A 111,493-nucleotide genomic window follows, 5' to 3' on the forward strand; every position below is an offset into this window, starting at 1 on the left:
CCGGCATCTGAAAAAAAGTGACTATAGCGGATGGCGGGGGTTTTCGCTTTTTTGCTGTACTTATTTGGCGATTTTTGCGGAAATGTGGTGTTTGTTGCACTTCATATTTTGGGTTTGGGTTTTCTTTTTTTTGGCTCCGCCGGGGTTGGTTTTTATTTTTTGTTTATGGTTTGGTTTGGGGTTTTTGTTGGTTTTATTATGGTGTTGGCCTTTCCTTGCTTTCTTATCGGTCTATTAGCTTCGCCCCTGTGCGGGGCGGCACTTACTTTCTTTGCCGCCGCAAAGAAAGTAAGCAAAGAAAGCGGGCTGAAAACCGCTAGCTTTTAGGTGTCCACCACTTGAATTAACCCGGAGTGGTCCGAAGACAAGATCCTCTCTCGCATTTTCCGCGTTAGTGACACAGCGCTCATTCATCCCGCCCGCACACTACGTGCGCGGCGGTTCGGTCACTCATGGGGATTGCCTGCCTCTCGTGAAAAATGGCCTCCGCAGTCCAAATGCGCCTATGCCAACGTAAACCTGAGAGCCCCTTTGAAACTAGAGAAAAGCATTCCGGAGAGGCTTGAATTGACGGGAAATTGGTGGTCCCCAAGCGCTTGAAGAAGGTGTTATGCCTATCGGCGGGGCGCGAAGCGCGACGCTGGAGCGGATGAATGCTTTGTCACTAACGCGGGAAATGCGAGAGACGGTCTTGTCTTCGGACCACTTCGATTTAATGTTAGTGGTGGACACCTAAAAGCTAGCGGTTTGAAGCCCGCTTTCTTTGCTTACTTTCTTTGCGGCGGCAAAGAAAGTAAGTGCCGCCCCGCACAGGGGCGAAGCTAATAGACCGATAAGAATGCAAGTAAAGGCCAACCCCATAAGAACACACCCAAAAATCGCCACAGGCAAACAAAAAACCCAACATTAATCAGACAAAAGAAAAAAGCAAAAACCTAGGGTTTCCCCGTGCTACGCAAAAAACCGCCGAAAGCCGTTAAACAGCATAGGCAAAGCATCCAGAGCCCGCCGCAGGCGAAAAAGCCCGTAAACCTTGACCGACCACCCCAACAGATGGAAACAGCACCATGCAAACCATGACCTTGAACAAAAAACTCGGGTCGATGATCGTCGTGTTATGGATCGGCATGATCCTGATCGGCGGCTTCGGTGCGTGGCAGAACCGCGCGACCATGATCGCTGAGCGCCGCGATCAGCTCACCGCCGTCGTCCAGCAGTCCATCAGTATCGTCAACCACTACTACACGCTGTCCCAGCAACACACCCTCACCGAACCCGACGCCCAGAAGCAGGCCCTCGCCGACCTCGCGTCCGTCCGCTACGGCACAGACGGCTACGTCTCGGTGAGCAATTCGCAGTCGATCATGCTGATGCACCCCATCAAGCCCGAACTCAACGGCAAGGACATGTCCGGGTTCACGGACCCCGCCGGCAATCATCTGTTCCTCGATCTCGTCAAGGCCGGCAACCAGGTCGGCGGCGGCTTCTACAACTACCTGTGGCCTAAACCCGGTCACGATCAGCCAGTCGCGAAAACCACCTACGCGCTGCGCTTCGCCCCCTGGGACTGGAACGTCACGAGCGGTATGTACATGGACGACGTCCAGCACGCCTTCTACGCCAATCTGCTGGTCTGGCTCGCCATCACCGTCGTGCTCGGCGGCATCGCCAGCATCGTCATGATGCTCGTGCTGCGCAGCGTGCGCCGTACTCTCGGCGGGGACCTCGAAGTCGCCGTCGTCGCTGCGCAACGTATGGCCGGCGGCAATCTCGCCGTCCGCGTGCCGGTCAACGATCGCGACGCCGGTAGCCTGCTGCATGCCCTGCATACGATGCAATCCGCTCTCGTCGAAACCGTGTCGCGCGTGCGCACCGGGACCGAGAACATCAACATCGGCGCTACCGAAATCGCCGCCGGCAACACCGATCTCTCACAACGCACCGAACAACAGGCCTCCGCCCTCGTCCAGACCGCGTCGAGCATGGATCAGATGACCGTCAACGTGAAGCAGAACGCCGACAGCGCCACCCAGGCCGCGCAACTCGCCGGCCAGGCCGCGGATGTCGCCACGCGCGGCAGCCGCGTCGTCGACGACGTGGTGCGCACCATGGGCGAAATCACCCATAGCTCGCGGCAGATCGGCGACATCATCGGCGTGATCGACGGCATCGCCTTCCAGACCAACATCCTCGCCCTCAACGCGGCCGTCGAAGCCGCCCGCGCCGGAGAACAGGGCCGCGGCTTCGCCGTCGTCGCCGCGGAAGTGCGCAGCCTCGCCCAACGTTCGGCCACCGCCGCCAAGGAAATCAAGGCACTGATCGAAACCTCGACGCATACCGTCGAGGCCGGCGCGTCGTTAGTCGCCAACGCCGGTTCGACCATGGGCGAGATCGTCCAATCGGTACGTCGCGTGAACGAAATTCTCGAGGAAATCAGCCACGCCTCGCGTGAGCAAAGCGCAGGCATCGAACAGGTCAATCGCGCCGTCGGGGAAATGGATCAAGTCACGCAGCAGAATGCGGCGCTTGTCGAAGAGGCCGCCGCTGCCGCTCATTCGCTGAAGGATCAGGTCAGCGTGCTGCGCGAGGCCATCTCCAGTTTCGCGCTGCCGGCCTGAGCAGCCGTATCGACGACACGTCTGAGCACGCGAGCCGATGCCCCGCGCACAACGCCGGCAGCGGCAAGCAACTTAAGCAGAATTTGGCATCCCCGAATTCTCCTTAACGAATTTTCATCCTGCCTCCGCGCTTCGCATAATGGCCCCTTTTCACGCGCCAGCCGCCGGCTCTACCCAAGAGCCTAAGCGGCCGGCGCGACGACGAAGGTTTTCGCCATGTTGCTCCACACCCTCTATCTGATCGCGATCGTCGCTGAAGCCATGTCCGGCGCACTGATGGGCATGCGCCGCGGCATGGACCGCTTCGGCCTGTGTCTCGTCGGCACCGTCACCGCACTGGGCGGCGGCACGGTGCGCGACGTCTTGCTCGGCCACTATCCGCTTGCGTGGATCTCGCATCCAGATTACGTTCTTATTACAATCACGGCTGCAGCCGCTGCCGCGGCCGGTGCGAAGTGGCTGCGCAACCTGCAAGGGCTGTTCGTGAGCGTCGATGCGATCGGCCTGATTGCGTTCACCATCATCGGCTGCGATATCGCCGCCACGGTAGGCGTGAGCCCCTTGATCGTCGCGCTGGCGGGCGCGATCACCGGTGTATGCGGCGGCATGTTGCGCGATCTGCTGTGCAACGAGATGCCCTTGGTGCTGCGCCAGGATCTCTACGCCAGCATCGCGTTAGCGGCCGCGGCGCTCTATCTGGGCCTGCAGTACCTCGGCGTTGCGCAGGGGCCGGCGTCGCTGGTGGTGCTGGTCAGCGGCTTCACCGTGCGCATGCTGGCCGTGCGTTTTCACTGGCAGCTCAAGGTCTTCACCGCCGCCGATACGGGCGGCGCACACTAACCCGGCGCGCGCCCAGCGCGTGCGCCGCAGCACAAGGAGCACGCTCGAGCAGCGCCGATCGAATGGCCAGCCCCGCCTCATCGCCGGTCGCCGCCGGTCATATCCGCTGCTCGTATCCGCATTCATGATCCAGAAGAAAAAATCGCAGCCGCACGACCCGTACGCGCCGGTCGCCAAAAATCCTGTGCTCGCATCGACTCTGCCGATGTGGCGCTCAAAATTCGTCATCCTGCTGGTGTTCGCGGCCTTCGCGTCGCTGGCAGCGCGCGCCTTCTGGATCCAGGTGGTCAATCAGGATTTTTATGTCGGGCAGGGACAGAAGCGCTATCAACGCACCATCGAACTCGACGCGACGCGCGGCCGGATTGTCGACCGCAACGGTTCGATGCTGGCGGTCAGCCTCGCGACGTATGAGATCTGGGCCACGCCCAAGCTGCTCGAGGAAGTGAGTGTCGCGCCGCTCGCCACCCTGCTCGAAGTGCCGCTCGCGGAGTTGCGGCGGCGTCTGGCCGGCGACAAGGCGTTCGTGCTGCTCAAACGCCAGGTGGACGCGGACACGGCGAGCCGGATCGACAAGCTGGGCCTCGCCGGTATCACGCAGATCGTCGATTCGAAGCGCTTCTATCCGGAAGGCGAATCGGCTGCGCACGTGGTCGGCTTCACGGATATCGAGGATCAAGGCCAGGAAGGCGTCGAACTCGCCGCCAACCAGCAGTTGAACGGCGAGGCCGGCCAGCGCGAGGTGATCCGCGACCGGCTCGGCCGGGCTGTGTCGGACACGCGTCCGCTCGTGCCGGCGCATAACGGCGCGACGATCCGCCTGACCATCGACCGGCGCATCCAGCAACTGGCCTACGCGCAACTGAAGGCAGCGATTGCGAAGCACAGCGCAGAGGCCGGCAGCGTAGTGGTGCTGGACGCGCGCAACGGCGAGATCCTCGCGCTGGCGAACTACCCGAGCTTCGATCCGAACGACCGCACCCGGCTGAGCGGCAAGCAACTGCGCAATCGCGCGGTGGTCGATACTTTCGAGCCTGGATCGACCATCAAACCGGTGGTGGTGGCGTTGTCGATCGACCAGGGCAAGGTCAGGCCGCAAACCCTGATCGATACCGCGCCCGGCTGGTACAAGATTGGACCGGCGGTGATTCACGACACCTCGAATCATGGCGTGATGACCGTCGCGGAAGCGCTGCAGAAGTCGAGCAATATCGCGCTGGCCAAGCTCGCGCTCAACCTCCCCGCCGAGACGATCTGGAACAAGTACCAGGAATACGGGTTGGGCCGCCGGCCCGAGCTGACCTTCCCCGGCGCCGCGGCAGGCAAGGTTCGGCCGTTCAAGCGCTGGCGACCCATCGAGCAGGCGACGATGGCTTACGGCTACGGCTTGTCGACTTCGCTGCTGCAGCTCGCGCAGGTGTACACCGCCTATGCCAACGACGGCACGCTGCATCCGGCGCGCTTGTTGCTGACGGACCCGCTCGATCGCGAGGCGGGTGGCGAGGCCGGTGAAGTCGACGGCATCACCGGCCCGCTGGCGGCCGGCGCTGAACACGCGGTGACGACGCCTGCCACCGCGCGGGCCATCCGCGAGATGCTCGAAATGGCGACTGGACCGGGCGGCACGGGACGCGCCGCTGCGGTTGAAGGCTACCGGGTAGGCGGCAAGACCGGGACCGCGCGCAAACAGATCGGCGCCACCTATGCGAAGAACCGCTACCGCGCGCTGTTCGTCGGCATGGCGCCGATGAGCAATCCGCGCCTGATCGTCGCCGTGATGATCGACGATCCGGTTGGGCGAGCGTTCTACGGCGGCCAGGTCGCCGGCCCGGTGTTCGGCGCGGTGACGGGTGGCGCGCTGCAGTTGCTGGGGGTTCCGCCGGACGCCTGACGCCTGACGCCGCGAGGAATTCCCCTTTCTCGCTGCTCAAAAAATAGGCTTGACATGGGAATGCGCACGACTGTATTGTGAATCGATACGCACGAGTGTATTTACCCATGAGCAAACCCTCCTTTCGCGAAGACATTCTTAATGCCGGCCTGGAGGTGATGCTTCGGGCGGGATACGAGGGTGCGAGTGTGCGGGACATCTGCGCAGCGGCAGGTGCTCCGCACGGTTCCTTCACCAATCACTTCCGTTCCAAGGAGGCGTTTGCGAACGAAGTGCTCGACCGCTACTTCGCTCATACCAAGGAACTGGTCAAAGAGGCCTTGGACGACAAGTCTCTTTCCCCTCGGCTGCGTCTCAAACGGTATCTGGACATCATCAGCGGCGTGCTGGCAGACGACCGGTGGAACCGCGGATGTTTGATCGGCGATTTCAGTCTAGAGACCGCCACTCAGAGCGAACTGCTGCGCGAAAGACTGGAGGCCATATTCCAGGAATGGCGCGATCCGTTTGCTTCGTGCATCGCCGAGGCTCAAACCGCAGGTGAAATCGATTCGGCATTCGATCCGCTCGATCTCGCCGAATTCCTCCTGTCTTCATGGGAAGGCGCCATTCTCCGGATGAAGGTCGAACGTGGGCCCGCCGCGCTCGACCGCTTCAAGAACATCGTTTTCCAAACAGTATTCAAGGAGCTGAGATGATCATGCTTTTTGATGTTGAATTGGCGAAGGTGAACGTTCTGGGTTCCACCATGGCCTATCGCGAAGCCGGAGATCCTGAAGCACCAGTCGCGCTCTTTCTGCACGGGAACCCAACCTCGTCCTACATATGGCGAAATATCATCCCGCTGGTTGCGCCCGTGGCGCATTGCATCGCGCCGGATCTGATTGGATTCGGGCAGTCGGGCAAGCCGGATATTGAGTATCGGTTTGCTGATCATGTCCGGTATCTGGACGAGTTTCTCGTCAATGCTGGAATCTCGTCAGCGTTCGTCATAGCGCAGGACTGGGGAACTGCTTTGGCATTTCACCTGGCAGCTCGCAGGCCAGAGTTTATGCGTGGGCTTGCTTTTATGGAGTTCATCCGGCCGATGTCTACGTGGGACGATTTTCACGCGGATGCGCGCGAGACTTTCCAGAAGTTCAGGACGCCTGGGGTGGGTGAAGAGATGATTCTGGAAGGCAATGCGTTCGTGGAGCGGGTTCTTCCTGGGGCAACGGTGCGCAAACTCACGGATGAGGAGATGGCTGTCTATAGAGCGCCGTTTCCTACTCCCGAATCGCGGCGGCCCACCTGGCGTTTTCCCAATGAACTGCCTATCGCGGGGGAGCCGGCTGATGTGTATTCAATGTTGGAGGAGGCGCACCGCGCCTTAGCGGAGTCGTCTTATCCGAAGCTGCTTTTTACGGCTAATCCGGGGGCTTTGGTGTCGCCCTCAGTTGCTAACAGTTTTGTGAATAAACTTAAGGAGTGCAGAGTTGTTGAACTTGGGGCTGGAATTCATTACTTGCAGGAGGATCATGCTGAGGTCATCGGCGCCACGGTTAATGAATGGCTAGCTGGACTGTGTGCTATCAGGGGTTCCCGGACGACATGACCGCAGCACCAGCGCCCCGCATAGTGCTATCATTGATATGATTATCATATTTAGCAAGCGTTGCGATTTCGCGGGAGGTTCGAATGGCTGTATTGCCTGAAGTGAGCGACACGCTGTGCCCGGTCGCACGGTCTCAGGCTGTCATCGGCGATCGCTGGGCTGTCCTGATCGTGCGAGAGCTGTTCATGGGCAATCGACGCTTTGACAGCCTGCTGGCGCAGTCGCAGGCAACCCCGCAGATGCTGTCCGCTCGCCTCAAAGGGCTCGAAGCGGACGGCATGATTCAGCGCAAGCGCTACATGGATAAGCCGCCCCGCTACGAATACGAGCTCACGGAGATGGGCCGGGCGTTCTACCCTGTCATCCTGGCGCTGCGCGAATGGGGCGAGACGTGGTGCAAGTCACCGGGCGAGGATATTGCGGTACGCTATACCCATCTCACCTGTGGCCACGATGCCGGCATCGGCACCGTCTGCCAGGCTTGTGGTGAAGCATTGAGACGCGAAGATCTGAAGGCCGAATTGAGCCCCTCGTACGCGCAGGAGCGCGCTGCACGACAGGATGCAACGTAAGCGCTGAAGTCTGCCTGACGCAGGTCTGACGCTTGCGCTCCACCAACCTTCGGCACGTGAGAGCTTCACCCCGGACCGGGGCGCACGACTGGTAGCCCCGTGTTCACTCGCCCGCACGATCGCGCTCCCCAGCTCCGTCTGCTCCGTCGTCCGATAAATGCGGAACACCGCCTTTAAGCGGGTGCTGCCGCCACTCGCCCGGCGTCATGCCCATCCGCTGAGCAAACACGCGCCGAAACGCCGACACCGACTGATACCCGACCAGATCGGCAACCGCCTCGGTGGACAAGGTGGATTTTCGCAGCGCGTTCGCTGCGGTGCTCATTCGGGTATCGGTCAGCAGATCCATCGCGGAGCAGCCGAGACTGGCCTGGAATTGCCGCATGAACGTGGCGCGCGACATGCTGCATAGTCCGGCCAGTTCCGGCAGCGTCCACGCTCGAGCTGGGTCGTTGAATATTGCAGCGGCCGCAGGCGCAAGCCGTGGGTGGGCGGCGAGCGCCAGCACCCCGGTACGCGCCTGACCGGCCTCACCGGCCGCCCGCAGCGTCAACGCAAACAGCGCAGACGAAAGCGCGTTCAGGACCGCGCCGCTGCCCACCTGGTTGTCCATCGTTTCGGCCCGCATCAGCCCGACGAGCCGGCTCAGGCGTTCGGCCTGCGGCAGGCTCTGTGCAGCGATGCCGATGTCTTCGGTGCGCACCACGAGTTCCGACGGCAGATAGCTGCGGACTAAACGATCATGAGGTGGCGCGACGACAAATCGCCCGCACAGCATATCCAGCGCCTCGCCAGCGGCGCCATTTTCGCTAACAAGGAGACTGCCCGAAGCGCGTTCCCTGGCCGGAACCGGTGTCGCGCGGCTGCCGTCGTGCAACACGTGCGCCGAACCGTGCGGCAGTAACGCGATGTCGCCCGCCCGTAATTCATAGGTTGCCCCATTGTCCGAATTCTCGAGTACGGCCCTGCCTGTCAATATGACGTGGTACGGGATTTCTTGAGCGCCCGCCTGGGTGTATTCCTTTAGCCACGGTGCCCCCAACGCGCACCGAGCTTCCACCTTCCCGGTGACGGTCACGAGTTCCATGAAACGGCTGAGCCAGTCGGTCTGGCATTGCATATCGGACACGCTCGTGGCTCAGGCAGGAAGTGCGGCAATCAATTCGACCGTCGTCAGGATTTCATGGGCGAAAGTCGGGCCGTTCAGATCGTGCGCCGCGCGCATCATTTCCCTGGTGAAAGCGGCCGTTGCGTCTCGCACGAGCGTGACGTGATAGCCCAGTTCCATGGCGAAGCGGCTCGTGGACTCAATACATGTATTCGCCAGCAGGCCGACGACGATCACGTGCGTGATGCCTTGCTGTTTAAGCTGAAAGTCGAGATCGGTGTTGGCAAACCCGCTTTGGCCCCAGTGCTCCTGAACGATGATGTCGCCTTCCTGCGGCACAAAGTCAGGATGCCATTCTCCGCCCCACGTACCCTTTGCGAAGGTGTGGCGTTGCTGCACAAGGCGTTGAGTCGGATTCGGATGATCCCAGTTGTCGTAATCGCCAGGTTGCCAGCGGCGATGCGGAACGTAGACCACCTGAATATCGGCTTTTCGCGCAGCATCAACCGCAGCGCGGAGGTTGTCGAGCAGACGGACATCCGCGGCGATGTCGCGAAGCATCGGAAACAGCTTGCCGCCATCCGAGAGAAAGTCGTTATACGGGTCGACCAGCAACAGTCCGGTGCGCTCCGCGTCATATACGGGGTTGGACATTTCAGCCATCCATTCAGAAAGTGGGTGCGAACAGGGTCGCGTTGCGCAGTCGGCGCCGGACTGCTTTTGTCGGACGATTCATGACGTCTCACGCATCGCATGCCGTGAGCAAAGAATATAACTATGATATTCATACCGTCAAGCGCGACGTGGCTTTATCGCCGATTTCTGGAAAGTTGACGGTTCACAGCACCGCCGATCACGGATTGATCCTTTCGAGCACACCTTTGACCCATTCGCGACTCGGCGAGCGTCACGCCTCAATTTAAAGTGGCGGCTCCTATCCACACATCGAAGGAGTCACAAATGAGCAAGATCGAACAAGTCCTCTTCTCAGGCAACAGCCACGGCACGATCAATCACGATCCCAATGTCCAGCGCGGTGAGTACGGCGTCCTCGACCTCCAGCTGTCAGCGCCCGGCGGTGACAGCCGCGAGTTCATCGCCACCGGGCTGCACCCGAGAGCCGAGCAGTTGTTTTCGGGCGCGTGGTCGGCCTGTTACATCAGCGCGTTCGAGATTGCGGCCTCGATGAAGAAGGTCACGCTGCCGTCCGACTATTCCGTCGATATCCAGGTAAGCATTGGCTCGACCGGCGCCGGACATTGCCTCGGCGCCCAGTTCACCATCCGCGCGCCGGGTCTGGCAACGGACGCCGTCGAAGCAATCGCGCACCTGGCCCATCAGATCTGCCCATACTCGAAGGCTGTGCACGGCAACATCGAGGTCGGCCTGAACGTCGTCACGGTGTGATCGGATAAGGCAAGGTCGTCATCCGCGCCCATTTAAAATCGCATGCGATTAAATCTTATCCGACATACAAAGCTCAACACCGCTTAACACTCTTGTTCACGAAGGAATGCATCATGGAAAAGATCGAAAAAGTCCTCGCCTCAGGCAACACCCACGCCACGGTCAATCGCGACCCCAAGGCCCAGCGCGGCGAGTTTGGCGTGTACGACCTCACGCTGTCAGCGCCCGGCGTTGAAAACCTGGAGTTCATCGCCACGGAGCCGCACCCGCGAGCCGAACAGTTGTTTGCGGGCGCGTGGTCAGCCTGTTACACCACCGTGTTCGGGATTGTGGCCTCGATGAAGAAGGTCACGCTGCCGCCGGACTATTCCGTGGACATTCAGGTCAACATTGGGCAGACCGGTACCGCGTGGTTCCTTGGCGCCGAGTTCACCGTTCGCGTGCCGGGTCTGGCTCAGGACGTCGTCGAGGAACTCGCGCATCTGACCCATCAGAGTTGCCCGTACTCGAAGTCTGTGCGAGGCAACATCGAGGTCAGCACGAACATCGTCACGGTGTGATCGGATAAAGCGTGCGCGTCTCACTGAACGTGACGCCGCGCGATAGCCTGTTCGCATGCCACTAGACCGTGAATCCCTCCCTGGCTGGGCCGTCGTGCATCGTCGCTCTTCATGCGCGACGGCCACAGCATCGGATGGTTCGTCGTTTATTTACTAAGGAAGATGGAAGCAATGTTCAGTCACGTAGTGGTCGGCACCAACGACCTGAAAAAAGCAAAGCGTTTTTACGATGCGTTGCTAGGCGCGCTCGGCTATGGTGAAGGTCTCAGCGATGACAACGATAAGCGCCGGCGCTATGTCTATCGCACCCCCACGTCGCTTTTCATCATCACCCAGCCGCTCAACGGTGAGCCGGCGACTCCCGCCAATGGCGGAACGATAGGCTTTACCTGCCAGTCGAGCGAGCAGGTCGATCGGTGGCATGCCGCCGGGGTCGCCAACGGTGGAACATCGGCTGAAGCGCCACCCGGTGTGCGTGAGGCTGCCTCTGGCAGCCTCTATCTCGCCTATCTGCGCGATCCGGACGGCAACAAGCTCGGCGCCCTGTATCCTGTGGGCTGAAGCGGGCGAAGGCGCCAAAGGTGCTCTCGGCGAGCGGCGGCGATAGCGGCAGTCAGGCGCCGCCGCAAGACCTCTACGAGGCGAAATAGCCGCTCAGCCTGCGCAGCGACAATGCCAAATCCTGAGATGCATGCAATACACTGAATAAGGAGTCTTGCCGTGTCGGGCTACGATTTTGACCTCTTTACCATCGGTGCCGGGTCTGGAGGGGTTCGCGCAAGTCGGCGAGCGGCTGGTTTTGGAGCGCGTGTCGCGATAGCGGAGCAACGTTTCCTGGGCGGCACGTGTGTAAATATTGGATGCATTCCGAAGAAACTGTTTTCTTATGCAGCGCATTTCAAAACAGATCTCAAAGACGCACGCGGCTATGGCTGGTCGTTTGAGCAGCCTACGTTCGACTGGCGCACGTTGCTGGAAGCAAAGAACCGCGAAGTTGAACGGCTGAACGGCGTCTACGGCGATCTGCTCAATCAGTCCGGCGTCGAGCTGATCAGGGGAAGGGCAAAAGTGACGGGCCCTCACACCGTTGAAGTTGACGGGCGCACGTTCACGTCCAGATATATTCTTGTCGCGACGGGAAGTAGCCCAACCGTACCGGAAATCGAAGGCGCCGAACATTGCATCACCTCTGACGACGCGTTCTTTCTGGACAGGCTTCCGGAGCGCGTCGTTGTGGTCGGGGGCGGTTACATTGCAGTTGAGTTTGCATCCATATTCAACGGCCTCGGTGTAGACACGACAGTGGTGTATCGCGGAGATCGCGTACTTAAGAGTTTCGACAAAGACCTCGGCCATTTCCTTGCGGAACAGATGACCAGGCGAGGCGTTCGCTTCCGCTTCAACACGGAAATACAAAAGATCGAGCGTGACGGTACGGCATGCAACTGCGTGACAAGCGGCAACGAGCGGCTGCCCTGTGACACGGTCCTGTACGCGACCGGGCGGCGACCGAACACCGCCGGGTTGGGTCTGGAGTCCGTTGGCGTAGCGCTTGCACCGAACGGGGCGGTCATGGTGGATAAGGCCTTCCGAACCGCTCAGGCATCCATATATGCGGTTGGAGACGTCATTCACCGAGTGCAGCTGACACCGGTTGCGTTGGCCGAAGGCATGCTCGTTGCGGATAGCCTTTTTAACCGCGGCGCCGAGCACATGGATTACAGTGGCATTCCAACCGCGATCTTTAGTCACCCGAATGTCGGTACGGTTGGGCTGAGTGAGGAACAAGCGATCGCATGTGGGTACCAGATCGACGTATACCGCAGCGTTTTCACACCGCTCAAGCATACCGTTTCGGCGTCCGGCGACAAGGTGTTGCTTAAGCTGATCGTCGACAGTAAAAGCGATCGTGTGCTCGGTGTTCACATGGTAGGTGACGACGCCGGTGAACTCCTCCAAGGTTTTGCCGTGGCGATCAAGTGCAAAGCGACGAAGGCGCAGTTCGATGCTACCGTGGGTATCCATCCCACGATCGCCGAAGAATTTGTCACGATGCGTACCAAGGTCGGCGCGTAAAACGCTCCGGGCCGCGGGCTCGGTTCGTCCGGACCCCGACCTTAGTTTCTTTGAGTAAGACAGTCATGAAGAGTAGTTCAAAAGGCGGCCTTGTTTATTCCACCGATGGTGGGCGAATGTGTCCCGAATGCCGGCAGCCGCTCGCGGAATGTGTCTGCAAAACGGTTGCCACGAAACTACCGGTAGGCGATGGCGTGGCGCGAGTCACTCGCGAGACTAAAGGCCGGGGCGGGAAGAGCGTGACGATCGTAAAAGGGCTAGCGCTCGATCCCCTCGCCTTGGCCTCGCTAGGCAAGCAATTGCGCACCGCCTGCGGTTCTGGTGGAACGGTTAAGGATGGCGTGATTGAAGTACAGGGTGACCACTGCGAGCGCGTCATCGAAGCGCTCCAAAAGTACGGCTACAAGGCGAAGCGAGCCGGGGGCTAATCGCCTCAGGAGGAACCCGCGCTGAGCTGCAGATCATCGAACCAGGCAACGGCCTGGAAGAATAAAAATGGCGCGTGAAGATGCAAGGTGCATAGCGCGCCAATTACTTTCTTTCAACCGTGCAATTGGCCGTACAATCTGGCGAAAATTTAATAGCTTCAGAGGAAGCAATGCTCGCCGCCGTATTCAAGCGCACCTTATCGTTGTTGATTCCCTCCGCATTGATCTTCTTCGTCATTCAGTACCATGAAACGGGCAGAGTGACTATCTTCGGAATAGCGGGGTACGTCTTTGCATTCCTGGTTACGGGCATGGCCCTCGATAGACTGAATGTGTGGTGGGGACAGCGCTTCGGGACACGCAAGGGCTCGAACATCGTGCAGGCTCTGTTCTGGCTCGCTGCGGCGGTCTGCATGTATTTATTTTTTCGCCACTTCGACCGCGCATGATTAAAGGCTACCGCATCCAAAGGTGAACGGCGCGCCAGCAAGACCACGGCATCTCCGCTGGGTCTAGAGCGCGGATTCAACCGCGCGATGCACCAGTTCTATTCGAATTTTTAGACGCCCGCTTGTCGCCATACGTCGTCAAGCCGCTTTCAGCCAGCACCGCGGTCAACGAACAACGCAGCAGTTCGACTGGCCGCATCAGCCGACCCGGCAGCGAGCCATGCACGAACCACACGTCGACACCCGTGCGGAAATCGACCGCATCGATCACCTGCAGCGCGTCGCGATATGCCGAACGCTCCACCACATCCGGCGTAGCGACGCCGATGCCTAGACCGCGCGCCACCAGCGATAGTTGGAGCTCCGAACCAAATGCTTCGACCGCGACGTTGAATGGCAAGCCAGCCGTTTCCAGCGCGCGACTCAACGCCGAGCGCATCCCGCATCCATTCTGGTTGAGCACCCACGCGTGTCTTGCCAGATCTGAAAGCCTCACTGGCGAATCGGGCAGGCCGAACGACCGCGGCGCGACGATCACAGTCGGCTGGAACGCGAGGGCGGTCGCGCGCATCGTGTCGGGTGGCATGAAATTCGAAGGCATCAGGACCACCGATGCATCCAGCGCCGCTCGTTCGACGCTTTGCAAGAGGCCCGGTGACCAGCCAGCTGTGATCCTCAGGGTGAGGCGCGGAAACGCGCTACGCAAATGGTCGACCGGTTTTTCCAGCGCGATATCGGCCAGAAACGGCGGCATGCCGATTCTCAGTTCGCCGGCTGGCTCGCTGTCGGCTGAGGCCACCGAGAGTAGATCGTCCACCGCGCCCAACACCGTGCGCGCGAGCGCATAGACCTCGTTGCCCGTGGCGGTAGGCTTGAGCGGCTTGCTCTGGCGATCGAGCAGCTCGGCACCGAGCGTGGTTTCGAGGCTCTGCACGCGCCGCGTCAGACCGGGCTGCGTCAGATGAAGACGCTCTGCGGCGCGCACCATCGAACCGCTCTCGACAACCGCAACGAACGCCTGCAGATCACGCGTGTTCAAAACAAACTCGCATACTTAATATGAACATATTTCAATAGTAGCATATATAGCAGGTGGCTAAGATGGGGCACGTCCAGTCCCCAGAGTTCCGCCTTGATGAAGCCCTTTGCTGAAACCCGCGCCGAAACACCCGCAACAATCGCCGCCGAAAGTCTCGCCGCCGAAAGTCCGCACGCGGATACGCTCACGCCGCTGCTCACCCTCTTCTTCGCGACGGCAGTCGGCGTGATCGTGATGAACCTGTTTGCTGCGCAACCGTTGACCGGAGCGATCAGCCGCAGTCTGCATCTTGCGCCGCAGTTCGCGGGATTAGCCGCGATGCTGCCGCAGCTCGGTTACGCGGTCGGTCTGGTGCTGCTAGTGCCGCTCTGCGATCTGCTGGAAAACCGCCGCCTGATCGTGCACACGCTGGTGTGCTGTGCCGTCTGCCTCGTAATCGCCATGTTCACCGATTCACGCCTGGTATTTCTGAGCGCGGTGTTCGCGGCCGGTGCGGCATCGAGCGTGATTCAGATGCTGGTGCCGATGGCCGCGTCCATGGCGCACGAAAGTCACCGCGGGCGCGCGGTCGGCAACGTGATGAGCGGTCTGATGCTCGGCATCCTGCTGTCGCGCCCCGCCGCCAGTCTGATCGCCGGAACGATCGGCTGGCGTGCGTTCTACAGCATTGCCGGGGCAATCGATGCACTGCTCGCCGCCGTGCTTTACACGCAGTTGCCGGTTCGCGTACCGTCAGTCTCGACGCGATATGGGACGTTACTGCGCTCGCTATGGACGCTGCTGCGCAACGAGCGCGTTCTGCAACGCAACGCCGTCTCAGCGGCTCTGGTGATGGGCGCATTCAGCGCGTTCTGGACCGCGATCGGCCTGCGGCTCGTGCAGCCGCCATTCAGCTTCGGGATGAAAGGGATTGCGCTCTTCGCGCTAGCTGGCGCGGCGGGCGCAATTGTCACGCCGCTCGCGGGACGCGCTGGCGATCGTGGCTTGGGCCGAAGGACATTGTTTGCCGGGCACGTGACGATGCTCGTTGCGCTCGTCGTCATCGGTGTCGCGGGCTCCGGGTGGGGAGGGTTTTCAGCGAGTGCGCATCCGCTGCTGGCGGTGCTTATGCTGGTGGCCGGCGCTGCCGCGCTGGACGCCGGCGTAGTCACGGATCAGACGCTGGGCCGCCGAGCGATCAACCTGATGAACCCGGCAGCGCGCGGCAGACTGAATGGGTTATTCGTCGGCGTGTTTTTTGTCGGCGGGGCCCTGGGTACGGTCTTATCGGGCGCGATGTGGGCGTGGGCCGAGTGGAACGGCGTGTGCGCGGTCGGCTTCGGTTTCACCGGCCTCGCGTTCGTACTCAGGTTAGCGGGCGCAGCCGGCAGTAGGGATGTTTGAAGACCTGGGAATCGGAATATCCCATTAGTCTTACTAACTTCTCGCCGCCGCCCTGCTGTATTCTGCACGGCGCTGCGTTACTCGAACTCAAAGCCTGCCGATGGCGAGTGAGACTCGTCCAGATAGCTCCCGCCGAAGTCGAGACCGGCCGTGTTGCCGAGCGACTCTGTTTGCAGCCATGCGTTGATCGCAAAGGTGGCGGAGGGATCGCCGCCGGACACGACGGGCAGCGTCAGGACGCCATGCTGCGCGTTTGCGGGGAGATGTGCGAGCCGAAGCATACAATGTCGCCCCATTCCGGAGCGTCACGCCTTCCGAAACCGGTCACTCACGAGGGCATTTCGACTATGAACATCCGCGCTTCCTGAGCTTCCTGACGTTCGGCCTTGATCGGCGCATATCTCTCGGAATGGTAGAAGGCTAGCGCCTGGGCGAGAGTCGGAAACTCAAATACGCCGGCCATCGGCAGCGGCGCCTCATCCCCCTCTAGCACCTGCGCAACAGGGCCGAAATGTAGAATCTGCCCGCCCGCCTCTTTTAGCGCCGCCTGAAAGCGTGGAGCGAGCGCGGCCTGCTTGACGGAGTCGATGACGCGCAGATTGACGTGTACGTATGCTGGCATTGGGCCCCCTTAATAATGCATATACATTATTATGTGAGGATGGGGCTGTCAAGGAGGTAGACGTGAACGGTTTTGATCCAGAATCATTGAAGGGCGTCGAAGCGGAGTGTCCGGGCTTCCAGGCTCGTGCAACGGCGCGTGCACTCACGCGATATTACAATGCCTGCTTCAAGCCGCTCGGGCTGACGGCCGAGCAATTCAGCCTCCTGGTCGGGATCGGTTCGGCCGAGGGAGCGACGCTCGTCGATCTTGCAGATAGGGCCGGGGTCGATCCGACCACCCTCAGCCGAAATGTTCAGAATCTGGAGAGCCGGGATTTGGTCCGCGCTGAAGGCGGACGTGGCCGCGCTGGAAAGCGGCTAGCTCTGACGACATCCGGGCGTCAACTCGTGGTCGATGCGTTCCCGGTGTGGAATTGGGCCAAGGCGGAACTCGCCCGTCACATGGGCGATGAAAAACTTCGTTCGGCAAGGCAGGCAATGGCGGAACTGGCCAAGGCCGCAGAATCCTCATGTACATGATATGACCATTGTGGAGCGAAGCTCGGGACAACATCAGAAAGGCTAGTCATCGAGCTTGACTTGTCGCAACCCGCAGCCGGACAATTACTGTTCCTTGCAGCCGCTCCCCGCGGCGACAAGTCGGTGTTCGCGTGCCTTCAATGGAGGTTCGTATGAGCTATCACCTGGAAGGTCGTCTGCTCGAAGTTTGCAACTGCAAGGTACTTTGCCCCTGCTGGATCGGCGAGGACCCTGACAACGGCACCTGCGACACGATTGTCGCGTGGCGCATAGACAAGGGAACGGTCGACGGCGTCGACGTGGGCGGCAATACCATCGCGGCCGTCGCCCATGTCCCTGGCAACATCCTGCTAGGTAACTGGACTGCCGCGATCTACGTCGACGACCAGGCTTCGAAGGCGCAGGAAGAGGCACTCCTAAAGGTCTACACCGGCCAGGCCGGCGGCCCGGTCGCCGATCTCGCCAAGCTCATCGGTCAGGTCGTATCCGTGGAGCGTGCGCCGATCCGCTTCACCGTGGTCGCAGGCAAAGGCGAACTCGAGATCGGCACGAACTACTACGCCGAACTTGAGCCCTATCTCGGCGCGACCGGCGGCCAGACCACCTTGTCCGACACCGTGTTCTCGACAGTGCCCGGCGCTCCGGTGTTTGTCGGCAAAGCCCCGACCTATCGATCGAAGAATCCCGCACTCGGCATCGACCTCGACATCAAAAACCACAACGCCCTGCAGAGCACGTTCGTCTTCGACGCATGAGCCCGACGGCAGGTCCACCGCCGTCCCGCGCCTCGCGCCATGTTCAGGTGTTCCTGCCGGTCCTGGCTGCGCTCATCACACTCGCGTGGGTAGTGTTATGGGCGTGGGCGCGCAGTCCATACGGACGCTATATCGAGCACGGTGACTGGACAGCGTCAGGACCGGCGGCATTTCTGTGCCGCGTGGTTCCCGCGGGCAACGTGGTCGTGCCCACGATGCTCTACGCTGTCGCATGGATCCTCATGACAGCGGCCATGATGCTGCCGACCACCTTGCCGTTGTTCAATGCCTTCGACCGGTTGACGGCCGGGCGCCCAGACCATGGGTGGCTTCTGATGCTGCTCGGCCTGGGCTACATGACTGTGTGGGGTGCCTTCGGGCTCCTGGCGCATGCACTTCACAGTGCAGTGCTGTCCCTGCTCGCCAGCGTACCCACGCTGGCCTGGCACGGATGGCTGATCGGGGTCGCAGTCATTGCGGTGGCTGGCGCGTTTCAGTTCAGCAAGCTCAAGTACCAGTGCCTTGAAAAGTGCCGCACACCCTTGAGCTTCGTCATCGAGCACTGGCGGGGGCACGCGCAAGCGCGGAACGCGTTCGTGCTTGGCGTGCAGCACGGCCTGTTCTGCGTCGGTTGCTGCTGGGCGTTGATGCTATTGATGTTCGCGCTCGGTACGGGCAGCCTCGGCTGGATGCTCCTGCTTGCCGCCGCGATGGCGATCGAAAAGAACGTTCGCTGGGGCAAGCGTCTCAGCACGCCCCTCGGCGTGGCGCTTTTGTCGTGGGCAGTCGTTCTGGTAGTGACCCATGCATGACGCACGCGGTGGCCTGCTCATTTTGCAGACGACCGTGCTCACTGCGGCGGCGATGCTAGCCTTCGCGGCTAATTCGCTGCTGTGCCGGCTCGCGCTGCAGCGGGGGGCAATCGATCCGGTCAGCTTCGCCGGCATCAGGCTGGTTTCGGGGGCGATCATGCTCGCCGTCATCGTGCGGCTCAGGTCAGCACGGCCCGCGGCCCGCCATGCCGACTGGCTCGCCGCTGCCACGCTGTTTGCTTACGTCGCCTTCTTCTCCTTCGCGTATCTCACCTTGTCCGCAGGCACAGGCGCATTGATTCTGTTCGGCGCAGTTCAATTGACGATGTTCAGCGTGGGTTTGCGCTCCGGCGAAAAGTTCGGCCCCCTCGCATGGCTCGGTCTCGCCCTGGCAGTCGCAGGGCTTGTCTACCTGGTGTCGCCGGGGATCGCCGCGCCGCCGCTCGTCGGCGCGGCGTTGATGGCGATAGCGGGCGTCGCATGGGGCGTGTATTCGTTGCGTGGCCGCGGAGTGGCCGACCCGCTCGCAGCAACGGCGGGAAACTTCGCGCGGGCAGCTCCGCTTGCCCTCTTGCTGAGCGTGCTTTTCATCACCAGCGCCCGCGCTTACGCGAACGAGGCCGGGGTCGCCCTGGCGATTGCCTCCGGCGCGCTCACGTCCGGCATCGGGTATGTCATCTGGTATGCGGCGCTGAGCAGGCTTACCGCCCTGCGAGCCGCCACAGTACAGTTGTCAGTACCGCTGATCGCTGCATTTGGCGGAGTGGCGTTCCTCTCGGAAGCGATCACGCCGCGCCTGGCTGCGGCTTCCGTTACGATTCTTGGCGGTATCGCGATGGTGCTGACCAGCAAGTCGCGCACCTAGCGTCCATCGTGCCGGCGAACGCTTGGGTTACGCAATCGCAATGCAGCAATAACGGTCTTCGGCTCGAGAAACGTCTCCAGCCCAAACGAGCCATGCTCGCGGCCGGTTCTAGGCGAGCAGCAGCAACGCATCCGCGAGCGACAGCACCGTGGTGCGCGAATCGAATGCGGTGGAGAACAGATGTTCATGGACCACCTGATCCGGGTCGTAACAGCAATCCTTGACCGTGTACAGGCGGAAGTCCGCATCGCTTGCATACGCGACCGACGACAGCACGACACCGGTCGACGCGATGCCGACCATAATCAGCGTATCGATACCTTGTGCGAAAAGTCGTGCCTGCAGATCCGTGCCGAAGAACACGCTGGCGCGATGCGCGATGATGAGCGGTTCGCTGGCCTGCTGGCCTAACTCCGGCGAGGTCCGGTCGTCGACGAACAGGCCAAGTTGCTTGATTCCCAGGCCGTTCTTGTTCAATGGACTGACTTCCGGATAGCCCGGACTGAACCGGAGATTGGCGAAATAAACACTGACGCCTTTAGCCCGCGCCGCGTCGCATAGCTTGCGCGTATTGGCGAGCAAGACCGGCGCGACCGATGGAAAGAGCCCAAGAATGTCGGTCTGATAATGCATGACGACAAGCGCAGTTTGCGCCGGCGAGATTGCTATTGCCTCCATTTACACTTCTCCTTGCCGTGGATGCGCGAGAAAGAATCGCACCATCTCGGCGCTGGAATCGGGGCCACCGGCATCTGTGTACGTTCCGCGGACACTGCCACTAGCCCATGCATGCGGTGCGCCATGAATGATCCAATACTCCGCATCAACGCCGTTGCTGGCCGTCAACCGCCGCCGGGTGTACGCGCGCCCGCCTGCGTGGCGTTCCACTGCCTCATCGACAGGTGACTTACCGGCGCTGAACTCCCTCACGAGCTCGCTGCCATTGGACGGATGAACCGTCGCGTCGGCGTCGCCATGAAAGACGATCAACGGCCGCTTCGGCACGGTCGGCCCATCGTTACCGTCGGCGAGCCGTCCACGTCGTGCTGGTTTGCCTCCCTTCATCGCGGCGAGTGCCGATGGCAAGTCCTGTGCGCAGCGATATGGCAGACCCGAGTGAATTCCCGCCGCGGCATACAGATCCGGATAGGTGTGAATCATCACCGCGGCCATCGCACCACCGGCCGACAGACCGGCGACGTATACGCGAGTAGGATCGACGCTATAGCTGGCCATCACGTCGCGGGTGATTCCCGCGATCAGCGAAGGCTCGCCTCGCTCCCGCTGCTGGTCGCCCGGCCTGAACCAGTTCCAGCATCCGGACGAATTCGCCCTCTTCGGCTGCACAGGGTATGCAACGAGGCAGTCGTGGCGCTCGGCGAACGCGTTCATCCGGGTGCCCGCCGCGAAATCATCCGCGTCCTGGGTGCAGCCGTGCAACATCACGATCAGCGGCAACGGTGCGTCCCGGTAGCCCGTGGGCACGTAGAGCTTATAGTTCCGCGTCCCCGCCTCGTTGACGTAGGTCCGCTCACTGAAATGTCCGCTGTCTTCGACGTCTGCCTCTTTGACAACATGCCGGTGCAGCGACGCGTCCGTTGCTCTCGCGCGGGCGGATCGATTCCCGTCGAACGTGCCGTTGCGAAAATGCGCAGCACCGCTTGCATCAGTAGGCGGCTGAGGCGCCGCGGGGCCTCGCCTTTCATCGGCGTCCCGCAGCGCTCGTTGAATCGCCGCGGTAGCTTCGAGCGGACCAGCCGTACGCAACAGATGCATCGCTTCCTGCATTGAGGACAGGAAATCTTCACTCATCTTCATCATCGTTGTCCGTATGTTGGATTGCGCCGTTGACCGGGCTAGCTGATTCTTCCGGCTAACGCTGCCTTGACCGCGGGTGAAGCGTGGAATGCGCCTAGCACCACGACCGAGGCGATCGTGGCAAGCGCGAGTTCAGGGGTAACGTCAGATGCAATGCTGGCGAGCCCCAGCACATGAATGTTGAGCCGCTGCCTGGCCGCTTGTGCCGACTCCAGATCCTGCTTTGAGAAGTGCTGCAGACCGAGCACCAAGGCCCGGCGCGTCACTGTTTCATTCACGGTCTGAGCATGAACCGCCAACTGGTTTCGGATCGCGGTGCGGATCAGGTCGGTACGATTTGAGTAAAAGCCCTCTTCGACCAGCAGATCGATCTGGCCAAGGTCGACCGGACCGAGATTGATGGTGATCTTCTCCGTTTCGCCTCCCTTCGGACGGGACGGTACGGGTAGTGCATGCTGGGGTTTTTGCGCTTCCATTTTCCATCCTATAACCATCTGGTGAGATGGTTATAGGATGGAGAACACGCTACGTCAATCCCGATAAATGGGGCCGCAGCTTTCAATGCGCCGATGATCTGTACCGCCGGCGTTTCTGGCCCGTTTCCCGCTGCCCATCAATTGCGCCACCAGCTTCCGCGCCAGCCTTCGCCTCGGGCGCGAAATCTGCTGCTCAACAAACCGGCTGGTAACTCGCGCCAGACCCATCACTCGACGGCCGCACCGGGATGAAGCGTGACATGGCAGGCAGCCCGTCGCATTCGTCGACCCCAAAGGAGAAAACGATGACTCTGGTGATTTATCTTGTCGGATGGCTCTTTCTGATCGGCGGCGTGTGCTGGGCGCTCGTCGCCATGCACGTCGCCCAGCACACGATCGAAATCGTCGCGGTCATCATGCTCGGTGTCGCGATCATCACGGGCGCCACACGGACACGCAACCGGGACCGCTCGTAGCGGTTGCCTATCCTCCTTTTGCGGTCACGCGTGCATTGGCTGGCGTTTCAGGTATGCGCCTTGCGCGAGTTCGGATGCACCATTTTCCAAGGAGGCAATAATGGGCTCAATCAATCCTCAAGGTGGCACCCGCGCCGGAGCGAACGTAATTGGCGGCGGTATCGGTGAAGGCCCGGGGCCGGAAGTCATGGCTGCTGCGACGCTCGACGGCAACAAGGTGATGTCCTCAGATGGCGAGCATGTAGGCAAGATCTCCGACATCATGCTGGACGTGCGCGGTGGACGGATCGCTTATGCGGTACTGGCCGAAGGTGGATTCCTGGGCATGGGCGCGAACCTGCACGCCATACCTTGGAACGCACTGACGCTCGACACGGACCAGAAGTGCTTCCACGTCGACATCACCGCGCAACGTCTGAAGGACGACCCGGGCTTCGACAAGGATCACTGGCCGACGATGGCGGACGCGAAGTGGGGCGCGACGACCCACAGCTATTACAACCGCCAACCCTATTGGCTCGCGACGCAGGAAGTGGTCGAAAGCGATCCAGACATACGCCCACCGCTCGAACACTGAGAGGCGCACCGGCTTAGCCGCGAAGCGCTATGCGCGAGCATCGGATGGGCGTAGTGCTTCGATTGGCTAAGCGACTGAGACCGCGGTCCGGCGCCCGCATGCCGGGCATTTATGTCGGCGCCGGCGAGAGACTGTCGGTTCTCAGTCGCACAACTTCGTTGAGCGGTTGCGTCCGAAAGGGGCAAGATGCTCGGCCCACTGTGGCACAGCGTTTCGTTTATTTCGAATATAATGGCCGTGTTGCTCACACCCCTGGATTCGGCCATGACGAACCGTACAAGCATGCCTGCCACAATGCTGCCCCTGGAACGGGAAGTCCAGGCGGCCGTGCACGGGCAACGCGCTCTCGCGGCCTACCTGGCCACCAAGGTCGAGACTCAGCGCATCCAGATTTTCGACGACGAGAACCAGGCTCATCAAGTGGAGTTACCGACGTCGGCGTTGCGCCTGCTCGTCGATATCCTCGCCGAACTCGCCGACGGAAACGCCGTCAAGGTAGTACCTATTCATGCTGAGTTGACCACGCAAGAAGCGGCCGACATGCTCAATGTATCGCGCCCACATCTGGTCAAACTGCTCGAATCCGATGCGCTGCCGTTCCATAAAACCGGCAAGCATCGCCGGGTGCGCTTTGCCGATCTGATGCGCTTCAAGGCCGAGCGCGATCAGGCGAGCGAAGAAGCAATGGAAGCCTTGGCTCGCCAGGCCCAAGACTTAGGCATGGGTTATGAATGAGGCACTCGCCTTTTACCGCGGTCTATGATGCGTGCGTGCTTTACCCTGCGCCGCTGCGAGACTTCCTGATGTGGCTGGGGCTGTCTGGGCGGTTCCGGGCGCGCTGGAGCGCCCAGATTCACTCCGAGTGGAAGCGCAATTTGCTGAAGAACCGTCCCGATCTGACTATCGAACAGGTCGAACGTACTTGCGCGTTGATGGATCAAGCGATTCCGGATGCGTTAGTGTCGGGTCATGAACCGCTCGTCGAGGGGCTCACGTTGCCCGACGCAGATGATCGTCATGTGCTGGCGTCGCCGATTCGCTGCAACGCCAGCGTAGTCGTGACGTTCAACGAGAAAGATTTCCCAGCTGAAACGCTCGCGGGTTTCGGCATCGAAGCCCAGCATCCAGACGTATTCGCAGACAACCTATTCGACCTCGACCAGGCTGCCGTCGTCGCAGCAGCGCAGCGTCAACGAAGGCAACTCAAGAACCCGCCCGTCGACACGGATCTGTACCTCGACATACTCATGCGTCAAGGACTGGTGCAAACGGCCAAATCACTATCGGCCTTTCGAGCCATCCTGTAGACGGGTCCAGTAACGCGGGCCCGCTACCCGCCCACCTAATCTCCCGCCACCTCCACCCGATTCCGCCCATTATTCTTCGCCAGATACATCGCGCGATCCGCCGCATCCATCAACGCCTGCCCCATTTCGGCCGCATCGAGCCCTCCGCCCACAATCGTGCGAGCGGCCACGCCAATCGAAACCGTCAACACAATCCGCTCGCCGTTGTCGTCCTGCAGATCAAGCAGTTCAACCGCGTGGCGCACCCGCTCCGCGGCAACCAGCGCATCTGAACGATCCCCCTGCAGCAACGCAGCGAACTCCTCGCCGCCATAGCGCGCCAGCGTGTCGCCGAGCCGCACCTGCTGCCGCACGCACGCGGCGACTGCGGCGAGCGCCCGGTCTCCGGTCAAATGGCCATACGTGTCGTTGATGCGCTTGAAACTATCGACGTCGATAAACAGGCACGCCACCGGCACCGAGTAACGCGCCGCGCGCTGGATTTCCTCGCGCATCCGCTCGTCGAAATAGCGGCGATTGGCGAGACCGGTCAGCGAATCGGTCATGCCGAGTTGCTTGAGCCGCTCGCGGTGCGCGACATTGTCGAGGCTCGCCGTCACGATACTGGCGAAGCGCTCGAGGATATCGGTCGCCATCCCCTCGCCGAAGCGCGCCGGATCCTGACTGCCAAGACACAGGTAGCCGGATGCCTTGTCGCCGGCTGCCAGCGGCAACACAATCGCGCTAGCAGGCACCGTCCCGGCGCCGAAGAACGTCACGCGCGCCACCTCATCCATCGCGCTCACCCGGCCAAGCCAGGGCCGTCCCGCCGGACATAGCCGCGAGGCTGCGAAGCCGCCTTCGCGGCTGGTTTTCAGGTTGTGCAGGTCGAGCGCACGCAGCGCGCCCGGGTCGAGCAGATCGCGCAGCATCGGCGTGCGGTCGTCGAGCCATACGCTCACGCTCGCCAGCGCGAACTCCTGCGGCAAGTGGGCAAACAGCGTATCGAGAAACGAAGCGAAATCCTGCGCACCGATCAGGCGCAACTCCACATCCTGGAAGCGGCGCAGCGTGCGCTCGTTGTGCTGCACGGTGTCGACAAGCGCGCGCAGGCGGTCGGAAAGTGGCGTTTGGGCGAGATTGGTCACGTTAGCAAGGAGACAGCCCTAGGGCAAGGCGGGGTCGGCGGCCCCAACCGCCTTAATAACGGCCATTTTTATGCGGTCTTGAGAGTCGCGTCGTGCCGGCACCTGCCCGGCCAGGCCTTGCCGCCGGCCCGAGCTGCCGCGGACGCAGCGGCTCAACCCGACGCTTTTACACATTCATTTAAAGCCGCTTTAAAACTATTCCGTTTCGGCACAGCACAGCGCCATTAACAGGACATCAAGAGAAATCATTTCAAGCAATTCGCATCGTTTTGAAACCGGATTGACTTGAGCGGCACCCTGCAATCGCGTGCGGCCACCCAGGAAAGCACGGCTGTTTTTTGTTGTGTAGACAACCAGATCGATCGGCGAGCGCCAATCCGCTTGACGCAATGCAATATGCATAAGTCGACAACAGCCCCCAGCAGCAGGTCTCACGCGTATTCTTTCATTTTTATTCTGTCAAATAATAAAAACGAAAGCTAAGCGCCTCCATACATTCATACCCAAATGGTTCAATGCGGACGCTTCACATCACGTCCCCTAAAGGTCTGCACCCTTTTCGCGCAGTGCGAGCGTCGCCACGTCAGCGCTTAACGCAAAGCCAGTGCCGAAAGACCTGAACAACGAAAAACCACCATCTTTGGGAGTCACGTTAAATGTTGCGTCGAGCCTTGATTGCAATACCCAGCGCCGGATTGGCGCTCGCCTTGTTTGCCTGCGGCGGCGGCAACAAAGTTTCGACTACGCCTCAGGACGCGCTGAACACCGCGACCCCGATCAAGCACCTGGTCGTGATCTACGGCGAAAACGTCTCGTTCGATCACTACTTCGGCACCTACCCGAACGCGACGAACCCGACTGGCGAACCGGCCTTCAAGGCAGCCTCGGGTACGCCGACGATCAACGGTCTCACCGGCTCGCTGCTGACGGCAAACCCGAACTCGACCAACACGCTGAACGGCACGGGCGCAGCTAACCCGTTCCGCCTCGACCGCACGCAAGCTGCAACGGCCGACCAGAACCACGCCTACACGGCTGAAGAGCAAGCCTACGACAACGGCCTCGCCGACCTGTTCCCGAAGTACACGGGTAACGGCACGAGCGGTGGCGCTGGCGCATTCGGCACGACTGGCCAGGTGATGGGTTACTTCGACGGCAACACCGTGACGGCGCTGTGGAACTACGCACAGTACTTCGCGATGAACGACAACGCCTACACGACGGACTACGGTCCTTCGACGCCGGGCGCACTGGGCGTAGTGTCGGGTGAAACCAACGGTTATCAGATCGTCAAGACGACCAAGAAGCCGTCGACGCTGGCTGCTACGTCGTACTACATCAACGACGGCCAAGGCGGCCTGACGCTGATCGGCGACGTGGACCCGGCCAACGACCTGTGCTCGAGCACGACCGACACGGGCATGCTGACGAGCAAGAACATTGGTGACCTGCTGAATGCGCAGAACATCACGTGGGGCGGCTTCATGGGCGGTTTCAACCTGACCGAAACCAACTCGAACGGCACCACCGGTTGCAAGCGCAGCACGATTGCCACGGCAGTCGGCGCAGCCACGGCTGACTACATTCCGCACCACAACTGGTTCCAGTACTACGCCTCGACGGCCAACCCGAACCACACGCGTCCGAGCTCGACGGCAGCCATCGGTTCGAGCGTGGAAGCGGACGGCAAGACGCCGGAGCCGGCTAACCACCAGTACGACACGGACGATTTCTTCGCTGCAGTCCAGGCCGGCAACTACCCGTCGGTGGCCTTCCTGAAGGCACCGGCAGCGCAAGACGGTCACGCAGGCTATTCGGACCCGCTCGACGAGCAGATGTTCGTGACGAAGGTCGTCAACTTCCTGCAGCAGCAGAAGGACTGGGCGAGCACCGCCGTGATCGTGACGTACGACGATTCGGACGGCTGGTACGACCATGCCTATGCAACGCCGACGCACGCATCGTTCGACAGCCAGGCTGACCAGTTGAACGGCTCTGGCGTCTGCGGCACGGGCACGGCACCGGCCGGCGTGAATGGCGCACCAGTCAACGGCCGTTGCGGTCCGGGTACGCGCATTCCGTTCGTCGTGATTTCGCCGTGGGCCAAGGTCAACTACGTCGATCACACGCAGGTTGACCAGACTTCGGTGGTTCGCTTCATCGAAGACAACTGGCTCGGCGGCACGCGCCTCGGCGGTGGTTCGTACGATTCCACCTCGGGCAGCATCATGAACATGTTCAACTTCAGCGGTAGCGGTTCGAATCCGGTGCTGTACCTGGATCAAAACCTGGGCACCCAGGTCGCGACTCCGCCGGCGCTGTAAGCAGGTTAAGCAGGCCCCGGTTGCGGCGAGTTTCTCGCCCGGACCGGTTGGTTGTGGTGCCGTGTTGCAGCCCTGGCGGGCAGCAACACGGTTTTCCTTTTTTTGGTCGCGTCAGCGTAGTGAATCGAAATATGACCGAGCTTTCCACCTCGCCTCTGAAGACCCCTCCCCTTAGCGAAAAACCGGCCCGTCGCGGCGCACGTCTGCTCGTGCGGGGGCTCATTGGCATCGTTGTTGCGGCGATCGGCTTGAGCGCATTCGCCTTCGCCTTTCCAGAAAAGACTCCCGATGCAGTGGGCGAGATCGTCGAGAACCTGACCGGTGCGAATCCGCATCCGATCGTCCTGCAGCGTGCGCCTGTGGCGCCGCTCAGCGCCGTAGCACTGCTTGGCAAACAGCTATTTTTCGATCCCTCGTTGTCCGCGTCCGGGCGCCAGTCGTGCGCCTCGTGCCATAGCCCTGACCATGCGTATGGACCGCCCAACGATCTCTCCGCGCAATTCGGCGGACCGAACCTGACGCTGCAGGGCTATCGCCCACCGCCGTCGCTGATGTACCTCAACCGTCAGCCGAACTTCAGCATTGGCCCCGACAGTGGAGAAAACGACGACCCCGTTAGCGTCGCGCAGCTCGCCACGCAAAACGCAGGCGTACAGAAAGCGCAAAAGACCGCAGGCGCCGCGCCCGCCGCTCCGCAAATGGTGCCGCAGGGCGGCTTCTTCTGGGACGGACGCGCCGACACGCTGCAGCAACAGGCCTCGGGCCCGATGATGAACCCCGTCGAAATGGCCAACACGAGCATCGACGAAGTGGCGCAAAAGCTGCAGAAGTCGTCTTACCGGAATACCTTTATCCAGTTGTTCGGACCGAACATCTTCAAGGACTCGCGCCTGGCGGTTTCGGAAGCGATGTTCGCGATCGGCCGCTACCAGTTCGAAGACAATTCGTTCCATCCTTACACCAGTAAGTACGACTACTGGCTGGAAGGCAAGGCTCGCCTCACGCAGACCGAGCTGCGCGGCCTGCGCCTGTTCAACGATCCGGACAAGGCCAATTGCGCCGGCTGCCACTTGTCGAAGCCGAGCCGCGACGGCTTTGCGCCGATTTTCACGGACTACCAGTACGAAGCGCTAGCGGTGCCGCGCAACCCGGCGCTGCAGGAGAACAAGGATCCGCATTTCTTCGACATCGGTATTTGCGGCCCCTTCCGTACGGACCTGACGGATCAGAAGCAATACTGCAGCATGTTCCTCACGCCGACGCTGCGCAATTCGGCCACCCGCAAGGTGTTCTTCCATAACGGCGTGTATCACACGCTCGATCAGGTCATGACGTTCTACAACGTCCGCAACACCGACCCGGCGAAGATCTATCCGCGCGGCCCCGACGGCAAGATCCAGATTTTCAACGACATTCCGCCGCAATATAAGGACAACGTCGATTTCACCGACGCCCCGTTCGATCGCAAGTTCGGCGACAAGCCGGCCATGACCGATCAGGAAATGCGCGACATCATCGCGTTTCTGCATACGCTTAACGACGGCTACGACGTCAATCGTTAAGTTCTGTACGGACCACGCCTTTCCGGCGTGGTCTTAAGTCTGGCTTAATTTTCCCCTGCAACTATGGCGCTCAACATCCCCTGTTGAGCCGCCTGAGTATCGGCGGCGTTTTTTTACCTGAGGGGTGCCGCCGGCGCATCGCACGATGCAGCGCATTCTTGCGAGGGAACCACACCATGGTTGAAGACACGGTATTCGAACATCTGCGGGCCATGCCCGATCACGATTGGGTGCGCCAGATTCAATCCTGCAAGGTCTCGGACCCGCTGCAGCCGCCGTGGGGACGCTCGTACCGGCTGGTCGAATGGACGCTGAAGCACGTACCCGATTCATGCCGCCGCGTCGTACCCGCCGAAAGCACACCGCTTGAAATCGCTCAGGCAGTCGTTTCGCATGTTCCGGGGCGGCGCTTCTGCCAGCACGGCGACAACTGACGGCACGCGGATTACCTCCTGGCGTGCCGTGCGACTTCCTCCCGGTAGAGCGCCAGTTCCTCCGCCAACGCTTCGGCGACGCTTGCACGTCCCCGTAACCGCTTCAGGTAAGCGCCAACAGCCGGCCATGGCGCCAGATCCACGCCGGTAGCGGGCGCCCAGTTGAGCACGACGGCCAGATAAGCATCCGCTACGCTGAAACGATCGAGCAGATAGTCATTGGCGGCGAGATGCTTCTGCAATATGCCGAGCCGCAACGCGGTCTTCGCGCGCGCATATTGCTTGACCTCCTCCGGCGCATGAGAATCGAGCAGCGGAACGAATACCGCCTTATGCAATTCCGTGCCGATAAAGCCCAGCCACTCCTGCAATCTGGCGCGCTGCAATGTGCCGGCGGGCGGAGCCAATTGCGCGGCAGGAAAGCGATCCGCCACGTACGGCAGAATCGCCGTATTCTCGGTCAGCAGCCAGCCCTCCTCCGTACGCAGCACCGGCACCTGCCCAAGCGGGTTGACCGGATAAAAATCGGAGCCGTCGCGCAACTGCTTCAACTTGGTGTCGACCTGGATATATTCGACGTGCGCGCCTGCCTCGTACAAGGCGATCCGGGTGGCGAGCGAACACGCCAGCGGGGCAAAGTAGAGACTCATCATCGTGCAGTCCCCAGCGGCGCGCTCGTGACAAGCCGCGGCATCAGGGCAAGATTGCTGTTGTCGAGGCAAGCGGCGGCAATCGATACATATTCGACGCCGGTTGCATCCACCACGCCGCGCCCGAAGGTGGCGGCCCCGCAGGTCCGGCAGAACAGATGATGTCCGCCGCCCGTGCCGAACTGATAATCACCGAGTTCCGTTTCGCCGGTCAGCAAGCGAAAATCCTCCGGCTTGACGAGCGTCTCCGAGACACGCTGCCTCGCGCAAATCCAGCAGTTGCAACGGCGGCGGCCGCTGTTCAAGTCGATGTCCGCCTCGAATCGTACGCTGCCGCAATGGCAACTGCCCTGGTAAGTCTTCTTCATGGCTCAATCTCCGCGACCGCTGATGGGAAAGACTTTTACGTATTGTTGGAGCTCATTCTAGGGAGGGGCTACTGCCAGCGTGCTGTCAGTAGGGAAGCGGGTCGCGCCTGTTTCATGTCTGCGCGCGACTCGGCTGTACGAGACTCCCAACCCGCTTGAGCTGATCGAGGCGCCGGACCCGTTGCGCCGCACCAGCGCGTATGCTCCAATCAGTCCACCTCGTGCTTCACATGCGCTCTGGGAATGTCAATTCCGCTCGTCCGCCTCCCCTCGCTGGACCTGATTCGCGGCTTTGTCGCGGTCGGCCGGCGCATGAGCATCACGCTCGCCGCGCAGGATCTGTGCGTCACCCAATCCGCCGTCAGCCGGCAGATCCATGCGCTCGAAGAGCAACTCGGCGTCAAGCTGCTGGTGCGCGGCCATCGCGCCATCGCCTTCACCGCCGAAGGTGAGCGGCTCTTTCGGAGCGCGGATGGCGCGGTACAACAGATGCAGGACGTGCTCGGCGAGATCAGCATGGCCGGCGTACCGCGCCCGGTGACCTTGAGCGCCAGCATCGGCTTTACCGGGCTATGGCTGCTGCCGCGGCTTAGCCGCTTTCAGCAGCGTCATCCCGGAGTGGATGTGCGGGTCAGCGCCAACAACGGTCTCGTCGACCTGCGCCGCGACGGCATCGATCTGGCGATTCGCTATACAGCGCCTTCGCTCGCGCCCGCCGGGGCAATCCGGCTGTTCGGGGAGTCGGTCGCGCCGGTAGCGCATCCGTCGCTTGGCATCAAGGCATTGCGCTCCGAGCGCACCATCGCACAACACGCCCTGCTGGAGTTCGACGATGCCCGCCATCAGTGGCTGCAGTGGCGCGATTGGCTGGCCGCCCACGGACTGCAGCAGGCCAAATCGCAAGGCGTCCTGCATTTCAACCAGTACGACCAGGTGATCCAGGCGGCGCTTGCGGGCCACGGCATTGCGCTCGGGCGGCTCGAACTGATTCAGCCGCTGCTCGAGACGCAACAGTTGATCCAGCTTGCGCCTGCGCTGCAATCGAGCGATACGACCTATGCCTACTGGCTGATTCATGCGGACGACGAAGCACGCGACGAGGTGCGTCAAGTCGCGGCATGGATCGAAGCCGAGGCGCGAGCGGCTGGCGCTTAACCCGTCTGGCTTGCGGCGAACGTCAGCGCATCGTCGAGCCGGTCGTTGCCCCAGAACATCTCCGCGCCGACGAAGAACGTCGGCGCGCCGAAGATGCCCTGCGCTTGCGCCTGCCCGGTCTGCTCGCGCAATTTCAGCTTGTTGTCGTCACGTAGCGCGTCCGCGATGATCTGTTGGGCGGGCAATCCAAGCTGCGTCAGCACGTCGCTCACGGCCTCGAATGAGTCGATATCGCGGTCCTGGGAGAAGTTCAGCAGCATCACTGCGCGGCAAAAGGCGCCGATCCAGGGTTCATCGGCTCCCAGCAGCGCTACGCGCAAAGGTAGTAAGGCGCGCCGTGGAAAGGCCGTCGGCTTGCGCCACGGCAGTGCATATTTTCTGCACTGCCGTTCCATGTCCTTCCAGACATACTCGCCCTTCTCTTTCTGCAGCACGAACGGCGACGTTTCATAGCCCAGCGCCTGGAACACTGGCGCGAGCAGAAAGGGCCGCCAGCGCACCGTCACACGATGCAGGGCCGCTTGCGCCTCGATGCGCATCACGCTCAGATAGCTATAGTTGCTGCCGAAGTCGAACCAGAAATCGATCGCCTGCGGGGTTTGGATGGGCACAGGTGTACTAATGGGGCACACTCCTTCACTCATAAACGACCAGACAGCGCAGTTCGATACTCTCGCGGCGCGGCGCATCCACGGGCCGCTGCGGATGATCGAAGGCCGCATGCAGCGTGAAGCGCGCCACGCCGCTTAGCTGCGCGTCGTATTGCTTGAACACCAGCGCCTCGTGCCGGTCCATCGCGGAGAAATACGCCCAGCGATGCAGCGGCGAATGATGTGCCACGTAGATTTCGCCAGTGCGGCGCGGGTAGAGGACGTCGCTGCTCACCAGATCGACCGCCAGCACACTGCGCGTGTCGCAAACGGCAAGCGGCGTGTCCAGCACCGGGGCTTTGATCGATCGCCATATGTTGACGATACTGTAGCGCCGCACCTTCGCGGCCAACGTTGGGTCGGTTAGGACGCGGCTCAGGCGGCTACGTCCGGAGGCTTCTGTGTAGTCGTTATGGATGCGTCCGTTGACGGCCGCGACGCCGTCCTCGCCGCGACGCCCAAAGGTCAGCGCCGCGTCTTGCGGTTCGCGCCGCCGCACCAGGTGGTCGAACACGTAGGCGTGCTGCGCGCCGGTCACGGCGAGGGCGAGTTCGGACGCTTCGGGGTAGTAGATCGTGCGGACCGCTTCTTCGTCGAAGAAGTCCTTTACGGTGCTCGGCGCGTCCCACAGTTCGAAGCCCTCGCGGTCGATAGAGGTGCCTTCGCGCAGGCCGCGTGCATCGGCAATCGGCATGTTGTGGGAGTCATAGGCGCAGTTTTCGCGCGGGACGCCCGGTGGTGGGTCGTAGGTGTAGCTGACCGGGCGTTTATGCGTGGGGGCGAGGTAGCTCAGGCTTGCGACGATCGTTGGGTGATCGTAAGAGCAAGACGGGGCGGACGAGTCAGCGGCGGCGCTCCGCGGGCGACAAGGCGATTCGACAAAGGCAGGCATGGACGCTCCAGATAGAGGGCCGTCCGCGCCGGCGCGAGCACGGCCGCTGCGCCTGTCGAACTGCCCGTCTCTCCATTGAAGCGAAATCGCTCGCATGTCTCAAACGACATTTCGGTGCGGTTCACATGAGCAAGAGGAATGTGAAGTCGAGCTTTCGAATGCCTATAAATGCCACACAACGCCTACAATTTGCAATAGTTGACAGTCGTCCCACGCGCTTCGGCCTATGATCGGATCATCACTTCATTACGTATATGGATACCGCCATGGCCTACCCATATGACCTTCTGACCGCCGCCTGCCTCTTCATCATCGTCGTGTCGTCGTCGATCCTGCTGGCACTGTGCTGACAGCCTAGCCGCTCCACACGCGGCTTTCCCTTCGCCGAGCCAATCCGTTCGCGCCAGCCCGTCGAGAACGATCACCGCCCCGCGCTAAAACCCAGCACCATGGCACCGCGTTCACGCGGAGTCTCCAGATCAGCGACAATTCATCGGTGACCTCACCGTCTCCCTCCTCGAGCCAGACACGTCCCCTTCTCGCACGTGCAGAGACTCGAGCGGCCTGCGTTGACGCGGGCTTCTGTTCCTCGCATCACGCGGCAGACTAGACCGTAGACCGGTCAGGCACGTTATTCGCAACCGTCACTCGTGTGCTCATCGCAGCGCGCAGTCCAGCGCTGTCCCGCGCACTGACTCCCTTTGCCTTTGCAAAACGAACCGGAGTTTCCCAAATGATGAATCGAGACAACCCCGTCTGGCTAATCACTGGCTGTTCCACAGGCTTCGGCCGCGAACTGGCGAAACTCGTGCTGGAACGCGGCTGGCGCGCGGTCGTCACCGCGCGCGACCCGTCGAAAGTGGCAGACATTGCCGAAGGCCATGCCGAGCGGGCGCTCGTGCTGCCGCTCGACGTCACGAAGCGCGCGCAGATCGACGCAGCAGTCGCGCAGGCCAAAGCGCATTTCGGCCGTATCGACGTGCTCGTCAATAACGCCGGCTATGGCTACCTGGCCGCCATCGAGGAAGGCGAAGACGCAGCCGTGCGGGAGATGTTCGAAGCCAACGTATTCGGCCTCGTCGACATGACCAAGGCGGTGCTGCCCGTCATGCGCAAGCAACGCAGCGGGCTGATCGTCAACGTATCGTCGATTGGCGGCCTCACCAGCTTCGCCGCGACCGGCTATTACCACGGCACCAAATACGCGGTGGAAGGCATTTCCGAGTCGCTGGCGGTCGAAGTCAAACCGCTCGGCATCGACGTGCTGATCGTCGAGCCCGGCCCGTTCCGCACCAACTGGGCGGGCCCGTCGATCAAGCAATCGGCGACGCAGATCGAGGACTACGCCTCCACCGCCGGCGAGCGCCGCAAGCAGACTGCCGCGCGCAGCGGCAATCAGGCGGGCGATCCAGTGCGAGCCGCGCGGGCGATCATCGATGCCGCGCTCTCCGACACACCGCCGCTGCGTCTGCTGCTCGGCAAGACCGCGCTCGAACTGGCGCGCAAGAAGCTCGACTTGTTGCGCAAGGACTTCGATTCGTGGGAAGCCATCACGTTAGGCGCGGACTTCCCGGAAGGCACGAAGTAACGGGGCGGCGCCGGTCAACTGCTCAGTGCGGCCTCGCATCGTGCGCCGCATCAGCTTGGCATCAGCGCGGTTCAAATCAACCCGAGCGTCGACGCTTTCAAGGTGGCGGCGGCCCGGGTTGAACATTCGAGCTTGCGAAACACGCTTTCGACGTGCGTGCGTACCGTGCTCGGACTCATCTGCAACGCGCGGGCGACTTCCTTGTTGCTCGCGCCGTGGCTGATATGCCGCAAGACTTCCGCTTCACGCGGCGACAGCAGCGACGCTCGCGCGGCGGGCCGAGCGCGCTCGGCGGCGCCCGCTTCGCGGCCGTCCAGCTCACCGGACAACACCGCGCGCACCGCTTCGGCATCGAAGCGCCCCGCATTCACCTCATCGCGTAACACGATGGCCGCTGCATCGGCGCACAGCGCCGCTCGCCACGGCCGCGGCGAACACAACGCCACCCAGCACGCCGCCGCAGCCAGCACGCGGGCCTCCGGCCCAAGCGCCGCACCTGTCGCGCCGCGGAAATAGCCGGTGCCGTCGAGCCGCTCGTAGGCCTGCGAGGCGAGCTCCGTCTCTCGGGCAAAGGCATCGATCTGCTTGCCGGCGCGCGCGGTCCAGTACGGCACGAGGCGCACTTTTTCCCATGCAGCGGGTGACAAGCGCCCAGGTGTATCCCAGATCGCATTCGACACCGCCATACGTCCCATGCCGTGCAGCAGGCCGGCCAGATAGGTCCGCTGCCGGGTCTCCTCATCGAAGCCGAGGCGCGCGCAGCCTCCCGCCGCCGCCTCGGCAACGCGCCGCGAGTAACCGGCCATCCAGGGGAGTTTCAGGTCGATCACATCCGCGACGATCTCAGGCGCCGTGCCCGGCTGCAGAAGCAGCGCGTCGAGCGGCTCGTCGCGACCCGCTGCGCTTTCCTGCTCCAACTCGCGCAGCCAGCCGCCGCCGCGCTTAAAGACGAGGCGCGCCAACGCTTCCGGATAGTGCCGCCCGGCCTTTTGCCCGATCAGTTTTTGCGCAGCGTCGAAGCCGTAGATGCGGCTGAGAATCTCCAGGTCACTCGCGAGCGCGACCAGGAACACCGCCTCCGGCACCTGCGCGCCATCGAGCCGCTCAGGCAGCCCGGCACCGTCCCAGGTTTCGAAAATGTGCCGCAGCGAGGCCTGAGTCACGTCGTCGAGACCAAGCATGTGGGCGATTTCCCCCGACACCTCACAGTGGATCTGCGCCAACGGCTGGATGGCCGCATCGAGGCGCCCCTGTGCTTCGGCTTCGCCGCCCCAGCCGGGACGCATGGCGAGCATCGCCGCGCGGCCGCCGATGTCGTCGCCAAGCCACTCCGAAAAACCCGCCGCGTTGGCCGTGCAACCCGACCAGCGCAGCAGCGACACTTCCTGCACCACCCTGCATTGCGCATCGTCGCGACCGGCTTCGGCAGCGAGCCGCGCCGCCAGCCAACTGGTGCGTAGCGAATGATCCGTCGGCTGGCCCATGCTGAGGTCGCCGATGAACGCCAACGCCTTCACAGCGTCGAGCACACGGATTGTTGAAACGTCTGCCATAGGTAGGTATCGACCTGTTTTCGTCATGCCCGAGAGCCGTCGAGTGTCGTGGGATTTCGCCAGCGCCTCGGTCATTCGACCGATACAGGCGCCCCTCGGATCGGCGCATCCTTCAGTCCGCAATCTGACTAACTTCTCAACGAGGACTGACAATTATGAATACCCTGCTCAAAAAGTGCCTGACCGCCGCGCTGATGTTCGGCAGTCTTCTGTCCATCAGTGCGCTGACGCCTGCCAGCGCCGCCGCACCCACCGACGATCTGCAGGGCAAGAATGTCGTGCTGGTGCATGGTGCGTTTGCCGACGGATCGAGCTGGGACAAGGTGATTCCGCTGCTGCAGGCGAAGGGTCTGCACGTCGTGGCGGTGCAAAACCCGCTCAATTCGCTCGACGGCGACGTGGCCGCCACGCGCCGCGTCATCGAACAGCAGAACGGCCCGGTGATTCTGGTCGGCCATTCTTGGGCCGGTGCAGTGATCACGCAAGCGGGCAATGACGACAAGGTCAAGGCGCTCGTCTATGTGGCGGCGTTCGCGCCACAGAAAGACCAGTCGATCAACGACATCCTGAAGGGTAAACCGGCGCCGGTGTGGGCGCCTGCGCTACAAAAGGATTCGGCGGGTTATCTGACGCTGTCGACCGATGCGATCATCCATGACTTCGCGCAGGATCTGCCGGTCGCACAAGCGCGTCTTGTCGCAGCAACGCAAGGCCCGTGGTTCGCCGGCTGCACCGACGACAAGGTGACGCAACCGGCCTGGCAAAGCAAGCCGTCGTGGTTCGTGGTGACGGAGAAGGACCGCATGATCCCGCCGGAACTGCAGGCTGCGATGGCCGCGCAAATTGGCGCGACGGTGGTCAAGGTGGATGCGAGCCACGTGGCGATGCTGTCGAAGCCGGCCGATGTAGCTGCGGCGATCGTCGACGCGGCGCGAGCGGTCAAGTAAGGGTCAAATAAGGGGCCCGGTGAACTGGCGAGCTATCCGCCCGCCAGCACCGCACGCCGCTCGGTCGAGCCGCGTATCACCAACTCGCCCGGCAACACCAGCGTGCGCGTTGACATGGACGGATCGGCGAGCCGTTGCGTCAGCAACTGCATCGCGTTCTTGCCGATCTCGTAGACAGGCTGCGCAATCACCGTGACGCCCGGCGACACGAGTTCGGTCCACGCATCGTTGTCGAAGCCCGCCAGCGCAACGTCAGCCAAAGGCGTGGTGCTGCGCGCCCGCATGGCCCGATAGGCGCCGAGCAGCAGCAGGCCATTGCTCGCCACGATCGCATCGGGCCGCGCTGCGGGCTCGCCTGCGAGCCAAGCGCCGACATGCAGCAACGCGCTTTCCGGATTCGGCTCGACGAACTCAGCCTGCGCCGGCAGATCATGCCGGCGCAGCGCATCCATGAAACCTTCGTGCCGCTCGCGCCCCGTGGTACTGGCATTGCCGAACAGGCCGGCAATGCGCCGGTAGCCACGCTCCACCAGATGCTCGACCAGACGCGCCGAGGCGTCGCGATTGTCGAGCACCACCGCATCCGCGCTCCCTGCCGGCGCGGCACGGTCGATCATCACCACCGGGAAGTCATAGGCCTGGGCCTTGAAACGCTGCGCCGCATCGTGCGTGGGCGAATAGATCACGCCGGTCACGCGCTCTTCCTCCATCAGCCGCAGATACATGGCCTCTTTCTCAGGGTTCTCGTCCGTGTTGCAGAGGATCACGCGCAAGCCTTGCTGATACGCGGCATCTTCCACCGCGCGGCTAACCTCGGTAAAGAAGGGGTTGCGCACGTCCGAGACGATCAGGCCGATGGTGGCCGTGTCCCCCGAACGCAGCCGACGCGCGGCCGCGTTGGGCCGGTAGCCCAACTGCTCGATAGCGCTCAGCACGCGCTGACGGACCGTGTCGCGCACCGGGCCGTTATTCGACAGCACGCGCGAGACCGTGGTGACCGACACCCCCGCCGCCTCCGCAACATCCTTGATTCGTAGATTCATGAAAGTGGAATCGATTCCTTAAACAGATCGGTATTTTCCCTGGATTCCGTTTCTAACCGCCCCACGGCCGTCCAGCGCCGAACACTTGAGGCAAGGCCTTCTCAGACCATTCTACCTGGCTTTGTACCGTTCTTAATGATTTTCGGCAGACCGGCGAAAGCTTGACTCCCAAAGTGGTATCGATTCCAATACGAACACTTTAACGATTCGATCCAGGAGACGCGATGCCGTCGCTGCTTACCGCAGAGTTGGTCCGACTCAACGCCCGCGCCAGCTCGAAACACGACGCGATCGAAGCGGCTGGCGAGTTGCTGGCCGCTGCGGGTTTTATCGAGCCCAGTTATCTCGAGAGCCTGCACGGCCGCGAGAAAGTCTCGAACACCTATCTCGGCAACGGCGTCGCGATTCCGCATGGCATGCAGGAAGACCGTCACCTGATCCGTCGCACGGGCGTGGCGGTGCTGCAATTGCCCGAGGGCGTCGAATGGCACGAGGGCGAGCGCGCCAACCTGGTGGTTGCGATTGCGGCGCAGTCCGATGAGCACATCGCGCTGCTGCAACGTCTGACGCGTCTGATCGGCGATCCGCAGCAACTGCGCACGCTGGTCGAAGCACGCGATCCGCAGATTCTGGTCAACGCATTGAATGGCGCGGCCGAGCCGCATATCAGCGTCGTCAACACCACGCCGGCCGACTTCGAACAGCGCGTCGAACTCGTGCTCGACTACCCGCATGGTTTGCACGCTCGCCCCGCGAGCGCCTGGGTCGCCACCTCGAAGCGCTATCAGGCTGCCTTGCGGGTGCGCAATGGCGATGTCGCCGCCGATCCGAAGAACCTCGTCAGCCTGCTGCAACTCGGCGCCACCGTGAATGCGAAGCTCGTGCTATCCGCGCAGGGCGTCGACGCAGCGGATGCGCTCGCGGCCCTGAAGCGGACCATCGAAGCGCTCTCGGCCGAGGAACACGAGCGTGCTGCGGCAGCCCGCGCCCGCCGCCAGAAGGCCCAGCCGGTGCTGTGGACGCCGCTGGACCCGGCCGATGTATTCGAAGGCGTCAGTGCAGGTCCCGGTTTCTCGATCGGCCCGGTGCGCGTGCTGCGGGCCACCCAACTGGAGATTCAGGACCGGCCCGGCAATACCGTCGAGGCCAGCCACCAGCTCGATGACGCGCTGCGCCAAACCGCGAGCGAACTCGACGCCCTCACCCGTGAGACCTCGGCACGCCTAGGCACCGCCGAGGGAGAAATCTTCGCCGCGCATCGTGAACTGCTGAACGACTCCGAGTTTCTGGGCCACGTGGCGCGCCTGCTGCTCGACGGCCACGGCGTGGCCTGGTCGTGGCATCAGGCGGCCGAACAGCAGGCCGCACGCCTTGCCGCCTTGCCCGATCCGCTGCTGGCCGCGCGCGCCACTGACCTGCGCGACGTCGCGCGGCGCGTCCTCAAACATCTCGGTGAAAACGTCGCCGCAGAAACGCGCCTCGACACGCCCGCCATCCTGATCGCAGAAGACCTCACGCCGTCCGACACCGCGATGCTCGACCCCGCCGTGACGCTCGGCTTTTGCACGGTGTCCGGCGGACCGACCTCGCATACCGCGATCCTCGCCCGCACGCTCGGCGTGCCCGCCGCCGTCGCCTGCGGCGCTGGGTTGATGCAGATTGTCGACGGCAGTGAAGCGGTGCTCGACGGCACGTCGGGGCGTCTGTATGTCGGCGTCTCGGCGCAGGATCGCGAGCGGGCCCGGCAAACGCAACTGCAACTCGCCGAACAGGCAGAGCGTGCCGCGGCCAATCGCGCGCTGCCCGCCGCGACGCTCGACGGCCACGTCCTTGAGATCGGCGCCAACATCACGCGTCCCGAGCAAGTGCGCGACGCGATTGCCAACGGCGCGGACGGCGTCGGCCTGATGCGCACCGAGTTCCTGTTCCTCGAACGCCACGACGCCCCGAGCGAAGACGAGCAATACGACACCTACCGCCGCATGGTTGAAGCGAGCGGTGGGCGCCAGTTGATCATCCGTACGCTCGATATCGGCGGCGACAAGCAGGTGCCTTATCTGAACCTGCCGCACGAATCGAATCCGTTTCTCGGCGTGCGCGGCGTACGTTTGTGCCTGCGCCGCCCCGACCTGTTCGTGCCGCAGTTGCGTGCGCTCTATCGCGCCGCAAAGGAAGGCCCGCTGTGGATCATGTTCCCGATGGTCTCGACGCTCGACGAAGCCCGCCAGGCAATCGCGCTCGCGGAAACCGTGCGCGCGGAACTCGATGCGCCCAAGGTGCCCCTCGGCATCATGGTCGAAACGCCGTCGGCCGCCGCGTTCGCGGATCACTTCGCGGCGCTGGTCGACTTCTTCTCGATAGGCACCAACGACCTGACGCAATACGTGCTCGCCGTGGACCGTGAGCATCCGGAACTCGCGCGCATGGCTGAAAGCCTGCACCCGGCCGTGCTGCGCATGATCAAGCAGACCGTCGACGGCGCGCGGCGTCATCGCAAGTGGGTTGGCGTGTGCGGGGGGCTCGCAGGAGATCCGCTCGGTGCGTCGATTCTCGCGGGTCTGGGCGTAGACGAACTGTCGATGAGCGCTCGCGACATCCCCGCCGTGAAAACGCGGCTGCGCGGCGCGCGTCTCGATGCGCTGCAGGCGCTGGCCCGGCGCGCGCTCGATTGCGAAGACGTCGAGGCCGTGCGTGCGCTCGACAACGCTGAGATCAAGGCTGCCGCATGAACACCGTTGTGACTGTCACGCCGAATCCGGCGCTCGATCAAACCGTGTGCGTCGAGAATCTCGCCCTCGGGGAAGTCAACCTCGCCGCCTCGCTCGAATTCAATGCCGGTGGCAAAGGCGTCAACGTAGCCGGGTGCCTGGCCGACTATGGCATCGAGACCATCGCCACGGGCCTGCTCGGCTCAGAGGATGCCTCTGCGTTCGACGCGATGTTTGCCGAGAAAAAGATCGTGGATCGCTTCGTGCGCATCGCCGGCCGTCCCCGCATCAATGTGAAGCTAGTGGATACCGCCCGCCACCAAACCACCGACCTCAATCTGGCCACCTCGCTGCCTGGCGCGGCCGATGTCGAAGCGCTGCAGGCACGGATTGTCGAGCTGGCCGCGCCGGGCCGCTGGTTTGTGCTAGCCGGCAGCCTGCCGCCGGGCGTCGAGGTTTCCTTTTACCGCCGCGTCACGCGGGCCTTGCATGCCGCCGGTGCGCGTGTTGCGCTCGATACGAGCGGCGCGCCGCTCGCCGATGCGCTCGCCGCCAGCGACGCCGACGATTTGCCGGACCTGATCAAACCGAACCGCGCTGAACTGGAAGCGGCACTCGGTCGTGCCTTCGTAGATGAAGACGCGCTGGTTCAGGCGGCCTGCGAGCTGGTGGAGCGCGGGATTGGATACGTTGTGGTGTCGCTGGGAGAACGCGGCGCACTGGGCATCACGCGCGCCTCAAATGCCTCGCATGCTTCAAACGCATCGCCCACCCCCAACACCGCCAAATACGCAGGCTGGCATGCCGCGCCGCTGCGCGTGCCAGTCGCGAGCACGGTCGGCGCGGGCGACGCGCTCGTCGCCGGACTGATCGCAAGCCTCGTCGAAGCGCGCCCATGGCAGGAACTCGGCCAGCGCGCGACCGCCTTTGCCGCCGGCAAGCTCGCGCGCGTCGGCCCGCATCTGCCGGATCGCCCGACTCTCGACGCGCTCGCCGCGCAGGTCCAGGTGGTCACCTTCAGCGTCGCCGCGGATGCGCGGCACGTCACTCCACATCAAGCCGTAGCAACCTGAGAGCGCCATGGACAAGCTGATTGGACTGGTATCGTCCCCACAACAAAGCGCAACGCCGGCCGTCGCGGCACAAGCGCTGAACCGCGCCGCGCAGAAACGCGGCACCACTCTCGCCGTCGAAACACGTAGCGCGCTCGGCGTGCAGGATCCGCTCAGCCTCGCGCAAATCTCCGCGGCGCACAGCGTGCTGATCGCCGCCGAAGTAGGTGCCGAGGTCGACGAAACACCCTTTGCGGGCAAGACGATTCATCGCGTGTCGCTCGACGATGCGATCCGCGAAGCCGATGCGGTGCTGGCACGTGTGGCAAGCAGCAGCACAGCCAACGCCAGCGCATCGACGCAAGCGGCATCGGCTGCAGCATCCTCCGCGGCAGGCGCCGCGCCGCGCACGCTGAAGATCGTGGCGATCACCTCGTGTCCGACCGGCATCGCTCACACCTTCATGGCCGCCGAAGGCCTCGCGCAAGGCGCAAAGTCGCTCGGCCATGAGATTCACGTGGAAACCCAAGGCTCGGTTGGCGCGCAAAACCGCTTGAGCGACGAACAGATCGCCGCCGCCGACCTCGTGGTGATCGCGGCCGATACCCAGGTCGACAAGAGCCGCTTTCGTGGCAAGCGTCTCTATGAAACCGGCACCAAGGGCGCGATCGGCAAAGGCGCAGCGCTGATCGAACGTGCCATCGCCGAAGCGCTAATCGAAGGAGGCGTCAGCAGCGGCACGCAGGCCGCCGCGCAGCAATCCGGCATGGCCGGCGCCGCGCTGGCCGACCAGGTCGCGGCGGCCAAGAAGCAGCGCTCCGCGAAGTCGTCCGGCCCGTACCGGCATCTGATGACGGGCGTATCTTTCATGCTGCCCTTCGTCGTGGCGGGCGGCCTGCTGATCGCCATTTCGTTTGCGCTTGGCGGCATCTATGCCTTCGATGACGCACACAAAGGCACGCTGGCATGGGCGCTGTTCCAGATCGGCGCGAAGTCGGCCTTTGCGCTGATGGTCCCGGTGCTGTCCGGCTATATCGCGTATTCGATCGCCGACCGGCCCGGCATCACGCCTGGCATGGTGGGCGGCATGCTCGCCGCGAGCCTCGGCGCCGGTTTTCTCGGCGGCATCATCTCCGGCTTTCTCGCCGGTTACACCGCACTCCTGATCAGCCGCAAGCTGAAGCTGCACCGCAATCTCGAAGGCCTCAAGCCAGTTCTGATCATTCCGCTGGTGTCGACCCTGGTAGTCGGCCTGTTGATGATCTATGTGGTCGGCACGCCGGTGGCCAGCGCACTGCATGGCCTGGAGAACTGGCTGCGTTCGATGCAGACCGGCAGCGCCGTGACGCTCGGCCTGCTGCTCGGCGCGATGATGGCCTTCGACATGGGCGGTCCGGTCAACAAGGCGGCGTATGCCTTCAGCACGGGATTGATCGCAAGCCAGGTGTACACGCCGATGGCTGCCGCGATGGCGGCGGGCATGACGCCGCCTCTCGGCATTGCGCTGGCCACGTGGATCTTCCGCAACCGCTTCGTGCTGGACGAACGCGAAGCCGGCAATGCGGCCGCGGTGCTCGGCATGGCGTTCATTACCGAAGGCGCGATTCCGTTTGCAGCCCGCGACCCGATGCGGATCATTCCGGCGTGCGTAGTGGGCTCTGCGATTACAGGGGCGATCTCGATGGCCGCAGGCGTCGAACTGAAGGTGCCTCACGGTGGCGTTTTCGTGCTGCCGATTCCGAATGCCGTCACGCATCTGGGCATGTACGTCGTGGCGATTGCGGCCGGCACGCTCGTCACCGCTGTGGCCGTCGGCTTACTGAAGCGCCCGCTCAGCGCGAGCGCCGCTGCAGCCTCGGCCTAAGCGTATGTTGGTCCTCGCCCCGGAACGTTCAACCCCGCGCAGCGAAAGGATCGTCATGGCGCACGAGCATAGCGAGACGTATAGAGGGTTTCGGATACGGGTGGAAGGCATCTCGGAAGATGACCACAGCGTGCAGATTCGCCGCACGCTCGCACGGCAATTGGGCGAGCGCTATGCCGCCCGTTATGAGCACGAAGCGCGAGGCGTCCACCCTGCGAATGCGGTCGAAAGCGCCTTCGCTGACGCGATCCGTGACGCTCGTGAAACGGTGGATCGCCTGCTCGGCGGCTGGCATCCCGCGTACGCTTAGGCACAGACGCACGCAAAACCCGAAAGCGGCGGGACGGTCATGCGTTGACCGTCCCGCCGCTTTTTCCTTTGCCGGCTTGCTGCTAACCGCGGTTAGTGTCCAGGCGGCGTCCAAGGTCCCGCTTAAATCACCAATCGCGAGATCTTCGAGCCTTCGAGCGAGACACCCGCCATCAGCCCCTCGTTTGTCAGCACAAAGGCCTGCACCGGGCTCGTCGCGGTCGAGGTATCGACATCGCCGTTCGCGCCCACCTTCAGGACCGCCACGGTCGCATCGGCACCCGCAGCCCAACCTTGGCTTTCGCGGAATTTATTGAGCGCATCCTGCGTCATGAAGAGGAACACAATCGCCTTGGATTGTGCGCCGATCTGCAGACCGAACGATCCCGCAGCAATGCTGTAATAGCCGGCGGTCCGCCCTGCCACACGCAGCGCGCCTTGTCCATACTGGCCGCCCACCCAGAAGCCGGCCGCGATGACCGAGGGGAACACCAGCACGCCCTGCGCCTTGGAGACGAGCTCGTGCGAGCCGTGCACGGTGTCATAGAGACGGGACAGCGTCGAGTCGACCCCGGCGTTAATGGTCTGACGCTTGCCCGCATCGGCAGACGACCCGGTGTCGGAGGACGGCGGGGTCGTCGTACAGCCAGCCAGCGCGAGACCTGTAGAGGCGAGCGCTGCGCTGGTCGATAGGATGAATTGTCGGCGACGCATGGTTGATTCCTTCTCTTAGGTGAATGGGATAGCTAAGGTACGGTGAGTCGGCTCGCGGTCGGCGTGGACCACGATTGCCGGCAGCGGCATCGAGCCTCGAACAGCGAATCGGTAGCCCGATCAGTAGCCCGACTTCCTGATCCGCGCCTTCGCGTTACCGAAGGTTTGACGGATCCCGCCTGCGACCTGCTGCAAATCGCCTTTGAGTTCCTGCGATTTATTGCCGGTCGCTTTTCCGACTGCTTCGTTCAGTTTGCCCTTGACCTGTTGGGCCACGCCTTTGACCTGGTCTTTGTTCATGCCCCCTCCTTGAATGATCAGCCAACCATTCGTGGCTACACCTACCCCGGTAGTCGCAAAATACGGGCCACGTCGCACGACCGGTATTGGCGCAGGCGCTGCAAAGCAATCAGCCCCGTCGAAGCAGGGCTGAAATCAAGGAGATGGACGAAGGGGAAAGGGGTGTAGCGAAGTGCCCGTCAGACACGCAGGCAGGAAAAAACGACATCCGCCCGGTACGGCTTACCCGTGTGCCTGCGGATGATAGCCATGAGGCGGACCGCGACCCGGCGCCGGGATACGCCTGGGCAAGGCCAAGAAGCTCGTAACGTGCGGCGGGCTACCCGGTCCCGCTCGCCACCTGTGATGACGTTAGCGCCGCGGCCGGCGGTTCTTCCAGCTTTGCACCAGTAACGCCGCCATCCCGCCCAGGGCCAGCGTCGCCACATAACCGGCCATACGCACCACCCCCTCGCCATACGGACCGGCGAACACCGCGGCGAGCATCGCCACGACAAAGACCGCGAGCAATCCGAGCAATGGTTTCATCTAAGAGCGCCTCCGCAGTTGGCTCAAGAACGGGCGTCACAACTAAATAAGAAACGCAATGGATAAAACACGCAAGTGCGGCAAACCCGAGACAATCCGGTCGCAGTCCCGCGGCAGTCTGGATCGACACCCACGGCATCCATCAAGCGTTTGAATTCGGTGCGTTGCAGAACAGTTCAGCTGTGGAAATTCAAGCAACCTGGCTGCGATGAAGCGATAACAAAGGGTTGGTTGCTAGCGAACGGTCGGCGATAGCTTAATCAATCATCGCGTGGTTCGCTGCAACCAACGTGAGCTTAGCTGCCAGCATACAGATTGCAAAAGCTGACCGGACCGACACACTCCGCGCCCTTGAGCGGCGTATGGATGCCGCTAGCGCTGGAACCCGACATGCGGCCGCCCACGCCTGTCGCTTCGACAGCCCCACTGTTCGCCGTACGCTCGCCATCCTGTGCGGAAATCTTCGCTTCGGCTGCCTGAATGTCGGCAGGATAGGTCGTATCGCTCGATACCGCTGGGTTGTAACCGGCTTGCTCGACACGCACGAGGTCTGCATAAACCTCGGCACGGGTCACTCCCTGTGCAAAGGCATTCGAGAACACGCTCGTCGAAGCAAGGACGACAGCCGAAATGGCAATCTTGGAAAATGTTTTCATTTCAAACTCCTAACTGATTGTGATTGGTTGACGCATTCATCAAGGTGAACATCAGGACTGCGCCAGGCATTCCAGACTTGCGAACAAAAAAGCTATCCAAACAGGTTATTCTATTTACTGATTCGCACTACTATTCGATGCAGATACGCCGACGGTCTGTCTGGTGTTTGCCGACGAAGCCAGCGCCTGTTGTTGCAGACGCGCCACCTGCTGCGCGAAGATCGGGTTGACGTCCGGGTACGAAGTGTCGGTCACATAGTCGAGACCGTGTTGTTGCGCTTCGATCAACTCCTGATACACCTGGGCCCGTGTTTTGCCTTCGGCGAAAGCGCTCGATGATGCCAGTACGGCAACAGACAACACAGCAAATGCGATCTTCTTCATGATGAACTCCAGTGAATTTGGGTTGGCCTACGTGATGGAGAACCCGACTTGCCCGAGGTTTATTCCCGGCAGGGCAGAAAAATCGTGTAACGGAGCGCCGCGATGCGGCTGGAGTACGCTTTAAGCGCGAATCGCAAGGACCAGGGGAATAAAGCCGTTCGCCACCGTGTTAGCCCGATCTGGACCGCATAGCTGCGGTCACACCCACGCGTGGAATCGGTATGGAAATCGCGGTGCAGATGATGACGCCGGGCAGCGCATCCAAGGGCTGCCTACCAGCGTAAATAACTTATCTCTGCATGCCACTTTCATCTGAGGAATACTGTCAAACCATCCGAGGCTGGGAATACCTGCCCGGATAAAAGCTTTTGTGCCGCCGTGCCTGGCGTCGCATACCATTCATCATGCGCCGCACGCACGGCCACTTCTGGCCGCCACCAGCGCTTAACCGTCCATCGAGCCCGCCATGACGCCCAGCATCGCTGCGCATGACCCCAGCCGGCAACTACTGCCGTTTCGCGAGTCGCTGCTGGCGATGGTCGGCGTCGCGTTCGTTGCGATGCTGGTCGCCCTCGACCAGACCATCGTCGGCACGGCCCTGCCGCGCATTGTCGCGGAGCTGAAAGGCTTCGATCTGTACGCGTGGGTCGCGACCTCATACATGCTGGCATCGGTCGTCACGATTCCGATTTTCGGCCGTCTGGGCGATCTGTTCGGCCGCAAGCCATTTCTGCTCGCCGCCATCATGGTGTTCACCGTCGCCTCCGTGTTGTGCGGCTTCGCCGCCAACATGTTGTTCCTCGTCATTGCGCGCGGTCTGCAAGGGATTGGCGGCGGCATCCTGATCGGCACAATGTTCGCGACGGTCGCCGATCTGTTCCCCGATCCCAAACTCCGTTTGCGCTGGCTGGTGTTCGTCACCTCAGCGTTCGGCCTGGCCAACATCGTGGGCCCGACCCTCGGCGGCGTGCTGACTCAATATGGCGGCTGGCGGCTGGTGTTCTTCGTCAACGTGCCGATCGGACTGATTTCGTTGCTGTTCGTGTACCGGTTCCTGCCCCATCTGCGGCACGCCCGGACCTCCGCACCGGTGCGTCTCGACTGGCTCGGCGCCTTGGTGCTCGCCGTGACATTCGGCGCACTGCAACTGCTGATCGAATTGCTACCCAAGGAAGGGCTGAGCACGGCGACCGTGGTGCTCGGTTCCGTCACGGCCCTGTGCGCAGCAACGCTGGCGTTCTGGGAAAAGCGCATGGACTATCCCATCGTGCCGGTGGACATGCTGCTCGATCGCAAACTGGCCGCGCTGTTTGCGATGTCGGTGCTTGGCGGCTTCGCGCTGTTTTCACTGGTGTTCTATGTGCCGCTGCTGTTCCAAGGCGGCTATGCGATGTCGCCGCACGACTCCGGCATGCTGATCACCCCGCTTCTGCTCGGCACCACAATTGGCAGCGTGGTGAACAACCGGATCGTCACGCGCATCCGCCGCGCCAACGGCATCATGTACATCGGCTTCGCGCTCTCCGCGCTAGCCTCGTTGAGCGTCGTCGCGCTCCGCGGCAACGAACCGCATCTCGTGTGGATGGCATGCATGGGGATCAGCGGGCTAGGGCTCGGGCTGGTGGGAACCAGCCTCACCATCTGTTCGCAGCAGATCGTCTCGCGCGATCACCTCGGCGCGGCGACTGCGTTACTGCAGTCGCTGCGCACCTTCGGCGGCATGCTCGGCACGGTAATGACCGGCGCCTTGCTCGGACACCTCTACACGCGCGGTGTGCATCGGTCACTGGACTCCTACCAGGCAACGCAATGGTTCAAGTCGTTTGCAAGTCCGGAATTGCTGGTTGACCGCCAGGAGCAGGCGGCATTGATCAACCGCCTCGTCAGCGCGGGGCATGCGGGCGATGCCATGATGAGTTCGGCGCGCGATGCGCTGGTGGTGTCGATTCACGTGGGTCTCGCGGTGGCGGCCACGGCTGCGCTGATCGGGCTCGGCCTCGCATGGTTTGTGCCGCCGGTGCGTGTGGGTTATGGCGAGGCCGAGACAATCCAGCCGTGATGACACGGTTAGCCGCTATGAACGGTCGCGCAGCCGAACGCCGAAACCCGACGCTCAGTTCAGCCGGGCGCTACCAGTCAAGCACCACGGGACGGGCCGTTCGGCTCGGTGCACCACCTGGTCCCGCAGGGTCGGGGTTGCCGAAACGCGGCAGGTCGCCATCTGCCCGTGCGCGTTCAACCTCCATGCGTACCTGTTCGCGGGTTTTCGGGGCTTGAGTCGACACCGTCGGTGCTGAGGTCCGCGCTGGATCGGATTGCGTCATCTGCAACGCGTGTATCACCGGCGGCGAGAGTGCAGCGGGTTGCGCGGGGGACGGCGCCTGGGCCACTGGCTCAGCCGGCACGGGAGAAGCAACGGCTAGCTCGGGATTTGCCTGAACAGGATTCGATCGTTCGGGTTTCACACTCGTCCTGGCAGCCATTTCGACTTCCGGAGCACGTCTCGTCTGTGCGGATTGCGAGGCACGGCCCACGCGCTCATGGATCGACGCCAAGGTGCTTCGCCCATGTTCGGTTCGCGACGAGGCTCGCCATGCAAACCGGCTCGAACGCGCGGTTGCCGACGGCTCGAGCGCATGCTCGACGGGCCGCGCACCGCTTACGGCCACTTCGCGCGCCTGCAATTCACTCTGCAGCTCGATGACCCGAGGATCGTCTCTATAAAGCGTCTGCTCTGCGCCCAGCAACACCTTTGCGGAAGCAAGATCGTTGCGTTGCAAGCTCGCGCGAACCGCATCGAGAACGGCCACATGACTGGCGTCCGAACGATTGCCGGCCGCGACCGAAACCTTGCCGGTTACCAGCGATGCAGCGCGAGGGCTGTCCGGGGCATCGGCAGACAACGCATCCCGGTGTTCAAGGCCGGTTGGATCCGCAGGCAACCCGACCTTGCCCGGACGCAGCATTAAAGCCGTTATCGCGAGCGCGCCCATCAGAAGGCTAGCCAGAATCGCTGCCTTTGGGTTGCCGATCGGGTTGGTGATCATGACGTCTTCCGTAAAGCCCTGGACAGGGCATGCGCACTGCCGCGTCGCGCTATGCCCACGGTATGCCTCTACGTAGGTCACGTACGGTTTCAGACATCGATCGGATGCGCCAAGCTTTAGTGGTTATCCGCCAAAATTAAGGTTGCGTGCACATCTGTTAGTTTTACGTTGGCGTTGCAGAAGCCGCCACCCGCTCAGGAGCGCACCTCGCCCGGCCGGGACACATGCGTCGCGCGATCAGCGGGTTCGGCCACCTCAGCGAGATCTCGCCCGCGCGTCTCCGGCAGCATCCATGCCGCTGCGACCACCAGGAAGTACGACAGTGCCGCACACAATCCCATCGCTGCCCCCAGCGGCATGGTTGCGCTCAGCACGCCGACCAGCGTCGGCATTACGGCACCCAGTGCGCGGCCCGCGTTGCCGCATAGGCCTTGTGCGGAACCACGAATGCTGGTTGGAAACAGCTCTGCGATATACGCGCCCGTTCCGGCCGCCGTCCCCGATTGCAAGGTGCCGAGTACGAAGCCGAACAACATCGTGACGGTCAGACTGATCGGCGCAAAGGTATAGATCGCCACGGCGACGGCCTGGCAGCAAGCGATGGTGATAAACGTCAGACGGCGTCCAAAGCGGTCGGCCATCCAGCCGTTCAGGAACGCACCCGCGAACGAACCGAGGATGTTCAAGGCAAGATAGCCGCCGACATTGTTGATCGACAGGTGCAAGCCGAGTTTCAGATAGGCCGGCAGCCACGTGATCATCACGTAGTTGCCGCCGTAAATGCCGAAGGTGAGCAGGATGGCTTTGAGGGTGGTCCCGCGCAGCGGCGCCGCAAACACGTCCCACATGCGCGCACCGCCGCCTTTCTGCTGCGCGCGCGTCCTGGCATAGACGGGGGCTTCCTGAATATTGCGCCGGATCCACAGCACCAGCACCGCGGGCAGGATCCCTAAACCAAACAGGACGCGCCATGCGATGGCCGCAGGCAAATAGTCGAACATTAGCGTAGACAGCAGCACAGCGATGCCGTAGCCAACCGCCCAGCCCGCCTGCAACGCCCCCACCACCCGCCCGCGCACTTCACGGTTGATGGTTTCGCTGATCAGGACCGCGCCCACTGCCCATTCGCCGCCAAAGCCGATACCTTGCAGACTGCGCGTCAGCATGAGCTGCCAGAACGAATCGGTGAAGGCCGACAGCAGCGTGAATGCGGAAAACCACATGATCGTCCACTGCAGGACACGCACGCGGCCAAAACGGTCGGCAAGCATACCCGCGCCCCAGCCGCCCAGCGCCGCCATGATCAGCACCGTCGTGCCCAGCAGTCCCGCCTGCCCGCGCGTCATGCCCCAGAGCGCAATCAAGGTCGGAATGGCCAGGGCATACATCTGGGTGTCCATGGCATCGAGCCCCCAGCCGCTGAAACAGGCCCAGAAGGTACGCTTCTCGGGCGCCGATAATTGTGTGAACCACTTCAGCATTTCGTGTCTCCTACGATGTCTGGAATAGTGGCACGTAGACAGCCATACGCGCTACCCAGCAAGCTTGCGATCTCTTTTGTTTGTCATCTGTTTTTCTTATCGCTCCCCTGCCATCCGTCGCCAGCATTCCTGTTCGACCGCGCTGTCCGGGATCACCGAGAACCCTTATTGAAGGGGCGCATCAGGGCGCTTCCGTCGTGCCCGCCCGTAGGGCGACGGTCAAATCGCGCCCGCTTTCGTATGTCGAATCTGGTTAACCCGCACTTTCGGCTCGTAGTGGGTTTTCTATATCTTCGCGTCTCAACGCACCGTGGTTTGTGTCTGGCCGAATCCGATCCGGAACGGGACCTCGCCAACCATCAAACTGATTCAGTCGATCTGCAGTACTAAAACAAGCAAGGAGATCTTTAAGCATGAACAATAAACAGCGTACGTTGGCAGTCCTCGTCGGCGCGTGCGTGACAACAGCGGCACACGCACAGAGCAGCGTCACCCTGTTCGGCATGGTGGATACTGGCATTACCTACGTCAGCAACCAGTCCGGCCAACATAACGTCAAGATGGACGATGGAGTCAACGGACCGAATCTTTGGGGGTTCCGCGGCGTTGAGGATCTCGGCGGCGGCACCAAGGCCATCTTCGAACTGGTCGACCAGTTCCAGGTCGACAACGGCGAGTTCATGCCGAATTCAAGCCTGTTTAGCCGGCTTTCGTTTGTCGGACTGACGAACGACAAGTTCGGCAAGGTCACCCTGGGTAACCAGTACGACTTCATGACCGACTCGCTCTACTTCGCCGGTGACGATCCGGCGGAACTCTCGGGGCACTTTTACGACTTCCGCGCCGGTCCGTTTACGAAGCTCGATCTGCCCAGCAATCCAACGGGGGCTTTCGACTGGGACCGCATGGCCGGCGAGCGCATAGCGAGTTCGCTCAAGTACGTCTCGCCGGTGTTCGCAGGTTTCAGTGGCGGAGCGATGTATGGCTTTGGCGGTGTGGCCGGATCGATTGGCGCGGGCAACTCCGCCAGCTTCGCGCTTAACTATGCCGCTGCGTCGTTCGGCGCCAACGCGGCCTATACCAACATCAAGTACTACACGGCCGGTTCGCCCCAGGTGAGCGTGCGTAACTGGGGGGTGGGCACCCACTACCACTTCGGAGGCTGGGTCGCGAACGCGCTATTCACCACGGTCCACAATTCTGCCAACGGTGCTTTGGTGTATGAAGGCTCGGTCGGCGCGCACTACAACTTCACGCCGGCTCTGAGCGCAGGCGCGTCGTATATGTACATGAAAGGCAACGACGCCGTGGACAATAACCACGCTCACCAGATCGCCGGCATCCTCGACTATGCGCTTTCCAAGCGCACCGACGTGTACCTGCTTGGCGTCTATCAACGGGCCAATTCCGGGGCGGACGCGCAGATCAACGGCATGAACGATTCGGGCGACGCATCCGACAGTCCGTCTCAAGCGGTTGTCCGGATCGGGTTGCATACGCGCTTCTAAGCGTATGGCGTCCCGGTGACTCGGGACCGACGGCCGCGATCACGCTTGTGCGATCGCGGCCGTTTTCATTGGAGCTTTTCTTGTTCTCGTGATGGGCGCCACGAGCATGCAAACGACCGGTTTGGGTGTAATGCCGTTACGCCAGCGCCATGCCATGACGAAGCTTGGCAGCGCCTGCCTCAGGTGAGGCCAGAAAAGAGAGCAGTGCCATCGCGGCTGCATGTTGCTTAGAGGCCGTGCAGATCGCCGCCGAAAAGACGGTAATAGCCTCGATCTCAGGCGGCAGAGAGCCGATGACATCGATGCCCGGCACGTGCATCAACTCGCTCAATTGCTGGAAACCCAGCTCGACATCCCCGCGCGCGATAAGCGCACCCACCGGCACACCGGGCTCTGCCTGCACGATGCGCGACGCGATCGTCTCAGCGATGCCCCACCGCTCGAACAGGCGGACCAGGTGCGAGCCGCTGGGACCCGTCGAATAGCCGATGCTGCGCGCGGCCAGAATGGCGTCGCGCAGCGCCGCTTCAGTGCGGATATCGGGGCGCGGCGCCCCGGCTGCCACCGCAATCGCCACACCCGAACGGGCGAGGTCGACCCGGCTGCCCGGATCGATCCGGCCGGCTTCGGCCAGCCGGTCGAGCGCATCGGCCGCCAGCACGATGAAGTCGAACGGTTCCCCGTCCTGAACGCGCCGGGCCGCCGCGACGCCTCCAACCGACTCGACGACGAGCCGCTGCCCGGACAGCCGCTCATATTCTTCAGCGAGTTCGGCCAGCAGGTTGCGCGTGGCCATCGAAGAGATGCCGGTGAGCGGCTGCGAGGTTTGGTCCATGACCGTGTTTGCCGCCATGTTCAGTCGATATAGCGCAACCCGGCTTGTCGCAACGGTTCGCGCATGTTGTACATATCCAGGCCGAGCACGCCACTGGCCAGCTTCGCGCGCTTCTCGATTTCGAGGGCTTCGCGCGCGGCCGCCTTCTCGAGCACCTTCTGTGCGGATGCCACAGGCACCACGGCCACCCCATCGTCGTCTGCGACCACCACATCGCCCGGATTTACCAGCGCCCCGGCGCAAACCACGGGTATGTTCACGGAACCGAGCGTCGCCTTGATCGTTCCCTTGGACGAGATTGCCTTGCTCCATACCGGGAAGCTCATCTCCTCAAGCACACGCACATCGCGCACACCGCCGTCGATAATAAGCCCTCGTGCGCCGCGCGCCTTGAAGCTCGTCGCCAGCAGATCGCCAAAAAAACCGTCGGTGGAATCGGCCGTGCACGCAGCTACAACGACGTCGCCCGGCTGGATCTGCTCCGCTGCGACGTGCAGCATCCAGTTGTCGCCCGGCTGGAGCAGGACCGTCACAACCGTGCCGCCCACCTGGGCGCCATGATAGATCGGACGCATATAGGGCTTCATCAGGCCCACGCGCCCCATCGCCTCGTGGACGGTGGCCGACCCGAGCACGCCGAGTTTAGCGGCCGTATCGCCGTCTGCGCGCTGAATGTTTCGATATACGACTCCCAGTTCATACATGATCATTTCCCTTTCGTTTTGAGCGCTGCATCGAGGCGCGGGTAGACACGTCGCGCGTTACCCTCGTAGATCTTGTAGCGCTCGTCGGCATCGATATGCGCGGCTTCGATGTAGCGCTTCGTGTCGTCGAAATAGTTGCCCGTCTCCGGATCGATTCCGCGCACGGCGCCGATCATCTCGCTCGCGAACAGGATGTTGTCCACTGGAATGACGCGCGTGAGCAGATCGATGCCTGGCTGGTGATAGACGCAGGTATCGAAGAAGACGTTGTTGAGCAGGTGATCCTTCAGCAACGGCTTTTTCAGCTCCTGCGCAAGCCCGCGAAAGCGCCCCCAGTGATACGGCACAGCGCCGCCGCCATGCGGGATCACGAAGCGCAGGGTCGGAAAATCGCGGAACAGGTCCGACGTGAGGCACTGCATGAAGGCGGTCGTGTCCGCATTCAGGTAGTGCGCGCCGGTGGTATGGAAGCACGCGTTGCAACTCGTACTCACGTGGATCATTGCGGGGATGTCGTACTCGACCATCTTCTCGTAGATCGGGTACCAGTAGCGGTCCGAGAGCGGCGGGCTGGTCCAGTGACCGCCCGACGGATCCGGGTTGAGGTTGATCGCGACGTTGCCGTACTGTTCCACGCACTTGACGAGTTCGGGGACGCAGGTGGCGGCATCCACGCCAGGGCTTTGCGGCAACATCGCGGCCGGAATGAAATGATCGGGAAAAAGCTCGCTCACGCGGTAGCACAGCTCGTTGCAGATCGCCGCCCAAGTGCTGGAAACTTCGAAGTCCCCAATGTGATGCGCCATGAAGCTCGCGCGCGGGCTGAAAATCGTCAGATCGAGACCGCGCTCGCGCATCAGCCGCAACTGGTTGCTCTCAATCGATTCTCGCAACTCATCGTCGCTGATGTGCAATTCGGACGCCAGCGGCATCGCGGACGGGTTGCCGATGGCCGCAATCTGGCGGTTGCGCCACGCTTCCAGCGCTTTCGGCGCGGTGGTGTAGTGGCCGTGGATGTCGATGATCATCGTCGCTCCCAAAAACTGATTTCATGGCCGGCGCGGTATTACGCGCGCCGGCTTCCTTAATGTGCCGCGTTGGCCTGCACAGTTGCCTCGCCGCTTTTCGTGCGTTGGGAGAGCAAGATGGCGATCGCAGCCAACGTAGCGGGGATTGCCAGCATCGCCAGAATGCCGCCGAACTGCCAGCCGAGCCCTAGCAGCGCGCCGCCGATGGCAGAGCCAAAGATACTGCCGAAGCGGCCCATGCCGAGCATCCAGCTCACTCCGGTTGCACGCGCCGCGGTCGGATACCGGCCCGGTGCGAAGGCATTCAATCCCGTCTGCGCGCCGCTCATGCAAAAGCCGGCGAGGAACACGAGCAAGGTAAGCGACGAGGACAAGGCGCCAATCCATCCCAAGCCGAGCACGCACAGCGCACCGCCGACATAGGCAGCACTGATCACGGGGGCCGGGCGGACCTTGTCCATCATCCAGCCCACGAGGATCGCTCCGATGGTTCCGCCGATCTGGAACATGGCCGTGGTGTTGGCGGCGGTGGTCACGCTCAGGCCGGCGTCCTTCATCAACGTGGGCAGCCACCCGGTCAGCAGATAGATCACGAGGAGGCCCATGAAATAGGTGGCCCAAAGCGCCGCCGTCATCAAGCCATAGCCATGCGAGAACAACACGCCGATCGGCTTGCGCGTAGGTAGCCGCGGTTCGCTGGAGACGAACACGTCGTCACCGGAAAACCGCACGCCGCAGACCCGGCCCAGCACGGCGCCGATATGTGCGGACGTTGCTCCGCGCACCGCCAGCAGACGGGCCGACTCGGGCAGCAGCCACAATTGCAGCGGGATCAACGCCAACGGCAGCGCACCGCCGAAAATCAACACCGAGCGCCAGCCATGTTCTGGAATCAGCCAGCCGGCCGCGAAACCGATGAGGGCCGAGCCCAGATTGAAGCCGGTGAACATGATCGTGATCAACAGCGAGCGCTTGCGCTGGGGTGCGTATTCCGACAGCAGCGTTGTGGTGTTGGGCATGGCGGCGCCCAGGCCAATGCCGGTCAGCAGTCGCAATGCGGCCATCGCCATCGGTGTCTGGGTAAATGCCGTCGCAATCGTAAATACGCCAAAGAGGAAAACCGAAGCGATCAATACGCCTTTGCGCCCGACGCGATCGGAAGCGGGTCCTGCGGCCAGGGCGCCAATCACCAGACCAATCGGCGCTGCGCTCATCACCAGACCGAACGCAGGGCGCGAGATCCCCCAGTCGTGGATGATCGATGGCGCCACAAAACCCATGATGGCCACGTCCATCCCATCGGCAATCACCACGAGAAAACACAGCGCCACCAGTAGCCACTGGTAAGGCGCGATGGGCCGCTCGTCAATAAAGGCCTTGATATCAATCGTTTTTCCATTTGCCATCAACTGTCTCCTGTGTCTCTATGTCTTTGTGTTGGTGCTTATCAACTCTTGTTTTTATCCGCACTGTCCCAATCAAGTTTCCCGCCCGTTTTGCCCGCCACCGAGTACAGTGCGCCAGGCGCGTTTCGTGTGCGCTGGAACGCCTCCAGCGTTTCCCCGCGCATGGCAGCGTAGATATGCAGATTCGACACGCCGGTCACCGCCCCAAGCTTTTCGAGCATGAAAAAGATCACGCCGTAGTGCAGCAAACCGCGCCAGTCGCGTCGCCGAATCAGGTCCCGCTCTTCGTCGCTCAAACCAGCCGACTCGAAGCTGGCTTCGGGGTCGCGCATAAAAGCCTCGCGATGAGCCGGCTCCACCATCCGATGCAGGTAGTCATTGATCCGGAATGCCTTCACTGCGATCTCGAGCGTGAAGGGATAGGTACCCTCGAGCTTCTCGACGCCGCTCAGTTGCAGCGCCATCTGCTGCCGGTGGCGTTCGACGATCGCCGGGTTCGTCTCGCCAACGGTGCTCTCGTAGATGGCGGTCGCGATACCTGCCATCGACGGCAGGTAGTAGCTGCGATGCTTGCACACGACGTTCGCCGACAACGCCCCACGCATGGTGAGCCACATGACGACCTCAGCGCCCTCGAAGCCGCCGAGTTCGGCGTATTCGGCGAGCGTCATCCCGGCCAGTTGTTCGGGGTCGCTTTCGAACAGATCGAGAAAGCGCTGGTCCCATTCCGTGTTGTTGAATCCGGCACGTTCCCCATGCACCTGGTGCGACAGGCCGCCTGTTGCGACGATCGCAACCTTGAGGTCCTCCGGATAGCTTTCGATTGCTCGTCTTAGCGCTTGGCCAAGTTTGTAGAAACGGCGCGCACTGGGGATCGGCAATTGCAGCACACCCATCTGCAGCGGCACGAGCTTGACCGGCCATTCGGGCTTGTGCGGGAACAGCATGGACAAGGGCGAAAAACAGCCGTGGTCGAGCGCCTTGTTCTGAAAGAAGGACATGTCGAACTCGTCGGTCATGAGCGAGTTGCCGATGTGCGCGGCCAAGCCTGGATGACCCTTGATGGCGGGCAGATCGCGCGCGCCGCCGCCCTCGTCGGCGACGGGCCACTCCGGCCCGACCCCTAGCGCAAACGCGGAATAGTGATCGAAGAAGAACGAGGTGACATGATCGTTGTAGATGGTCAGGATCACGTCGGGACGCTTGTCGGCAAGCCACTTGGCCAACGGGGCAAAATTCTCGAAGATCGGCGCCCAGACGGGATCGTCGCGCTTGTTCTTGTCGAAAGCAAAACCGATGGTGGGGGTGTGCGAGGCAGCGATGCCGCCGATAATCCGGGCCATACTTGTACTCCTTGAAAAGCTCGCTCAAACCGGCGCAAGAACCGCTAAGCGTTGGCGAGTCAAAGATAAACAAGTCGCATCGGGTCTCGAAAGTACGGGTTAACGCCAGGAAAGCACGAATATCCGGGATTTTCTCCGTAACCTGCACCGTCGCCGCACGCCTGGAAAGCCGCTGAAAACCACGCCCATCAGTGCAGAGGCCAAATCGACCCGGGTTTCCCGGAGAAACCGTCACGACACTCGGAATCGGGGCTGCCCATAAACAAATCAGATGGTGAAAGTACGAAGTCGCAAGACGTGAGGCGCGAGTGGTTGGGCGGTTTGCATCTCGCTATACTTGCGCCAAACGAAACCGGCAGATCTGATTGCCTGTGCGACATAGCGCCGACGTCGTCACCCTTGCCTGTCATCGAACTCCACGCACCGGCATCTCAACCGTGAGCAACAGCGAACTTCTCAATCTCGCCCATCTGCGTGCCTTCAAACTCGTTGCCGATACGGGCAGCGCGACGCGCGCAGCCTTGGCGCTATTTCGAGCTCAGTCCGCCGTCACGCGCTCGGTGCAGGAACTGGAGGCAGCGCTCGGCGAACCGCTTTTCGAGCGCAAACCGTCGGGAATGTTGCCGACCCCGGTGGGCCGGGCCGTGCTGGAGCGTTGCGAGCGGATCTTTGCCGAACTCGAGGAACTCGCACGCTGGTGCGCCATGCGGCAGGTGCGGCGCAGGGCCCCTGCGGAGGGCTCGCTGCCGGCCTATCTGCTGAATACGCGCCGGCTCCAGTTGTTCGTCGCGCTCGCCCGTCACCGGCACATGCCAACGGCCGCCAGCACGTTCGGCATCAGCCAGCCGGCTGTGAGCAGCGCAATCCGGGTGCTTGAAAGCGGGTCGGGGCTGCGCCTGTTCCATCGAAGCCCACGCGGCATTTTGCTGACCACCGAAGGCGAAACCTTCCTGCTGCACGTGCGTCGCGCATTGAACGAGTTGCGGCATGTGCCCGACGACATCGCCGCACTGCACGGGAACATTCAGGGTGCGGTAACGGTCGGCGCGCTTCCGCTTGGCCGGACCTTGATTCTTCCCAACGCGATTGCCCGGATGACTGCGCGGCATCCGGGCGTGCGTGTGGCGACCGATGAAAGTGCCTACGAAACGCTCGTCGCCGGGCTGCGTGCGGGCGACATCGACTTTATTCTGGGCGCGCTGCGTAGCAACGATGCGGCGAGCGGCCTGCAAAACGAGCGGCTGATGTCGGAAGAGATGGTGGTACTGTCGCGCCGCGATCACCCTCTGGCAAGCGCAGGTCGTCTCACCATCGCGGACCTGCGCGAGGCGCAGTGGATCGTGCCGCGTAGCCATGCACCCGCACGCGCGCTGTTCGAATCGCAGTTCCGTCGCATGAAGCTGAAGCCCCCCATGCCCACCGTCGAAACGGCGGATCTTGCGGTGATTCGCGGCCTGCTGCTCGGCACGGACATGGTAGCGGCGCTATCCGCGCAGCAGCTGTACCACGAGTGCGAGTCCGGCCAGCTTGCCGTGCTCGACATTGCGCTGCACAACACGCAACGCGACATCGGACTCACGGTCCGTGCGGAAGGGACACCCTCTCCCGCTGCGCGTGCGCTTATCGATGCGATCCGGCTGGCGGTCACAGATGTCGCAAGCGCGCTACGAAGCGGAGAACGCAAGCATAAAATTTCCACCTCCTTACCGTCAGCATCGAAGTGATTCGATGGAATCGGCAAAAGGGGCTCCGTAGAAAGGTAGCGCTCGCAATCATTCGTATTGCATGCGGTATCATGGCCAACGGCTTTGCCATTCAATGGGACGGCAACTCTACCGCTCCCTCCACCCGCATCACCAGGTTCCCCGACGCCGGACGCGCATGAAACGAGGCTTTTACACGATCATTGCCGCGCAATTCTTTTCATCGCTTGCCGATAACGCGTTATTGATCGCGGCCATCGCCCTGCTCGCCGAGCAGCATGCGCCGCCCTGGATGACACCCGTCCTCAAGCTGTTCTTTGTGCTGTCCTATGTCGTGCTGGCGGCGTTTGTGGGCGCGTTCGCCGACGCGTTCCCCAAAGGCCGCGTGATGTTCGGCACCAATCTCATCAAGGTAGTGGGTTGTCTCGCCATGCTGGCCGGCACGCCTCCGCTGATCTCATACGGCATCGTGGGCCTCGGCGCGGCGGCCTACTCGCCGGCCAAATATGGCATTCTTACCGAGCTGCTGCCGCCCGACCGGCTGGTTGCCGCCAACGGCTGGATGGAAGGCACCACCGTGCTGTCAATCGTGCTCGGCACCGTATGCGGCGGCATATTGATCAGCCCGCATATCATGCATCATCTGCTGCACAGGGCACTGCCGTTCGCGGACCATGCATCGAGACTGGCGATCCTGTTCATTACGGCAATCTACGCGATTGCTGCTCTCTTCAATCTGCGCATTCCGGATACCGGTGTCCGTTACCCTCCGCAGCAACACGGTCCCATCCGCCTTGTGCAGGATTTTGCCAACTGTTTTACGGTGCTATGGAAGGACCGGATTGGGCAGATATCCCTTGCGGTGACGACCTTGCTGTGGGGCGCGGCGCAGACCTTGCAGTTCATCGTCCTGCAGTGGGCGCAGCACTCCCTGGGGTTGTCGCTCTCGCAGGCGTCGGTATTGCAGGCGTTTGTCGCAATCGGCGTCGCCATTGGCGCAGTCGTTGCGGCAGCGAAGATCCCGCTACGCCGGGCGTTGAATACGTTGCCCGTGGGACTCGCAATCGGTGGGTCGATCCTGCTCATGGCATTCTTTTCCCGCGATCTGTTTCCCCTCGCATGGGTCTTGCGCATCGGTCATTTCAATGTACCGGCTTACATTGCCATAGCATGCGTGTTCCTTGCGTTCATCGGCGCGCTATCCGGGTTCTTTGTGGTGCCGATGAACGCCGTGCTTCAGCACCGCGGCCACGTCCTGCTTTCCGCCGGGCACTCGATCGCCGTGCAGAACTTCAACGAAAATCTGTCCATCCTTGTGACCTTGTGCCTGTATACGGTACTGGTGTGGTTTCACGTCTCCATTACGACGATCATTGTGATTTTCAGTTCGTTCGTGATCGGCGTGATGATGTTGATCATGCGGCAACATCGCGCGAATCGGTTGCACGATGAGGCGCTTTGATGATTCGCTTCGCCCCAGCATCATGATGGTGGCATCGGATTCCCGACGCTGATTGTATTCTGCGTGTCAACGGCAACGTCACGCAACGTCTGCTGCCTTAACACGGTAAGCTTGCGGGCATATAAGCGGACGAGCTGCTCAAGATCCCAAAGACGGAGAGTACGATGACGACCGAAATGTGGAACGCAGTAGACGACTACTTTTCTCGCGGACTGGTCAAGTCCGACCCGGCGCTCGACGCAGCGCTTGACGCCAGTTCGCAGGCCGGCTTGCGTGCGATCAACGTGGCGCCTAATCAAGGCAAGTTCCTGCACCTGCTGGCGAGAATCCACGGTGCACGCAGGATTCTGGAGCTCGGCACGCTCGGCGGATATAGCGCCATCTGGCTCGCTCGTGCGCTGCCCGAGGATGGCACGCTCGTTACGCTAGAGGCCGATCCGGACAATGCCGATATTGCACGAAAGAATATTGCTGTCGCGGGTCTCACGGATAAGGTTTCGGTGATCACCGGACTGGCAGCGGAGAGTCTCGAACAAATGATTGCCAGCAAGACGCCGCCGTTCGACTTCATCTTTCTCGATGCGGACAAGGTCAGTTACCCTGAATACCTCCGGCTCACGTTGCAGCTATCGCGGCCGGGAACGGTCATCGTCGCGGACAACGTCGTGCGGAATGGCAAGGTTGCAGACATGGACAACGACGAGCCGGATGTGATCGGCGTGCGCGAGTTTTTCGACATGCTCGCCGCTAACCCGGCCACGGATACTACGGCGGTGCAGACGGTGGGGGCGAAAGGTTGGGATGGCTTTTCGATTACGATCGTTTCGGCGCCGCCAGGCGGCGCCGGTGCCTAGCGTGCCAAGGCATTTTTTAATGCATCGACATCCGCTGCAATGCCATACTGATGTGATCAATCCAAAAAAATCCGGCACGCATCTAAACGCCCATGTCGCTCACCATTTTCGGCACTAGCCGTTCGCGCGCTGCACGTGCTCTCTGGATGGCAACCGAGCTTGGCCTCGCCTGGAATTAGACGCTGAGTGCAGGCACCTCAGCGTCCTCCGCGCACACGCCCTCCCCGCACAATCGTCCAAGACACCGTCCATCCCTTGGGACTACCATCCCGAGTTGATGCCCCATCGCAGGCAGTAACTTCAGCAAGGAATGGAGAGAAACATGAACATTGGCTTTATCGGCCTTGGCGTCATGGGACAGCCCATGGCACTCAATCTGGCCCGCGCAGGCACCAGCCTGATCGTATGGAACCGCTCCGGCGAGCGCAGCGAGCCCTTGCGCGCAGCAGGCGCCACGGTCGCAAGCAGCTCCGCCGAGGTCTTCCGGCTAGCCCCTGTGGTTATCCTGATGCTGGCCGACGGCGACGCAATCGACGCTGCACTCGGCCGTGGCACGCCGGCGTTCGCCGCCAACGTCGCGCAACACACCATCGTCCATATGGGAACAACTTCGCCCGAATACTCACGCGGACTCGATGCCGCGATTCGAGAGGCCGGCGGAAGTTATGTGGAAGCCCCTGTCTCCGGCTCGCGCAAGCCGGCGGAAGCCGGACAGCTTGTCGCAATGCTGGCGGGCGACCAAACCGCCGTCGAACGCGTGCGTCCCCTGCTTCAGCCCATGTGCCATCAGACCATTGTGTGTGGCCCTGTGCCGAGTGGCCTGCTAATGAAACTCGCAGTGAACCTGTTTCTGATCACCACGGTCACGGGCCTCGCGGAAGCAGCGCACTTCGCGCAGCAAAATGGGCTGGATATGGAGCAGTTTCGCGCGGTCGTCGATGCCGGCCAGATGGCAAGCAGCATCTCGCGCGTCAAAATCCTCAAGCTCGTGACACGCGACTTCGATGTGCAAGCCTCCATCACCGACGTGCTGAAGAACAATCGTCTGATCGCCGAAGCTGCGCGCGAGGCGAAGGTCGCGTCGCCGCTACTCGACGTCTGCTATGCGCTCTACGGTGAGACGCTAGCGCTCGGGCACGGCCGGGAGGATATGGCGGCTGTGGTCCACGCAATCGAGGCCAGAACCGATTCCGGCGCATGATCGCCTTCACGCTCCTGAGCCTGCCGCTATTCGGAGCGACCACGCCCGGCTAGGCGCTAGCCGAGCGCAGCCCATTTCGCCGGTGTGAGGCCATAGGCACGCTTGAATTGCCGCGACATGTGGCTTTGATCGGCGAAACCCGCCCACTGTTGCCCCCTGAAGTTGAAGGTCTGCCCCCGGAAACCGTCATACCGATCGCATACGTGTCGTGACGATGCGGGGAAAACGGCCGGTGTTTGAGCCGGCACTGGCCACTTCCTCAGCCCCAAAAAAGCGCAAAAGGATCATTTTCTTCAATACGCATCATGCTGCCGCCCGCTACCTTCGGACTTCGAGAATTCCCAAACGATCTACAGAAGGCAACGGATGAGCATCATTCTTTCCATGGCGGCGTTTTCGCTGGCTACGTCGATTTCTCCCGGACCGGTCAATGTCGTCGCGCTCAGCGCAGGCGCTCAATACGGGCTCGGCGCAAGCCTGCGGCACGTCACCGGCGCGACCATCGGCTTCACGTTGCTGCTCTTGCTGACAGGCTTCGGTCTGCATGAGCTGCTGAGTGACAAGCCGCATCTCACCCAGCTCATTCGATGGGCAGGCGTGGCGTTTCTATTCTTCATGGCCTATAAGCTGGCTACGGACGATGGAACGCTCGGAGACGCCTCTTCAATCGGCTGATGGCGCACCTGCTTGCCGGCAGCGCACTCTATCTGCTCAAAACCTGAACCACCCGGCGATACCCTGTATAGGCCTGGCGCTCACCCCCGGTATTGGCCGGGTGTCGCCGCGACGAATTTCCTGAAGGCTCGTTGCAAATGGGCCTGATCGGCAAAGCCGGCTTCGGCGGCCACCTCGGCAATAGCCCGTCCCCGTCTGAGCTGCGCACGGCTATATTCGATGCGGCTATTCATCAGATACGCATGAGGCGTCATGCCGTAGCGATGCTTGAATGCGCGGATCAGATAGGATGCGGAGAGACTGGCCGCGGTGCAGATCTCATCCAGCAGCAGAGAGCGCTGGCAATTGTCCTTGATGTACTCCGCGGCGCGCGCCAGCCTGCGGTTTTCGCCGGCCTTCAGCTCCGGTGCCGGGCTGAGCCTTCGCTGCACTTCCGAAAAGAAGTGGATGGCCGAGCTGTGCCTTTGCAGCGTGTCCGAGTGCGCGTCGCTGAGCACGGCATACAGATGGTTCAAGCCGTGATACAGATCGGGCAGTGTCGTCAGCGTGGTGGAAAACGCATGAAAATCGCCGCTTTGACGCATACCCAGATCCCGCTGAAGCTCGCTTAGCCAGGTGACATCCGCATAAATCATGCGGTATGCCCAGAGCCGATTGTCGAGCGGGTTGCAAGCGTGGACCTGTTCCGGGTTGATCACCACCACCGCGCCCCGGCCGATGCGCTCCACCGCCTTGCCGTTCAGATAGGTACTCTCGCCGCCGGTAACCGCGCCGATCGAGAAGGTAGAGTGCGCGTGTTTGCCATAGCAGACGCTGCGGCCGTCCTCGATCGAGCGCGCCTCGATAAACGGCAATGCCTCATCGCGCCAGAAGCTCGGCGCCGTCGGTTTGTTCTTCGCTACGCTCACGCCGTTTGCCATGATCAGCCGTCGTCCAACATCCAAGAATAGAGTGAGGATACGACGAAACGAATGCGCGCGGATGGAACCGAATAAGTTAACACCAATCCAAAGAAGTTAACAGTCCCGATGTGAAATTTCACAACATCCCCTGGCGCTCGGATACCGTTCCTGGCAAGCTATGGAAATCGGCCGCTGTTCTCAGGTTTTTCTCCTGGCGTATCGCCAATGAAAGTGGTGTAATCATCACAGTCTGCAGGTTGCCTGGGACTGCCACACTATCCATCTGGACTGGCAACTCCAGGCAGGCGCGCTACCCGCCGCGTCATCACACCATACCTGAGCTGAAACGCAGCAGCACATCGCGGTCATACAACGGCCCTGCCAACAACCATCTTGTTTGATTTAAAGAGTGGAGGTACCCCATGTCGACCCACGCACATTCACGCGAAGCAAGCGCTGCCGAACGGTTCGTTCGTGCAACCAGGCAAGTAGATATTGCGTTTCGCGTAGTGAGGGGAGAGGATGTGCCGCAGAGCCGGCAAATCGAGCATTCGCTCGCGTTGCGCCAGCTCGAGCAAGCACTGGACGAACTCGCAGAGGCTCAGGATTACTTCGACTCGACCGTCGGTAAGATCTCACCCAAGCCGAAGCGCACCAACTGATCCGAGCGTCCCGCTATTGTTTCCGGCTTATCAGGAACCATGTCTACCACGATTGAACGACTTGAAGGCGAAGCTCGCGAGCGTCTGATCCGTTGGATTCGCCATCGTATGGACGAGTTTGGCATTACGTTGCCCGCCCTCGCGCAGTCTCTCGAATCGGACCGTAAGGAAGAACAGGCGGTGGCTTACCGCGACGCGTGGGGCAACACCTGGAACGGCCGCGGCGAGCTGCCCGAGTGGTTGCAGCGAGCCGTCGCCGCAGGTCAAAGCATCGAGCATTTTCGCTGCGGCGAAAGCGCATAGGGCCGCCAGTCCCCTTAATCGGGCGTCTCCCACCCCAGGCCCAGACTCTTCTGCAGCGCGACGTAGTCCTTGATCAGCTGCGCCTCGCTCTGAATCCGGTTCTGTTCCGCTGAATAGCGGGTTCGCTCAGCATCGAGCCAGTCGAGCGCCGTCGTCGTACCCGCACGGTAACGCTGCTCGGTCAACACGGCCGCATGCGTCGCCGAGTCTTCCACCTCGCGCAGACTCAACGCATTCTCGCGTTCGTGCCCATAGCGCGACAACGCCACATCCGCATCCTTCAGGGCGCCCAGCACGGTGCTCTGATACTTCGCCTCGGCCTCGTCTCGACCGGCCATGGTCTGATCGACGCTCGCCTGGATGCGGCCGAAATCGAGCACATTCCATTGCAGGTATGGCACGCCGAGCCACGTATAGCTGCTCTTGCGCAGCAGATGCCCCGGATCGGACGCGCTAAAGCTCAGGTCACCAAACAGGGTGACCTTCGGAAACCAGTCCGCTTCATGCTCGCCGATCTGCGCGTTCTGCGAGGCAAGCCGCCGCTCGGCCGCGCGGATGTCGGGACGCTGGCGCAGCAAGCGCCCAGGGTCGCCCACCGCCACGGTCGCCGGCAAGCTGGGCAGCGGCTTCGACGCGGCCAGTTCGGCATCCAGCGCGCCGGGCTCGCGGCCTGTCAGCACGGCCAGCTCATCGAGCGATTCGTCCACCTGGGCATCGAGCGGAATGATGCTCGCGCGGGTGTTCTCGACCTGCGAACGGATCCGTTCGACGTCGAGATCCGAGGCAACGCCACGCGCGCGGCGCTGCTCGGTGAGCGTCAGGATGCGCGCTTCGAGATCCGCGGATTCATGCGCGATCGCCACGCGCTGCTGTTGGTCGCGCAAGCCGACATACGCTTGGGCGACCTCGGCGGCTAGCTGCACATGCGCATCCGCGAGATCCGCTTGCGACGCGTCCGCTTCGGCCGCGGCGGCTTCGATGGCCCGCCGCGTGCCGCCGAAAATATCGATCTCCCAGCTTGCATCGAAGCCCGCGAGATAGAAACCGATCGGCCCGCCGCCGCTCGACGAGCTGCCCTGCCCGCCGTCGAGTGACGACAGATCGGGGGAGCGCGTGCGCAGATACGCTGCGCTCGCCTGAGCCTTGGGCAGCTCATTGCGCTGCTGCGCCGTGAGTCCGGCGCGCGCTTGGCGCACGCGCGCCTCGGCGGCATGCAAGTCCGGGCTATTCTTGAGCGCGGTATCGATCAGCGCGTCGAGTTGCGGATCGTTTAACGCGCGCCACCAGGCAGCGGCAACCGGCGCCGTCGCAACGGTCCCTTGCGGTGCCCGGTTAAACGCACTGGCTTGAGCCGCCACCGGTGCGGCCTGCGGCGCGCCGTGGTAGTCCGGCCCCACCGTGCAGCCGGCCAGCAGCAGTGCGGCCGCCAGCGGCAGCAGGCCAAGACCCAGAGCAGTGTTGAATGACTTCATATTGTTTTTAATGTCCCGCCGACGGCGTACCGGCTGCCGGCTTCTTCAGAAAGAACGTGAGCGGAATGCAAAGCAGCAGCGCGACGCCGAGTACGTAGAAGGTTTCGGAATAGGTGATCACCACCGCCTGCTGCTGCATCTGCGCCGTAAGTTGCGCGAGCGCCTGCAGCTTCGCGTAGGCCATGTCGCCGCTTTGGGCGAAAAAACCCGCGGCACTGGCCGTGATGTGGTCCTGCCCAACCAGCGAATTCGCACTTAAGGAGTCGCGGATCACATCTTCATGGAAAGTATTGCGCCGGTCGATGAAGGTGCCCAGCAGCGCCAGTCCGACCGAACCACCCAGGTTCCGCGCCATGTTGTAGAGGCCGGCGGCGTCGCCTGCTTCTTCGCGCGGCACGGCGGCCATCGACGCCTGGTTGAGCGGCATCATCGCCAGCACCTGGCCCACGCCGCGCAACAGTTGCGACCACGTGAAGTCATGCCCGACGCTTTGCGCGGTGAGGGAGATGTCGAGCATGCAACTCGCGGCGAAACAGCACAGCCCGGCGATCACCATCAAGCGCGTATCCACGCGGCCCATCAGACGCGGCAGCACCGGCATCAGCAGAAACGCGGGCACACCGGAGACCAGCATCACCGCGCCTGACTGCTCGGCGTTGTAGCCCGACACGCCACTCAAGAATTGCGGCAGCAAGTACGACACACAATACAGGCCCGCGCCGACCGTGAAGACGATAAAGATCACACTCGCGTAGCGCGTGTTCTTCAACAGCTTCAGACGCACGATGGGCGCTTTCGAAACGAATTGCGCGATCAGCAGCAGGGCGATGCCCGCCGCCGATAGGATGCTCAACCAGACGATCATCGACGATTCGAACCAGCGTTCGCGCTGCCCTTCCTCTAGCACCACGGTCAGCGAACTGAGACCGGCGGCGAGCCCGACGATGCCGAGCCAGTCGGCCTTGATGAACTGCGACCAGTCGGTGCGCCCCTTGTCCAGCCCGACAAACAGCAGGATCACCAATGCAACGCCCACCGGTATGTTGAGGAAGAAGCACCAGCTCCAGTCGATATTCTCCGCGAGCCAGCCACCCACCACCGGACCCAGTAGCGGCCCGAGCAGCACGATCAAGCCGAACATGGTCATGCCGATCGGCATCTGGTGACGCGGCAGGCGCGTCGCCACGATGGTCTGCGCGGTCGGAATCATCGCGCCGCCCACAAAGCCCTGGCCGATCCGCCCCGCGATCATCTGCGGCAGGCTGTGCGAGACGCCGCACATGATCGAGAACATCGTAAATAGCGTCGCATTGCCGAGCAGGAAATTGCGCAGCCCGAACACGCGTGTGAGCCACGCGGCGAGGGGGATCATCACGATCTCGGACATCAGGTAGCCAGTCGAAATCCACGTGCCTTCCGTGCCGGTCGCGCCGATTTGCCCCTGAATCTGCGGCAAGGCCGAGTTCGTGATGGAGATATCGAGCGTCGCCATTAGCGCGCCCAGCGCGCCGGCGGCCACGGCGATCCAGTCGGCCGCACTGGCGTTGGCGGGATGCGTCGGCTTCGTTGAAGCGGACGTGCCTGCCGCGCCGCTCACCGGAGTGGTCGAGTTAGTCAAGCCCGTTTTCCCGTTCGATGCGCTCTGCCGTGTCGCGAGCGCCGCGCGTGTCCACGTCCACGTTGACGGATAAGCCCGGCAGCAGCACCTTGCGCGTTTCCGGGCCGGCCACGATATGGATCTTCACCGGCACGCGCTGCACGATCTTGGTGAAGTTGCCGGTGGCGTTCTGCGCCGGCAGCAGCGCGAACTGCGAGCCTGTGCCCGGCGAAAAGCTGTCCACGGTGCCGTGCAGATCCTCACCGGGCAAGGCGTCGACACGGATCGTCGCCGGCTGGCCGACGCGCATCAGGCCGATCTGCGTTTCCTTGAAATTCGCCGTGAGATACACGTCCTGCACCGGCACGATGGTCATCAGGCGGGTGCCGGGCTGCACATACTGACCGACGCGCACCGTGCGGTCGCCGACGCGCCCGGCAATCGTGCTGCGCAACACCGTGTCCTGAGCGTCGAGCTGCGACTGACGCGCGCTGGCAAGCGCCGCATCGAGTTGCGCGCGGGCCTGGGCGATCTGCGCTTGCAGATTCGCAATCTGCCGCTCGGCGACCTGCAGCGCTGCGGCATCCGCAGCGCGCGTTGCGCTGGCCTGGCGTGCGGTGTTGCGCAAGTCGGCCACGCGCTCGTCGGTTTCGGCGCCGGTCGCAGCAAGCGGCTCATAGCGCTTGACCTGGGCAAGCGCGTGCGCCTCGTTGGAGACCGCACCGTCGAGCTGCGCGCGCGCCTGGCCGATGCTCGCCTGCTGCTGCGCCAGCTCGGCCTGGCCGCGAACGATATCGGCCTGGCGTGCGGCCACCGTGGCGTTGGCCTGTTCCAGCGCCGCCTGATACTGGCGGCTGTCGAGCCGCACCAGCGGTTGCCCGACGGCGACCGTCTGGTTGTCGCCAACCAGCACCTCGGCCACATAGCCCGACACCTTCGGCGCAACGGTCATACTATCGGCTTGCAGGTAAGCGTCGTCGGTGCTCTGGATAAAGCGCCCCACCATCCACCAGCGCACGCCCCAGGCGGCGGCCGCGAGTAAGGCCAGCAAGCCGGCTGCCATTAGCAGCCGACGCGTCGCGGGGCGGCGGGCCGGGGTTGCGCCTTTTGCTTCATTGACAGGAAGGGTGGCCGACATGACAACTCCAAATTTGTTCCAATTGATATAATTATTCCAGTTGGCAGATTTCTGTCAATTGATATATTTTTGCTTCGCTTACGAAAACTTTGAAGGATCAAACGGATGTCCCCTCCCCCGAGACATCGCCACGCCGTCGACGGCGGTTACCAGCGTGGCGAAGAAACCCGTGCACGCATCGTGGCGGCGGCGCTCAGTCTGTTTGGTGAACGCGGCTTCGACGGCGCCTCCACGCGCGACATCGCGGAGCGCGCAGGTGTCAACGCGCCAGCCATCGGGTACTACTTCGATAACAAGGAAGGGGTCTACATGGCGTGCGTGGAGCACATCGTGATGCGGGTGTGGGCAGAAGTTTCGGCGCCGGTCGAGGCCGCCGAGGCGGCGCTGGCAGGCAACGCCGACGATCACACGCTAATCGCAGCGTTTTGCGCCATCCAGGCGCGCGTTGGCGAGTTCCTCTTCACCTCGACCGAATCGGACGAATGGCGCCTGTTCATGGCGCGCGAGCAAGCCGGTCTCGGGCCGTCAGCGGGCTTCGAGATGATCGATCAAAAGATCAGTTTCCGCCTCACTTCCGTCAACGCGGCGATTGTGGGACGCTTGCTCGGACGTCCGGCGGATGACGAAGAGACGCTGATTCGCACGCTAAGCCTCAACGGGCCGATCGCCGCGTTTCACATCCACTGCCGCAAGTCGTTGAGAGTGTTGGGGTGGGACGGCTTCAATGCCGCCCGGCTGGCGAAACTGATGGGCATAGTGAAAGAGCAGACGGTCACGCTGTTGCAACACATGACGCAGTTGAAGAAAGCGAACGCGGCCAGCGCTTCGAAAACGCCCAGGGCGAAGACCGGGTCGGGCCGGCGCGCATCGTAGAAGGAAGGGAGTCTGTGCTTCAAAGCTCCGGCTGGCGCTACGACACCGACTCCTCAACCCTGAGTTCACATGCGGCGCCCGGCTCAAGCCTGCACGCCGGTCCATGCGATTCGATTTCGAAGTACGGCAACGCGGGCGCATTAAAGACCTCGATCGCCGCACCGTGGACAACACCCCGTCCGCACAGCGCACGAAACGCGAACCGCGCACGTCGCCAATGGGTCCTTTATCCGCGAACGGCACGATGTGTTCATGCCACGATGACCGGTCCCCTCCTGGTGCATCGAGACGTATGCTCACGATACCGGGTCGTCGCAACATCAGTACGTCCCAGATACCGCAGTCTTTGACATCGTTCGAGCGGTTGATCAAGCGGTGCAGCGTCGTCCACGTACCCAAGGCCGACAACTCGATCCGTCGCACCACCTGAAGTCCGCTTTGCCGACAGACCGCGCTTTGCAACTCGACGCCCATCGACCCGGCATCGCACCACGTACCCAGAACGTCATACGAGCCGCTATCGAGGTCGCGCTGGGGTGCGCCATCCGGCCATTGCGATTCGGGCGCAATCCAGGTTTTGCCGCCGCCCCATAACGGAAAACTCCACTCGCCGCACAACGCCTGCCACTGCGTGGCGCTTTGATCAGGCGCGCGGCCAGCCAAAGCCTCGTTGATAAACGCGAGTTCGACGCCGCCGTGGCGGATGCTCATCAGACGTCCGCCGATGGAAGGAACGACCGTCAGTTCGAGCGGCGCCTGCTTCATCAATAGCGCCGGCCAACCGCGAAATTCAGTCCACTCCATCGAGCGCACGGCACGCTTGCTCTCGTCGGGCGCCGCACGAAAATGCGAAATGCCGGCCATCATCGTCGGCGCTCAGCTCTTGTCAACAGGCTTGCTGCGCATCAGCCCCACCGTTTCAGGCTGGGCGATCTTGCACATCACCGGCGGCAACCCACGGGCAATCAACTCGATATCCGCGAGCGCACGACGACCTATCTCGCGCAATACCGTACCCAGTGCGCCCGCCTGATGCGGCGACAGCAGCACATTGTCGATCGAGCGGGCGCGATGATCTTTCGGCAACGGCTCTTCGGGGAAGACATCGGTGGCGATACGGATCCGGCCTTGCGCGGCGGCCTCGAGCATCGCATCGAAATCGACTACCCCCGCGCGGCTCACCAGCACCAGTCCGGCGCCTCGTCGCATCGTGCTGAGTTGCTTGCCTGTGAGAAAGCCTTCGTTCTGCGACGTCACGCCCGCCACAACGAACACCATGAGCGACTCGCTCAAGACCTCTTCAAGCGTTGCTGGCTTGCAACCTAGCGACTCCAGATACGCTGCCGGCAACCATGGATCGAACGCGCGCACCTTGCCCCGAAATGGCGCGATCAACGGCAGGATGGCTCGCCCCAGGTCACCCATGCCGATGAATCCGATTGGTGCATCGTAGAGCGAGAAAGCCTCGCGATTCGCGTTGAGCCCGTATTGCTCGATGCCGTGCCGAAACTGCCGGTCTGCGTTGGTGATGCCGCGCGCCAGATCGATAGCCATGCCGAGCGCCGCCTCGGCGACCGGCTCGGCAAACACCGGGCTGACGTTCAGCACACGGATGCCGCGTCGAAAGCACTGTGCATAATCGACATTGGGTAGAAAATTTCCCTCGACGTTGACGATCGCGCGCAGTCGCGGTGCGCGGCTCAATCGCTCGGCCGACAGGTCGAGCTGGCCCACTACGATGTCGGCCTGGGCGGCGTGCGCGTCGAAGATCGCATCGGTTACCGGCCCGTCTTCATGAATGTAGACGTCGCCAAGCGCGCGGAGACGAGCGAGATCGGCTTCGCTAAAGATATCTGCCACGGTGCGCGGCGCCGGTGCAATGAAAAGCCGCAAAGACTCGACTGCGTGATTCATGGGAACTCCGCAAAAACTGTTGTTACATGCATGCCCCCAAACCGCCCAAGCGGTTGGCGACCGCGCAACGCTGGAAAAAATAAGGTTTAACGACTGCGCCGCGTAAAGAGCTTGTCAGCCGTCACTGCAGCAATAATCAGAACGCCCATCACAATCTGCTGATAGTACGACTCCACGTTCATGATATTCAGAATGTTGTTGATTACGCCAATGATCAGGCCGCCGATCACGACACCTGCCACCTGCCCGCGTCCGCCGAAGAAACTCGTTCCGCCCAAGCTTCGTGTAGCGCGCCACGAAGAACAGGAATCCTGCCACGGCGGCCGCGATGATGATCGGCACAGGCACGCCGAACACGCGGCCCGCGACGACATCCACAAACGAGCGATCGAAGCCGAACACCGAGCGAGAGTCGGAAATGATCAGCGTCACCCTGCGATAAATCGCCGCCGTACCCAGTGTAATGATGAACGGATGCAACTGCGTCAAATTGACGAGTGCACCATCACCGCGCTTTGCAGCAGCACCTGCACGAGGTTTTCACGCGTCAGGAAATACTGCGGTGAAGCGACGCTGCATAGAACGAGCAGCAGGACGAGAAACCTGTGTTTTGGTCCGGGCCCGCGCGTGCCGATGTTCGTCGTTTCGCCGTGGAGTACGGGCGGCTGGGTCAACTCGCAGGTGATCGACCATACCGCTTCGCGGCGGCAGTGACGCTGCCCTGCCGGACCGTTTCGAAGAAGGCGACGAGGAGCGGTGCGAGCATAGATGGAAAGCAATTCGTGGGGGTTGGGCGTAGAAAGAGCGCCGGTCGCCTGTCCGCAGTGCAACCCACGCATGACTAAAAGGTGCGAGTTTATACACGCTGCCGCGCTCCGAGTCCATGCACGAGCGTCAGCGTTCCGATGGTCAAAACACGATGTCTCGTCCAGCAGGACAAACGCACTGTAGGATGCGGCGGAGCTTGAATCGACTTTGGAATGCAGCTGTGTGTCGCAGAGTGAAACAGACTGGGATGCGGCAGTAGACGCCAGGCGGGAAGGGAGAGAGCGACGAATCGACCAGATGAGGAGTCCGGTTTCGCCCCAGCCGGGAGCTAGATTCGTCACGTGAGTCATTATGCGTGCGACGCAGGTCTCAGTCATCACTTGAGTCTGCAAAGCACTCTTGCCGATTCCGTGATAATTGGCGCGCGCGAGCAATGGGATCAAAGAGCCCGCCATTTCGACCTATGACCTCTACGTAGCCGCATTCGATCAAACTCGCCCGTCCTCATTGCGAGTACTGAGTTCCAGTCACAACGCTCAGGCGCGGGTGCGATGAAGCAGATTAGATTCAGTCCTCCGCCATGTCGTCCACGAACTTCCGGCTGGCGCTCGTGGCTGTCAAGTTTGCGCTAACCAGGCGCTCCGATTGTGCGATGTCTGCGAAAGGTGATTTCATTAACTAGGTATTTACCCTAGGTCTCTATCCCCCTAGAGTGGAGTCACTGATTTACGAACAGGGCTGTTCGTAGCAGGACAAACAAAGTCTGGAGGTTAGCCATGAAATCCCTTATCCAAGCCGCTGTTGTTGCCGCTGCCCTTGCTGCACCCGTTGCTGTCTTCGCTCAATCGAACCAACCTGTCACCCGTGCACAAGTGCGCGCCGAATTGGTTCAACTCGAAAAGACTGGTTATCACCCAGGTGTTGGTGACAACACCACTTATCCGGCGCAGATTCAGGCTGCCGAGGCGAAATTGGCAGCACAAAACGGCGCAACCGATGTCGGCGGGGTCGCGAATGGTTCGTCGGAGATGGGGCGCCCAGCCGTATCAAAGGCCGATTGGAACCTGATGTACGGCCACTGAGGTATTGATCCGGGCGCCGTGAAAGGATGTCGAACGAATCCGGGTTGTGAGTGCATCCTTTGGGCGCGCGATCCCGGCTCGCCACCGTCCAAAGAACAGGCCCGCTACTGGCGTTGACCGCAGTAGTGGGCCGATTTCATTTCGAAGACCGCCACCGTCGGGACCCTGATGGTGTTGCTCAGGCCGCTCGATCAGAAGGCCAAATCCCTCGAAGGGTCCGCGTCATTCGACGCCGCGAACGATTCGCAGATCGCGCTCGACGCCATCGCCCAAGGCTTCAAGAGCTTTCTTGTATTCGGCGCTATCGTACGCGGCAACTGCCTCCTCGTAGGTCGGAAACTCAATCAAGACAGTCCGCTCCTTCAAGCCGTGCTCGCGAACCTCGTCGGCCACTCCGCGCACGAGGAATTTTCCGCCGGCTGCTGCCACAGCAGGGCCTGCCAGCTGTGCATAGGCTGCCAGCTTCGCCGGGTCCTTCGTCTTACGGTATGTGGTTACCCAATATCCTTTGCTCATTGAAGCTCCTTGTTCTGGGGTTAGAAAGCAATGACTGCCTTGCAAGCAACAACGCGAGAATTATGTCACTTGGTGGCATCGCTGCTCGGGTAACTCGTATCGGCAAGGTGATCAGCAACCACGCGGCCGAGGACCTGGCGCTTTCGCATCCCAGTAGATGCTCCGCTGTTTGCTTGCTTGGCAAGCGTATGCTTCGATACGCGCCGACGTGAGCTTTCCTTTTGCATCGCGCGCCATGTAGACACCGTGTAGGCATACTATGTCGTAGGCGATCCATCAGGGTCAACACACATACGGCAGAAGACAGAAGCTAAGCAACTGATTCTATTTATCTAATCAACATCCATCAACGTGAGTCACACTCTTTCAACGTCAGTATCTTCAGAACTCGAAATCCGCAAGAGCCGTTTTATCGCCCATGCGATCCCCGTCGCGGACCGCGACGCGGCGATGGCCGAATTGCGCCGCCTGCGTGAAGAAAACCCGACCGCGACGCACGTTTGCTGGGCCTTGCTGGCAGGCGGCCAGTCCGGCATGTCGGACGACGGCGAGCCGTCCGGCACCGCCGGCCGCCCCATCCTCGAAGTGCTACGCCATCACGACCTGGACGGCGTGCTGGCGGCCGTGGTGCGCTACTACGGCGGCGTGAAGCTCGGCGCGGGTGGTCTCGTGCGCGCCTATACCGACGCGATTGCGCGCGTGCTGCAGGATGCACCGCGCGTCGAACGGATTGCTCAGGCGTTGCTGACGGTGGAGATCGGCTATGCGGACGAGGCGCGCGTGCGCCGCTGGATCGAGCAGGAAGGCTACGCACTCGCCGATAGCGGCTATCAGATGGCCGTGCGGCTGACTATCAGCATGCCCGTCACGGCAGTGGACGCGGCGCGTGACGCGCTAAGGGATATGACGCAAGGACGGGCGGTGTTCGCTGAGGAGATCTGAGGCACCCAGGTCTCGTGGGCGCATTCGGCGACGCTGGGCCCCTCTTCCTCCACCACCTAACCCTCAATGCGTGGCCGCTAACTCCGCCTGACCACGCTCCGCCGCCTCCTGCGCCAGCGCATCCTCGAGAATCATCTCGGCACCCTTCTCGGCCACCATCATCGTCGGTGCATTGATGTTGCTGGAGGTGATATTCGGAAAAATCGACGCATCCACCACCCGCAAGCCGGCAATGCCATGCACACGCAAGCGCTCGTCGACCACGGACGTCTGCACATCGGCCCCCATCGCGCACGATCCGCACAGGTGATAGATCGAACCCGATTGCTCGCGGAAATACTGCAGGAAACCTTCGCGGGTATTCACCTGCGGTCCCGGCGAAATCTCTTCGACCGTAATGTCCCGCAACGCGGACGTTGCCATCACCTTACGCACCAGCTCGCATCCCTGGATCACCTCGTCGATGTCCTTGTCCGTCGTCAGTGCGTTGATGCGGATCTTTGCCGGATCCTCCACCCGGTTCGACGCAATCTCGATCGAACCGCGGCTCGTCGGCCGGCACGGATTGAAGGCCAGCAGAAAGCCCGAATATGGTTCCGGTTCGAGATTCGCCTTGTTGCTCTTCGGAATGCGATACGACAGCGGGTTGAAATAGAGCTGCAGGTTAGGCTGCGTCTGCCCATCGTTGCCCTTGAAGAAGCCTCCCGACTGGTTGACGCTCATCGCCAGCGGCCCCTTGCGTGTCAACAGGTACTGCAAGCCCAGCTTGAGCTTGCCGAGCAACGGCCGCATTTCGTCGTTCAAGGTCTTCACATTGGCGCGGTAGTAGAAACTCACGCACAAGTGGTCCTGCAGATTCTGCCCGACCGCCGGCAAATCATGCACTAGCGGAATGCGATGCTGCGCAAGCAGCGCCTTGTCGCCGACACCGGACAGTTGCAGCAGCTTGGGGGTATCCACCGCGCCCGCCGCCAGGATCACTTCGCGGTTCGCGGTGAAGGTGCGTGTGCTGCCGTTCTGCTTGACCACCACGCCAGTCGCACGCCTGGCGGCATCGAACAGCACCTGGCTCACCAGCACGTCGCGCTCGACGCTCAGATTCTTGCGATCCAGTACCGGATGCAGGTACTCGAAGCTGCTCGACGAGCGTTGCCCGTTGCGCGTGTTCACGTCGTAAATGCCGGAGCCTTCGAACTGCGCGCCGTTAAAATCGTCGCTGCGCTTATAGCCCGCCTGTTCGCAGCCTTTGAGGAACACGTGGCAAATCGGATGCACGGCGTCCTTCATCGGCGAAATGCGGATCGGGCCGTCGGCGCCGTGATACTCGGTATTGCCGAGCGGATGCGATTCGAGCTTGCGGAAATACGGCAGCACGTCTTTAAACGACCAGCCCTTGTTGCCGGCCGCAGCCCAGTCGTCGAAATCGTGCGGCTGGCCGCGCACGAAGATCATCGCGTTGATCGAGCCGGAGCCGCCCTGGACCTTGCCGCGCGGGCAGTAAATCGGCCGGTTGTCGAGTTCCTTTTCGGGCTCGCTGTAGTACATCCAGTTATAGGTTTCGTTGTAGTACGTCTTGGTGAAACCTACTGGAATCCTGAACCAGAACGAGCTGTCCTTGCCGCCTGCTTCGAGTAGCAGTACGGAATACTGGCCCGAGGCCGTCAGGCGATTGGCAAGGATGCAGCCCGCAGAGCCCGCGCCGACAATAATGTAGTCGTAGTTCATGGTGTATCTCGCCCGACGGCGTCCGCTTCAGTGAATGCGAAAGTAAATCTCAAGCTCAACCCTTGGCCGGCGCGAGATCCTTGACGTCGGCGGGTTTCGCGGCCATCTGCAGATGCAGACGCTCGCCCGTGTACGGCGAGTGCTGACGCACGACCTCCATGTTCAGCTCGACGCCCAGACCCGGTTCCTGCGACGGAATGATGTAGCCGTCTTCCCAGCGGATCGGCGTCTTCAGCACTTCTGCATGGAAGCCGCCCCACGTGCCGATACTTTCCTGAATCAGGAAGTTCGGCGTGCAGGCCGCCAACTGGATGCTTGCCGCGGCGCCCACCGGACCGTTGTAGAGGTGCGGTGCGATCTGCGCGTAATAGACCTCGGCAATGCTCGCCACCTTCTTCGCTTCGAGCAGGCCGCCGACGCGCGCCACATTCAATTGCAGAATCGATGCAGCACCCGCTTCCAGCAACTTGAAGAATTCGTACTTGGTGGTCAGGCGCTCCCCGGCTGCAATCGGAATGCTGGTGTGCTTGGCCACTTGCGCCATTGCACCTTCCTGGCCGGGCGGCACGGGTTCTTCGAACCACAGAGGATCGTATTTCTCGAGACGCCTGGCGAGCCGAATGGCCGACGACGGCACCATTTGTCCATGCGTGCCGAACAGCAGGTCGGCCTTGCTGCCCACCGCTTCGCGCACCCTACGGCAGAACATTTCGCAACGGTCGAGCACTTCCATGGACAGTTGATGACCGGAGTACGCGGTGTACGGTCCGGCCGGGTCGAACTTGACTGCGGTAAAACCGCGCTTGACGTTCTCGACGGCGCATTCGGCCGCGAGATCAGGATCGTCGTAGTCGTACTCGCCACGGCTATTCTTCGGGTACAGGTAGGTATACGAACGAAGACGTTCATTGACCATGCCGCCAAGCAGTTCGTAAACCGGCTTGCCCGCGGCCTTGCCGATAATGTCCCAGCACGCCATCTCCAGTCCGCTGACCACACCCATCATCGTCAGGTCGGGACGCTGCGTAAACCCGCTCGAATAGGCTTCGCGCCACAGGCGTTCGACGTGATGCGGATCTCTGTCCAGCAGATAGCGGCTAAACACGTCGTCGATGATGTGGGTCATCACGTTCGGATGGAACGTCGCCGAATAGATTTCCCCGACGCCTTCAATGCCGCAAGCCGTCTTCAGCTTGACGAAGATCCAGTACATGCCGCCCAGATGCGGCGGCGGTACAGCGACAATATGCGTTTCGAGCGAGACGACTTTCATTTACGCACCTTCTTTCCTGTTAAGCATGTTTCTGAGCGCCAGCGCAGCACAGCCACCGAGCGCGGCCACTGCGGCCACATAGCCGAAGTAGAGTTGATAACCGAAGACGCCGGGGTAGTTCTGCGTCAGATAGCCGTTGATGAGCGGGAGGAAAACGTCCGGCGAATAACCCAGCACCGAGATCAAGCCAATCGCCAGTCCCATCGTTTCGACCGGCACATTGCAGCGGTCGAGCAACGACCAGTACAGGCCGCGAATCGCGTAAGTCAGAATGCCGATAAACAGCACGAGGAACACCAGCGCGACATGGCTGCCGATTCCCGGCGCCGCGACCAGTCCGAGCAGCGACAGAGCGGCGAGGAACAGCGATATCACCAGAACCGAAATCTTCGAGAAACGGTCGCCGAGAAAGCCGCCGCCGATGCCGCCGATGGGCCGCATCCACAGCTTGAGCGTGGTGATCGTGCCGGCCATCACCACCGAGAGACCAATTGCGCCTTCGTGCAGATAGGCGGAGAAGCTGTAGGTTGCCCAGAACACCTGGTAGCCGCAGAACACAATTGCGGCTACGAGCCATAGTTCCGGAATCGAAGCGAGCGTTTTGAGGTCGACCAGTACATTGCTGCGTTTGCGCGAAGCGGCGTTTTGCGCAGCGTCCTTGCTACCCTGCGGATCCTTCACCAGCGCCAGCACCAGGCCGAGCGCAATGCACAGGAATGCGTACATATAGACCACCAGCTTGAACCCCGCCGCGACCGGTTCGCCGCGCGTCTGCGTAACCCAGGCGAACAGCGTGATCGCCACGGTAGCCAGCATCGCCTCGATCAGGCCACGGCCGCCGTCGAGAAAGCCGAAAAAGCGGCCCTGCTCATCCGGTCCGGCAATCATCGACACGCGCTTGATCACCGCGGCCCAGAAGGTCAAGCCGGTCGAGAGACCCCAGCCGCCGAAAATAACCATCAGCACATGAAACGACGGCGCAGTCGAATACCACAAGCCGAGCACACCGGTTGCGATCAGCGAGAAGCAGATGAGCAGGCGCGGTGCGATACGGTCGGCAAGCCAGCCGCTCGGCAGATAGCTCAGCAGGAAAATCGTGCCCAGCGACGAATACAGGTAACCGAGCTGGCTGTCGCTGATATGAAACACTTCCAGCATCGTCGGCTGATACACCTGCCGCAAATAGAGAATCGGGTAAATAGCGCCGGCAGCGATCACCAGCAGAAGCAGTTGAATATAGCGCTGTGCTTTGGTTTCGCGTAAGGCGGCCGCGTCGTCGGAGACGGCCCGCGACGCGCTGGATTGAATAGATTGAGATGACACTGATGTACTCCTAAGAGACAGGCAAGGCTATAGAAGCGTGACTGAGCCAGCTTTGCCGGGTCTCCGATATCTTTGTTATGGTTGCAGCGTGCTTGCGCGACTCTGCGGGTTCAGAAAAGGCGCGCGCTGCGAGCGTCGCGCCGGGTTGGGATGAGCGGTGACTCAGTACTTCATCACCACGAGGCGCGTCTGCGTGAATTCGAGCATGCCGTGCTTGCCGTCGTCGCCGCCGAGCCCCGAGCGCTTCCAGCCAGCATGGAAGCCCTGGTAGGGATCAGCCGGCGTGCGATTCACATACAGTTCGCCTGCTTCGATGCTGTTGGCGATCTTCATCGCCGTACGATAGTTCTCCGTGTACAGCACCGAGGACAGCCCGAACTGATGATCGTTGGCCATCTCGAGCGCCTCATCGAGCGTGCTGTACTTGACCACTGGCATGATCGGACCAAAGGTCTCTTCCTGGATGATCTCCATGTCCTGGCGACAGTTCGTCAGCAAGGTGGCCGGATAGAAGAAGCCCTCGCCGCCCGGTAGCTCGCCGCCCGTCTCGAGTTTCGCGCCTGCATCCACCGCGCGCTCGACCATGGCGTGAATCGACTGGCGCGACGCCTCGTTCACGAGCGGTCCCATCAGTGCGGGGTTGCCGGCGCGGTCACCGAATTTCACAGCGCTCATATGCGATTTGAGCAGCGCCACGAAACGGTCATGCACGCTTTCATGCACGTAGACGCGTTCGATCGCCGTGCACAACTGGCCGCAATGCGTAGTCTTGGAAGCGACCAGTTCTCGCGCGGCCTTCTCGAGGTCGGCGTCCGGCTCGATGATCGCGGGTGTCTTGCCGCCCAGTTCAAGCGACGGCTTGGCGATGTTCGCCTTGCAGTACTCGAGCACCTTGCGGCCCGCGCTAACGCTGCCCGTCAACGTGATCATGCTCACCGCAGGATGCGTGCAGACTTCTTCAGCCGTCGCGTGGCTCATGGCCAGAATGTTGACGACGCCAGCAGGCAACCCGGCGCGTTCGACCGCCTTGGCAATTTCAAACGCGGAAGTCGGCGTGTTGTTGCTCGGCCGCACCACCACCGTGTTACCCGAGATCAGCGCAGGTGCAATCTTGCGCATGAACGTATAGACCGGATAATTGAACGGAATCAGGCAGGCGACGACACCGATCGGCTCGCGATGCAAGACCAGGTTTTCGTCAGGGGTGTCGCTAGGAATGACTTCGCCTTCGATACGGCGCGCCCACTCCGCGTGATAGCGGGTGATCTGGCCAGCATAGATGGCTTCGTTGGTCGCATCGGCCACACTCTTGCCGGACTCCAGCGCCAGCGCGGCGCCAATCGCCGATGCGCATTCGGTCAGGGCGGCAGCCAGCTTGTGCAGATACACCGCGCGTTCGGCGGCGGGTAGCTTACGCCAGCCTTTCTGCGCGACCGCGGCGGCCTTGACCGCGGCGATCGCCTCGTCCTTCGAAGCACCCGCGACCTGGGCGATCAAGGCCTCGGTAGCGGGGTTGTAGACGGAAATGAGTTCGTCGGTTGCGGGTTCGATGAACTGGCCGTTAACGAAATTCCGATCGAGTCGCATAGTCCTTACCAGGTGGCGTAGCGCGAAAAACGCATTGCCGGCGGCTATGGGCTCCATGCCACCGGTGCATGGGCAGAATTCTTCTCCGCGTGGCGAGGGTCTACAAGCGACTATTTTGGCAGCCAAACATTCAAAAAACTCATGTTTGGCAAAAGTGTGGGAATGAAGCAGCGCTTAACGGCGCAGCAAAGATGCCTGGCTTTCGAGCAAAGCTCGCAACTCGGCTGAGTCCGGCCGCGTGCCCCAATTGCGGGCGCCGGCCACGGAGGCGATGGCAATCCACGAGTTCGGCGGAAACCACTCGCGCAGCACGGTGCTGGCCTCGAGAATCCGTAGCCGGCCAGTTTGCCCGCAGTAGTCGGCGCATAGCTCCGTGCCGTCCAGGTGGGCGGTCACGAGTGGGTTACGCATTCGTTGCATTGGTCTCTCCCGCAAGATAAGGCTAAGCACGCTCAGCGATAGAGGCAGTGACGGGAGTCTAGGGACGGTTGTCATTTACAGGTGAAACGCGTGTGCGAGATTGGTAACGCGAGGTTACGGCCCTTGTAAATTTGAGCGCGACACAGGTCGCGCAGCGCATTGTGCGAGCATTGTTAAATACTGAAAGCGGCCTCACCGACTCGCAAATCCAATACGCGTTCGAGATGAGCCGGCGCCTGCGGTCGGCACAAGAAAAAGCCTTGTACGAAGTCACATTTCACGCCACGCAGAATATCCAGTTGCTGCTGCTCTTCGACGCCTTCCGCGACGACCTTGATACCGAGCTTGCGCGACAGGCCGATGATGCCTTCGACAATGCTCTGGGTGGCCGGGTCGCTCACCAGCTTCGAAGTGAACGAGCGGTCGATCTTGAGCGTGTCAGGGGCGAAGTCCGCGAGATACTTGAGTGTCGAATAGCCGGTGCCGAAATCGTCGATGGCAATGCGCACGCCGAGTGACTTCAGTGCCGCAATCACCTTTTGCGCGCGGTCCGGATTCTCCATCAAGGCCGTTTCGGTCAACTCGATTTCCAGTTGCGCAGGCGGAACGCCGAACTTCTTTAGCGCGCGGTCGACCTCCCAAACGATTCCGTCACCGCGAAGCTGGCGGGCCGAGACGTTCACTGACATGCCGAGATTGCAGGCGCCGTGACGCCGCCACTGCGCTAGCTGACTCAGCGCGTTATCGAGCACCCATGAGCCGACCTCGGCGATAAAGCCGGTCTCTTCGAGAATCGGTACGAACACGCCAGGCGGAATCAGGCCGCGGCGCGGATGTTTCCAGCGAATCAGCGCTTCAGTGCTGTGCACCGACAGCGTACGCGGCTCGTGAATGGTCTGGTAGTGCAGCAGGAACTGGTTAGACGCCAGCGCTTCCGGAACATCGCGCTCCAGCGCGAAGTCGTCGATGGTTTCCGCCGCTTCCTTGCCTGCGAACATGAAGCAATTGCGGCCCGCCTTCTTGGCGGCGTACATGGCGACGTCCGCGCTCGTAAGCAGCGCCTCATGATTCGCGCCGTGTTCCGGATACAGCGATATGCCAATCGACGCCGTCACGAACGTACCCGCACCATCGTTACGGCCGCTGCGCGACAGCTCGGCCAGCAGCGCCTGTGCCAACGACTCGAGTCCCGCCTTCTCGGCGATGCTGCCGATCAGGACTGCGAACTCGTCGCCACCAAGCCGCGCGACATAGGCGTCCGGCGGCAACGCGGCCTTGATGACGGCGCCAATGCCCTTGAGCAGACGATCCGCCGCGACGTGTCCGAGCGTATCGTTGAGCACCTTGAAGCGATCCAGGTCCACGAACATCAGGCCGAACGGCGCGCGCGCCGCGCAGCGCTCCTCCATCTCGCGGAACAGCGCCGCGCGGTTAGCGAGGCCGGTCAGCGAATCCGTGAAGGCCAGCTTGTCCAGCGTAGTGATGCGCTCCTGCTCGCCCGTAATGTCTTCAGCCGTACCGATGATGCGCAGCACAGTGCCATCGCTAGCGCGCACCGGATAACCGGTACTGCGCAGCCAGCGAATCGAGCCATCGGCCCGGCGAATGCGGTATTCAACGCGTCCTTCGACGGACTGGCTCACGATCCGGTGCATCTCGTCACGCACCGAGGGCAGATCCTCTTCGAGCACCAGGTCCAGCCATGCGGTCGGATTGTGCCGCAGCTCATGAGGGTCGATACCGAACACCTTCGAGCAGCCCGCGCTGACGTAGTGGAACGACTTGAAATCGGCGCTATACGTGTAGAACACGAGCGGCATATGCGCTTCCATCTCCGACACCAGCTCGTTCTTCGACTGCAGTTCCGCCAGCAGGTCGGCCTGGTTCGTCACGTCGTGCGAGGCGCCCACGACCGCGACCACGTGCCCCGCATTGTTCTTGATGGGCGTAAGCCGGCTGTCCCACCATTTCGGCCGCCCGGCCGTCGTGTGCGAGAGGCCGCGAAACGCGGTGCGATGACCCGCCAGCGCACCCGCAAACGCCGTTGCGGCAGCCGCGCTATTTGCGTCGTTCCAGAATGAGAGCCATTGTGCGCCAGTGAGTTGCGCGGGCGAGTCGGCGTCGATCAGGCATGCGCCATATTCGGACATACGCAACAGACGACCGTCGAGTCCGATCAAACTCATGCATTCGCGATTGGCATCCAGCAGCGCACCAGCCAACGAGGTCGCCGCCGCCTGCTTCGCCCGCTCGTTTGCGAGCGTGCGATAGAGCAACGTCGCCAGCAGCGTCCCTGCGATCCCGGCGACCGTGATCTCCATGACCGACGGTATGCAACCCGTGAGACGCAACCACTGCGGTATCAGCAGGCACAGCGCGACCGTGCCGAAGCCCGCTGCCATCGCCACACCGGCATAGCGGACGTCGACGCTCTGATGGCGCCTGTACCACGCGAAGAAATACGACAGAAACAGCTGGTTCTGAGGCGCAAAGCTATCGCTGCCGATAGCGAAGTTGTGCGCATCACGCTTGCTGTCCGAACTAGGAGCGCACGACGGTTTCAATTTGATGCCTGGTCGGTTATGAGACTGGAGCCATGCGTCGTGAGAGCCATGCTGAATCCCACTACGTGAGTCAGTTAACGGCAAGGGGGTGGGGAAATTGAGGTGCGGGCGCATCGCGAGTGGCGCGCCGGTAAGAAAGCGTAAGCGTGCGCGTCGCTCCGTAGGAGGACGCAGCACTCAATCAGAGCAGCTTGTTATTGTCAGACGATTGCAACGAGGTGCCGCGTGCTTCGCGAGAGACGCGAGGCGACGCGGCGGCCCAACACTCAGAAGCGCAGCAATACCTTGCCCTTGCGGCCAGGCTTGTCGCTGGCAGCGGCGGCCTGCGCGACGTCGTTCAGATCGAACACGGCTTCAACCGGCAAGCGCAACTCGCCGCTGGCGGCGAGACGCAACAGGTCGCCGAACATGCGCGCCTTATCGGCACTCGAGGTGTCCTCCGAGACCTTCTTGGCCCAGAAGCCTTTGACGGTAGCCTGCTTGAAGATGGCGTCGCCGGAACTCAACCGCATCAGTTCGCCCGACATCGAGCCGAATGAGACCAGCGTGCCGCCTTCGCCCAGCAAACTGAACAGGTCCCCGCTCGCGTCACCGCCTACAGAGTCGACCGCCGCAGCGAGCGGTGCGTCGCCGTGCAGCGCGCGCACCCGGTCTTTCCAGTCCGCGCTTTCTGTCGACACCGCATTGCCGATTCCCACCTCGGCCAACTCTGCCACGCCCGCATCGCGGCGCACCACATTCACGACATTGATGCCGCGCGCGGCCGCCAGCATCGCCAGCGTCTTGCCTACGGCCCCGTTCGCCGTGTTCTGCACGAACCACTGGCCCGGTTGCAGATGGAGATACTCCAGCAGCATCACCGCGCTCAAGGGCATCGCAACCAGCTGACAGCCGGTTTCATCGCTCACGGCGTCCGGCAGCGGCACCACGGCGCCCGCCGGCGCGAGCACATACTCGGCCCAGGCCTCGTGGACACCCGCGACGACCACGCGTTGACCGACCCGCACGCGCTCGACGCCCTCGCCGATCGCATCGACCACACCCGCCACCTCGCTACCGGCAACCGCCGGCAACGCGGGCTTGTAGCCGTAGTGCCCACGGACAGTCCACAAATCGTGATTGTGAATCGGCGCGAGCGTGGCCTTGATGCGCACCTGTCCGGCGCCGGGTGTCGGCGTGGGCCGCTCGCCGACAGTTAGGACTTCAGACGGATTGCCGAACGTTGTGTGAATAGCGCTACGCAAATTGAACCTCTGTGGGGAAGGGGTTGAGGGGTGACAACAGCATGATCGTGAGACCTTAGCGCTTCTCTTCGAGCAAGCCGAGCAACGCCTCGGCAGCACCTTCGGAAGAAGCCGGGTTTTGCCCCGTCACCAGCAGGCCATCCACGACCACGTGGCGTTGCCAGTCGGGGCCTTTGGTGTAGTGACCACCAAGACGCTTGAATTCGTCTTCGATAAGGAACGGCACCACGTCGGTCAACTGCACCGCCGCTTCCTCGCTATTCGAGAAGCCCGTGACCTCTTTGCCCTTCACGAGCGGAGTGCCGTCCTGCGCCTTGACGTGGCGGAGCACCCCAGGCGCATGGCAGACTAGCCCGAGCGGCTTGTTCGCCTGATCGAACGCCTGGATCAGCGCAATCGAATCGGCGCTCTCAGCGAGGTCCCACAGCGGGCCATGGCCGCCCGGATAGAACACGGCGTCGTATTCGGCGGCGCGTACTTCAGCGAGCCGCTTCGTGTGAGCCAGCGCCGCTTGTGCGTCCTTGTCGGCCCTGAAGCGCTCGGTGGCCGGTGTTTGTGCATCCGGCGCGTCGCTCTTCGGGTCGAGCGGCGGCTGTCCGCCTGCGGGCGAAGCGAGCGTGAGCGTGGCGCCCGCATCCTTGAACGTGTAGTACGGCGCCGCGAATTCTTCCAGCCAGAAACCGGTCGCCTTGCCGGTGTTGCCGAGGCGATCGTGGGACGTAAGAACCATCAGGATGTTCATGTCCATCTTCCTTTAACGAGGGTCTGTTGCTCAAAGGGACCGTGCAGAACGCGCGGCCGTGTCATGCACTGCGCAACATGGTCTGGGTGACCGACATGGCATGCGCAAGTGCGCTCCCATCTCTGCGCAGCTTCGTGACGAGAGCTGCGCCGAGCCACAACTGATACAGCGTTTGTGCAAGCTCGCGCGCGTCGAGCGCCGGCGAGAGCGAGCCGTCCCTGCCGCCTTCTTCGATCAGCGCGGCGATCCGCGCGATCAGCCGTGCCACGCCGTCGCGTAGGACGATGCGCATGTCATCGGAGAGGTCGGCCACTTCCGCGCTGAGCTTCACCACTAAACATTTGTCCGGGCCGTCGGCCTCGAGCTGCTCTCGTTGCCACTCGCTCCAGTAGAGCAGGAGCTTGTCGCGCGCATTGGCCTCGCTGCCATTGAACAGTTGATCGAGCCGCTCGGCATAGTCAGCGACGTATTGCTCCAGCAACTCACGCCCATACTGCTCTTTTGAACCGAAGTAGTGATAGAACGAGCCCTTCGGGACGTCTGCCGTCTTGAGAATCTCGTTGAGGCCGACTGCGACGAAGCCTCGATGGGTGATCAATGCCCTGCCGGAATCGAGGATATGGCGGCGGACTTGTGGGTGGCTGGGTCTCATGGTGGCGCCCATTCTCTAGCAAAGTAGACCAGTCGTCTAGTAAACCGCGGCAACCATGCTGCATGGGATCGAAAAGACCTCACGGCGTGCATGGGACCGGAGAGACCTCACCGCCCGCATGGAGAAGGGCGTGACTGCTCGCTGTTGCTGGTTCAGTGCGGCGCCGCTCGCGGTGTGTGCCGCAAAGAAACCGGTTGTTATAGCTCCGGATTGGCCAGGTCGGCGGCAACGATATGCTCGCTGTATACCTGCGCGGCGGCGAGCGCCTCGACTTTGGTCGGATAGGGTCCGAGCTCGGGCGCACCGTCGAACGGAAACAACAGTTTGCCGTCGGTCGTGCGGACCACGCGCAACACCCCGAAAAAACGCCGATAGCCGGCAAGGCGCGATGACGCGGTCACGTCGAAATCGCTCTCGGATTGCGCCGGGACGCTGGGAATGAAGGCGGACTTGCTCATACGCTGAAACGGGGTGAAGTAGGGAATGTGCCGCGCGGGCCGCTGCGAGTTCATTGGGCATGTTAGGCCATCTCGCAGCGGGGAGGCCGCGCCAGCGCCGCATTGTCGCAAATCCTGGCGCGACGCGCCGGGCCGGTGCGGCCCATGCGGCAGCGGCGCGAGCCGCTCGTCAGTACGCTTCCCTGTGCCACGGGCCCCAAGCGGCGCCATCGCCCTTCAGACGCGTGTAGGTGGCGCTTTGCCCGGTGGGGATCTCGGAGGTGTCGCCTTGCGGCTTGACATCAGTGGTGTGGAGCGCGAACGCCTGGCGCTCATCCGTATCCACGGTGACGCGCCCAATTGGCTCGAGAACGCCGCTGTGGGCGGACTCCAGCAGCGCGAGGCAAGGGGTCAGACGGCCCCAGAACGACGTCAACTCTTCCTGCAAGTAGTGTTTCATGTATTTCCTGGGAGAGTGTGGGACGCAGTTTACCCTACCGGGACATTACATTTTCCCAACGCCACTTTGACCACTATTTCATGAATTAGAGCCTGATCCTAAAACATGATGATTGGCAGGTTTGTTATCAGCGTGGTACAAAGACATTCTTCGCGTTCGGTCGCGGGGCGAAGACGCGGCAAACGCGAACGCGACATTTAAATTGAATGGATTAAAAAATGGCAACCGGTATTGTGAAGTGGTTCAATGATGCAAAGGGTTTTGGTTTCATTACGCCTGACGGCGGCGGCGAAGATCTGTTCGCGCATTTCTCGGAAGTCCAGGGAAGCGGCTTCAAATCGCTGCAGGAAAACCAGAAGGTCAGCTTCGAAGTGAAGCAAGGCCCGAAGGGTAAGCAAGCGGCAAACATCACGCCGCTGTAATAGGCCGGAACGACCGTTCCGCCTGTTGAAAATGGCCCGCCTCGGCGGGCCATTTGCTTTTCTGGGCTTTGGCACGCCCCGCAGCGGGCCGAGCCGGGTAACACAGCACGCGCGCCTTGCGGCACCGTGCAGGCGCAAGCTCAAAGCTCCTGCAATGCCGCCTTCATCCAGTCGTGCACGGCATGGCTCAGCTCCTGCTGCGAAGCGTCGCGGGACGAAAACTCGGGACCGACGACCACCCGAATGTGCCCCTTGCTGACCGGCCACCCCTTCGCCGGCCAGACCTTGCCCGCGTTATGCACGACGGGAACAACCGGCGCGCCGGTCGCGCAGGCGAGCCGAATGCCGCCCGAGGTCAGCCGCAGCGGCGCATCGTGCGGCACCCGGGTGCCTTCCGGGAAGATCACCACGACATCGCCCTTGGCGAGCCGCTCGGCACAGTCCTGCGTGACCGCCTGATGCGCCTGGCGCGGCGAACCCCGGTTCAGGCTCACCATATCGAGGCCGCGCAGCACCCAGCCGAAGAACGGAATGCGCAGCAGGTCTTCCTTGAACACGAAACTGACGCGCCGTGGAAACAGCGCGAGAAATGCCAGCGTCTCCCAGGTCGATTCGTGACGGCACAACAGGATGGACGGCCCAGGCGGAAGATGCTCGAGCCCCTCAACCGAACAGGTGACGCCGGGCAACCAGCGCATCCATGCAACCATTGCACGACACCATTGCGCCGCGAGCCAGTAGCGCCCGGAGCGGCCGACAAAAGGAAACAGCAGCAGGATCACCGCCGAATAGACCGTGCCGCTGCCGAGCAAGCAGACGATGAAAAGCCATTTGATGAACTTGGAACGCATGAAGAGCCGAGTGAATAAACAATGGAGCCGCGCGTGGATGCACCGCTGCCCGAAATGAACGGGAATTCATGCTTCTGATGTTGCCCGCTCGTACCTCGCACTGTACCGTCTCACGCACCATGCGGCCAGCATTGCTCGCAAGCCGACGCCCTGTGCGCATCGCGCCCCTCGCTCGCGCTTGACGACTCGCTAGCCGCATCAACCGTTTCCGCTCCCTTCAAGCGTGCTTCTTTCCTCGGCCGTTGGGACCCCGGCGTGACGTACACCCTGTCGCGTCACGCCGGATTTTTCCAGTGCATGCCAGCCGCCTCGCTTCGTTGCAAAACCATTAAAAACACTTAATCCGCGTGGCGACGCCAGGTTACCAGCGCTCGGCGATGATGGCGAGGTGAGCGACTCGATGGTTCGCCGCGCGCGATAAACGCGATGCATGCCGGTTCGACTCACGCCCCTCCTCCTAGTGCGTAAGAGCCATGCCTAAAGTTCTCTCTGTCGAAGACGACGAATTGATGATCCACGAGATTCTGAGTTCGCTCTGCGGATCCGGCTATGAGGTCGACGTCGCACGCTGCGGACGCGACGGCATCGCCAGGATCATGGCGTTTCCCTACGACCTCGTCACGCTGGACCGGACGCTTCCCGATCTGGACGGCTTGACGATCCTCACCGCCATGCGCGACGTGGGCATCGACACGCCCGTGCTGCTGGTCAGTTCCATGTCGAATGTCGACGAACGGGTGCGCGGCTTAAGAGCAGGCGGCGACGATTACCTCACCAAGCCTTTTGCACGCGAAGAGATGGTGGCGCGCGCCGAAGTGCTGCTAAGACGCAAGACGCCGGCGCTCAACGCCGAGACGCGCCTTCAGGTAGGCGAACTCGAGTTCGATCTGCTCAAGCGCAAAGCCAGCCATCACGGCCAGACGCTGGATCTTCAGCCAACCGAGCTCAAGCTGCTCGAATACATGATGCGCCATCCAGGCCAGGTGCTCACGCGCACGATGATCTTCGAGGGCGTGTGGGGCTGCCGCTTCGATCCGGGCACCAATCTGATCGACGTTCATGTGGGACGTCTGCGCAAGAAGGTCAGCGCAGCCGGGGAAAATCCGCAGATCCGCACCGTCAGGGGCTCGGGTTACATCCTTAGCTAAGCACTGCAGCTGATTAAAAATCTCTTCACTTTCATGCTCGCGTTGCGATAGGCCTACCTCTCTATTCTGCCTCTTACCGAGACGCGCATCGCGTTAAGCGGTACAGCCCGGATCAAAACCTATCTTCCGCTTGAAGGAGCAATCATGAAAGTCATCAAGATCGCAGCTTTGCTTGGCATTCTCGCAACCAGCACGGCCTTTGCGCAAAGCAACCCGGCCACAGCCGCTACCGCCAACGACACGGCGACCACCGTCGCCATGTCGAACGCTGCGCCGCAAGGCGGCTCATGGGTGCCGCCGTACGGACAAGCCATCGCGCCGAAAACGCGCGCCCAGGTCTACGGCGAACTCGTCCAGGCAGAAAAGGACGGCCAACTCAATTACCTGAACAGCGTCGTGTACGCCCATCCTTAAACGCCTCGCGGAACACGCGTCGTCGCATCTCAAGGGTCGCGCGAGGCGGGCTGCCGGATCGATCTCCAGCCTGCTCGCCCCCATCGGCGGCGTCCCGCGGCGCGGGTCGCCCTCAACTGAACTGTCTTCACTATCGAGGAGTCCATCATGAAGATCGTCATGCTGGCAGCATTCATCAGCCTCGCGGCTAGCACCAGCGCATTCGCCCAGACCGCTACCGGATCGAACAATCCGCAGTCGGCATCGGGTAACAGCAGTTTCACCACCGCGTCGACTTCCGATCAAGCCGGACAGTGGGTCGCGCCCTATGGTCAGCCAGTCGCCGCCAAAAGCCGTACGCAGGTGTACAACAGTCTGGTAAGAGCGGAACGGGACGGTCAGCTCTCGTACCTGGACAGCACGTTGTATGCGCATCATTGAAGCAGAACGCGCAGAATCCGCCTCGCTTAGCGCTCGTACTCGCCTCGCATGCAGACGGGCATGAACGCTAACCGGGGCCTCGTCGTTCAACGCGAGGCCAACTGATAGCCGTAGCGGCTAATCGTCTCCACCCTCGCCCTGAAGCCATGCGTTTCCAGCTTGCGCCGCAGGCGCGACACCACCAGGTTGACGCTGGAGGGATCGACATCCTCCTTGTCCGGCCATGCATAACGGATCAACTGATCTCTCGCCACGGGCGCATTCGCCTGACGCAGCAAACATTCAATCAGCAGATACTCGCGCTTGGTCATCAACACGCGTTTGCCGTCTTCGACGAGATCGCGCGTGAGCGGATCCAGTCTTAGCGAAAGCGCATCGACAGACGGTTGAGCAGAACGCGCTAGCGACGCCCGATGCAACGCCAGCATGCGCTCCTGCATCTCGAGAAACGAATACGGTTGTACGAAACAGGCGTCCGCTCCGGCGCGCAGCACGCGCGCACGATCCTGCGAGGTACCGCTCGCTAGCGCCACGATCACAGCGGGCGCGCGTGGCAACTGGGCCAGTTCGGGTAAAGCGTCGAACAGCGCGGCCATCAGGTTGACGCCCACAGTGGAAATCACGATCGCATCGAATTCTTCATGCGCCGCGAGGTAGAGCGCATAGCGCAGGTTGTCCGCGGCATGCACGCTGTGCGCGCTTTCCCTGAATGCCTTATGTAGGTAAACCGTCTCCGCCTCGGAGGACGAAACCAGCAGGATTCTCATCTAAGCGTATGACCTACTGGAGGTTGTGTGGCCAGCAATCGATTGTGATGATGGTTCCGCGATCTTCGCCACCAATGCGCAGCTCGAAGTCGTGCAGCCGGACGATAGCCGAGACAATGCCCAGTCCAAGACCGGTGCCCGGCACGTGGCGCGTCTGTTCGACGCGATAGAAGCGGTTGAGCACCGCATTGCGCTCGCTCACGGGAATGCCCGGTCCGTTGTCGGCGATCACCAGTTGCGGCCCTGCACGCCCTGCGTACAGTTCGACGCTGACGTCGCCGCCATGCGGGGCAAACTTGATCGCATTGTCGAGCAGGTTGCTGAACGCCTCGAACAGCAAGGCGCGGTCCGCATGAACCGGTTGGCACGCTTCGATGCGCGACACCAGCGTGACGACCTTTTCCTCGGCAAGCGGCTGATACAGGTCACAGAGTTCCTCGACGAGCGTCTGCAGCGAGACCACATCGAAGCCACTACGCCGTTGCAATGCGCCGATTTCCGAAATACGCAGCATCGCGCCGAAGCGCTCGAGAATCGAATCGGCTTCCACCCGGGCATTGGCAAGCAACGCGTTAGCCGGCTCATCGCCACCCGTGCGCACCCGTTCGGCGAGATTCGCCAGTTGCAGGCGCAAGCGTACCAGCGGCGTACGCAGATCGTGCGCAATGCCGTCGCACGCGCCCTTGACTTCGTTCATCAGGCGTTCGACTTCATCGAGCATGTGATTGACGAGGTGGCACAGCATGTCCAGTTCGTCGCGCCCGCCGATCGGCAGGCGTTGCGCGAGATCACCGTTGGCGATGCGCGTGGTAACGCGCCGCATGGCCGTAACACGGCGCATCTGGCGCAGGCTGAGCAGCAGGCCGGTCGCAAGACTGAGGACGAGGCACAGCACGCCGCCGCCGATCAGCGCCTTGGTCAGTTCCTCGCGCACGTGACGCACGTCGGCGAGGCTGCGGCCAATGACCAGCTTGACGCCGTTGTCGCGCGTCTCTCCCATGACCCGCACTGTGGGCATTGAAGGGTTCTGCGCCAGCACCAGCGTGCGACCGGTTGACGAACTATGCGATTCACCCGCCTGGTCGAGCTTAAGCCCCGGCGGCATGGCGACAATGTCTCCTGCGAGACGGTGTCCATCTGGTGCGAACAGGCCGTAGTAGTTCGAGTGCCGGTTCTCGCGTTCGAGCCGGCGGCCGATCACGGGCGCCACCTGATCGTCGCTTTTCGAATCGAAATAGCGCATCTGCCAGCGAATCCCACTGTCGGCCTCGCGCTCCATCGCGGCGCCCACCGAATACTCGAGAAAACCCAACAAGGCCATGAAACACAGCGAAAAAACTGCGGCGTAGGCCGAGAGCCATCTAAAGGTGGTCGTATGCCAGCGCTGGCCCGATCGGTGCGTTGAAGGCGTACTCTGCGTGTCCGAGGAGATCGCCGTTCCCCGTACTTTGCCAAATTCCAGAGCGGACACAGTCATCGGCTCCTCGCTTATTGATTCATTGAGAACGTGAGCCTAATCGGCTTAGTGTCGGCATCATAGCCCTGCATGAATAAATACCAGACCGCACAAACATGAAAAACCGGTCACTTTGATATGGGTTGGATGAAACATCAAGACATGTTCTTTACGGCTAGCCTTCTTAGCTATCTTCAACAGAAATAAAGCGACGACGCTACGGCGAAATAGTCGCTAAAACGCACAACAATTGAAAAAGCACGGGCCGGAATCCGGCCCGTGCTTTCGCTGCTAAAGCTAACGTGCTTTTCTTTTAGAAGCGATGCATCATCGCGATGCGATACACCATCTGATTGCAGCTCGACGACTGGCTCGGCGAACCCAGAATGTTCGCATAGTCGAAGTCCTGGCCGGTCTTGCCATCCGCGTGCTGGTAAGCCCCCTGCACGTACACCGAGGTGCGTGCGCTCAGGTCGTAGTCAAGCATGAGCGACACCTGATTCCAGTTCGGATCCGAGCTGCCCGTCACCGTGGAAACGTGAGCACGGGTGAACGTGTACGCTGCGCCGAGCCAGAAATCATGCGCAAAGAAGTACTGGCCGTTAACTTCGAAATTGTCGAACTTCCACGAGTCTTGCGTCCCAGCCGCCGGTTGCGTAGCGAAATAGGCGTTGTACGTCGGGTTATAGATGTCGACGTGCGAATACGCCAGCGAGACAATCGCCTTGTCGGCGAACTTGTACGATACGCCCGCGTCGATATTCTGCTGCGAGGTTCCCATAAACACCACCGTCGCGCTCGGCGCCGCACCGCCGCCCGTGGAGCCGCCGTTGTTGGTCTTCATATACGCCACAGCCGCGGAAAGCGGACCCATCTGATACTGGACGGCCGCGCTGTACATGCGGTTATCGGCAAAGCCGCCAGCCTCGTTGCTAAAGCCGTACATGGCCTCGCCGGTGAAGCCTGCCACGGTCGGCGAAACGTACTTGACCGAGTTCTGGATGCGGTAGTCCCAGTCCGCGTTGTCGTTGTCGTACGGGTGCGAGCCGAGATCGCCTTCCCAGTTGCCGGCTGCGGTGTAGCCGCTCCACATGTCGATGGTCGGATCGTACTGGCGCCCCATCGTGAACGTGCCGTACTGCGCCGACGACAAGCCAACATAAGCCTGACGGCCGAACAGCAGACCACCTTGACCCATCGTTCCGGTATTGGTGTTAAAGCCGTTTTCCAACTGGAAGATGGCCTTCATGCCGCCACCCAGGTCTTCGCTGCCTTTCAGGCCGAAGCGGCTGCCGGCCGTGTCGCCACTCACCATCTGGTAGCTCCGGTTGCCGCCCGCGTTGGTGGTGAAGTCAAGACCCTCGTCGATAATGCCGTAGAGCGTGACACTGTTCTGAGCATGCGCGACATTGCACAGCGCGACTGCGGACAACAGTCCGGCCAAACACGTTTTCTTCATTTGCCTTGTACCTGATGAGTAAAGTAGAGGGATCTGCCCTTTTCGTCTGTGCACTTCCATGTGCACTTGTGCGCTCTGCGGCGCCGCGCCGCTATGTGTGCGGCGGCAAGATAAAAGTGCAAGCGAAGTTTAAGGAGCCAGCCTCTTTTACGAGAGCGGTACAAACGAAACTCAGTCTTTCAACAAGTGCAAGTACGAAACGCGGACCCGCAAGCGCCTTTAGCGATGCGGTCCCGCGTTTCTGTTTGGAAAAAAATGGCTGGTTTTGCGGCCGGAAAGTGTCGTAATGGAACGACAGCGCCACCGCTCAAAACACTCTGCAGGGGCGCTTGCCGGGTACTGGTGGTATGCGCAGCCTCATGCCGATCGTCAAGGATTGGCCGAGTAGGGAATCTTCGCCATGCTATTCGGTGCAACACAATCCTGCCGGTATTGCGCACGCAGTTTCTTTTCGGCACGCATGATGTCGCTCGGGTAGTCGATATCGTTACTATTGGGTTGATAACCGACCGCCTCCAGTTCCGCGAGTTCGGTCATCAACTGTTTGTGCGTGACCTCGGCTTTCAGCCGTTTGAAGGGATAGTCGTTGCATTGCTGCGGGGTGAGGCCCGATGACGCCCAGCCGGCGGCGCTCGCGGTAAGAAGAACGGTGGCTGCAATTGCCTTTGCGAAAGTCTTCATTTTTGCTCTCCAAGGTTAGAGCCATTAAGCAGGCTTAACGCGAGAAGGAAGTTGTTTTAGTTAACCTGCCAATCAAGGCCCTGCGACTCAACGGTAGGCCGCTTGAGCGAAAAACGCACTTTCGCGAAGATGAAGATTGGTTCACGCATCTGCCTTTACGGCTGCCTACGTGCCTCGAATCAGCCGCCCAACGCTGCTTGCACAACACCCTGCGCCGGCTGCAATTCTGCCTTTCAATATTTGCGTTGCGTAAAGCGAACAGCGTGACCGACAAAGCCGGACGCAGTGCGTAACCTCCTCCCACGATATGTGTCACCTATAACAAGCACAGATCCGGCACACCGGCCCAAAGCAACGGACCCACGTAGCCGGACACGATCGACAACAGCCCCTCGCGGCAACAGCTCGTGTTCAACGACCACGCCCGGTTTCAGGCCGATGATCAAACATCTGCCTATTTCGTTGTACTAATGCTGTATTACTTTTGATTGAGGTGGAGGAGATGATTAAAAAATCCTTGCTCGCGCTGGCGATGTTGACAGCAGGCACCGTCGCGCATGCTCAGAGCAGCGTGACCTTGTACGGGCGCATCGATGCCGGTGTCGAGTATATGAGCGGCGTGCCGAACGCCGGTTACACCGGGTCGACCTCGCGGTGGCGCGCCGAAAGCGGCGACTGGGGCACGAGCCTCTGGGGCTTGAAGGGTGTGGAAGACCTCGGTGGAGGCAACAAGGCACTGTTCCAACTGGAAGGCAGCTTCGACACGATGAACGGCAATGGGCCGCCGGCTGGCGGACTATTCAACCGGTGGGCAACCGTCGGTTTGTCCAACGATCAGTTCGGCACCCTTCTGCTCGGACGTGAACTGTTTATCGCCAATGGTGTGTGGGACTTCGATCCGTTCGGCCAGTCGAACTGGTCGTCGGCCTCGCTGGTGCGCGGGCGCAATTGGCCGTACTCGAGCAACAACGTTTCCTATCAGTCGCCCAAGGTGGCCGGTTTCGACCTGTACGGCCAGTATTCGCTCTCGAATGCGACCAATTGGAACGGCAACGGCACCACCACGCAAGGACGCGAAGACGGGCTTCAGCTCACCTACACTAACGCCTTGTTTCAGTTGCGCGGTATGTATGACGAGATCCGCGATCCATTGAACGGCGCGCTGGACAACCCGTTCACGGCCTCACGCGAATACTTTGCCGGCGCCAATTTATTCCTCGGGCAGTTCAAGCTTCAGGCGGTCTATCAGGCCTCGCGTACCTCGGGTATGACCAATACGCCGGTTGGTTCACCTACCACGACGACCCAGGAATGGGGAGGCGTGACGTGGCAGGCTACGCCGGCCGCCGCACTGATTGCGGCGGTGTATCACGTCAATGCCAACAATGGCGGCGGCAATGCCAACATCTTCACGGTCGGCGGCTCGTATAACCTGACCAAGCGCACGCTACTGGATATTCAGATCGCGACGGCACGCAACAGCAGCACCGCCAACTTTGGTCTTGAAGCCAACAACGAAGGCCCCGGCGGCGGCACCTCGTCCAACTATGACGACAATCCGCTGTACGGCCATAGTCAGACGGGCGTATACGCCGGTATTCAGCACTCCTTCTAATCGCTCAATCTATCCGGGATCGTAGTTGCCTCGAGTTTTCACGCTGCTGTGAGAGGCGCGTCGCGGTGCAATGCCAGGCTTGGCATTGCACCGCTTTTTTGTCACCGTCCGCGAAAAATGTTGCACTGCGACCCCGGCGCACAACGGGGGCCGCCCGACTCGCCCGTGAAATCAACCGTGCCGCCATACGAGACGTTGCTGATGGCGCGCGCCGGCAGGTTGCCGGCTTGACCGGGTTCGGTATACGACATGTCCGTCGCATCTTGCGCGGACTCGTCTGCGTTTTGCTCGAGAATCGCGCGGCCGCGCGGTTGCGTGTTGGTCTGGACATCCTGTCCGTTCGCGAGCGCAGTTGCCAGAAGCAGCCCTACGCCAGCCAACGTCACTGCGAAAAGTGATTTCATCTCGACACTCCTTGCACGCAAGCGCGATGGACCCGCATGGTCCGCTCTTGCGCACTCCCTTCGCGCCACCTAAGTAACGACTCCACTCGCTCATCCTGTTGCCGGAAGGAATCGTGCAGCGCACCAAAAGCATCGTCCGGACCGGCCGCACCCGGCCCCCGGCGCAGAGAATGAGCGTGCTGCACCTCCGTTATAGGTCAAGTTCGCAAGACGTCAACAGTGCGCCCGCGCGGCGTCCGGCGGCGCCGGCGACGGCCGGCCAGCCCGCCGTGGTGGCGCTTGACGGCTGCCCGAAAGCAATATGCCGGCCGCATGCCCGGACACGGCATACGGCCTGCTGAGGTTATATTTCGACATGGCGCGAATTCCCGCTCGCGCCCTTCACCCCATAGCGCCGAACTGCCGGAGAGGTAGATGGAGCAAGCGTATATTCACCTGTTACACCTGCTCGGCGGCCACGCGGGATGGACGCTGGCAGTGGTGTTCCTGGCGGCCTTCCTGGAGTCGGTCGCAGTCATTGGCACGTTCGTTCCGGGCAGCACAGCCATGTTTCTCGCCGGAGCGCTGGTCGGCACCGGCTCGCTGAATCTCGGCTGGCTGTTCGTCTGCGCGCTCGCGGGAGCCGTCGCCGGCGACGGCCTCAGTTATTGGCTAGGCCATCGCTACCGCAGCAGAATCGCCCAGCTTTGGCCGTTCTCCACGCATCCGCAGATTCTCGAGGCCGGGTACCGCTATTTCGCGCAGCATGGCGCGCGCAGCGTCGTGTTTGCCCGCTTCATTGCGCCGTTGCGAGCCATCGTGCCGGTCGTCGCCGGCATGCTCGGCATGAAGCCGGCGCGCTTCTATGCGATGAACGCTTTGTCAGCGCTCTTGTGGGCGCCGGCGCACATTCTTCCGGGCGTGGTGTTCGGCGCGTCGCTACAACTGGCGGGCGCGGTTTCGTTTCGTCTGGTCGCGGTCATCGCGATTCTGGCCGCGCTGGGCTGGCTCAGTTTTCGCGCAATGCGGGTGGTCCTGTCGCGCGCCCAGGCATGGACCATTGAGTCGCGCCGCAAGCTCTTTGCCTGGGCCTGCGGTCACAAGGGACGAACTGCGACCATCCTGCTGCAGGTGCTGGATCCCGAACGGCCGGCAATGGGCATCGTTGCCGCGATCTCGGTGCTGGTGCTGCTATTCGCGGCGATTTTCTTCGGCGTATTTCAGGGCGTCGCCAACGGCGACCCGCTGGTGCAGGTCGACATGTCCGTCTACCGCTTCCTGCAATCGATTCATTCCACCTGGGCCGACGCCGTGATATCGGGCCTCGCGACCTTAGGCAGCGTCCCGACACTGGCCGCTGTCGTCACAACCGTCATCGTCTGGATGGCGTATGAGCGGCGCTGGCTCGCCGTCGCCTACTGGCTCGCCGCCGTCGCCTTCTCGCAGCTGCTGATCTTCGCCATCCAGTTGATCGTGCGACGTGCACCGCCCGGTCACGCGGGCCTCGACGTCTATGCCTTTCCCAGCAATCACGTGGCGGCAAGCGCAATTGTCTATGGCTTTCTGGCGTTTCTGCTGGCGCGGCGGGTCGGCAAGGTACAGGGCATTCTGGTGACAACGATCAGCACCGCGATTGTCGTGGCCGTCGCGTTCGCCGGGCTTTACTTTGGGCGCTTTTCGTTCTCCGACGCCGTTGGCGGCGCGGCGTTCGCGGCCATCTGGGTCGCCGTCGTCGCCTTGACTGCCGTATGGCGCAACCCCAAGACACCCGCGTCGCGCGAGTTCATGCCGTTCGTGATGCTCGTCGTGATCTGCGCCAGCGCCACGCCGCAGATCTTGCTGAACCGGTCCGTCAGCGCGCCGGCGAACGAACCGCGCCCTCCACTGCACGTGGTCACGGAAGCGCAATGGACAGATACGCTATGGAAGACCTTTGCTTGCTACCGCTCCGACATGACCGGCGAACGGCGTGAACCGCTCACGGTGCAATGGGCGGCGAACCGCGAGCAAATCGAAGCTCAGTTGAGCAACCGGGGCTGGATTGAAGGCACCCAACTGTCGGTACGTTCGTTGCTGTATCTGGTCGCGCCCGACCCCATCGCCACCGCCTTGCCGGTTTTACCGAAGCTCGACAATGGCGAGCCATCTGCAATGGTGTTCATGCGCGCTCGCGATGCACGCGACGAACGCGACGTTCTGCGTTTCTGGCCAACCGGCTACGCGATACAACGCGCAAGCGGTGCGCCTGCCGCGCCAATCTGGCTCGGCTCGCTGGTGCACGAGCGGCTGCGGCGCCCCTCGTGGCCATTCAATGTGCTGCGTCCGGACCGGCAAGTCGATCCGCTGATCTCGGTGCAGGGACAAGCGAGCGCATGGCGCGAGCTCGAGGTGTCGAGCATTGCCGGATGCGAGGGCGCTCGCGTCACACTGATCGATTCGAACGTAAAATGAAGCCGTGCTGAGCCTTGGCCACGTGTTGCGAGCATAGACCCAGCACTCCACCAAGGCGGCCGGTAACGCACGTTCGCGAGCCCGTTATAAGCGTGAACAGGCCCTAAGGAGCATCGCAATTGATAGAGTTTCCGCAATCGGAGATTTCGACTTGGGGTGGCGGCGTCGTTTTTCTAAACGTTCTTCTAACCCGACTAGGCGTTCCCATCCCAGCTGTACCCGTTCTGCTGTTCGCCGGCTCCGCGATTGCCAGCGGCGCCCTGTCGTTCTGGTACGTGTTGCCGTTGGCTGTGTTGGGCGCGTTGATCGGCGACGGCATCTGGTTTGCGGCCGGACGCCTGTATGGCCACCGCTTGATTAGCGGCCTCTCGCGGCTTTCGATGTCCGTCGCCCAGCATGTGCGCACCACTCGCTCGTTATTCGAGCGCTTTGGAGCGCCGATTGTATCGGTGTCCAAATTCATTCCGGGTCTGGCGATTGCTACACCGCCCCTGATGGGCACGACGCGGGTCGACCCACGCATATTTATCGCCTGGGATGTGCTGGGCGCAGCAGCATGGGCCACGTTCTGGCTTCTCGGCGGGGCCCTGTTCGAGAAACAGCTCGGCATGTTCGTACTCGCTGTGCGCGCGCACGGCATGACTGTGATCGATCTGGTGCTGGCCGGGTCGCTTCTCTACTTTGTATTTCGCTGCATCCAGCGTTGGCGCTTCCGACGCTGGCTCAAGCAGGTTCAGATAACCCAGGAACAACTCGAGGCGATGCTGCGCACCGAGTCGCCTCCCATCATTCTGGATGCGCGCCCGGAGTCAGCATTGCTGGATGAGACGTATCGGATCCCCGGAGCGCAGCGGCTCGATGCGACTTCGCCGACGGACATCGAAGCGGCTTTGCCGGCCGCACATCGTGTGGTGTATTGCGTATGCCAGGATGATGCGACGGCCATGCGCATTACCCAGCATATGCGCCATCGAGGGTTTACGCGCATTCGCGCACTCAGAGGCGGACTCGATGCCTGGGCACGCCGCGGCTATGCGCTAGAGCCGCAGCCCAACCGGGCGCATGCAGCCACGCTTGCGGCCCGCGTGAAAAGCCTGCGCACCGAGACAGAAGCGGTGACGCTGCGCGGCGTCGCGCCACGCAGCGCAAAGGCGTGATTAGTTAGCCCTGCAGTCAATTTGCATCGTTTTAGCGTGTTTTTTACGCATTTTTTACGCGTTTGGGGGCGCACAGTAGCGGCCCTGGTTGTGGATTGTCATTTTCCTGTGGTAAAAAGCAACGTCGCATCTCGCCGACCTCGGCTAAGCGACACCAACACAACAGTCTTTTTTGGAAAATTCAGGAAAATGGCAACTGGTACAGTGAAGTGGTTTAACGATGCAAAGGGCTTTGGTTTCATTACGCCGGACGGCGGCGGTGAAGACCTGTTCGCGCATTTTTCTGAAGTCCAGGGAAGTGGCTTCAAATCGCTGCAAGAAAACCAGAAGGTCAGCTTCGAAGTGAAGCAAGGCCCGAAGGGTAAGCAAGCGGCAAACATCACGCCGATGTAATAAGCCGGAACTCACGTTCCGCAGCCTCATTGGCCCGCCTTGGCGGGCCAATGTCATTTCAGGGGCAACGAACCGATACCGTCAGGCCGCAGCGCTCGACGCCGCCTTTCCTGCCGCCGTCCTGGCCGCTGAAACTTTCTTCGCAACCGCTCTTTTCGTTACCGCCTTCTTCGTCGCCACTTTCTTCACTGCCGCCTTTTTAGTGGCGGGATGCTTCGTCGTAGCTTTCTTTGCTGTCGCTTTCTTAGCGACAACCGGCTTCGTCGCTTTCTTCACAGCGGTTTTCTTCGCGGACACCTTCTTTGCGGCCGTGGTCGTCTTGCTAGCGCCACTGCCATTCAGCGCAACCGCGGCGCTCTGGTCAATCAGGTAACGGGTCCGGTCTTTCACGTCTTTGATCCAGGCCGGTGGCCGGGCGTGACCGCTCCAGGTTGCGCCGGTTTTAGGATCCCTGTATTTCGGCGGCATCTTGCCTTTGGCGCTCGCGGCATGCTTGGCCACGCCATTGGTAAGACGGCGTCCAGCAACCTTCGCTTCGCGTTTGGCTTTAGCGCGCGCTTCGATGTCGGCAGTGGTTAAACCGTGCTTGATCATCAATTCGCGGATCTGGTCGACGGCCGCTTGCGCCCGTTTGGCAAGCAACGCTTCGGCTTGCGCCTGAAGTTTCTTCATACGTGCTTGAATTTGTTCGAGAGTGGCCATTACCGCCTCCTTATGTGTAGGTAATGGACGCACTATGCCATGAGCGGATGGCGGAACGCTATGGTTTCGCGCGCAAAGACGCATTAGATACCGGGTTTTATCGCCTCTATAGCCGTTGGCTCTGCAAATAAATCGAGTTCGTATGGATTCGACATGTCAATTAGCAGTCCACCACAACGCAAGCGCTCAATGACCGCTGATCAAGCGCTCTGGCGATGACGCCGACGGTTCCTGGTTACGCTCGGTCGACCACACCTCATGCTGCAGCCAATCGCGAAACAGAGCCAGTTGTGGCAAATCGCCCTGCTCAGGACGTGTCACCAGCCAATAAGATTGATGACCGTCGACATGCACGTTTAGCACCTGCACGAGTTCGCCAGTGGCCAGTTCGCGGGCAATCATATGGCGGTCAGCAATCGTAATGCCAAGACCGTCGACGGCGGCACGAATCGCCAGATCCAGCAGATCGAACTCATAGCCGCCACTGGTATCGACGCCCTCGATGCCGGCCGCCTTGAGCCAGTGCTGCCAGGTCAAATAGCGCTGATCGTCGCTCGCCAGCACGTGAAGCAGCGTGAACTGATTCAGGTCGATTTCCGCCTGCCCCGAATGCCGCGCGAGCAGCGCCGGCGAGCAAACGGCCACATGCCGCTCGCTCATCAGCAAGCGGTTGTCGAAGCCCTCCCATTCGCCGTCGCCGAAACGGATCGCACAATCGAGCACGCCCGATTCGGCAAGCTTGTCCTCGACGCGCGTCGACAGGCTCAGTTCGAGTTCCGGATGCTCCTCGCGCAGGCGCCCGAGGCGCGGCATCAGCCAGCGGCTGGTGAAGGTGGGTGGGGCGTTCAGACGCAGACGGTTCAGATGGGTCTTTTCCTGAATGCTGCGCACGGTGAGTTCGATCTTGTCGAACGACTGCTGCAGCGCCTGCAGCAGCAGCCGTCCCGCTGTGGAAAGTTCAAGGTGATGATGCCGGCGCTGCAGCAAGGATTCACCGAGCTGCTCTTCCAGCTGGCGCACTTGCCGGCTGACTGCGCTCTGCGTGACGTTAAGCAGCTCGGCAGCACGCGTAAAGCTGCCGGTGCGGCCAGCTACTTCAAAAGCTTTGAGCGCATTGAGCGCGGGCATTTTTCGTTTCAAGGGCGTCTCTGATCGAATGCGGCAAACCGGACGGTCATTTTACGCGTTCGCGGCCCGTGCCTTTCTTCGCTTGGGCTGCCACAGAATCCTGCAGCGGATCGGCGACTCTCTTAGATCGTACGCAGTCCGCAACGAATCGCAAGGTGGCATGACCGGCGTCCGGAGGTTCGAGCCAATGGTTGCGTATGCATCGATTTTCCCCGCAGCGGCCTAGTGGAAAGCCCCGGCGCATTGCGCGAGAGGTGCGCTTTACTCATATCAATGCCTGACACGAACATACCAGCCGCCATGGAAAACCTTACCGCCACAATCGCATACTAGTCGCCGGCAGTATGCGTTTTGACGATGGCACAGGCCCGCCAGGCAAGGCGCAAGCCTTTCAATCAGATGAAAAGGGCCCGAAAGACATATATTTGTCACGCTTTCGACATGTTGATGAACCAGCATGAAAAGTTGACGCGACCACCTTGGGGAACACGCCATGCCGGAACTTTCGTACCCGCAGACGACCGCCGCCAACGCTCGAAGCCGCAGCATTGGTCTGATCATTTTCGTGCTTGTGATCGGCATAGGGGCGGTATATTGCGCCGTACATCTAGTTAGCGATTTGCAGTCGGTTCAGAGACTCGCCTTTCTCCCCTATCTGTTGCTCGGCTTCGCGTTGTTGATTGCGCTCGGCTTCGAGTTCGTCAACGGCTTTCACGATACGGCGAATGCGGTTGCCACTGTCATCTACACGCATTCGCTAACGCCGAATCTCGCGGTCATCTGGTCCGGCACGTGGAACTTCCTCGGCGTACTGACCTCGACTGGCGCGGTCGCGTTCGGCGTGCTGCAGCTTCTGCCGGTCGAACTGATTCTGCAAGTCGGCAGCAGCGCCGGCTTTGCCATGGTATTCGCCCTGCTGATTGCCGCCATCATCTGGAATCTCGGCACGTGGTACTTCGGCTTGCCGTCCTCGAGTTCGCACACGCTGGTGGGATCGATTATCGGCGTGGGCCTGATGAATCAGTTGATGCATGGCGCCAATGGCACCAGCGGTGTGGACTGGAATCAGGCGCTGGGCGTCGGCAAGTCGCTGCTGTTCTCGCCGATCGTCGGCTTCCTGCTCTCGGGCTTGTTGCTGCTCGTACTGAAAGCCGTCGTGCGCGTGCCAGCCCTGTACGCCGAACCGAAGGGCGCCGAGCCGCCGCCGTTCTGGATCCGCAGCCTGCTGATCCTGACCTGCACGGGGGTCTCGTTCGCGCACGGTTCAAATGACGGCCAGAAGGGCATGGGGCTCATCATGCTGATCCTGATCGGTACAGTGCCGACCGCGTATGCCCTGAACAAGGCCGTTACGCCCACTGAAACGCAAACCTTCGTGGCGGTATCGCAGCAGGCCGCCGCGACGTTCGGCAAATACACCAACGGTGCGCCACCCTCGGCGCATCCGCGCACCGTCGTCGAAGCCTATGTGCGTACCCGCCAGTTGACGCCCGATACGCTGCCGGCGCTCCAGCAACTCACCGATCAGATCGGCCACCAGGTCGGCGAGTCCGGCTCGATGGCAGGCGTGCCGCAGGATATCGTCGATAACGTACGCAACAACATGTATGTGGTCTCCGAGGCCGTTCGCCTGATGGAGAAAGCCAAGCAGCCCGCCTTCGCGCCGGACGACGAGAAGGTAATCGACAACTTCAAGAAGCAGGTCGATCACGCAACCAAGTTCATCCCGACTTGGGTCAAGGTCGCGGTGGCGATCGCCCTGGGACTGGGGACGATGGTCGGCTGGAAGCGCATTGTCGTGACGGTCGGCGAGAAAATCGGCAAGCAGCATCTGACCTACGGACAAGGCGCCTCGGCGGAATTGGTGGCGATGGTGACAATCGGTATGGCTGACGTCTACGGTCTGCCGGTCTCGACCACCCACGTGCTATCGTCGGGCGTGGCCGGCACGATGGCGGCCAATGGCTCAGGTCTGCAATGGAGTACCGTGCGCAGCCTGCTGCTGGCGTGGGTCCTGACGCTGCCTGCGTCAATCGCACTGGCGGCGGGGTTGTACTGGACGTTCCTGCACGTGTTTTGAGGGAAGGGGACAAGACAGGTCAAGGCGCCACCGATGGCGGCGCCGTCCAGCTCCCCGACTCCGGCCGCTGGGTGATACGTTCGACAGGCTCGGCGGCCTGCAGAGACACCAGCCCGCTAATCAGCTCGGCGAAAGGCCTGATGTTCCCGTAGGTGCTGGCTTGCTCAAGCGCGGCGAGATAGGCGCTACGCGACTGCACCGTTACGATGGTCCACGGATATCCACCCGTCGTGAGCATGTAGTTCATCAAGAAGCGGCTAAGACGCCCGTTGCCGTCCATATACGGATGGATGAACACGAAGATGAAGTGCCCGAGCACAGCTCTCACTGCCGGGTGCTCCTCGGCCTCCAGCAAGTCCATCAGTGCAGGCATGCAATCGCGCACCGCCTCCGGCGCCGGTGGCACATGCAGTGCATTGCGGATAAAGACCGGATTGCTGCGATATCCAGCCAAATCTCCGGCTTTGAGAATACCGGCCGTGACGCTCGGTGAGAACAGCGTCACGTACCACTGGAAGAAATCGCTTCTGAAAGCGCTAGCCGGTTTCAATTCATCCGACACGACGCGTCCAATCAGAGCACTCACACGCTTGTGCGTCTCGGCATAGCCCTTGGCTGCCATCGCGTCACGCGCGTTGCGGTCCTCCCGGTTCGTCAACGGACTCCATGCCCCGTTGCGAACTTTCTCGATGAGTTCAGCGCTGACACGATAGCCTTCGATGGACAGCGAGTGATAGGCGTCGGCGATGTAGCGCGCCGCGATATCGGAAAGCAATGCCTCTGCAGGAATAGGCGCGCGCCGAGGGGCGTCTGCAAAGCGCGTGATGACTTCGTCGCGCATGCCGGACCACATTACCTGAATACGTTGTACGTAAGGCGACTCGTTCGCGCGGCCAGCGATTTGCGTCAACAGCCGCTGGAAAGGATTGCTTTCCGTGATGACGTAGCCAGCCGCCTGCATGGTACCGGCCAGTTGCTCCGCATCATCCTGGCGCCCGACGGCTCTAAGCGCGCCGACGAGGCGCCCCGCCACGACGCTGTTGCCGCCCTCGAGCAAGCGTGCGGTTAGGGTACTGATATCGACCCGGCGCATCGCGATTTGCGCGGCCAGTTCGTGTTGAGTAAAGAAGGTAGGACTCGAACGAATCAGCGCCTCGGGGAGCGGCATCAACAGGAGACCGCTCTCGCTCGGTGCACGTCCTGGCACAAGCATGTCTGGACTGACGCGGTAGAGAAAGAGTGAGCATCCGTGCGGCAGCTCTTGCAGTTGGTTGTTCGCCTTGGGCGACTGCAGTTGAAGTTGTTTGCTGATGCTGGTATGCCCACTGTGCTTGAGCAGCGACAGTTCGGCACTCAGTTGCCACTCATTGCCGAAGCGCGAGGTTGCGTAAGCGGCAACGAACGCCTCCATGTTGGAGTACCAGTGTGTGGAATCCCCGTCACCATCCTCGGGATTGTTGGGCAGGTACCACCCTCTGATGACCTGCTTCAGGAAGCCAGCCCTGACAAGACGCTCCTGATGAACACGCGTCAGGGTGGGAAGGACCGAAGTCTGAAAGACCGCGATGTGTTGATCCTGGAGGGCTTTGAGCACCTGAAGGGAGTCGGCGAGTTTTTCGTGAGGGGTTGCCAAGGCAGTCTCCGGCGGTCGCCCGACCGTTACACTAGTTTAGTGCTGTACTATATCACTAGTTTAATGTCTTACCATCTCACTAGTTTAGTGCTTTGTCATTTCACTAGTTTAGTGCTTCGCGATCTCACTAGTTTCCTGCTCCACTCAATAAAAAGCCCGGCAAGTCAATGACTTGCCGGGCTTTTTAACGCTACTCAGGTGGTCCCAACAACCCTCGTTTCCCGCTCCATTCACTGCGTCAATACACTTCCGGCACGATCATATTGGCGGGCACCGGCTGACGGATGTATTCGGTGTTGTACACCCGTTCCGGCAGCGTGATGAGCGGATGCTCGACCTCGTGGTACGGTACCTGGCTCAGCAGATGGTGGATACAGTTCAGCCGCGCGCGCTTCTTGTCGACCGCCTGCACCACCCACCACGGCGCCTCGGGAATATGCGAGCGCTGCAGCATCACTTCCTTCGCATGCGTGTAAGCCTCCCAGCGGCGCCGGCTCTCCAGGTCCATCGGGCTCAACTTCCACTGCTTGAGCGGATCGTGGATACGGGTCTGGAAGCGAATCTCCTGCTCTTCGTCGGTAATCGAGAACCAGTATTTGAGAATCTGCACGCCGCTACGCACGAGCATCTTCTCGAACTCCGGCACTGAGCGGAAAAACTCCTCGTACTCTGCATCCGTGCAGAAATTCATCACACGCTCGACGCCCGCGCGGTTGTACCAGCTACGGTCGAACAGCACCATCTCGCCGCCCGCCGGCAGATGCGTGGCGTAGCGCTGAAAGTACCATTGCGTGCGCTCACGATTGTTAGGCGCCGGCAAGGCCGCCACCCGGCACACGCGCGGATTGAGACGCTGCGTGATGCGCTTGATCGCGCCGCCCTTGCCTGCCGCGTCGCGTCCCTCGAAGATCACCACCAGCCGGTGTCCAGTGGCGACGATCCAGTCCTGCAGCTTGACCAGCTCGCCCTGCAGGCGAAACAGCTCGCGGAAGTACTTCTTGCGCGCCTCGCGATGCTCGGCCGAGAAGCCCGCCTCGCCGTCGCTGATGCGGTCGTCCACTTCCATTTCGAGTTCTTCGTCGTACGCATCGATGAGATCCTCTTCAAAACGACGTTGCCGTTCGGCCATCGATGCCATATCGGCTCTCGGATCCTGTTCTTTCATCGCGACTCTCCTGGAAACTGGAATGGTTAAGCACGCCGCGCAGAGCGCTGCGGCAACCGCCCGATTATCGACGCTTGAGGTGTCACTGTTATTACTTTGGGGCGGTATGGACTCGCGCCTGGGCAAAGCGTGGCAACCTCGCTCATGCCTTTGCGCCGGCTGACGCCCCGCTTAGCGTTCCATGATAGCGAGTTTTGGGTGCCGTCAAATCTGCCGTCGCAACGGCTTCGCAAAGCTCAATTCGTGACCGTCCGGGTCGGTAATGTGGAAATAGCGCTCGCCCCACGGCGCATCCGAAGGGGCGAATTCAGGCTGCAGTCCGGCCGCCAGCGCCTTCCGATAGATGCCGTCCACGTCCGACACGTAAATGATCACACGCCCCCACCCGCGGACTGGGCCGTGGCTGTCGGCAATCAGGTTCAGGAACGACGTACCGAGCGCAAAGGATGTAAACGTTTCCTGCGCACCGCCAAAATTCAGAGGGAAACCGAGCGCCTCATAAAATGGCACGGCCCGGGCCATATCGCGCGTCGCTAACGTCACGGCGCTCAACGATTCGATGCGCGGTTCCTCTGACGGGTCGGTCTTCATCGTGGTCTCCTCGCGTCGTTTGCGCATAGGGGCGCATAGGGTGTCGGCACGGCCAGTTTCTCATACCCGCGGCCATGCCTTGAAAACAGATGGACAGCCCTGCAGTTACGCTCCCACCCGTTCGGAGCTTCGTCATGGGAAGCCGTCCCCGTTTTATCGATGATCTATCGCGCGCCGCGTCCGAGCCTGCCAATCCGCCCGAGCCCGCCACTTCCGCTGCGCCGTTGCAGCCAGCCGCGCCATCCGCACTCAGCGACGACGCCTTGCTCGACGCCTACTCGCGCACCGTGATCGGCGCGCTGGAGCGCGTCCAGCAGGCCGTCGTCTTCATTTCCGTCGAACACCGCACGCCTGCCCATCCCGGCGGGCACGGCACGCGCGGCGGCACCGGCTCGGGCTTCCTGTTCACGCCGGATGGCTACCTGCTGACCAATAGCCATGTCGTCCATGGCGCCGTGCAGATCCAGGTGACCCTCGCGGACGGCAGCAAGTTCGCCGCCGATCTGGTCGGCGACGACCCCGGCAGCGACCTCGCCGTGCTGCGTATCGGCTCAGCCGAGCCGCTGCCGCACGTCGAACTCGGCGAATCCGGGCGGCTGCGGGTCGGTCAGATTGCGATTGCGGTGGGCAACCCGCTCGGCTTGCAGCAGACGGTCACCACCGGCGTGGTGTCCGCTCTCGGCCGCTCGCTGCGCTCGAACTCGGGACGCATGATCTACGACGTGATCCAGACCGATGCGGCCTTGAACCCCGGCAACTCTGGCGGCCCGCTGATCAACTCGGCGGGTCAGGTGATCGGCGTGAATACCGCGATCATTCCCGGCGCTCAGGCCATCTGCTTTGCTACCGCCATCGACACCGCCAAGTGGGTCATCATGCAGATCTTCGCGTATGGCAGGGTACGGCGCGCTTATATCGGCGTGGCGGGTACCACGACGCCGCTGTCGCGACGCGTACAACGCTACTTCGGCCTGAGTTCGACAAGCGGCGTGCGGGTGATGGAGATCGTCAAGGCCAGCCCCGCCGCGCTCGGCGGCCTGCGCACCGACGACACGATCGTCGCCGTCGACGCGCTGCCCGTCGATGGCGTCGACACGCTGCAGCGCGTGCTGGATGCTTCGCGTATCGACCGCCCGGTCAACGTCACGGTGTTGCGCGGTACGCAGCGGCTCGAGTTGCCGCTGACGCCGGTCGAGCAGACAAGCTAAGCTCGTAGCGCAGAAGACCTCAACGGAGAAACGCAAGAAAGAAGCGCAGCAGTGTCACGACGATTTTCTATACTGGGAAAACAACCCTCGGACAGCAACCATCCTGGATGGGATTGCACTTGCATGGGATCGGAGTAAGTGCTCTGCATGGGACAAGAGTAGCGCGCTAACTTCGATCGACAGGAGAACAATGTGACAGGCAGCTATAAGGTGCGAGTCACGCGGGACACCGCCGACTACGACGACTACGGCGTGCCGCGAGTGACACGAACCCCGGCGCGCGTGGAGATTGCCGCATCGCAACGCGAACTGGTGTTTGCCGATCGCGCTGCCTTGCAGCAGTTTATCGACGCCTGCATCCAGGCCCGCGAAGAAGCATTCGGCACAGCATCGGACCCGGCTCTCTCCGATGCGGACAAAGCGGCATGGGGACGGTTCTTCGGACGATTTACCGAACTGTAAGCACACCCCCGCCGCCGCTACATCAAACGCTCACTGAATCACCCGGGTCACACCGCGGCCGC

112 protein-coding genes and 2 pseudogenes (1 of these 114 cut by a window edge) are annotated in these 111,493 nt (G+C 61.7%); 56 read left to right on the plus strand and 58 right to left on the minus strand.

The genetic code is table 11. The features are described from left to right. The first annotated feature begins 30 nt into the window (after positions 1-30). The 7 genes from BLQ92_RS39590 (at position 31) to BLQ92_RS27455 (ending at position 7,515) form a co-directional block, all read left to right on the plus strand. Positions 31-327: a hypothetical protein gene (locus tag BLQ92_RS39590; protein WP_143016674.1), complete on the plus strand. Its 297-nt coding sequence runs from the start codon at positions 31-33 to the stop codon at positions 325-327. Positions 328-1,076: 749 nt separating this feature from the next. Continuing rightward, positions 1,077-2,618: a methyl-accepting chemotaxis protein gene (locus BLQ92_RS27430; protein ID WP_090689581.1), complete on the plus strand. Its 1,542-nt coding sequence runs from the start codon at positions 1,077-1,079 to the stop codon at positions 2,616-2,618. Positions 2,619-2,834: 216 nt separating this feature from the next. Next, positions 2,835-3,458: a trimeric intracellular cation channel family protein gene (locus tag BLQ92_RS27435; RefSeq protein WP_090689084.1), complete on the plus strand. Its 624-nt coding sequence runs from the start codon at positions 2,835-2,837 to the stop codon at positions 3,456-3,458. A gap of 124 nt (positions 3,459-3,582) precedes the next feature. Then, the gene (locus tag BLQ92_RS27440; protein WP_090689583.1) at positions 3,583-5,349 is read left to right on the plus strand and encodes a peptidoglycan D,D-transpeptidase FtsI family protein; all 1,767 of its coding nucleotides are present in this window, start codon (positions 3,583-3,585) and stop codon (positions 5,347-5,349) included. A 107-nt stretch (positions 5,350-5,456) separates the two neighbouring features. Continuing rightward, positions 5,457-6,047 carry a TetR/AcrR family transcriptional regulator gene (locus BLQ92_RS27445; protein ID WP_090689086.1) on the plus strand — a complete coding sequence of 197 codons (591 nt, stop codon included), beginning with the start codon at positions 5,457-5,459 and terminating at the stop codon, positions 6,045-6,047. Then, positions 6,044-6,943 carry a haloalkane dehalogenase gene (locus tag BLQ92_RS27450; protein WP_090689087.1) on the plus strand — a complete coding sequence of 300 codons (900 nt, stop codon included), beginning with the start codon at positions 6,044-6,046 and terminating at the stop codon, positions 6,941-6,943. The genes BLQ92_RS27445 and BLQ92_RS27450 overlap by 4 nt, the downstream gene beginning before the upstream one ends. An 83-nt stretch (positions 6,944-7,026) precedes the next feature. After that, entirely contained in the window at positions 7,027-7,515 is a 489-nt protein-coding gene (locus BLQ92_RS27455; protein ID WP_090689089.1) for a winged helix-turn-helix transcriptional regulator, read from the plus strand. A 103-nt stretch (positions 7,516-7,618) separates the two neighbouring features. On the opposite strand, the gene BLQ92_RS27460 is transcribed toward BLQ92_RS27455, so the two are convergent. Continuing rightward, on the minus strand, positions 7,619-8,635 hold the full coding sequence (locus tag BLQ92_RS27460) for an AraC family transcriptional regulator (protein ID WP_090689090.1): 1,017 nt from the start codon (positions 8,633-8,635) through the stop codon (positions 7,619-7,621). Positions 8,636-8,653: 18 nt separating this feature from the next. After that, entirely contained in the window at positions 8,654-9,277 is a 624-nt protein-coding gene (locus BLQ92_RS27465) for a cysteine hydrolase family protein (protein ID WP_090689093.1), read from the minus strand. Positions 9,278-9,583: 306 nt separating this feature from the next. On the opposite strand from BLQ92_RS27465, the gene BLQ92_RS27470 reads away from it, so the two are divergent. The 6 genes from BLQ92_RS27470 to BLQ92_RS27495 all read left to right on the plus strand — a co-directional run bounded on the left by BLQ92_RS27470 (position 9,584) and on the right by BLQ92_RS27495 (position 13,543). After that, positions 9,584-10,030 (plus strand): Ohr family peroxiredoxin, encoded by a 447-nt coding sequence (locus tag BLQ92_RS27470; protein ID WP_090689094.1) that lies wholly within the window; start codon positions 9,584-9,586, stop codon positions 10,028-10,030. A gap of 113 nt (positions 10,031-10,143) precedes the next feature. Continuing rightward, positions 10,144-10,590: an OsmC family protein gene (locus tag BLQ92_RS27475; protein ID WP_090689097.1), complete on the plus strand. Its 447-nt coding sequence runs from the start codon at positions 10,144-10,146 to the stop codon at positions 10,588-10,590. Positions 10,591-10,761: 171 nt separating this feature from the next. Further along, positions 10,762-11,151 carry a VOC family protein gene (locus BLQ92_RS27480; protein WP_090689098.1) on the plus strand — a complete coding sequence of 130 codons (390 nt, stop codon included), beginning with the start codon at positions 10,762-10,764 and terminating at the stop codon, positions 11,149-11,151. 159 nt (positions 11,152-11,310) lie between these two features. Next, entirely contained in the window at positions 11,311-12,666 is a 1,356-nt protein-coding gene (gene gorA, locus BLQ92_RS27485) for a glutathione-disulfide reductase (protein ID WP_090689102.1), read from the plus strand. Positions 12,667-12,731: 65 nt separating this feature from the next. Beyond that, a complete protein-coding gene (locus BLQ92_RS27490; protein WP_090689103.1) occupies positions 12,732-13,094 on the plus strand; it encodes a translation initiation factor Sui1 in 363 nt (120 codons plus the stop codon). 170 nt (positions 13,095-13,264) lie between these two features. Next, positions 13,265-13,543 (plus strand): hypothetical protein, encoded by a 279-nt coding sequence (locus BLQ92_RS27495; protein ID WP_090689105.1) that lies wholly within the window; start codon positions 13,265-13,267, stop codon positions 13,541-13,543. 76 nt (positions 13,544-13,619) lie between these two features. Here the strand turns inward: BLQ92_RS27495 and BLQ92_RS27500 are convergent, their stop codons facing one another. Continuing rightward, positions 13,620-14,582: a LysR family transcriptional regulator gene (locus tag BLQ92_RS27500; protein ID WP_090689107.1), complete on the minus strand. Its 963-nt coding sequence runs from the start codon at positions 14,580-14,582 to the stop codon at positions 13,620-13,622. 96 nt (positions 14,583-14,678) lie between these two features. Between BLQ92_RS27500 and BLQ92_RS27505 the strand changes: the two genes are divergently transcribed. Beyond that, positions 14,679-15,965 carry an MFS transporter gene (locus tag BLQ92_RS27505; RefSeq protein ID WP_090689108.1) on the plus strand — a complete coding sequence of 429 codons (1,287 nt, stop codon included), beginning with the start codon at positions 14,679-14,681 and terminating at the stop codon, positions 15,963-15,965. A gap of 77 nt (positions 15,966-16,042) precedes the next feature. Here the strand turns inward: BLQ92_RS27505 and BLQ92_RS27510 are convergent, their stop codons facing one another. Both BLQ92_RS27510 and BLQ92_RS27515 read right to left on the minus strand, forming a co-directional pair. Then, on the minus strand, positions 16,043-16,246 hold the full coding sequence (locus BLQ92_RS27510) for a hypothetical protein (RefSeq protein ID WP_090689111.1): 204 nt from the start codon (positions 16,244-16,246) through the stop codon (positions 16,043-16,045). Between the two features lie 47 nt (positions 16,247-16,293). Beyond that, positions 16,294-16,587: a DUF1330 domain-containing protein gene (locus BLQ92_RS27515; RefSeq protein ID WP_090689113.1), complete on the minus strand. Its 294-nt coding sequence runs from the start codon at positions 16,585-16,587 to the stop codon at positions 16,294-16,296. 62 nt (positions 16,588-16,649) lie between these two features. On the opposite strand from BLQ92_RS27515, the gene BLQ92_RS27520 reads away from it, so the two are divergent. The 4 genes from BLQ92_RS27520 (at position 16,650) to BLQ92_RS27535 (ending at position 19,540) form a co-directional block, all read left to right on the plus strand. Then, complete coding sequence (locus tag BLQ92_RS27520) at positions 16,650-17,108, plus strand: MarR family winged helix-turn-helix transcriptional regulator (RefSeq protein ID WP_090689586.1); 459 nt, start codon at positions 16,650-16,652, stop codon at positions 17,106-17,108. A 152-nt stretch (positions 17,109-17,260) separates the two neighbouring features. Then, complete coding sequence (locus BLQ92_RS27525) at positions 17,261-17,863, plus strand: DUF1326 domain-containing protein (protein WP_090689115.1); 603 nt, start codon at positions 17,261-17,263, stop codon at positions 17,861-17,863. Further along, entirely contained in the window at positions 17,860-18,675 is an 816-nt protein-coding gene (locus BLQ92_RS27530; protein WP_090689117.1) for a DUF2182 domain-containing protein, read from the plus strand. The genes BLQ92_RS27525 and BLQ92_RS27530 overlap by 4 nt, the downstream gene beginning before the upstream one ends. Beyond that, positions 18,668-19,540, plus strand: coding sequence for a DMT family transporter (locus tag BLQ92_RS27535; RefSeq protein ID WP_090689118.1), 873 nt, complete (start codon positions 18,668-18,670; stop codon positions 19,538-19,540). The genes BLQ92_RS27530 and BLQ92_RS27535 overlap by 8 nt, the downstream gene beginning before the upstream one ends. Before the next feature lie 108 nt (positions 19,541-19,648). Here the strand turns inward: BLQ92_RS27535 and BLQ92_RS27540 are convergent, their stop codons facing one another. The 3 genes from BLQ92_RS27540 to BLQ92_RS27550 are packed head-to-tail and all read right to left on the minus strand — an operon-like array spanning position 19,649 to position 21,834. Then, positions 19,649-20,218: a cysteine hydrolase family protein gene (locus tag BLQ92_RS27540; protein ID WP_090689121.1), complete on the minus strand. Its 570-nt coding sequence runs from the start codon at positions 20,216-20,218 to the stop codon at positions 19,649-19,651. Then, a complete protein-coding gene (locus BLQ92_RS27545; RefSeq protein ID WP_090689590.1) occupies positions 20,219-21,358 on the minus strand; it encodes an extracellular catalytic domain type 1 short-chain-length polyhydroxyalkanoate depolymerase in 1,140 nt (379 codons plus the stop codon). It lies immediately after the preceding gene. Between the two features lie 38 nt (positions 21,359-21,396). Beyond that, positions 21,397-21,834 carry a CopG family transcriptional regulator gene (locus BLQ92_RS27550; protein WP_090689122.1) on the minus strand — a complete coding sequence of 146 codons (438 nt, stop codon included), beginning with the start codon at positions 21,832-21,834 and terminating at the stop codon, positions 21,397-21,399. A 305-nt stretch (positions 21,835-22,139) separates the two neighbouring features. On the opposite strand from BLQ92_RS27550, the gene BLQ92_RS40185 reads away from it, so the two are divergent. From BLQ92_RS40185 to BLQ92_RS27565, 4 genes are all read left to right on the plus strand, one after another. After that, the gene (locus BLQ92_RS40185; RefSeq protein WP_175773060.1) at positions 22,140-22,310 is read left to right on the plus strand and encodes a hypothetical protein; all 171 of its coding nucleotides are present in this window, start codon (positions 22,140-22,142) and stop codon (positions 22,308-22,310) included. Between the two features lie 100 nt (positions 22,311-22,410). Further along, on the plus strand, positions 22,411-22,887 hold the full coding sequence (locus BLQ92_RS27555) for a PRC-barrel domain-containing protein (RefSeq protein ID WP_090689124.1): 477 nt from the start codon (positions 22,411-22,413) through the stop codon (positions 22,885-22,887). A 264-nt stretch (positions 22,888-23,151) separates the two neighbouring features. Continuing rightward, positions 23,152-23,622: a helix-turn-helix domain-containing protein gene (locus BLQ92_RS27560; protein ID WP_175773061.1), complete on the plus strand. Its 471-nt coding sequence runs from the start codon at positions 23,152-23,154 to the stop codon at positions 23,620-23,622. Then, the gene (locus tag BLQ92_RS27565) at positions 23,619-24,194 is read left to right on the plus strand and encodes a PIN domain-containing protein (protein WP_090689125.1); all 576 of its coding nucleotides are present in this window, start codon (positions 23,619-23,621) and stop codon (positions 24,192-24,194) included. Before BLQ92_RS27560 ends, BLQ92_RS27565 begins: the two co-directional genes overlap by 4 nt. Positions 24,195-24,229: 35 nt before the next feature. Here BLQ92_RS27565 and BLQ92_RS27570 read toward each other — a convergent pair whose 3' ends face one another. Next, complete coding sequence (locus BLQ92_RS27570; protein WP_090689127.1) at positions 24,230-25,321, minus strand: GGDEF domain-containing protein; 1,092 nt, start codon at positions 25,319-25,321, stop codon at positions 24,230-24,232. A gap of 195 nt (positions 25,322-25,516) precedes the next feature. Beyond that, positions 25,517-25,723: a hypothetical protein gene (locus BLQ92_RS39595; RefSeq protein ID WP_143016675.1), complete on the minus strand. Its 207-nt coding sequence runs from the start codon at positions 25,721-25,723 to the stop codon at positions 25,517-25,519. Positions 25,724-25,977: 254 nt separating this feature from the next. Between BLQ92_RS39595 and BLQ92_RS27575 the strand changes: the two genes are divergently transcribed. The 3 genes from BLQ92_RS27575 (at position 25,978) to BLQ92_RS27585 (ending at position 29,641) form a co-directional block, all read left to right on the plus strand. Further along, positions 25,978-27,645, plus strand: coding sequence for a phospholipase C (locus BLQ92_RS27575; protein ID WP_090689130.1), 1,668 nt, complete (start codon positions 25,978-25,980; stop codon positions 27,643-27,645). A gap of 131 nt (positions 27,646-27,776) precedes the next feature. Continuing rightward, positions 27,777-29,207 (plus strand): cytochrome-c peroxidase, encoded by a 1,431-nt coding sequence (locus BLQ92_RS27580; protein ID WP_090689131.1) that lies wholly within the window; start codon positions 27,777-27,779, stop codon positions 29,205-29,207. A gap of 176 nt (positions 29,208-29,383) precedes the next feature. Further along, entirely contained in the window at positions 29,384-29,641 is a 258-nt protein-coding gene (locus BLQ92_RS27585; RefSeq protein ID WP_090689133.1) for a DUF2866 domain-containing protein, read from the plus strand. Positions 29,642-29,652: 11 nt separating this feature from the next. Here BLQ92_RS27585 and BLQ92_RS27590 read toward each other — a convergent pair whose 3' ends face one another. Continuing rightward, entirely contained in the window at positions 29,653-30,294 is a 642-nt protein-coding gene (locus BLQ92_RS27590; protein WP_244106509.1) for a glutathione binding-like protein, read from the minus strand. Next, positions 30,291-30,659 (minus strand): GFA family protein, encoded by a 369-nt coding sequence (locus BLQ92_RS27595; protein ID WP_090689138.1) that lies wholly within the window; start codon positions 30,657-30,659, stop codon positions 30,291-30,293. Before BLQ92_RS27595 ends, BLQ92_RS27590 begins: the two co-directional genes overlap by 4 nt. 243 nt (positions 30,660-30,902) lie before the next feature. Here BLQ92_RS27595 and BLQ92_RS27600 point away from each other — a divergent pair, with 243 nt between their 5' ends. Beyond that, positions 30,903-31,814, plus strand: a complete 912-nt coding sequence (locus tag BLQ92_RS27600) for a LysR substrate-binding domain-containing protein (protein WP_090689139.1) — start codon at positions 30,903-30,905, stop codon at positions 31,812-31,814. Here BLQ92_RS27600 and BLQ92_RS27605 read toward each other — a convergent pair. Both BLQ92_RS27605 and BLQ92_RS27610 read right to left on the minus strand, forming a co-directional pair. Further along, a complete protein-coding gene (locus BLQ92_RS27605) occupies positions 31,811-32,458 on the minus strand; it encodes a 2-hydroxychromene-2-carboxylate isomerase (RefSeq protein ID WP_090689142.1) in 648 nt (215 codons plus the stop codon). The two genes, BLQ92_RS27600 and BLQ92_RS27605, sit on opposite strands and share 4 nt — an antisense overlap. Continuing rightward, positions 32,451-33,269 (minus strand): CmcJ/NvfI family oxidoreductase, encoded by an 819-nt coding sequence (locus tag BLQ92_RS27610; RefSeq protein ID WP_090689595.1) that lies wholly within the window; start codon positions 33,267-33,269, stop codon positions 32,451-32,453. Before BLQ92_RS27610 ends, BLQ92_RS27605 begins: the two co-directional genes overlap by 8 nt. Positions 33,270-34,089: 820 nt before the next feature. Between BLQ92_RS27610 and BLQ92_RS27615 the strand changes: the two genes are divergently transcribed. Next, a complete protein-coding gene (locus BLQ92_RS27615; RefSeq protein WP_090689143.1) occupies positions 34,090-34,944 on the plus strand; it encodes an oxidoreductase in 855 nt (284 codons plus the stop codon). 71 nt (positions 34,945-35,015) lie between these two features. Here the strand turns inward: BLQ92_RS27615 and BLQ92_RS27620 are convergent, their stop codons facing one another. After that, the gene (locus BLQ92_RS27620) at positions 35,016-36,497 is read right to left on the minus strand and encodes an HD domain-containing phosphohydrolase (protein WP_090689146.1); all 1,482 of its coding nucleotides are present in this window, start codon (positions 36,495-36,497) and stop codon (positions 35,016-35,018) included. Between the two features lie 155 nt (positions 36,498-36,652). Here BLQ92_RS27620 and BLQ92_RS27625 point away from each other — a divergent pair, with 155 nt between their 5' ends. Continuing rightward, positions 36,653-37,444, plus strand: a complete 792-nt coding sequence (locus BLQ92_RS27625) for an alpha/beta fold hydrolase (RefSeq protein ID WP_090689147.1) — start codon at positions 36,653-36,655, stop codon at positions 37,442-37,444. A 32-nt stretch (positions 37,445-37,476) separates the two neighbouring features. On the opposite strand, the gene BLQ92_RS27630 is transcribed toward BLQ92_RS27625, so the two are convergent. Continuing rightward, positions 37,477-38,487 (minus strand): LacI family DNA-binding transcriptional regulator, encoded by a 1,011-nt coding sequence (locus BLQ92_RS27630; protein ID WP_090689150.1) that lies wholly within the window; start codon positions 38,485-38,487, stop codon positions 37,477-37,479. Between the two features lie 224 nt (positions 38,488-38,711). Here BLQ92_RS27630 and ptsP point away from each other — a divergent pair, with 224 nt between their 5' ends. The 4 genes from ptsP to BLQ92_RS27650 are packed head-to-tail and all read left to right on the plus strand — an operon-like array spanning position 38,712 to position 44,421. Next, the gene (gene ptsP / locus BLQ92_RS27635; RefSeq protein WP_090689153.1) at positions 38,712-41,216 is read left to right on the plus strand and encodes a phosphoenolpyruvate--protein phosphotransferase; all 2,505 of its coding nucleotides are present in this window, start codon (positions 38,712-38,714) and stop codon (positions 41,214-41,216) included. After that, positions 41,213-42,268 (plus strand): 1-phosphofructokinase family hexose kinase, encoded by a 1,056-nt coding sequence (locus tag BLQ92_RS27640; RefSeq protein ID WP_090689155.1) that lies wholly within the window; start codon positions 41,213-41,215, stop codon positions 42,266-42,268. Before ptsP ends, BLQ92_RS27640 begins: the two co-directional genes overlap by 4 nt. Positions 42,269-42,275: 7 nt before the next feature. After that, a complete protein-coding gene (locus tag BLQ92_RS27645) occupies positions 42,276-44,111 on the plus strand; it encodes a PTS fructose-like transporter subunit IIB (RefSeq protein WP_090689158.1) in 1,836 nt (611 codons plus the stop codon). Positions 44,112-44,166: 55 nt separating this feature from the next. Then, positions 44,167-44,421: a DNA-binding protein gene (locus BLQ92_RS27650; RefSeq protein WP_143016676.1), complete on the plus strand. Its 255-nt coding sequence runs from the start codon at positions 44,167-44,169 to the stop codon at positions 44,419-44,421. Between the two features lie 122 nt (positions 44,422-44,543). Here BLQ92_RS27650 and BLQ92_RS27655 read toward each other — a convergent pair whose 3' ends face one another. The 5 genes from BLQ92_RS27655 to BLQ92_RS27670 form a co-directional block, all read right to left on the minus strand. After that, on the minus strand, positions 44,544-45,134 hold the full coding sequence (locus BLQ92_RS27655) for a BPSL1445 family SYLF domain-containing lipoprotein (RefSeq protein ID WP_090689163.1): 591 nt from the start codon (positions 45,132-45,134) through the stop codon (positions 44,544-44,546). A 120-nt stretch (positions 45,135-45,254) separates the two neighbouring features. Then, positions 45,255-45,434: a CsbD family protein gene (locus BLQ92_RS27660; protein WP_090689166.1), complete on the minus strand. Its 180-nt coding sequence runs from the start codon at positions 45,432-45,434 to the stop codon at positions 45,255-45,257. A 351-nt stretch (positions 45,435-45,785) separates the two neighbouring features. Further along, a complete protein-coding gene (locus BLQ92_RS40190; protein WP_175773065.1) occupies positions 45,786-45,962 on the minus strand; it encodes a hypothetical protein in 177 nt (58 codons plus the stop codon). A gap of 296 nt (positions 45,963-46,258) precedes the next feature. Next, the gene (locus tag BLQ92_RS27665) at positions 46,259-46,618 is read right to left on the minus strand and encodes a DUF4148 domain-containing protein (protein WP_090689167.1); all 360 of its coding nucleotides are present in this window, start codon (positions 46,616-46,618) and stop codon (positions 46,259-46,261) included. Positions 46,619-46,732: 114 nt separating this feature from the next. Next, positions 46,733-47,002, minus strand: a complete 270-nt coding sequence (locus BLQ92_RS27670; RefSeq protein ID WP_090689170.1) for a DUF4148 domain-containing protein — start codon at positions 47,000-47,002, stop codon at positions 46,733-46,735. Between the two features lie 466 nt (positions 47,003-47,468). Here BLQ92_RS27670 and BLQ92_RS27675 point away from each other — a divergent pair, with 466 nt between their 5' ends. Next, complete coding sequence (locus BLQ92_RS27675) at positions 47,469-49,061, plus strand: MFS transporter (RefSeq protein WP_090689173.1); 1,593 nt, start codon at positions 47,469-47,471, stop codon at positions 49,059-49,061. Positions 49,062-49,131: 70 nt separating this feature from the next. On the opposite strand, the gene BLQ92_RS27680 is transcribed toward BLQ92_RS27675, so the two are convergent. Both BLQ92_RS27680 and BLQ92_RS27685 read right to left on the minus strand, forming a co-directional pair. Continuing rightward, the gene (locus BLQ92_RS27680; RefSeq protein ID WP_090689175.1) at positions 49,132-50,049 is read right to left on the minus strand and encodes a DUF4148 domain-containing protein; all 918 of its coding nucleotides are present in this window, start codon (positions 50,047-50,049) and stop codon (positions 49,132-49,134) included. A gap of 194 nt (positions 50,050-50,243) precedes the next feature. Beyond that, on the minus strand, positions 50,244-51,530 hold the full coding sequence (locus tag BLQ92_RS27685) for an MFS transporter (RefSeq protein ID WP_090689178.1): 1,287 nt from the start codon (positions 51,528-51,530) through the stop codon (positions 50,244-50,246). 413 nt (positions 51,531-51,943) lie between these two features. Here BLQ92_RS27685 and BLQ92_RS27690 point away from each other — a divergent pair, with 413 nt between their 5' ends. Continuing rightward, positions 51,944-53,038: a porin gene (locus BLQ92_RS27690; RefSeq protein WP_090689180.1), complete on the plus strand. Its 1,095-nt coding sequence runs from the start codon at positions 51,944-51,946 to the stop codon at positions 53,036-53,038. A 136-nt stretch (positions 53,039-53,174) separates the two neighbouring features. On the opposite strand, the gene BLQ92_RS27695 is transcribed toward BLQ92_RS27690, so the two are convergent. Genes BLQ92_RS27695 through BLQ92_RS27715 form a run of 5 tightly spaced genes read right to left on the minus strand, consistent with a single transcriptional unit; the run spans position 53,175 to position 58,354 of the window. Next, a complete protein-coding gene (locus BLQ92_RS27695) occupies positions 53,175-53,891 on the minus strand; it encodes a substrate-binding domain-containing protein (protein WP_244896674.1) in 717 nt (238 codons plus the stop codon). A 2-nt stretch (positions 53,892-53,893) separates the two neighbouring features. Next, positions 53,894-54,577, minus strand: a complete 684-nt coding sequence (gene ligK, locus BLQ92_RS27700) for a 4-carboxy-4-hydroxy-2-oxoadipate aldolase/oxaloacetate decarboxylase (protein ID WP_090689601.1) — start codon at positions 54,575-54,577, stop codon at positions 53,894-53,896. 2 nt (positions 54,578-54,579) lie between these two features. Further along, positions 54,580-55,605, minus strand: a complete 1,026-nt coding sequence (locus BLQ92_RS27705) for an amidohydrolase family protein (protein ID WP_090689184.1) — start codon at positions 55,603-55,605, stop codon at positions 54,580-54,582. A 56-nt stretch (positions 55,606-55,661) separates the two neighbouring features. Continuing rightward, positions 55,662-57,011 carry an MFS transporter gene (locus BLQ92_RS27710; protein WP_090689188.1) on the minus strand — a complete coding sequence of 450 codons (1,350 nt, stop codon included), beginning with the start codon at positions 57,009-57,011 and terminating at the stop codon, positions 55,662-55,664. Between the two features lie 41 nt (positions 57,012-57,052). After that, positions 57,053-58,354, minus strand: a complete 1,302-nt coding sequence (locus BLQ92_RS27715) for a gallate dioxygenase (protein ID WP_090689190.1) — start codon at positions 58,352-58,354, stop codon at positions 57,053-57,055. A gap of 437 nt (positions 58,355-58,791) precedes the next feature. Between BLQ92_RS27715 and BLQ92_RS27720 the strand changes: the two genes are divergently transcribed. The 5 genes and pseudogenes from BLQ92_RS27720 to BLQ92_RS27740 all read left to right on the plus strand — a co-directional run. Beyond that, the gene (locus BLQ92_RS27720) at positions 58,792-60,078 is read left to right on the plus strand and encodes a LysR substrate-binding domain-containing protein (protein WP_090689197.1); all 1,287 of its coding nucleotides are present in this window, start codon (positions 58,792-58,794) and stop codon (positions 60,076-60,078) included. 157 nt (positions 60,079-60,235) lie between these two features. Next, the gene (gene lplT, locus BLQ92_RS27725; RefSeq protein WP_090689200.1) at positions 60,236-61,519 is read left to right on the plus strand and encodes a lysophospholipid transporter LplT; all 1,284 of its coding nucleotides are present in this window, start codon (positions 60,236-60,238) and stop codon (positions 61,517-61,519) included. Between the two features lie 164 nt (positions 61,520-61,683). Then, positions 61,684-62,373 carry an O-methyltransferase gene (locus tag BLQ92_RS27730; RefSeq protein WP_090689202.1) on the plus strand — a complete coding sequence of 230 codons (690 nt, stop codon included), beginning with the start codon at positions 61,684-61,686 and terminating at the stop codon, positions 62,371-62,373. 310 nt (positions 62,374-62,683) lie between these two features. Next, a complete protein-coding gene (locus BLQ92_RS27735; RefSeq protein WP_175773066.1) occupies positions 62,684-63,574 on the plus strand; it encodes an NAD(P)-dependent oxidoreductase in 891 nt (296 codons plus the stop codon). Between the two features lie 366 nt (positions 63,575-63,940). Next, positions 63,941-64,225: pseudogene (locus BLQ92_RS27740) on the plus strand (LysE family transporter); the annotation flags it as partial. A 104-nt stretch (positions 64,226-64,329) separates the two neighbouring features. On the opposite strand, the gene BLQ92_RS27745 reads toward BLQ92_RS27740, so the two are convergent. Further along, positions 64,330-65,169 carry a helix-turn-helix domain-containing protein gene (locus tag BLQ92_RS27745; RefSeq protein WP_090689210.1) on the minus strand — a complete coding sequence of 280 codons (840 nt, stop codon included), beginning with the start codon at positions 65,167-65,169 and terminating at the stop codon, positions 64,330-64,332. A 404-nt stretch (positions 65,170-65,573) separates the two neighbouring features. On the opposite strand from BLQ92_RS27745, the gene BLQ92_RS27750 reads away from it, so the two are divergent. Both BLQ92_RS27750 and BLQ92_RS27755 read left to right on the plus strand, forming a co-directional pair. Further along, positions 65,574-65,813 carry a hypothetical protein gene (locus BLQ92_RS27750; protein WP_090689212.1) on the plus strand — a complete coding sequence of 80 codons (240 nt, stop codon included), beginning with the start codon at positions 65,574-65,576 and terminating at the stop codon, positions 65,811-65,813. A 39-nt stretch (positions 65,814-65,852) separates the two neighbouring features. Beyond that, positions 65,853-66,116, plus strand: coding sequence for an H-NS family nucleoid-associated regulatory protein (locus tag BLQ92_RS27755; protein WP_090689215.1), 264 nt, complete (start codon positions 65,853-65,855; stop codon positions 66,114-66,116). Positions 66,117-66,130: 14 nt separating this feature from the next. On the opposite strand, the gene BLQ92_RS27760 is transcribed toward BLQ92_RS27755, so the two are convergent. Genes BLQ92_RS27760 through BLQ92_RS27770 form a run of 3 tightly spaced genes read right to left on the minus strand, consistent with a single transcriptional unit; the run spans position 66,131 to position 70,323 of the window. Then, positions 66,131-67,588 (minus strand): efflux transporter outer membrane subunit, encoded by a 1,458-nt coding sequence (locus BLQ92_RS27760; protein WP_090689218.1) that lies wholly within the window; start codon positions 67,586-67,588, stop codon positions 66,131-66,133. 7 nt (positions 67,589-67,595) lie between these two features. Continuing rightward, a complete protein-coding gene (locus tag BLQ92_RS27765; protein ID WP_090689222.1) occupies positions 67,596-69,185 on the minus strand; it encodes an MDR family MFS transporter in 1,590 nt (529 codons plus the stop codon). Between the two features lie 13 nt (positions 69,186-69,198). Beyond that, positions 69,199-70,323: an HlyD family secretion protein gene (locus BLQ92_RS27770; protein ID WP_090689225.1), complete on the minus strand. Its 1,125-nt coding sequence runs from the start codon at positions 70,321-70,323 to the stop codon at positions 69,199-69,201. Between the two features lie 105 nt (positions 70,324-70,428). Between BLQ92_RS27770 and BLQ92_RS27775 the strand changes: the two genes are divergently transcribed. Next, entirely contained in the window at positions 70,429-71,196 is a 768-nt protein-coding gene (locus BLQ92_RS27775; protein ID WP_090689228.1) for a CerR family C-terminal domain-containing protein, read from the plus strand. An 876-nt stretch (positions 71,197-72,072) separates the two neighbouring features. Here BLQ92_RS27775 and BLQ92_RS27780 read toward each other — a convergent pair. Together BLQ92_RS27780 and BLQ92_RS40795 are read right to left on the minus strand one after the other, a co-directional pair. After that, positions 72,073-73,110: a hydroxyacid dehydrogenase gene (locus BLQ92_RS27780; RefSeq protein ID WP_090689231.1), complete on the minus strand. Its 1,038-nt coding sequence runs from the start codon at positions 73,108-73,110 to the stop codon at positions 72,073-72,075. 86 nt (positions 73,111-73,196) lie between these two features. Further along, on the minus strand, positions 73,197-73,484 hold the full coding sequence (locus BLQ92_RS40795) for an ABC transporter permease subunit (protein ID WP_425194975.1): 288 nt from the start codon (positions 73,482-73,484) through the stop codon (positions 73,197-73,199). A gap of 235 nt (positions 73,485-73,719) precedes the next feature. Here BLQ92_RS40795 and BLQ92_RS39605 point away from each other — a divergent pair. Both BLQ92_RS39605 and BLQ92_RS27790 read left to right on the plus strand, forming a co-directional pair. Next, a pseudogene (locus tag BLQ92_RS39605) lies at positions 73,720-73,818 on the plus strand (alkaline phosphatase family protein); the annotation flags it as partial. 836 nt (positions 73,819-74,654) lie between these two features. Next, complete coding sequence (locus BLQ92_RS27790; RefSeq protein ID WP_090689233.1) at positions 74,655-74,960, plus strand: DUF4148 domain-containing protein; 306 nt, start codon at positions 74,655-74,657, stop codon at positions 74,958-74,960. 222 nt (positions 74,961-75,182) lie between these two features. Here the strand turns inward: BLQ92_RS27790 and BLQ92_RS27795 are convergent, their stop codons facing one another. Then, the gene (locus BLQ92_RS27795; protein WP_090689234.1) at positions 75,183-75,476 is read right to left on the minus strand and encodes a DUF1330 domain-containing protein; all 294 of its coding nucleotides are present in this window, start codon (positions 75,474-75,476) and stop codon (positions 75,183-75,185) included. Positions 75,477-75,827: 351 nt separating this feature from the next. On the opposite strand from BLQ92_RS27795, the gene BLQ92_RS27800 reads away from it, so the two are divergent. Continuing rightward, entirely contained in the window at positions 75,828-76,418 is a 591-nt protein-coding gene (locus tag BLQ92_RS27800; protein WP_090689237.1) for an IMPACT family protein, read from the plus strand. 63 nt (positions 76,419-76,481) lie between these two features. Here BLQ92_RS27800 and BLQ92_RS27805 read toward each other — a convergent pair whose 3' ends face one another. From BLQ92_RS27805 to BLQ92_RS27855, 11 genes are all read right to left on the minus strand, one after another. Continuing rightward, the gene (locus BLQ92_RS27805; RefSeq protein ID WP_090689240.1) at positions 76,482-78,143 is read right to left on the minus strand and encodes a GMC family oxidoreductase; all 1,662 of its coding nucleotides are present in this window, start codon (positions 78,141-78,143) and stop codon (positions 76,482-76,484) included. 55 nt (positions 78,144-78,198) lie between these two features. Then, positions 78,199-79,416 (minus strand): mandelate racemase/muconate lactonizing enzyme family protein, encoded by a 1,218-nt coding sequence (locus tag BLQ92_RS27810; RefSeq protein ID WP_090689243.1) that lies wholly within the window; start codon positions 79,414-79,416, stop codon positions 78,199-78,201. Further along, on the minus strand, positions 79,417-80,739 hold the full coding sequence (locus BLQ92_RS27815) for an MFS transporter (protein WP_090689246.1): 1,323 nt from the start codon (positions 80,737-80,739) through the stop codon (positions 79,417-79,419). It abuts the gene before it with no gap. 162 nt (positions 80,740-80,901) lie between these two features. After that, on the minus strand, positions 80,902-82,326 hold the full coding sequence (gene aldA / locus BLQ92_RS27820; protein WP_090689252.1) for an aldehyde dehydrogenase: 1,425 nt from the start codon (positions 82,324-82,326) through the stop codon (positions 80,902-80,904). A gap of 174 nt (positions 82,327-82,500) precedes the next feature. Further along, the gene (locus BLQ92_RS27825) at positions 82,501-82,746 is read right to left on the minus strand and encodes a hypothetical protein (protein ID WP_090689255.1); all 246 of its coding nucleotides are present in this window, start codon (positions 82,744-82,746) and stop codon (positions 82,501-82,503) included. Between the two features lie 173 nt (positions 82,747-82,919). Next, positions 82,920-85,310 carry a putative bifunctional diguanylate cyclase/phosphodiesterase gene (locus tag BLQ92_RS27830; protein ID WP_244106510.1) on the minus strand — a complete coding sequence of 797 codons (2,391 nt, stop codon included), beginning with the start codon at positions 85,308-85,310 and terminating at the stop codon, positions 82,920-82,922. Between the two features lie 266 nt (positions 85,311-85,576). Further along, positions 85,577-86,554, minus strand: a complete 978-nt coding sequence (locus BLQ92_RS27835; protein ID WP_090689258.1) for a zinc-binding dehydrogenase — start codon at positions 86,552-86,554, stop codon at positions 85,577-85,579. A gap of 55 nt (positions 86,555-86,609) precedes the next feature. Beyond that, entirely contained in the window at positions 86,610-87,296 is a 687-nt protein-coding gene (locus BLQ92_RS27840; protein WP_090689262.1) for a type 1 glutamine amidotransferase domain-containing protein, read from the minus strand. Between the two features lie 61 nt (positions 87,297-87,357). Further along, a complete protein-coding gene (locus BLQ92_RS27845) occupies positions 87,358-87,948 on the minus strand; it encodes a TetR/AcrR family transcriptional regulator (RefSeq protein ID WP_090689605.1) in 591 nt (196 codons plus the stop codon). Between the two features lie 197 nt (positions 87,949-88,145). Beyond that, on the minus strand, positions 88,146-88,406 hold the full coding sequence (locus BLQ92_RS27850; protein WP_090689609.1) for a DUF6723 family protein: 261 nt from the start codon (positions 88,404-88,406) through the stop codon (positions 88,146-88,148). 169 nt (positions 88,407-88,575) lie between these two features. Next, entirely contained in the window at positions 88,576-88,845 is a 270-nt protein-coding gene (locus tag BLQ92_RS27855; RefSeq protein WP_090689265.1) for a hypothetical protein, read from the minus strand. 218 nt (positions 88,846-89,063) lie between these two features. Between BLQ92_RS27855 and BLQ92_RS27860 the strand changes: the two genes are divergently transcribed. After that, complete coding sequence (locus BLQ92_RS27860; RefSeq protein WP_074266313.1) at positions 89,064-89,267, plus strand: cold-shock protein; 204 nt, start codon at positions 89,064-89,066, stop codon at positions 89,265-89,267. A 140-nt stretch (positions 89,268-89,407) separates the two neighbouring features. Here BLQ92_RS27860 and BLQ92_RS27865 read toward each other — a convergent pair whose 3' ends face one another. Next, on the minus strand, positions 89,408-90,118 hold the full coding sequence (locus BLQ92_RS27865) for a lysophospholipid acyltransferase family protein (protein ID WP_090689268.1): 711 nt from the start codon (positions 90,116-90,118) through the stop codon (positions 89,408-89,410). A 473-nt stretch (positions 90,119-90,591) separates the two neighbouring features. On the opposite strand from BLQ92_RS27865, the gene BLQ92_RS27870 reads away from it, so the two are divergent. From BLQ92_RS27870 to BLQ92_RS27880, 3 genes are all read left to right on the plus strand, one after another. Next, on the plus strand, positions 90,592-91,266 hold the full coding sequence (locus BLQ92_RS27870; RefSeq protein ID WP_090689270.1) for a response regulator transcription factor: 675 nt from the start codon (positions 90,592-90,594) through the stop codon (positions 91,264-91,266). A 144-nt stretch (positions 91,267-91,410) separates the two neighbouring features. After that, positions 91,411-91,680 carry a DUF4148 domain-containing protein gene (locus BLQ92_RS27875; protein WP_090689273.1) on the plus strand — a complete coding sequence of 90 codons (270 nt, stop codon included), beginning with the start codon at positions 91,411-91,413 and terminating at the stop codon, positions 91,678-91,680. 147 nt (positions 91,681-91,827) lie between these two features. Then, positions 91,828-92,100: a hypothetical protein gene (locus BLQ92_RS27880; RefSeq protein ID WP_090689277.1), complete on the plus strand. Its 273-nt coding sequence runs from the start codon at positions 91,828-91,830 to the stop codon at positions 92,098-92,100. Positions 92,101-92,186: 86 nt separating this feature from the next. On the opposite strand, the gene BLQ92_RS27885 is transcribed toward BLQ92_RS27880, so the two are convergent. The 4 genes from BLQ92_RS27885 to BLQ92_RS27900 form a co-directional block, all read right to left on the minus strand. Further along, positions 92,187-92,867, minus strand: a complete 681-nt coding sequence (locus tag BLQ92_RS27885) for a response regulator transcription factor (RefSeq protein ID WP_090689280.1) — start codon at positions 92,865-92,867, stop codon at positions 92,187-92,189. Between the two features lie 13 nt (positions 92,868-92,880). After that, positions 92,881-94,344: a sensor histidine kinase gene (locus BLQ92_RS27890; RefSeq protein ID WP_090689283.1), complete on the minus strand. Its 1,464-nt coding sequence runs from the start codon at positions 94,342-94,344 to the stop codon at positions 92,881-92,883. Between the two features lie 292 nt (positions 94,345-94,636). Continuing rightward, the gene (locus tag BLQ92_RS27895) at positions 94,637-95,782 is read right to left on the minus strand and encodes a porin (RefSeq protein WP_090689287.1); all 1,146 of its coding nucleotides are present in this window, start codon (positions 95,780-95,782) and stop codon (positions 94,637-94,639) included. Positions 95,783-96,151: 369 nt separating this feature from the next. Next, positions 96,152-96,463, minus strand: coding sequence for a DUF4148 domain-containing protein (locus tag BLQ92_RS27900; protein ID WP_090689290.1), 312 nt, complete (start codon positions 96,461-96,463; stop codon positions 96,152-96,154). 505 nt (positions 96,464-96,968) lie between these two features. On the opposite strand from BLQ92_RS27900, the gene BLQ92_RS27905 reads away from it, so the two are divergent. After that, positions 96,969-98,078 (plus strand): porin, encoded by a 1,110-nt coding sequence (locus BLQ92_RS27905; protein WP_175772948.1) that lies wholly within the window; start codon positions 96,969-96,971, stop codon positions 98,076-98,078. A 101-nt stretch (positions 98,079-98,179) separates the two neighbouring features. On the opposite strand, the gene BLQ92_RS27910 is transcribed toward BLQ92_RS27905, so the two are convergent. Beyond that, positions 98,180-98,482, minus strand: a complete 303-nt coding sequence (locus BLQ92_RS27910) for a hypothetical protein (RefSeq protein ID WP_090689296.1) — start codon at positions 98,480-98,482, stop codon at positions 98,180-98,182. Positions 98,483-98,896: 414 nt separating this feature from the next. Between BLQ92_RS27910 and BLQ92_RS27915 the strand changes: the two genes are divergently transcribed. From BLQ92_RS27915 to BLQ92_RS27925, 3 genes are all read left to right on the plus strand, one after another. Further along, the gene (locus tag BLQ92_RS27915; protein ID WP_090689299.1) at positions 98,897-100,912 is read left to right on the plus strand and encodes a bifunctional DedA family/phosphatase PAP2 family protein; all 2,016 of its coding nucleotides are present in this window, start codon (positions 98,897-98,899) and stop codon (positions 100,910-100,912) included. A 119-nt stretch (positions 100,913-101,031) separates the two neighbouring features. Beyond that, complete coding sequence (locus BLQ92_RS27920; RefSeq protein ID WP_090689302.1) at positions 101,032-102,069, plus strand: VTT domain-containing protein; 1,038 nt, start codon at positions 101,032-101,034, stop codon at positions 102,067-102,069. Between the two features lie 189 nt (positions 102,070-102,258). Further along, complete coding sequence (locus tag BLQ92_RS27925) at positions 102,259-102,462, plus strand: cold-shock protein (protein WP_090689305.1); 204 nt, start codon at positions 102,259-102,261, stop codon at positions 102,460-102,462. 81 nt (positions 102,463-102,543) lie between these two features. Here the strand turns inward: BLQ92_RS27925 and BLQ92_RS27930 are convergent, their stop codons facing one another. After that, entirely contained in the window at positions 102,544-103,164 is a 621-nt protein-coding gene (locus BLQ92_RS27930) for an H-NS histone family protein (RefSeq protein ID WP_090689307.1), read from the minus strand. A 186-nt stretch (positions 103,165-103,350) separates the two neighbouring features. After that, on the minus strand, positions 103,351-104,292 hold the full coding sequence (locus BLQ92_RS27935; RefSeq protein WP_090689310.1) for a LysR substrate-binding domain-containing protein: 942 nt from the start codon (positions 104,290-104,292) through the stop codon (positions 103,351-103,353). A 493-nt stretch (positions 104,293-104,785) separates the two neighbouring features. Between BLQ92_RS27935 and BLQ92_RS27940 the strand changes: the two genes are divergently transcribed. After that, positions 104,786-106,372 (plus strand): inorganic phosphate transporter, encoded by a 1,587-nt coding sequence (locus tag BLQ92_RS27940; protein ID WP_090689313.1) that lies wholly within the window; start codon positions 104,786-104,788, stop codon positions 106,370-106,372. A gap of 19 nt (positions 106,373-106,391) precedes the next feature. Here the strand turns inward: BLQ92_RS27940 and BLQ92_RS27945 are convergent, their stop codons facing one another. The 3 genes from BLQ92_RS27945 to BLQ92_RS27955 form a co-directional block, all read right to left on the minus strand. Next, complete coding sequence (locus BLQ92_RS27945) at positions 106,392-108,005, minus strand: Fic family protein (RefSeq protein ID WP_090689317.1); 1,614 nt, start codon at positions 108,003-108,005, stop codon at positions 106,392-106,394. Positions 108,006-108,243: 238 nt separating this feature from the next. Then, positions 108,244-109,170: a polyphosphate kinase 2 gene (gene ppk2, locus BLQ92_RS27950; protein ID WP_090689320.1), complete on the minus strand. Its 927-nt coding sequence runs from the start codon at positions 109,168-109,170 to the stop codon at positions 108,244-108,246. Positions 109,171-109,374: 204 nt separating this feature from the next. After that, entirely contained in the window at positions 109,375-109,761 is a 387-nt protein-coding gene (locus BLQ92_RS27955; protein ID WP_090689323.1) for a VOC family protein, read from the minus strand. 134 nt (positions 109,762-109,895) lie between these two features. Between BLQ92_RS27955 and BLQ92_RS27960 the strand changes: the two genes are divergently transcribed. Together BLQ92_RS27960 and BLQ92_RS27965 are read left to right on the plus strand one after the other, a co-directional pair. Beyond that, positions 109,896-110,969, plus strand: a complete 1,074-nt coding sequence (locus tag BLQ92_RS27960; RefSeq protein ID WP_090689325.1) for a S1C family serine protease — start codon at positions 109,896-109,898, stop codon at positions 110,967-110,969. Positions 110,970-111,161: 192 nt separating this feature from the next. Continuing rightward, positions 111,162-111,431 carry a hypothetical protein gene (locus BLQ92_RS27965; protein ID WP_090689328.1) on the plus strand — a complete coding sequence of 90 codons (270 nt, stop codon included), beginning with the start codon at positions 111,162-111,164 and terminating at the stop codon, positions 111,429-111,431. A 30-nt stretch (positions 111,432-111,461) separates the two neighbouring features. On the opposite strand, the gene ggt is transcribed toward BLQ92_RS27965, so the two are convergent. Beyond that, positions 111,462-111,493, minus strand: partial view of a gamma-glutamyltransferase gene (ggt, locus tag BLQ92_RS27970; RefSeq protein ID WP_090689331.1) — the final stretch only. The gene runs 1,696 nt beyond the window's last position; the window shows 32 of its 1,728 coding nt (coding positions 1,697-1,728); the start codon falls outside the window, past its right edge; its stop codon occupies positions 111,462-111,464.

The sequence above is a fragment of the Paraburkholderia phenazinium genome, assembly GCF_900100735.1.
Classification (GTDB): domain Bacteria; phylum Pseudomonadota; class Gammaproteobacteria; order Burkholderiales; family Burkholderiaceae; genus Paraburkholderia; species Paraburkholderia phenazinia.

Excerpts from the sequence above, each read along its gene's own strand:
- BLQ92_RS39590 (WP_143016674.1), top strand. The coding sequence starts at position 31 with ATGGCGGGGGTTTTCGCTTTTTTGCTGTACTTATTTGGCGATTTTTGC.
- BLQ92_RS27430 (WP_090689581.1), top strand. The coding sequence starts at position 1,077 with ATGACCTTGAACAAAAAACTCGGGTCGATGATCGTCGTGTTATGGATC.
- BLQ92_RS27435 (WP_090689084.1), top strand. The coding sequence starts at position 2,835 with ATGTTGCTCCACACCCTCTATCTGATCGCGATCGTCGCTGAAGCCATG.
- BLQ92_RS27440 (WP_090689583.1), top strand. The coding sequence starts at position 3,583 with ATGATCCAGAAGAAAAAATCGCAGCCGCACGACCCGTACGCGCCGGTC.
- BLQ92_RS27445 (WP_090689086.1), top strand. The coding sequence starts at position 5,457 with ATGAGCAAACCCTCCTTTCGCGAAGACATTCTTAATGCCGGCCTGGAG.
- BLQ92_RS27450 (WP_090689087.1), top strand. The coding sequence starts at position 6,044 with ATGATCATGCTTTTTGATGTTGAATTGGCGAAGGTGAACGTTCTGGGT.
- BLQ92_RS27455 (WP_090689089.1), top strand. The coding sequence starts at position 7,027 with ATGGCTGTATTGCCTGAAGTGAGCGACACGCTGTGCCCGGTCGCACGG.
- BLQ92_RS27460 (WP_090689090.1), bottom strand. The coding sequence starts at position 8,635 with ATGCAATGCCAGACCGACTGGCTCAGCCGTTTCATGGAACTCGTGACC.
- BLQ92_RS27465 (WP_090689093.1), bottom strand. The coding sequence starts at position 9,277 with ATGTCCAACCCCGTATATGACGCGGAGCGCACCGGACTGTTGCTGGTC.
- BLQ92_RS27470 (WP_090689094.1), top strand. The coding sequence starts at position 9,584 with ATGAGCAAGATCGAACAAGTCCTCTTCTCAGGCAACAGCCACGGCACG.
- BLQ92_RS27475 (WP_090689097.1), top strand. The coding sequence starts at position 10,144 with ATGGAAAAGATCGAAAAAGTCCTCGCCTCAGGCAACACCCACGCCACG.
- BLQ92_RS27480 (WP_090689098.1), top strand. The coding sequence starts at position 10,762 with ATGTTCAGTCACGTAGTGGTCGGCACCAACGACCTGAAAAAAGCAAAG.
- BLQ92_RS27490 (WP_090689103.1), top strand. The coding sequence starts at position 12,732 with ATGAAGAGTAGTTCAAAAGGCGGCCTTGTTTATTCCACCGATGGTGGG.
- BLQ92_RS27495 (WP_090689105.1), top strand. The coding sequence starts at position 13,265 with ATGCTCGCCGCCGTATTCAAGCGCACCTTATCGTTGTTGATTCCCTCC.
- BLQ92_RS27505 (WP_090689108.1), top strand. The coding sequence starts at position 14,679 with ATGAAGCCCTTTGCTGAAACCCGCGCCGAAACACCCGCAACAATCGCC.
- BLQ92_RS27510 (WP_090689111.1), bottom strand. The coding sequence starts at position 16,246 with ATGCTTCGGCTCGCACATCTCCCCGCAAACGCGCAGCATGGCGTCCTG.
- BLQ92_RS27515 (WP_090689113.1), bottom strand. The coding sequence starts at position 16,587 with ATGCCAGCATACGTACACGTCAATCTGCGCGTCATCGACTCCGTCAAG.
- BLQ92_RS27525 (WP_090689115.1), top strand. The coding sequence starts at position 17,261 with ATGAGCTATCACCTGGAAGGTCGTCTGCTCGAAGTTTGCAACTGCAAG.
- BLQ92_RS27530 (WP_090689117.1), top strand. The coding sequence starts at position 17,860 with ATGAGCCCGACGGCAGGTCCACCGCCGTCCCGCGCCTCGCGCCATGTT.
- BLQ92_RS27535 (WP_090689118.1), top strand. The coding sequence starts at position 18,668 with ATGCATGACGCACGCGGTGGCCTGCTCATTTTGCAGACGACCGTGCTC.
- BLQ92_RS27540 (WP_090689121.1), bottom strand. The coding sequence starts at position 20,218 with ATGGAGGCAATAGCAATCTCGCCGGCGCAAACTGCGCTTGTCGTCATG.
- BLQ92_RS27545 (WP_090689590.1), bottom strand. The coding sequence starts at position 21,358 with ATGAAGATGAGTGAAGATTTCCTGTCCTCAATGCAGGAAGCGATGCAT.
- BLQ92_RS27550 (WP_090689122.1), bottom strand. The coding sequence starts at position 21,834 with ATGGAAGCGCAAAAACCCCAGCATGCACTACCCGTACCGTCCCGTCCG.
- BLQ92_RS40185 (WP_175773060.1), top strand. The coding sequence starts at position 22,140 with ATGACTCTGGTGATTTATCTTGTCGGATGGCTCTTTCTGATCGGCGGC.
- BLQ92_RS27555 (WP_090689124.1), top strand. The coding sequence starts at position 22,411 with ATGGGCTCAATCAATCCTCAAGGTGGCACCCGCGCCGGAGCGAACGTA.
- BLQ92_RS27560 (WP_175773061.1), top strand. The coding sequence starts at position 23,152 with ATGACGAACCGTACAAGCATGCCTGCCACAATGCTGCCCCTGGAACGG.
- BLQ92_RS27565 (WP_090689125.1), top strand. The coding sequence starts at position 23,619 with ATGAGGCACTCGCCTTTTACCGCGGTCTATGATGCGTGCGTGCTTTAC.
- BLQ92_RS39595 (WP_143016675.1), bottom strand. The coding sequence starts at position 25,723 with ATGCATATTGCATTGCGTCAAGCGGATTGGCGCTCGCCGATCGATCTG.
- BLQ92_RS27575 (WP_090689130.1), top strand. The coding sequence starts at position 25,978 with ATGTTGCGTCGAGCCTTGATTGCAATACCCAGCGCCGGATTGGCGCTC.
- BLQ92_RS27580 (WP_090689131.1), top strand. The coding sequence starts at position 27,777 with ATGACCGAGCTTTCCACCTCGCCTCTGAAGACCCCTCCCCTTAGCGAA.
- BLQ92_RS27585 (WP_090689133.1), top strand. The coding sequence starts at position 29,384 with ATGGTTGAAGACACGGTATTCGAACATCTGCGGGCCATGCCCGATCAC.
- BLQ92_RS27590 (WP_244106509.1), bottom strand. The coding sequence starts at position 30,294 with ATGATGAGTCTCTACTTTGCCCCGCTGGCGTGTTCGCTCGCCACCCGG.
- BLQ92_RS27595 (WP_090689138.1), bottom strand. The coding sequence starts at position 30,659 with ATGAAGAAGACTTACCAGGGCAGTTGCCATTGCGGCAGCGTACGATTC.
- BLQ92_RS27600 (WP_090689139.1), top strand. The coding sequence starts at position 30,903 with ATGTCAATTCCGCTCGTCCGCCTCCCCTCGCTGGACCTGATTCGCGGC.
- BLQ92_RS27605 (WP_090689142.1), bottom strand. The coding sequence starts at position 32,458 with ATGAGTGAAGGAGTGTGCCCCATTAGTACACCTGTGCCCATCCAAACC.
- BLQ92_RS27615 (WP_090689143.1), top strand. The coding sequence starts at position 34,090 with ATGATGAATCGAGACAACCCCGTCTGGCTAATCACTGGCTGTTCCACA.
- BLQ92_RS27620 (WP_090689146.1), bottom strand. The coding sequence starts at position 36,497 with ATGGCAGACGTTTCAACAATCCGTGTGCTCGACGCTGTGAAGGCGTTG.
- BLQ92_RS27625 (WP_090689147.1), top strand. The coding sequence starts at position 36,653 with ATGAATACCCTGCTCAAAAAGTGCCTGACCGCCGCGCTGATGTTCGGC.
- BLQ92_RS27630 (WP_090689150.1), bottom strand. The coding sequence starts at position 38,487 with ATGAATCTACGAATCAAGGATGTTGCGGAGGCGGCGGGGGTGTCGGTC.
- ptsP (WP_090689153.1), top strand. The coding sequence starts at position 38,712 with ATGCCGTCGCTGCTTACCGCAGAGTTGGTCCGACTCAACGCCCGCGCC.
- BLQ92_RS27640 (WP_090689155.1), top strand. The coding sequence starts at position 41,213 with ATGAACACCGTTGTGACTGTCACGCCGAATCCGGCGCTCGATCAAACC.
- BLQ92_RS27645 (WP_090689158.1), top strand. The coding sequence starts at position 42,276 with ATGGACAAGCTGATTGGACTGGTATCGTCCCCACAACAAAGCGCAACG.
- BLQ92_RS27650 (WP_143016676.1), top strand. The coding sequence starts at position 44,167 with ATGGCGCACGAGCATAGCGAGACGTATAGAGGGTTTCGGATACGGGTG.
- BLQ92_RS27655 (WP_090689163.1), bottom strand. The coding sequence starts at position 45,134 with ATGCGTCGCCGACAATTCATCCTATCGACCAGCGCAGCGCTCGCCTCT.
- BLQ92_RS27660 (WP_090689166.1), bottom strand. The coding sequence starts at position 45,434 with ATGAACAAAGACCAGGTCAAAGGCGTGGCCCAACAGGTCAAGGGCAAA.
- BLQ92_RS40190 (WP_175773065.1), bottom strand. The coding sequence starts at position 45,962 with ATGAAACCATTGCTCGGATTGCTCGCGGTCTTTGTCGTGGCGATGCTC.
- BLQ92_RS27665 (WP_090689167.1), bottom strand. The coding sequence starts at position 46,618 with ATGAAAACATTTTCCAAGATTGCCATTTCGGCTGTCGTCCTTGCTTCG.
- BLQ92_RS27670 (WP_090689170.1), bottom strand. The coding sequence starts at position 47,002 with ATGAAGAAGATCGCATTTGCTGTGTTGTCTGTTGCCGTACTGGCATCA.
- BLQ92_RS27675 (WP_090689173.1), top strand. The coding sequence starts at position 47,469 with ATGACGCCCAGCATCGCTGCGCATGACCCCAGCCGGCAACTACTGCCG.
- BLQ92_RS27680 (WP_090689175.1), bottom strand. The coding sequence starts at position 50,049 with ATGATCACCAACCCGATCGGCAACCCAAAGGCAGCGATTCTGGCTAGC.
- BLQ92_RS27685 (WP_090689178.1), bottom strand. The coding sequence starts at position 51,530 with ATGCTGAAGTGGTTCACACAATTATCGGCGCCCGAGAAGCGTACCTTC.
- BLQ92_RS27690 (WP_090689180.1), top strand. The coding sequence starts at position 51,944 with ATGAACAATAAACAGCGTACGTTGGCAGTCCTCGTCGGCGCGTGCGTG.
- BLQ92_RS27695 (WP_244896674.1), bottom strand. The coding sequence starts at position 53,891 with ATGGCGGCAAACACGGTCATGGACCAAACCTCGCAGCCGCTCACCGGC.
- ligK (WP_090689601.1), bottom strand. The coding sequence starts at position 54,577 with ATGTATGAACTGGGAGTCGTATATCGAAACATTCAGCGCGCAGACGGC.
- BLQ92_RS27705 (WP_090689184.1), bottom strand. The coding sequence starts at position 55,605 with ATGATCATCGACATCCACGGCCACTACACCACCGCGCCGAAAGCGCTG.
- BLQ92_RS27710 (WP_090689188.1), bottom strand. The coding sequence starts at position 57,011 with ATGGCAAATGGAAAAACGATTGATATCAAGGCCTTTATTGACGAGCGG.
- BLQ92_RS27715 (WP_090689190.1), bottom strand. The coding sequence starts at position 58,354 with ATGGCCCGGATTATCGGCGGCATCGCTGCCTCGCACACCCCCACCATC.
- lplT (WP_090689200.1), top strand. The coding sequence starts at position 60,236 with ATGAAACGAGGCTTTTACACGATCATTGCCGCGCAATTCTTTTCATCG.
- BLQ92_RS27730 (WP_090689202.1), top strand. The coding sequence starts at position 61,684 with ATGACGACCGAAATGTGGAACGCAGTAGACGACTACTTTTCTCGCGGA.
- BLQ92_RS27735 (WP_175773066.1), top strand. The coding sequence starts at position 62,684 with ATGGAGAGAAACATGAACATTGGCTTTATCGGCCTTGGCGTCATGGGA.
- BLQ92_RS27745 (WP_090689210.1), bottom strand. The coding sequence starts at position 65,169 with ATGGCAAACGGCGTGAGCGTAGCGAAGAACAAACCGACGGCGCCGAGC.
- BLQ92_RS27750 (WP_090689212.1), top strand. The coding sequence starts at position 65,574 with ATGTCGACCCACGCACATTCACGCGAAGCAAGCGCTGCCGAACGGTTC.
- BLQ92_RS27755 (WP_090689215.1), top strand. The coding sequence starts at position 65,853 with ATGTCTACCACGATTGAACGACTTGAAGGCGAAGCTCGCGAGCGTCTG.
- BLQ92_RS27760 (WP_090689218.1), bottom strand. The coding sequence starts at position 67,588 with ATGAAGTCATTCAACACTGCTCTGGGTCTTGGCCTGCTGCCGCTGGCG.
- BLQ92_RS27770 (WP_090689225.1), bottom strand. The coding sequence starts at position 70,323 with ATGTCGGCCACCCTTCCTGTCAATGAAGCAAAAGGCGCAACCCCGGCC.
- BLQ92_RS27775 (WP_090689228.1), top strand. The coding sequence starts at position 70,429 with ATGTCCCCTCCCCCGAGACATCGCCACGCCGTCGACGGCGGTTACCAG.
- BLQ92_RS27780 (WP_090689231.1), bottom strand. The coding sequence starts at position 73,110 with ATGAATCACGCAGTCGAGTCTTTGCGGCTTTTCATTGCACCGGCGCCG.
- BLQ92_RS40795 (WP_425194975.1), bottom strand. The coding sequence starts at position 73,484 with ATGTCGTCGCGGGCCGCGTGTTCGGCGTGCCTGTGCCGATCATCATCG.
- BLQ92_RS27790 (WP_090689233.1), top strand. The coding sequence starts at position 74,655 with ATGAAATCCCTTATCCAAGCCGCTGTTGTTGCCGCTGCCCTTGCTGCA.
- BLQ92_RS27795 (WP_090689234.1), bottom strand. The coding sequence starts at position 75,476 with ATGAGCAAAGGATATTGGGTAACCACATACCGTAAGACGAAGGACCCG.
- BLQ92_RS27805 (WP_090689240.1), bottom strand. The coding sequence starts at position 78,143 with ATGAACTACGACTACATTATTGTCGGCGCGGGCTCTGCGGGCTGCATC.
- BLQ92_RS27810 (WP_090689243.1), bottom strand. The coding sequence starts at position 79,416 with ATGAAAGTCGTCTCGCTCGAAACGCATATTGTCGCTGTACCGCCGCCG.
- aldA (WP_090689252.1), bottom strand. The coding sequence starts at position 82,326 with ATGCGACTCGATCGGAATTTCGTTAACGGCCAGTTCATCGAACCCGCA.
- BLQ92_RS27825 (WP_090689255.1), bottom strand. The coding sequence starts at position 82,746 with ATGCAACGAATGCGTAACCCACTCGTGACCGCCCACCTGGACGGCACG.
- BLQ92_RS27840 (WP_090689262.1), bottom strand. The coding sequence starts at position 87,296 with ATGAACATCCTGATGGTTCTTACGTCCCACGATCGCCTCGGCAACACC.
- BLQ92_RS27845 (WP_090689605.1), bottom strand. The coding sequence starts at position 87,948 with ATGAGACCCAGCCACCCACAAGTCCGCCGCCATATCCTCGATTCCGGC.
- BLQ92_RS27850 (WP_090689609.1), bottom strand. The coding sequence starts at position 88,406 with ATGAGCAAGTCCGCCTTCATTCCCAGCGTCCCGGCGCAATCCGAGAGC.
- BLQ92_RS27855 (WP_090689265.1), bottom strand. The coding sequence starts at position 88,845 with ATGAAACACTACTTGCAGGAAGAGTTGACGTCGTTCTGGGGCCGTCTG.
- BLQ92_RS27860 (WP_074266313.1), top strand. The coding sequence starts at position 89,064 with ATGGCAACCGGTATTGTGAAGTGGTTCAATGATGCAAAGGGTTTTGGT.
- BLQ92_RS27865 (WP_090689268.1), bottom strand. The coding sequence starts at position 90,118 with ATGCGTTCCAAGTTCATCAAATGGCTTTTCATCGTCTGCTTGCTCGGC.
- BLQ92_RS27870 (WP_090689270.1), top strand. The coding sequence starts at position 90,592 with ATGCCTAAAGTTCTCTCTGTCGAAGACGACGAATTGATGATCCACGAG.
- BLQ92_RS27875 (WP_090689273.1), top strand. The coding sequence starts at position 91,411 with ATGAAAGTCATCAAGATCGCAGCTTTGCTTGGCATTCTCGCAACCAGC.
- BLQ92_RS27880 (WP_090689277.1), top strand. The coding sequence starts at position 91,828 with ATGAAGATCGTCATGCTGGCAGCATTCATCAGCCTCGCGGCTAGCACC.
- BLQ92_RS27885 (WP_090689280.1), bottom strand. The coding sequence starts at position 92,867 with ATGAGAATCCTGCTGGTTTCGTCCTCCGAGGCGGAGACGGTTTACCTA.
- BLQ92_RS27890 (WP_090689283.1), bottom strand. The coding sequence starts at position 94,344 with ATGACTGTGTCCGCTCTGGAATTTGGCAAAGTACGGGGAACGGCGATC.
- BLQ92_RS27895 (WP_090689287.1), bottom strand. The coding sequence starts at position 95,782 with ATGAAGAAAACGTGTTTGGCCGGACTGTTGTCCGCAGTCGCGCTGTGC.
- BLQ92_RS27900 (WP_090689290.1), bottom strand. The coding sequence starts at position 96,463 with ATGAAGACTTTCGCAAAGGCAATTGCAGCCACCGTTCTTCTTACCGCG.
- BLQ92_RS27910 (WP_090689296.1), bottom strand. The coding sequence starts at position 98,482 with ATGAAATCACTTTTCGCAGTGACGTTGGCTGGCGTAGGGCTGCTTCTG.
- BLQ92_RS27915 (WP_090689299.1), top strand. The coding sequence starts at position 98,897 with ATGGAGCAAGCGTATATTCACCTGTTACACCTGCTCGGCGGCCACGCG.
- BLQ92_RS27925 (WP_090689305.1), top strand. The coding sequence starts at position 102,259 with ATGGCAACTGGTACAGTGAAGTGGTTTAACGATGCAAAGGGCTTTGGT.
- BLQ92_RS27930 (WP_090689307.1), bottom strand. The coding sequence starts at position 103,164 with ATGGCCACTCTCGAACAAATTCAAGCACGTATGAAGAAACTTCAGGCG.
- BLQ92_RS27935 (WP_090689310.1), bottom strand. The coding sequence starts at position 104,292 with ATGCCCGCGCTCAATGCGCTCAAAGCTTTTGAAGTAGCTGGCCGCACC.
- BLQ92_RS27940 (WP_090689313.1), top strand. The coding sequence starts at position 104,786 with ATGCCGGAACTTTCGTACCCGCAGACGACCGCCGCCAACGCTCGAAGC.
- ppk2 (WP_090689320.1), bottom strand. The coding sequence starts at position 109,170 with ATGAAAGAACAGGATCCGAGAGCCGATATGGCATCGATGGCCGAACGG.
- BLQ92_RS27955 (WP_090689323.1), bottom strand. The coding sequence starts at position 109,761 with ATGAAGACCGACCCGTCAGAGGAACCGCGCATCGAATCGTTGAGCGCC.
- BLQ92_RS27960 (WP_090689325.1), top strand. The coding sequence starts at position 109,896 with ATGGGAAGCCGTCCCCGTTTTATCGATGATCTATCGCGCGCCGCGTCC.